This window comes from Oceanicella actignis (assembly GCF_008124525.1).
In the GTDB taxonomy this organism is placed as follows: Bacteria; Pseudomonadota; Alphaproteobacteria; order Rhodobacterales; family Rhodobacteraceae; genus Oceanicella; species Oceanicella actignis.
Map to the genome: position 1 here is coordinate 224,835 of NZ_VNHJ01000001.1, position 109,331 is coordinate 334,165.

Here is a 109,331-nt window from a genome sequence, read left to right on the forward strand (position 1 = left end):
TATCCGGTGCTGGTGGCGATGGCCGATCAGGACGCCGATCTGGTCTACAACATGACCCGCGCCATGGTCGAGCTGTTCCCCGCCTACAAGGACAAGGCGCCGGGCATCAACGGCTGGGCGCTCGAAAAGCAGAACTTCGAATGGGTCGTGCCCTATCACGAGGGCGCCGTGCGCTACTTCAAGGAGCTGGGCGTGTGGTCCGACGCCGCCCAGGCGCACAACGACCGCCTGATCGCGCGCCAAGAGGCGCTGGCCAAGGCCTGGGCCGAGCTGAAGGCGCAGAACCCCGAGGACTGGGACGCCGCCTGGTCCGAGGCGCGGCGCAAGGCGCTGGCCGAGGGCGGCTTCGAAGTGGTCTTCTGATCCGGGGCGCGTCCTGCCCGGGGCGCGGGGGCGCAGGCGGCGCCGCCCCCGCGCCCTTTCGCCTGCGCCGCCTGCCCCGACACGTCCTTGCGATGGAGCGCAGATGAGCAAGAAACAGCTGCTCGCCGAGGGCGGCGAGCCCCCGCCGGTCGAAAGCCCCGCCGCCCGCGCCGCGATCGCCGCGCTGACCCTGGCCGGCGTGGCGCTGAGCATCCACCAGCTGTTCAACCTTCAGCTTCTGGGCGCGGTGCTGATCGAGGGGCGCTATCTTTACATCCTCGGGGGGATCTTCCTGGCGCTGGCCTTCCTGGTCTTTCCGCTGCGGCGCGCGCGCGGCCCGGGGGCGGTGGACTGGGCGCTGTTCGCGCTGGCGCTGGCGGGGGCGGGGTATTTCGCCTGGACGGCGGAAACCAGCCTGGAGATGGGCTGGGAATACGCCGCGCCCGACGCGGCGCGCTGGGTCTCGATCGCGTTCTATCTGCTCATCCTCGAAGCCACGCGCCGGGCGGGCGGGCTGACGCTGTTCGTCATCGTCGCCGTGATCTCGCTCTATCCGACCGTGGCCGACCGCATTCCCGACCCGCTGTCGGGCTTCGCCTCGCCCTTCTGGGATCTGGCGGCGTATCACATGATCTCGTCCGAAAGCTCGTTCGGCATCCCGATGCGCGCCTTCGGCAACCTGGTCATCGGCTTCATCATCTTCGGCGCGGTGCTGCAGAAGACCGGCGGCGGGCAGTTCTTCAACGATCTGGCGCTCGCGCTGGTGGGGCGCTTTCGCGGCGGGGCGGCCAAGGTGGCGATCTTCGCGTCGGGCTTCATGGGCTCGATGTCCGGCTCGGTGATCTCGAACGTGCTGACCACGGGGGCGGTGTCGATCCCGGCCATGAAGCGCACGGGCTTTTCGGCCCGGCACGCGGCGGCCACCGAGGCCTGCGCCTCGACGGGCGGCGTGCTGATGCCGCCGATCATGGGCGCGACGGCCTTCGTCATGGCCTCGTTCCTGTCGCGGCCCTATGTCGAGATCGCGCTGGCGGCGATGATTCCCTCGTTGCTGTTCTATTTCGGTCTGTTCGTGCAGATCGACGCCTATGCGGCCCGGCGCGGCCTGCGCGGCCTGGCGCCGGGCGAGGCGCCCACCCTGCGCGCCGCGGCGGCCGAGGGCTGGCCCTATCTGCTGGTCTTCGGGGTGCTGATCTTCCTCATGGTCGCCTGGCGCATGGACACGCTGGCGCCGTTCTACGCCACGGCGCTGCTGCTGATCATCAACCAGGTCATGCGCCGCCACCGCTTCACGCTGCGCTCGCTGACCGATCTCGTGGTCGGGGTGGGGCGCTCGCTGGCCGAGCTGACGGCCGTGCTTCTGGGCGTGGGGCTGATCGTGGGCGCCTTCTCGGCCACGGGGCTGGCGGGAACGCTGGTCAACGAGCTGATCTTCATGGCCGGCGATTCGACGCTGGCGCTGCTGGCGATGGGCGCGGTGACGGCCTTCGTCTTCGGCATGGGGATGACCGTGACCGCCTGCTACATCTTCCTCGCCGTGGTGCTGGCGCCCGCGCTCGAACAGGCGGGGCTGAACCAGCTGGCGGTGCATCTGTTCATCCTTTACTGGGGCATGGTCAGCTACATCACCCCGCCCGTGGCGCTGGGCGCCTTCGCGGCGGCGACGATGGCGGGCGCGGGGCCGATGCGCACGGGCATCGAGGCCATGCGCCTTGGCGGGGTGATTTATGTCGCGCCCTTCTTCTTCGTGCTGAACCCGGCGCTGATCGGCGAGGCGCCCGCATGGGAGGTCGCCGCCGCGCTGAGCGCGGCGCTGGCCGGGATCTGGCTGATCGGGGGCGCGCTGCAAGGCCATGTCAGCCTGGTGGGAAATCTGCCCGGCGGCCCGCTCGGCGCGCTCTGGCGCGCGGGGGTGGGGCTTGGCGGGCTGCTCCTGGCGCTGCCGGGCGGGGCCTGGATCGGCCTGCCGCACGTCGTTCTGGCGGCGGCGGGGCTGGCCCTGGCCGCGCCGGGCCTTGGTCTGGCGGCCATCGGCGCGCGGCGCGCCGGCAGTCCGGCGGCCTGAGAAACCAAGCGCGGGCCGCGCCCGCAACGCAACGCAAGACCGGAGCACGCTCATGCCCTTCGCCCCCATGCGTCAGGTGCGCTCGCTGGCCGATGTCGAGGCCATCGAGGCGATTCCTCTCGAGCAGGCGATCAAGCCGGCCAGCACCTACGAGATCCTCGCCGACAGCGCCCGCGCCTTCGGCGACAAGACGGCGCTGACCTTTCTGCGCACGGGCGATCCGGCGGACGCCCCCATCCGCTGGAGCTATGCCGAGCTTTTCGCCAACGTCACCCGCACCGCCAACGCGCTGCATGCGCTGGGGATCGGCCCGAACGACGCCGTGGCCTTCCTTCTGCCGGGCTGCCTCGAAGCGCATCTGGCCCTGTGGGGCGCCGAGGCGGCGGGCGTCACGCAGCCGCTCAACCCGCTCCTGACCGACGACAAGCTGGCCGACCTGATGCGGGCGGCCGGGGCCAGGGCGCTGATCGCCTGGGGCGACGAGGCCGAGGCCGGCTACTGGTCCAAGGCGCGGCGGCTGTTCGAGGCGGTCGAGGGGCTTGCGCATCTGATCCGCGTCGATCCCGGCCCGGCGCTGGGCGGCGATCCGACCCCCACGCCCGAGGGCGCGCTGGATCTGCGCGCGCTGATCGCCGATCAGCCCGCCGACCGCCTCGTCTCGGGGCGCGTCATCCGCCCCGAGGACACGGCCGCCTATTTCCACACCGGCGGCACCACCGGCGCGCCCAAGCTGGCGCGCCACACCCATGGCGGGCAGGTCTTCACCGCCTGGGCCTGCGTGCAGATGCAGGGCGTGACCGAGCGCGACGTGACGATCAACGGCTATCCGCTGTTTCACGTCGCGGGGGTGCTGCCGGCCTCGCTGACCTCGCTTTCGGCCGGGCTCGAGATGGTCATCCCCACCACCGGCCTGCTGCGCAACCGCGAGGTGCTCCGCAACTACTGGAAGCTGGCCGAGAAATACGGCGCCACGGCGCTGTCGGCCGTGCCGACGGTGCTGGCGGCGCTGGCCGACGTGCCGCTCGAGGGCGCCGACGTCTCGCGCATCCGCTACTGCCGCACCGGCGCGGCGCCGCTGCCGCCCGAGCTCGCCGCCCGTTTCGAGCGCCAGTTCGGCCTGCATGTGCACGAAAGCCTGGGCATGACCGAGACTCACGGCATCGTCTCGATCCGCCCGCCGGGGCTGCGCGGGCCGGCCGGCTGCGTGGGGCTGCGCCTGCCGCACAGCCGCATCCGCATCGCGCGGCTCGACGCCGAGGGCGCCCCGACCGCCGAAGAGGCCGCGCCCGGCGAGGCGGGGATGATCCTGTTCAAGGCGCCGAACGTCTTTCCCGGCTATCTCGACCCCGCCGCCACGGCCAAGGCCTTCGACGCGGACGGGTGGCTCATCACCGGCGACGTGGGCTATCTGGACGAGGCGGGGCTTCTGCACCTGGCGGGCCGGGCCAAGGATCTGATCATCCGCTCGGGGCACAACATCGACCCGCGCGTGATCGAAGAGGCGCTGGACGAGCACCCGGCCGTGCGCATCTCGGCGGCCGTCGGCGCGCCCGACGCCTATGCCGGCGAGCTGCCCGTGGCCTATGTCGAGCTGGCGCCCGGCGCCGAGGCGAGCGAGGAAGAGCTTCTGGAGTTCGCCCGCGCCCATGTCGACGAGCCGCCCGCCCGCCCGCGCTGGGTCGAGATCCTGCCCGCCATGGCGACCACCAATGTCGGCAAGATCTTCAAGCCCGAGCTGCGCCGGCGCGCGCTCGAGCGCATCGCGCGCGAAACGCTGGCCGAGCTGACCGCGCCGAACCCGGCTCCCGCGCTCGAGGTCGAGATGGAGGGCGAGGGTTACGTCGTGCGCGCGGCGGGCGACGAGGCGCTGCGCGCGCGCCTTGCCAACGCGCTGGCGCCATTGCCGCCGCGCATCCGCGTCGAGCCTTTGCCCGCCGCGGCCGCCGCGGGCTGAAGGGCGGCGCCGCGACCGCAAGGGCCGCCGCCCGCCGCCTCGGCCCGAGCGCCGGCCGGGGCGGGTCGCGCCGCCGCGTGAACGGCACGGGCGTTGGGGCGAGGCGGCGGGCGGCGGAATCAAGGTCGCGCCGCCGCGCGAGCGAAGCGGGCGCATGGGTCCGTCGCGCGGGTCCGCAAGGACGGACCAGTCATCGAACGCGGGCGGAGCAATGGCCGAGGACCCCGCGCGGGCGCGCAAACCCATCCCGCCGCGCCGCGCGCGATGGGCGCGGGGCGGCGAGGAATGCGCGCCGGAGAAGACGCAAGGCGGAGGGGGCGCGAGACGTTCGCGGGCCGGGCGGCGTCGCCCACCGGCCCTTGCCCTGGCTCTTCGACGGCGATGGGGAAGCGGCCGCATGACTCGCGCGGCGCTCCCGCGCCCGGCGCCGGGGCCCGCGGGCGAGGCGCGTCGTCGTTTCCCCGGCGTCGGCGGCCTCCGGCCAGGGGCGGGGCGTCGGGATCGGCTCTGCGCCCAAGCGGCGCCCGCTTGCGCGCCGAGGCGTCGCGGATCTTCGCGGCCCGGTTCAGGCCTCGCGCCCCTGGCCGGCAAGGCCGGTTGCGCGATCGATCGGCCGGGCCGCGCCGCAAGGCCCATGCGCCGCGGATGCGCTCCGCCCCCGCTCCGCCCCCGGGGGATCAGCCGTTCGCGCTTGTCCCGCCCGGCGCCGGCTCGGCCGCGCCCTCGTCGTGCGGATCGGCGGCGGGCTCTTCGGGCAGGGCCTCGGGCTGGGGCGGGAGATCCAGCGCGTCGGCGATGGCGCGGCGCAGCTTCTCGACCAGATCGCCGCCCAGCTCAAGCGCCGCTTCGGCGCCGTCGCGGATCGCCAGGCGCCCCGCATCCACCGAGCGCGCGTAGGCTTCGAGCGCGGGGGCGGCGGCCGGCGCGGCGGCCGAGATGCGATCCTTGGTCAGATAGGCGCCCGCCGCCAGCGCGGCGATCAGGACCGCCGCGGCGAAGCCGATGCGAAAGCCTCCCCGCGCCGCGGGCGCGGGGTCGGCCTCGCGCAGGCGGGCGGCAAGGCGGGCGGCGTCCAGCTCGGGCTGCGATGCGCGCGCGGGGGGCGGCGCGATGGCCGAAAGGGCGGCCTCGGCGGGGCGGGGCGCCGCCTCGTCCTCGTCGCTTGCGGGCGACTGCGCGTCGGCGTCGGGGGCATCCGGGCCGTCCTCGGCATCGGGGAGGTCGGGCGCGCGCCTCGCGCGCAGCCGCGCCGCCAGATTGGCCGAGCCGGCGGGTTCGGCGTCGTCCTCCTCGTCCTCCTCGTCGTCGAGCCAGCTGCGGCGGTCGGCCGGCCGCTCGGCCTCGGCCAGCCGCGCCCGCAGGGCGTCGGCCAGCGTGGCGCCGTCATCCGCCGGCGCGTCATCCGCGCCCCCTTCGCCCGCGTCGCCCTCATCGGCGGCGTCCTCGTCCGGCGCCGATTCCGCCGGCGGGGCTACCGATTCGACCTCGGCCGCCCGCAGGCCGGCGGCGGCCTTCGCGTCCGGCCAGCCATCGTCCGCCATGCGCTGGGCGCTGGGCCCGGCGGGCGCCTCGCGGCCATCCTCGCCCTCCTCGTCGTCGTCCTCGGACGCCCCCTCGCGCAGCGCCGCCAGCGCCTGCGCCGCTTCGGCCAGACCGGGCACGCGCGGCGCCGCGTCGCCGGCGGCGGCGGGCGCCGCCGGGCCGGGTTGCAGCCAGCGCGCGCCGCAGGCGCTGCATTCGACCACGCGCCCCTCGATGGGGAAGGCGGCGTCTGGCGCGTCGTATTGCGCGGCGCAGGAAGGGCAGGTGATCTGCATGGCGGCGGTGGTCCTCAAGGGTTGGGGCCGAAGAGGGGCCCGGATACGCGACGCTGTCCTCGCCGTTCTAGCGCGCCGGCGCGCGCGCGCCAAGCCGCCGGCGCCCCGACGATTGCGCGTCCGCGCCGCTTCTGCAATTCTCGCGACCGCGCGGGCGACGGCCCGACGCCAGCGTGAACGGTGGGGCGCGGTGATCGAGTTCGACGGGGTGGAGTTCCGATACGGCGGCGGGCGCGAGATCCTGCGCGAGGTCAGCCTCACCATCGAGGCCGGGGGCTTTCACTTCCTCACCGGTCCCTCGGGCGCGGGCAAGAGCACCTTCCTGCGCCTGTGCCGCATGGCGCTGCGCCCCAGCGCGGGGCGGCTGCGCGTCTTCGGCGTCGAGGCCGCCGAGGCCGACGCCGACGCCGTGGCCGCGCTGCGCCGGCGCATCGGCATGGTGTTCCAGGACGGGCGCTTTCTGGATCATCTGAGCGTGTTCGACAATGTGGCGTTGCCCCTGCGCATCCGCGGCGCCCCCGCGCGCGAGCGTCGCGCCCAGGCGGCCGAGCTGATCGAGTGGGTGGGCCTTGGCGCGCGCGCCCATGCGCTGCCCGCCGAGCTGTCCGGCGGCGAGCTGCAGCGCGCCGCGCTGGCGCGGGCGGTGATCGGGGCGCCCGATCTGATCATCGCCGACGAGCCCACGGGCAATGTGGACCGCGAGACGGCCGTCGAGCTTCTGTCGCTGCTATTGGCGCTGCATCGGCACGGCAAGGGGGTGCTGATCGCGACCCATGATCACGAGCTGATCCGCGCCGCCCGCCGCGAGACCCCGGTGCAGGTCCTGCGCATCGAGGATGGGCGCGTGCTGGCGCAGGGGCGGCGGCGATGAGCGCGCGTCTGCCGGCCGCGATCTGCCGGGCCGCGCGGCGTCTGCGCGCCCTCGCGTCCTTCGCCGAGGAGCGGCCGCTGGCGCCAAGCTCGGGCGTGGTGGCGCGGCTGGTGGTGTTCGCCTCGGCGTCCATGAGCTTTCTGGCCGTCGTCGCGGTCGCCATCGGCATGGCCGCCGACCGCGCGGCGCAGGGCTGGGCCGAAGAGCTGGCGCGCAGCGCGACGGTGCGCGTCTCGGCGCCGCCGGCGCGCATGGACGCGGCCGTCTCGACCGCGCTGCGGGCGCTGCGCACGACCCCGGGCGTGGCCGATGCGCGCGCGCTGACCGACGCCGAGCAGCGCGCCCTGCTCGAGCCATGGCTGGGTCCCGACGCGCCGCTCGACGAGCTGGCGCCGCCGCGGCTGATCGTCGTGGTCCCGGACGGGCCGGGCCCGGACCCCGAGGCGGTGAATGCGCGCCTGTCGGCCGAGCTGCCGGGACCCGAGCTTTCGGCCCGCTACGACGATCACGGCCGCTGGCGCGCGCCGCTGCTCGAGGCGGCGCGGGCGCTGCGCGCCCTGGCATGGAGCGCGGCGGTTCTGGCGGCGCTGAGTGCGGCGGCCATGGTCACGCTGGCCGCGCGCGCGACGCTGGCGGCCAACGGCAAGGTGGTGGACACGCTGCGCCTTCTGGGCGCAAGCAACGACTTCATCGCCCGCGCCTTCGTGCGCCGCTATGCGCTGCGCGCCATGGCGGGCGGCGCGGCGGGGGCGCTGGCGGCGGCGCTGGCGCTCGAGGCCGTCGCGCCCCTGGCCGCGCGGGCGCTGGGCGGCGCGGCGGGGCTGGCCGAGGCGGGGTGGGTCGCGGCCGCGGCGGCGCCCCTTCTGGCCGGCGCGGCGGCATGGGCCGCGACGCGCATGGCGGTTCTTGCGGCGCTCAGGAGGCCCGAATGATGCAATACGCGCGCTCGCTCGTCTTCATCGTCTTCATGTATGCGCTCATGCTTGCAATGGGCGTGGCGCTGGCGCCCATGGCGGCGTGGTCGCGACAGGGCGCGTGGTGGGCGCTGCACCGCTACACCGACATCGTGCTGTGGGCCGCGCGGCGGCTGTGCGGGCTGCGCGTCGAGGTGCGCGGGCGCGTGCCGACCGAGGATGTGATCGTCGCCTCGAAGCATCAGAGCTTCATGGACATCCTGATCCTGACCAACGTGCTGCCGCGCCCGCGCTTCGTGATGAAGCGTTCGCTGCGCTGGACGCCGATCTTGGGCTTTTACGCCATGCGGGTGGGTTGCGCGCCCGTCGATCGCGAGGCCGGCGCGCGGGCGGTCAGGGACATGGTCGCGCGCATGCGCGCGGCGGCGGCCGATTCGGGGCAGACGGTGATCTTTCCGCAGGGCACGCGCCTGGCGCCCGGCGCCAAGGCGCCCTACAAGCCCGGCGTCGCCGCGCTGGCCATGGCGCTGCGTCAGCCGGTGGTTCCGGCCTCGACCAATTGCGGGCTGTTCTGGCCGCGGCGCGGCCTGCTGCGCCGCGCGGGGGTCGCGACGCTCGAATTCCACGACCCGCTGCCCGCCGGCCTGCCCAAGCGCGAGCTTCTGGCCCGGCTCGAGGAGGTGATCGAGGCCGGCTCGGCCCGGCTCGAGGCCGAGGCGCGCGCGCAGCTCGAAGGGCGCTGAGCGATCGCGCCCGCCCACCGCGGCGCGCGGCGGGCGAAGGGGCGCGGGTGCGGCCCAGGCGGGGCGCGGCGGGCGATGGGGCCGCGCCATGGCGCGGGTCGTTGATCCCCAAGGGGGCAGCAGGGCGTGCGGCTGGCCCGGGGCGCAGGTCGTCGTTTTCCCTCGGGCCTGCGGCTGCGCGCGGTCGGCGGCGCCGGCGCGGCCCGGGATGATCGGGACCCTCTGGCCGGCCCCTGCGCGGCGGGCCTGGGGCGCAGCCTCGCGCATGGGCATCGCCGGCGGCCCCGCGGTGCAGGTCGTCGATTCTTGTGGGTCAAGGCGTGGGCGGGACCCGCGGCGCAGTCCCTTGTCTCCCTCGGACCCGCTGCTGCGCCGGGGCGGCAGCCTGGGCGCGGCCCGGCGATGATCGGTCCCCTCGGCCAGTTCCCACGCGGCGGTCGCTGATGCGGCGACGGGCGCCCGGGGCCGTCTGCGCGCGGCGTCGGCTGGCGGTTTCGGTTGGCTGGGAGCGTGGCGCGAAGGCCCATGCGCTTTCGCGCACCCCCGGCCCGGGCGATCGCCCGGGGCGTCCGGTCGCTGCGCCCGGCCTCGGCCGCACCCGCGCCCTTCGCTCGGGCCGCCGCCGGCCGGTCGGGCGCGCCCTCGGCCCGGGCGGCGCGCCCGGTTCGCCTTGGCGCTCAGCCGGCGATCATCTCGGCCTGACGCACGATCACCTGCGCCTGCCGGATCGAGGCCAGGTCCACCAGGCGCCCCTTGTAGACGGCCGCGCCCTGGCCAGCCTTCTCGGCCTCTTCCATGGCGGCGAGGATCTCGCGCGCCTCGCGCACCTGTTCTTCCGAGGGGGTGAAGACCTGGTTGGCCAGCGCCACCTGCTTGGGGTGGATGGCCCACTTGCCCACCATGCCCAGCGTGGCCGAGCGGCGCGCCTGGGCCAGATAGCCCTCGTCGTCCGAGAAGTCGCCGAACGGCCCGTCCACGGGCAGCAGGCCATGGGTGCGGCAGGCCGCCACGATGGCCACGATCGGATGGTGCCACGGATCGCACCAGTGGCGCGCGCGCGGGCCGTCGCCGGCATCCTCCTTGTTCTGCAGCATGTAGTAGTTCGACTGCGTGCCGCCGATGCCCGTGGTCTGCATCCCCATCGAGGCGGCGTAATCGGCGGCGCCCAGGCTCATGGCCTGCATGCGCGGCGAGGCGGCGGCGATCTCCTCGACATGCTGAAGCCCGGCGGCGGTCTCGATGATGACCTCGAAGCCGATGCGCTTCTTGCGGCCCTTCTCGGCCTCGATGGCCGAGACCAGCGCGTCCACCGCGTAGATGTCGCCGGCGTTGCCGACCTTGGGGATCATGATCAGGTCCAGCCGCTCGCCCGCATTCTCGAGCACCTCGATCAGGTCCTTGTGCCAGAAGGGCGTGTCCAGGCCGTTGATGCGCACCGACAGGGTCTTGGCGCCCCAGTCGATGTCGTTGATGGCCTCGACCACGTTGCGGCGGGCCTGGGCCTTGTCGCCCGGCGCCACAGAATCCTCGAGGTCCAGGTTGATGACGTCGGCGGCGCTGGCGGCCATCTTCTCGAAGATCTGCGGCCGCGAGCCGGGGCCGAACAGCTGGCAGCGGTTCGGGCGGGCGGGGGCGGCGGGCTGGACCTTGAAGCTCATGCGTGGGTCTCCGGCAAGAATATTTCGCGAGGTTCGCGCTCAGCGATACGTCCTTGCGCCACCCTCTGTCAACGCCCGATGCGGCGGCGCAGCAATCGCGCCGCTTGGGGCCGCTTTGCGCGGGGCGCAAGGCGGCGTTGCGCGATGGTGCGGTGCAATATGCGCGCCTTGTGCGGCATATTCCCGGTCAAGGCCCCGGCAGAGGGTCGGGCGAGAGGAGCGCCCCGCATCGTCCAAAGCCGCCGATCGCGCGAGGGAAAACGCCATGATCGCGAACGTCTCGACCCCGACCCGGATCCCGACCCCGACCCCGACCCCGGCCCAGGCGCCGACCCCCGCCGCCGCCGAGCGCGCGGCCCCCCGCCGCGATGCGCTGCGGGCGATGGGGGTCTTCCGCACCCTGGGCTGGTGGGAGGGCGAGGCGCTGCTGGCGCATCTGCGCCGCCTGTCGCCCATCGACCTGAACATGCGCTTTCACGGCGCCATGTCCGCCGAGGCCCTGGCCCGTCATGCGGCCGAGCCGCTGACGGCCGACCGCAACGTGATCGGCTGGTTCAAGGACGGCGTTCTGCGCGGCGCGGCCGAGCTGATCCTGTGCGGCGACGTGGCCGAGGCCGCCTTCTCGGTCGAGGCGCCGTTCCGCCGCATGGGGCTGGGCGAGGCGCTCATGGCGCGGGCGCTGCGGCGCGCGCGCAACCGCGGCGCGCGCGAGCTTGTGGTCCACACCACCCGCTCCAACCGCGCGATGATGCGCCTGGCCGCCGCCTTCGATGCGCGCATGGAGGCCGAGATGAACGAGGTCGAGGCGCGCATTCCCGTTCCGGCCGCGGACGCGGCCTCGGTGGCGCTGGATGCGGCGGATGAGGAGATGGGCGCGCTTGGCGCCTTCTGGGCCGCGCAGGGGCGCGCGGCGCTGCGCCTGTGGCGCGCGCCTCTTGCGCTTGCGGCCAACGCGGCCGAGCCGGGCAAGGCGGCGCGGGAAGCGGCCTGAGGGCCGGCGCGCCGCCGCTTGCAACTGACGCGGTCGCGGGGCGGATGGCGGGCGCCGGCCCACGCGCTCGGGCCCGGCGCGCCGCTCGGCCCCGCTCTCGGCCCCTGCTCATCCGAGGTCGGCGAAAGCCTCGGCCAGGCGCGCGGCGGCCTCCTTGACCAGCGCGCGGCGGGTGGCGAAGTTGAAGCGCAGGAAGGTCTCGCCGCCGACGCCGAAGGTCTCGCCGTAATTGACCGCGATGCGCGCCTTCTCGCGCAGGCGGCGGCGGATCTCGTCCTGCGGCAGGGGCATGTCGGCGAAGTCGGCCCAGGCCAGATAGGTCGATTGCAGCGGCATGACGCGCACGCCGGGCAGGGCGGCCAGGCCGCTTTCGAGGATGCGGCGGTTCTCGTCGAGATAGGGCAGAAGCGCCTCGAGCCACGGCTCGCCCCCCTCATAGGCGGCGGTGGCCATCAGCACGCCCATGCGGTTGGGCGTGGCGCCCATGGCCTCGTGCGCGGCGCGAAAGCGCGCCCGCAGGGCGGGGTCGGAAATGATGACGCTGCCCGTCAGCGCGCCCGCGATGTTGAAGGTCTTGGTCGCCGCGACCAGCGTCGCAAGGCGCGGCGCGGCCTCGGGCGCGGCGGCGGCGGTGGGGATGTGGCGCGCGCCGGGATAGACCAGGTCCTGGTGGATCTCGTCCGAGACCAGCACCATGTCGCGCCGCGCGCACAGATCGGCCACGGCGCGCAGTTCGTCCGCACGCCACACCCGGCCGCCCGGATTGTGCGGCGAGCACAGGATGACCATGCGCTCGGACCCGTCCAGCGTCTGCTCGAGCGCCTCGAGGTCCATTTCGTAGCGCCCGTCGCGCAGGCGCATGGGCGACTGCACCGCGCGCCGTCCGTTGGCGCGGATGATGCGGTGGAAGGCGTGGTAGACCGGCGTGAACAGCACCACCCCGTCGCCCGGCTCGGTGAAGGCGCGCAGGCACAGCGCCGTGCCCGTCACCAGCCCGTGCACGATCGAGATCCACTCCGCCTCGGGCCGCCAGCCATGGCGCCGGCGCAGCCACTCGATCACCGCGCTCTTGTAGGCGCGGTCGTCGCCGAAATAGCCGTGCACGCCGTGCTCTGCGGCGCGGATCAGGGCCTCGTTCACCGCGGGCGGGGCCTTGAAGTCCATGTCCGCGACCCACATCGGGATGCCGTCCTCGGCCGAGACGCCGTAGGCGGCCTCCATCATGTCCCACTTCATCGAATGGGTGCCGCGGCGGTCGATGGGCTGGTCGAAATCGAAGCGCATGGGGTGTTCCTTGGTCTGTTGCGGGCGGCAGGCTAGGGCCGCGCGGACGCCGCCGCAAGGGGCGCGCGGGCCTTGACCGCGGGCGCGCCTTCGCCTACCTCGACGCCATGAGCGTGCGCCCGATACTGATCCATCCCGACCCCCGCCTGAAGAAGGTCTGCGAGCCCGTCCCCGCGGTGGACGACGCGCTGCGCAAGCTGATCGACGACATGTTCGACACCATGTACGACGCCCCCGGCGTCGGGCTGGCGGCGCCGCAGGTGGGCGTGCTGCGGCGGGTGTTCGTGATGGACGTGTCCAAGGACGAGGCGCCGCCCGCGCCCATGGCGCTCATCAACCCCGAGATCGTGTGGGCCTCGGAAGAGACCCGCGCGCATGAGGAGGGGTGCCTCTCGATCCCCGAGATCTACGAGGAGATCGTCCGCCCCGCGCGCGTGCGCGTGCGCTTTCTCGACCGCGAGGGCGCCGAGCGCGAGGCCGAGTTCGACGGCCTGGCCGCCACCTGCGCCCAGCACGAGATCGACCATCTGAACGGCAAGCTCTTCATCGACTATCTGGGCGCCGTGAAGCGGCAGCTCATCACCGGCAAGATGAAGAAGCTCAAGCGCGAACGTCTGAAGGCCTGACCCGGTGGCCGTGCGCCCCTTCCTGCGCTGGCCCGATCCGCGGCTGAGGGCGGTCTGCGCGCCGGTCGGCCGCGTGGACGACGAGGTGCGCCGCATCTGGGACGACATGCTCGACAGCATGTATGCGATGCCCGGCGTCGGGCTGGCCGCGCCGCAGATCGGCGTGATGCTGCGCCTTGCGGTGGTCGATTGCTCCGAGGGCCGCGACGGCGCCGTGCGCATGGCCGATCCCGAGCTGCTGGCCGCCTCGACCGAGCTGGCCGTGCACAAGGAGGGCAGCCCCAACCTGCCCGGCGTGTGGGAGGATGTGGCGCGGCCCTCATGGGCGCGGATCGGCTATCTGGACGAGACCGGCGCGCGCGTCGAGCGCGAGTTCGCCGGGCTCTGGGCGGCCTCGGCGCTGCATCAGCTCGACCATCTGGACGGGCGGCTTTTCATCGAGCGGCTGAGCCCGCTGCGCCGGCGCCGCGCGCTCGAGCGCGCGCGCAAGGCCCAGCGGCGCGCGCGCCACGAGGGGCGGGAGTAGGACGCCATGCGGCTGATCTTCATGGGCACGCCGGATTTTTCGGTTCCGACGCTGGACGCGCTGGCCGCCGCGGGGCACGAGATCGCGGCCGTCTACACCCAGCCGCCGCGCCCGGCGGGGCGGGGCAAGCGGCCGCGCCCGACCCCCGTTCACGCCCGCGCCGAGGCGCTGGGGCTGCCGGTGCGCACGCCCGCCCGCCTGCGCGACGCGGACGAGCTGGCGGCGCTGCGGGCGCTCGAGGCCGACGCGGCGGTGGTGGTGGCCTATGGGCTGATCCTGCCGCCCGAGGCGCTGCGCGCGGCGCGGCTCGGGGCGTGGAACCTGCACGCCTCGCTCCTGCCGCGCTGGCGCGGCGCCGCGCCCATCCAGCGCGCGATCATGGCGGGCGACGCGCGCACGGGCGTGTGCGTCATGCAGATGGACGAGGGCCTGGACACCGGCCCCGTCCTGCTGCGCGAAGAGGTCGAGATCGCCCCGCGCGAGACCGCCGGCCAGCTGCACGACCGCCTGGCCGCCATCGGCGCGCCGCTGATGGTCAAGGCCATGGCGGCGCTGGCCGAGGGCGCGGCCGCGCCCGTTCCCCAGCCCGAGGAGGGGGCGACCTACGCGCCCAAGATCTCGAAGGACGAGGCGCGCATGGACTGGCGCCGCCCGGCGGCCGAGCTCGACCGCCTGGCGCGGGGGCTGAGCCCGTTCCCGGGCGCCTGGACGACGATCGCGGGCGAGCGGGTCAAGGTTCTGCTGGCCGCGCCCGAGGCGGCGCCGCGTGCGGATGCCGCGCCCGGAACGGCGCTGGACGACCGGCTGCTCATCGCCTGCGGCGAGGGCGCGCTGCGGCTCGAGCGCCTTCAACGCGCGGGGCGCGCGCCGATGCCGGCCGAGGATTTCCAGCGCGGATTTCCCGTGCCCGCCGGGTCGGTCCTGGGCTGAGGCGGTCGCGCGCGTCCGGGCCTTGGCGCGGGGGGCTGCGTTCGGCCCGGCGGCGATCCCCGGCGGCGATCCATGGCGGCGATCCATGGCGGGCGCGGCGGCAAGCGCCCGCGGCGATGTGCGGCCAGGGCGTTCGGCGCGAATGTGCGGCGGCGATCCGCGGGCGGGATGCCCGGGCCGGTCGTTCGGGTGGGACGTTCGGGCTCGGCCGCGCCGGCTGCGGGCAGGTCTGCGCGGGCAGGTTCGCGGCGGCCGATCGGCTGGCGGCTTTCGGTCGCGTCTTGCACCGGCGGCGGCGCCGGGGGCGGGGCTTGCGCGGATGTGGGGCCCCGGCCGGGCCGAGGCGGGCCCGGCCCTCAGCTTGGATCGGCCGTCGGGACGACCTTGGGCGTCGCGGCGACGTAGCGCCGGGCCAGCTCGCGGCGGGACATGATGATGCGATTGCGCGCGTTGCCCTTGACGCGCACGCCGTGCAGCTTGCCGTCCTCGATCCAGTATTCGACCATGGCCGCGCCCTTGCGCACCCGCAGATGCCCGTCCGGGCCGATGCGCCCCTTGCGGGTGAAGGCGGTGGCGTCCGTGCCGAAGCCGGGGCCGTGCGCGTCGAACAGCAGCACGTCGCCCGAGGGCTCGACCGCCATGACGTAAAGGTCGTGGCACACGAAGCCGTCCCACGCCCCGCCGCCCCAGCGCCCGGCGAAGGCGCGCCAGGCCGCGGGCACCTTGTCCGAGGGCTTCTTGATGCGGGGGGTCTTGAAGGGATCGACGGTGTAGCAGTCGGGCTGTTCGAGACTGGCCGCGCGGTAGGCCGAGTCGCCCGACCCGGCGCAGCCCGCCAGCAGCGCCGCCGCGGCGATCAGGGCGAAACGTGTCGTCATCGTCAAGCTGCGCGATCCTTTCTGCCTGCCGGCCCGGGCGCCGCCGGAGGACGACGGGCCGAGGGCCGCTTCGCGCACTCTACTCGACGGTGACCGACTTGGCCAAGTTTCTTGGCTGGTCCACGTCCTTTCCCAGAAGCGCCGCCGCATGATAGGCCAGCAACTGCGCGGGCAGGGCGTAGAGGATGGGGGCGACGAAGGGATCGCAATCGGGCATCCGTATCACGCGCTCGGCGCCCTCGCCGGCGGCCTCGGCGCCGGCCGCGTCGGTGATCAGCACGATGCGCCCGCCGCGGGCCATGACCTCTTGCATGTTGGACACGGTCTTGTCGAACAAGGCGTCCCGCGGCGCCATGACGACGGTGGGGGTCTGAGGATCGACCAGCGCGATGGGCCCGTGCTTGAGCTCGCCGCTGGCGTAGCCCTCGGCATGGATGTAGCTGATCTCCTTCAGCTTCAGCGCGCCCTCGAGCGCCAGCGGATACATCGGCCCGCGGCCCAGATACAGCACGTCGCGCGCCTGCGCGATGCGCGCCGCGGCGGCCTCGATCTCGGGGGCGCGGCGCAGGGCCTCGGCCATCAGGCGCGGCAGCTCGGACAGCGCGCCGACAAGCCGCGCCTCGGCCTCGGCGTCCAGCGCGCCGCGCCGGCGCCCGGCGGCGATGGCCATGGCCGCCAGGGTGATGAGCTGGTTGGTGAAGGCCTTGGTCGAGGCGACGCCGATCTCGGGGCCGGCCAGGATGGGCATGGCCAGATCCGCCTCGCGCGCGATCGAGCTTTCGGGCACGTTCACGACCGCCGCGGCCATGCGCACCTGCGGGCGGGCGTGGCGCAGGGCGGCCAGGGTGTCGGCGGTCTCGCCCGACTGGCTGACGAACACCGCCACGTCGCGCCGCGAAAGGGGCGGCTCGCGGTAGCGGAACTCGGACGCCACGTCGATCTCGACCGGCAGGCGCGCCAGGCGCTCGAACCAGTATTTCGCGACGTGGCACGCGTAATGGGCGGTGCCGCAGGCGACCAGCACCGCGCGGTCGGCCTCGTCGAAGGGAATGTCGGCCGCCTCGCCGCGCACGGCGGTGCGCTCGGCGTTCAGGTAGTGCCCCAGCGCATAGGCCGAGACGGTGGGCTGCTCGAAGATCTCCTTGGCCATGAAGTGCTTGTGCTCGCCCTTCTCGGCCAGCACCGAGCTGGCGGCGACCACGCGCATGGGCCGCTCGACCGGGGCGCCCGAGGCGTCGAAGATCTGCGCGCCCTCGCGGCGGAGCACGGCCATGTCGCCCTCGTCCAGATAGGTGATGCGGTCGGTCAGCGGCGCCAGCGCCAGCGCGTCCGAGCCGACGAACATCTCGCCCTCGCCATGGCCCAGCGCCAGCGGCGAGCCGCGCCGGGCGGCCACCATCAGGTCGGGGTCCTGCGCGAACAGGATGCACAGCGCGAAGGCCCCCTCGAGCTGGCGCAGCGCGTGGGCGGCGGCCTTTTCGGGCGCCATGCCGGCGTCCAGCGCGCTTTCGAGCAGGTGGACGATGGTCTCGGTGTCGGTCTGCGATTCGAAGCGCCGGCCCTCGGCCTCGAGCCTTGCGCGCAGCGCGCGGAAATTCTCGATGATGCCGTTGTGCACCACCGCCACGCGCTCGGTGGCGTGCGGGTGGGCGTTGGCCTCGGTGGCCGCGCCGTGCGTGGCCCAGCGGGTGTGGCCGATGCCCGTCGCGCCGGGCAGGGGCGCGCGCTCGAGCAGCTCGGCCAGCGCCGACAGCTTGCCCGTGGCGCGTCGCCGCTCGATGCGGCCGTCATGCACGGTCGCCACGCCCGCGCTGTCATAGCCGCGGTATTCGAGGCGCCGCAGCGCGTCGAGCAGGATGGGCGCCGCCTCGCGCCGCCCCAGCATTCCGACGATTCCGCACATGGCGGCCTCCTTTCCCCTTGCTCAGCCCCGGCCGCGCAGCGCGCGCGCGGCGCGCTCGAGCGCGGCGCGCAGAACGGGTGCGCGGCCCGGCTTGTTCTCTTGCCGGCCGCGGGCCAGCGCCAGCGCGTCGTCGGGCACGTCGCGCGTGATCGTCGAGCCGGCGGCCACGATCGCCCCGCGCCCCACCCGCACCGGCGCCACCAGCGCCGCGTTCGATCCCACGAACGCCTCTTCGCCGATTTCGGTGCGGTGCTTGGCGAAGCCGTCATAGTTGCAGGTGATGGTCCCCGCGCCGACATTGGCGCGCGCGCCCACATGCGCGTCGCCCAGATAGGTCAGATGCGCGGCCTTGGCGCCTTCCTCGAGGATGGCGTTCTTGATCTCGACGAAGTTGCCCACCCGCGCGTCGGGGCCGATCTCGGCGCCGCCGCGCAGCCGCGCGAAGGGGCCGACCGAGGCGCCGGCCGAGACGTGGCAATCCTCGAGATGCGAGAAGGCGCGGATGCGCGCGCCCGTCTCGGCGGTCACGCCCGGGCCGAAGACGACGTTCGGCTCGACCACGCAATCGCGCCCCAGCACCGTGTCATGGGCGAAGAACACCGTCTCGGGGGCGACGAGCGTCACCCCGTCGGCCAGCGCGGCGGCGCGCATGCGCGCCTGGAAGGCGGCCTCGGCGCGCGCGAGGTCGTCGCGCGCGTTCACGCCCAGCGTCTCGGCCTCGGGGCACAGCTCGACCGCGACCGCGCCGCCCTGGGCGCGCAGCAGGGCGACGATGTCGGTCAGGTAGTATTCGCCCTTGGCGTTGTCGGCGCGCACCTGGGCCAGCAGCGCCGGCAGGCGCGCCGCGTCCACGCACATCACGCCCGAGTTGCACAGCCGCACGGCCAGCTCGTCCGGGCCGGCCTCGCGCGCCTCGACGATGCGCTCGAGCGCGCCGTCGCGCACGATCAGCCGGCCATAGGCGCCCGGGTCGGCGGCCTCGAAGCCCAGAACCACGGCCGCCGCCCCCTCGGCCCGGCGGGCGGCCATGGCGCGCAGCGTCTCGGGGCGGATGAGCGGCGTGTCGGCGTAAAGCACGAAGACGTCGCCCTCGAAGCCCTCGAGCGCGGGCAGCGCCTGGCGCACGGCGTGGGCGGTCCCCAGGCGCGGCTCCTGCACCGCCACGGCGATGTCGGGGCGCAGGTCGCGGGCGGCGCGCGTCACCTGGTCGGCGCCGGCGCCGACGACCAGCGCCATGCGCGCCGGCTCGAGCGCCTCGGCCGCCGCGATCACATGGGCCAGCATGGGCGCGCCGCCGATGGGGTGCAGCGCCTTGGGCAGGTCCGAATTCATGCGCGAGCCCTCGCCCGCCGCCAGGATGACGACGGCCGCGGGGCGGGGCGGGGCGGAGGGATCGGGGGCGGAAATGTCTCGACTTGTCATGAGCCGCCTCATAGCACCATGCTTGGTGGGTAAAAAGACGAATGGCGGTCAGATGTTGTTGCAGAATGTTGCGCCCGCTCGCGGGGCGGGGCGGCCGCGCTGCGCGGCTTTCGACCTGGACGGAACGCTGGCCGACACCAGCGCCGACCTGCTGGGGGCCGCGAATGCGGCGCTGGCCGCGGCGGGGCGTGGGGCGCCGCTGGATCCAGGGCGCGACCAGGGGCTGGCCGGGCGTGGCGGGCGCGCCATGCTGACCGAGGGGCTGGCGCGCGCGGGGCTGGACCCGCGCCGCGCCGGCGCCGAGGCCGAGGCGCTGCTGCCGCGTTTCCTGGCGCTTTACGAGGCGCGGATCGCCGAGCGCACGCGCCTGTTTCCCGGCGTGGCCGAGGCGCTGGAGCGGCTTGCCGCCGCCGGCTGGGCGCTGGCCGTCTGCACCAACAAGCCCCAGCGCCTGGCCGAGCTGCTGCTGGCCGAGCTGGGGCTGGCGCGCCGCTTCGCCGCCGTTCTGGGCGCCGATGCGCTGCCGGTGCGCAAGCCCGACCCCGAACATCTGCGACAGACGGTGCTGCGCGCGGGCGGCGCGCTGCACTCGGCGGCGCTGGTGGGCGACACGGTCACCGACCGCGAAACGGCCCGCGCCGCGGGCGTGCCTTGCGTGCTGGTCGATTTCGGGCTGTCGGCGGACGATCCGCGCGCCCTTGGGCCCGAGGCGATCGTGCGCGATTTCGCGGCCTTGCCCGCGACGCTCGAGCGCCTGGTCCCGGCGGCGGGGCAGGGGGCGCGCAATTCCTCTTGACCCCTTCGCCGCGTGCCAATATAGAGCGCGTCACCGGGCGGTTAGCTCAGTTGGTAGAGCACAGTGTTCACATCGCTGGGGTCACTGGTTCGAGCCCAGTACCGCCCACCATCTTCTCTCTCTTGAGCCTTCTCGACGGCGCGCGGCGCGGCCATCGCGCCGCGCCCGCCGTCCTTTTCCGCCTGCGGCCGGCGCGCCCGCCCCGCCGCGGGTCGTCCCGCCGCGGACCGGGCCGCGCGGGCCGCGCGGGGCGCGTGGGGCGGGCCGCCGGGGCCGCTCAGGCGGCCGATTCGGCCTGCCGCGCCGGCGTCCAGGCGAATTTCTCGAAGCGCTTGTCCATGGGCGTGCGGGCGATGCGGTTGGTGTAGTTCGACATCACCTTCTGCGCATAGCCCAGGATCACCTCGAGGATCTGGCGGCGCGTGAAGCCGGCGTCGAGGAAGGCCTGGATGTCCTCGTCGGACAGATCGCCGCGCTGGCGCACGACCTTGAGCGTGAACTGGCGCAGCGCCTCGAGCCGGGGGTCGGACAGGGCTTCGCCGTTGCGCAGCGCCTCGACCAGCGCGTCGTCGACGCCCATGCCCTTGGCGATCAGGGTGTGGGCGGGCACGCAGTAATGGCACTGATTCTCGACGTTCACGGTCTGCCAGACGACCGTCAGCTCGTCCTTGTCGAAGCTCGAATTCAGGAACAGCTCGTGCAGCTTCTGATAGCCTTCGAGCAGGCCGGGCGCCTCGGCCATCACGGCGTGCAGGCCGGGGATCGAGCCGAAGGCCGCCTTCGAGCGCGCCAGCAGCGGCTTGCTCTCTTCGGGGGCGGTGGTCTCGTCATGCTGGGTGAAACCGCGTTCGGTCACGTTCATTCTCGGTCTCCTCGAGGTTGCGCCGGTCCTTGCGCCGGCGAGACGGAAGATGGGCGCATTTGAGCGATCGCTCAATGGGTAATTTGAGCGATCACTCAAACGTGATCTCTTCCCCGCGACAGCGGCCGCGCCATGTCCTATGATGCGCAGCATGAGACGAGCCCCCCCATATGACCGCGACAAGGCGCTGGACGCGGCGACCGAGCTTTTCTGGCGCAAGGGCTATCACGCCACCTCGCTCAAGGATCTGGAGGCGGCGCTGGGCATGAAGCCCGGCAGCATCTACGCCGCCTTCAAGAGCAAGGAGGCGCTGTTCCTGGCCTGTCTGGACCGCTACGCCCGGCGCTCGCGCGAGGCGCTGCGCGCGCAGCTCGGGCGCGGGGGGTCGATGCTGGCGGCGCTGGCCGATCACCTGCGCACCCATGCCCGCCAGAACCCCGGCGGGGCCGAGGCGCGCGCCTGCATGATCGTCAAGACCATGCTCGAGGCCACGCCGGACGAATCGCGCCTGGCGGCCGGCGCGCGCGCACATTTCGAGCAGATGCGCGCCGAATTCGCCGCCGCCTTCGAGCGCGCCCGCGCGATGGGCGAGCTGGCGCCGGACGCGGATCCGGCGCTGTTGGCCGCGCGCTACCAGGCGGCGTTGACGGCGCTGCGCGTCGAGGCCCATCGCGGCGCGGCCGCCGACGAGCTGGCGGCGCTGGCCGAATCCCTGGCGCAGGAGGTCGAGCGCCTGCGCGTCGCCCCCGGGCCGGCGCGCGCCGCGGCCGCCGAGGCGCCGCGCGCCGCCCAGCCCGCCGGCTGAGGCCCCCCGCCGCCGCCGAGGCGCCGCGCTCCTCGACGCCCTGCGCCGACGGCTCGTCGCCGTGCCGGCGGCCGGTCCGATCGTCGGCCCGTTTGCCAGGCGGCGCGGCGTCATGCGTCGCTTGCCCCCGCGCCCGGCCCGATGGGCGCGGCGCCCGATGATCCCCGCCTTCGCCGCCTGCGCTCCGTCTCTCCGACCGGCGCTGGCTTGCGCCCCGTCCGCGTCCCGTTCGGCGCCCGTCGAGAAGCACCCGGGCGCGCCTCGCGGCCCCCGCAAGGCCGCCTTGCGCGCGCCGCGCTTGGCAAGGGGGCGCGCGGCGTGTATCGCGGGGCCCACAAGAACGGGCCCGGCGGCGCAGGCGGCCGCGGCGCCGGTCATCCCCCGAAGGACATGGCATGAGCAGCTCCGCTCGGCGCGCCGAGCGGTCAAGGACGGAATTTTCCATGATCTCGATCGAACGATACCGCGAAGAGTGGTTTGGCAACGTGCGCGGCGATCTGATGGCCGGGCTGGTGGTGGCGCTGGCGCTGATCCCCGAGGCGATCGCCTTCTCGATCATCGCGGGGGTGGATCCCAAGGTCGGCCTTTACGCCAGCTTCTCGATCGCGGTGCTGATCGCCTTCGTGGGCGGCCGGCCGGGCATGATCTCGGCCGCCACGGCGGCGACGGCGGTGCTGATGGTCACGCTGGTGCGCGAGCATGGGCTGCAATACCTGCTGGCGGCGACGGTGCTGGCGGGGCTGATCCAGATCGCGGCGGGGCTGCTGAAGCTGGGCTTCGTGATGCGCTATGTCTCGCGCTCGGTGATGACGGGGTTCGTCAACGCGCTGGCCATCCTCATCTTCCTCGCCCAGCTGCCCGAGCTGGACCCGGCGCGCGTGCCGTGGCCGACCTATCCGATGGCGGCGGCGGGGCTGGCGATCATCTACCTGTTCCCGCGGCTGACGCGCGCCGTGCCCTCGCCGCTGGTGGCGATCGTGGCGCTGACGGCGGCGACGATGGCCTTCGGCTGGGACGTGCGCACCGTCGGCGACATGGGCGCGCTGCCCGACACGCTGCCGGTGTTCCTGATCCCGGACATTCCGCCGACGCTCGAGACGCTGGGCATCATCGCCCCCTATTCGCTGGCGGTGGCCGCGGTGGGGCTGCTCGAGAGCATGATGACGCAGAACATCGTCGACGAGCTGACCGACACGCGCTCGGACCGCAATCAGGAGTGCATCGGCCAGGGCCTGGCCAACGCCGCCACCGGCTTCATCGGCGGCATGGCCGGCTGCGCGATGATCGGCCAGTCCATCATCAACGTCAAATCGGGCGGGCGCGGGCGGCTGTCGACCTTCGTCGCGGGGTTGGCGCTGCTGGTGCTGGTGGTGTTCCTGGGCGACTGGGTGGCGCGCATTCCCATGCCCGCGCTGGTGGCGATCATGATCATGGTGTCGATCGGCACCTTCTCGTGGTCCTCGATCAAGGCGCTGCGCACGCATCCGCGCTCGTCCTCGATCGTCATGCTCGCCACGGTCGCGACGGTGGTCTTCACCCACAACCTGGCCATCGGCGTGCTGACCGGCGTGCTCTTGTCGGGCATCTTCTTCGCGGGCAAGATCGCGCAGCTGTTCAACGTGCGCTCGCAGCTGTCGCGCGACGGGCGCGAGCGCACCTACGTCGTCGAGGGGCAGCTGTTCTACGGCTCGGTCGAGGATTTCATGAACGCCTTCGACTTCCGCGAGGTTCTGGACCGCGTCGTCATCGATCTGAGCCGCGCGCATATCTGGGACATCTCCAGCGTGCAGGCGCTGGACATGGCCGTCCTGCGCTTCCGGCGCGAGGGCGCCGAGGTCGAGGTCGTCGGCCTGAACGAAGCCAGCGAGACCCTGGTCGACAAGCTGGCCATCCATGACAAGCCCGGCGCGCTCGACGCCCTGCCGGTCCACTGAGGAAGGAGGCGCCCCCATGTCCGAAGCTCCCGACGCTCCCCAAGCCCCCGACGCGCCGCGCAAGCTGGTGGCGCTGGTCGACGGTTCGATCTACTCGGCCTCGGTCTGCGATCATGCGGCCTGGGCGGCGCGGCGTGCGGGCCTGGCGGTCGAGCTGGTGCATGTGCTGCCGCGCCCCGAGGCGCCCGAGCGGCGCGATCTGTCGGGCGCCATCCGCCTTGGCGCGCGCAGCGCGCTGCTTGCCGAGCTGGCCGAGCTGGACGCCCGCCGGGCGCGGCTGATGAGCCGCCGCGGCCGCGCCATTCTGGACGACGCGCTGGCCATTCTGGCGCGCGACGGCGTGACCGACGCCAGCGCGCGGCTGCTGCAGGGCGACCTGGTCGAGGCGGTGGCCGACGCCGAGGCGCATGCGCGCATGATCGTGATCGGCAAACGCGGCGAGGCGGCCGATTTCGCCAAGGGCCATCTGGGCTCGAATCTCGAGCGCGTGGCGCGCGCCAGCCGCCGGCCGGTCCTGGTCGCCTCGCGCGCCTTCCGCCCCATCGCGCGGGTGCTGGTCGCCCATGACGGCGGCGCCGTGGCCGAGGCCGCGGTCGAGCGCATGGCGCGCGATCCGCTCTTCGCGGGGCTCGAGGCGCATGTGGTCCATGTCGGCGCCGACGCGCCGTCCATGCGCCGGATGATCGAGGGCGCGGCGGCGCTGCTGGCCGATGCCGGGCTGAAGGCCCGTGCCGAGCTGCTGCCCGGCCAGCCCGAAGCCGTTCTGGGCAAGCTGGTCGAAGAGCGCGGCTTCGATCTGGTGGTGATGGGCGCCTATGGCCACAGCCGCATCCGCAGCCTGCTTCTGGGCTCGACCACGGCCGAGATGATCCGCTCTTGCAAGGCGCCGATCCTTTTGATGCGGTAGGGGCATGTCCGCCTGCGAACCCGATCCCGAAGAGCTCCGGCGCCGCTTCCTGCCCCGCCTGCAGGCCGAGCGCGCGGCGCTTGCGCAGGCCTCGCAATCGACCGAGGCCGACCGCCGCCCCGTCGAGCTGGACCAGCAGAGCGTGGGGCGCCTGTCGCGCATGGACGCCATGCAGCAGCAGGCCATGGCCCGCGCGCAGGAGGCCCGCCGGCGCGCGCGCATCCGCGCCCTCGACGCCGCGATCCGGCGCATCGGGACCGAGGATTACGGCTGGTGCGATTCGTGCGGCGAGTTCATCGGCGAAGAGCGTCTGGCCCTTGATCCCGCGCTGACGCGCTGCCGCGCCTGCGCGCGCTGAGGCCGGCGCGGGCCGGGCGCTGCGGCTCGGCCCCTGCGCGCGCCCTCTGCGCCGCCCCCTGACCGCCGCCCCCTGACCGCCCCGCCTTCGGCGCCCCTTGCCTGCAAGGGCGGCGGCGCGCGCCCGGGCCGCCGCCGCGCCCGCCGCCTCTCGCGCTTTCGTGACCGCCCGGCATGCGCATCGGGGCTTGAGCCTGTAGCGGCTACAGGGCGTAGCGTGGCGCACATGGCCGGGAAGGTTGCGGGCCGACCGGCGGCCCCGAAGCAAGGATCACGCGATGACGCAAGGGACGAACAGGGATCGAAGGCTGCTGGCCGTCGGTGCGGTCGGAACCGCCGTGGCGGCGCTGTGCTGCTTCACGCCGCTTCTGGTCGTGGCGCTGGGGGCGCTGGGCCTTTCGGCGGCGCTTGGCTGGCTCGACTACGTGCTGTTGCCCGCATTGGCCTTCTTCGTCGCGCTGACGGTCTACGCGCTGCTTCGCGCGCGCCGGCGCAAGGCGCCGGAAGGGGGCGGACGTTGAGCGCCGATTGCTGCGCGCGGGGGGACGACGCGTTCGATCTGGCGGTCATCGGCGCGGGGTCGGCCGGCTTCTCGGCCGCCATCGCCGCCGCCGAGGCGGGACGGCGCGTGGCCCTGTTCGGGCACGGGACCATCGGCGGAACCTGCGTCAATGTGGGCTGCGTGCCCTCCAAGGCCATGATCCGCGCCGCCGCGGCGGTGCGCGGCGCGGCCGATGCGGGCCGCTTTCCCGGCGTGACGCCCTGCAAGGCCGTCGCCGACTGGGCGGGGCTGGTCGAGGGAACGGCGCGGCTGGTCGACGAGATGCGCCGGCGCAAATACGCCGACCTGCTGCCGCGCCATCCGGGCATCGCCTATTTCGAGCTGGGCCCCGCGTGGCCCTGCGCGCAGGGCGTCGAGGCGGGCGGGCGCGTGTTCCGCGCGCCGCGCGTGATCCTGGCCACCGGCTCGCGCCCGCGCATGCCCGACATCGAAGGGCTGGCCGAGGTCGGCGCGCTCGACTCGACCGGCCTTCTGACGCTGCGCGACAAGCCGCGCAGCCTGATCGTTCTGGGCGGCGGCTATGTGGGCGTCGAGCTGGCGCAGATGGCGGCGCGGCTGGGCGTCGAGACGACGCTGCTCGCCCGCTCGCGCCTGCTGCCCGGCGCCGAGCCCGAGATCGCCGCCGCGCTGACCGACGCCTTGCGCGCCGAGGGGCTGCGCGTCGAGACGGGGCTGACTTATCTGCGCGCATCGCGCGGCCCCGAGGGGGTGACGCTGACATGCGCGCGCGACGGCGCGCGGCTCGAGCTGAGCGCCGGGCGCCTTGTCGTCGCCGCCGGGCGGGTCCCCAACGTCGAAGGGCTGGGCCTGGCCGAGCTGGGCGTCGAGACCGACGCGCGCGGCGCCATCCGCGTCGGCCCCGACATGGCCACGACGCGCCCCGGCGTCTACGCCGCCGGCGATGTGACGGATCGCGAGCCCTTCGTCTACATGGCCGCCCATGGCGGCAAGGTGGCGGCGAGCAACGCGCTGGGGCTGGCGGCGCTTCGCTACGACGATTCCGCCGTGCCCTGGGTGGTGTTCTCGGATCCGCAGGTCGCCGGGGTCGGGCTGACCGAGGCCGAGGCCCGCGCGGCGGGCCGCGAGGCGCGCGTCAGCGTGCTGTCGCTCGAGCATGTGCCGCGCGCCGCCGTCGGCCGCGATGCGCGCGGCGCGATCAAGCTGGTGGCCGATGCGGCGGACGGGCGCCTGCTGGGCGGCCAGATCGCCGCGCCCGAGGCGGGCGAGGTCATCCAGACGCTGGCCATGGCGATCAGGGCGGGCATGACGGCGCGCGAACTGGGCGACGCCATTTTCCCCTACCTGACGATGGCCGAGGGGCTGAAGCTGGCCGCGCAGACCTTCGAGCGGGACGTGGCCTCGCTGTCGTGCTGCGCCGGCTGAGGGGGCGGGCGCCCGCCGCGCCGCCGGCGGCGCCCATGCGCGTCCCTTGCGCGCCCCCCGTCGCCCGTTCAGCCGCGCCGGGACGAGGCGTAGGCCTCGGAGATGCGGTAGTAGTCGTCGAAGCCGACGCGCCGGCGCAGTTCGGCGAAATCCATCAGCCCCGGGCGGCGATCCTCGCGCATGGCGCGCAGCGTCGTCACCATGGCCTGCATCGCCGCCGCCATGAGCGAAAGCGGATAGGCCGCGATCGAGAAGCCGATCTCGCGCAGCGTCGCGAGCGGCAGGTCGGGGGTCTGGCCGCCCTCGACGATGTTCGCCATCTTGGGGCCGGGCAGCTCGGCGCAGATGCGGCGCATTTCCTCTTCGCTGCGCGGCGCCTCGACGAACAGGATGTCGGCGCCCAGCTCGGCGAAGCGCGCGGCGCGGGCGATGGCCTCGTCAAGGCCGTGCTCGTGACGCGCGTCGGTGCGCGCCAGGATCAGGATGTCGAGCCCCTCGTCGCGCAGCGCCGCGCGCGCGTCGGCCGCGGCGCGGATGCGGTCGAAGGCCTCGTCGCGCGGCACGACGGCCTTGCCGGGCGTGTGGCCGCAGCGCTTGGGGGCCAGCTGGTCCTCGATCATCACCGCCGCGCAGCCCGCCCGCGCGAAGCCGCGCACCGTGCGGCGCACGTTCATCGCGTTGCCGTAGCCCGTGTCGCCGTCGGCGATCAGCGGAATGTCCACGGCCTCGGCGATGTTGCGGGCCTGGTCGAGGACCTCGGCGTAGCTCATCAGCCCCAGATCGGGCGCGCCGATGCGGCTGGCCGAGGCGGCGAAGCCGGACATGAAGGTCAGCGCGTATCCCTCCTGCGCGATCAGCTTGCCCGACAGCGCGTCGAAGCAGCAGGGCATGAGGTGGCATGTGTCCTGCGCGAGCAGCGCGCGCAGCCGGTCGGCCTTGTTCATCGGATCACCATTTGAACGGAATGTAGAGAACCAGATCTGGCGCGGCGCGCATGATCGCCACCGTCGCCAGCATCAGCGCCAGGAACGGCAGCACGCCGCGCGCCACTTCGGCCAGGCGCGCGCGCGCCACCGACTGGATGACGTAAAGGTTCAGCCCCACCGGCGGCGTGATGAGCGCGCATTCCACCATCACCACCATGTAGATGCCGAACCACACCGGATCGAAGCCCAGCCGCATCGCCGCCGGCAGCAGAACCGGCGTCATGATCAGGATCATCGACAGCGCCTCGAACACCAGCCCCATCAGCAGCAGCACCGCCGAGACCGCCAGCAGGAACATGGCCGGCCCGTCGATGTTGGCCGCGATCAGGGCCGAGATCTCTTGCGGCAGACGGTAGAGCGCGATGGCCTTGCCGAAGATCTTGGCCCCCGCGACGATCAGCAGGATGGCGGTAGTGGTGACGGCCGAATCGCGCACCGCCGCCAGGAACCCCGACCAGCTCAGCGAGCGCGACCACAGCGTGGTGATGGCCAGCGCCGCGGCGAAGCCGATGGCCGCCGCCTCGGTGGGCGTGAAGGCGCCGGCGTAAAGCCCGCCGACCATCAGCGCCGCCAGCGCCAGCGCCGGCAGCACGCGCCGCGTGGCGGCGGCCCGCTCGGCCCAGCTTGCGCGCTCGAGCCGCGCGCCGGACGTCATGCGCGCATGCAGCATGGCGTAGAGGATGAACAGCGTCACCAGCGTCAGCCCCGGCCCGATGCCGCCCAGGAACAGCGCGATCACCGACTGCTCGGTGACGAAGCCGTAGACGATCATCGGGATCGAGGGCGGAATCAGGATGCCCAGCGTGCCGCCCGCCGCCAGCAGCCCGTAGACGAAGCGCCTGTCATGTCCGCGCGACAGCATTTCGGGGATGGCGACCGTGCCGATGGTGGCGGCCGTGGCCACGGACGAGCCCGAGATCGCCGCGAACATCGCGCAGCTGATGATGGTGGCCACCGCCAGCCCGCCGGGCCAGTGCCCGACCCAGGACTGAACCGCCGCGAACAGGTCGCGCCCCACGCCGCCATGCAGCAGCACGTTCGACATCAGAAGAAACAGCGGCACCGCCAGCAGGATGAAGCCGTCCAGCGTCGAAAGGATCGCCTGCGGCGCCATCAGGGGCGACAGCCCGCCGGCGATCAGCATTCCCAGCCCGACGCCGCCCAGCGCGAAGGCCACGGGCACGCCGATCAGCAAAAGGGCGAAAAGCGCGCCCAGGATGAGCAGAACCGTCATTCCTGCGCGCTCCCCAGACCCGGGGCGGGATCGCGCGGCAGCCGCGCCAGATCGGCCGCCGCCTGCAGCGCCAGCAGCGCAAATCCCAGCGGCACGGGCAGCTCGGCCACCCAGGACGGCAGATCCAGAAGCGAACCCGTCGTGCGCCCGCGCACGAGGCTGTCGTGAAAGATCTGCCAGCCCCACCACGCCACGATCGCCGAGAACGCGATCACGCAGACCAGCGCCGCCGCCGCGCACAGCCTTTGCGCGGGCAGGGGCAGAAGGTCGGTCAGCGCGTTGACGGTGACGTGGCGGCGCGCGCGCAGCACGCCCGCCATCGCCATCAGGCAGCCCCAGATGAGGCACAGCTGGCTCAGCTCGGCGGCCCAGATGGTGGGGCGCACGAAAAAGTAGCGCGCCACGACCTCGTAGGTCAGCATCGCGCCCGCGGCGACCATCAGCCAGGCCCCCAGCGCGGCCGCGCCGCGCGAGACGTGATCGATCAATTGCATGCAGAGCTTCCGAGCGGAAAGGGAACGCGGGCGACGGCCGCCGCCCGCGCGATGCGCCGTCGGGTCAGCCGTCGTGCCCGACCGCCGCAAGCACCTTGGCGCCCGCCTCGCCGGCGGCGGCCAGGAAGGCGTCGTAGACCGGCTTGGCCACCGCCTTCCAGGCGGCGACGTCGGCCTCGTCCAGCTCGACGATGTTCATCCCGTGCTCGCGCGCGGCGGCGTAGGCGTCGGCCTCGATCTGGGACATGCGGTCGCGCACGGTGCGCTCGGCCACGTCGGCGGCCTCGCGGATCCGGGCCTGGATCTCGGGGGGCAGGGCGTTCCACCACTGGGTGTTGACCACCACCACGAACTCGATGTCGGCGTGGTTGGTGACGGTGACCGTGTCCATCACCTCCCACAGCTTGCGCGACTTGACGCCCGAGATGCCGGTCATGCCCACATCCACCGTGCCGCGCTGATAGGCCAGATACTGCTCCGAGCCCGAGATCAGCGTCGGCGCGCCGCCCGCCGCCTTGACGAAATCGCCCAGCGTCTTGCCGAAGACGCGCACCTTCTTGCCCTTCAGATCCTCGGGCCGCTTGATGGGCGTTCCCTTGGACAGCATGATCGCGCCGCCATAGGCCTGCCAGTAAAGGATCTGGCCGCCGGTCCTGGCCACCTCTTCCTCGATGATCGTGCGCACGGGCGAGCCCTTGGCCACCGCGGCGCGCACCTTCTCTTCGCTGTTGAAGAGGAAGGGCATGTAGAACACGTCCACCACCGGCGCGTCGCCCACATAGCGCGTCAACGAGGCCACGCCCGCCTCGATCGCGCCCGAGCCGACGGCGGCCGGCACCTCCTTGTCCTTGTAGAGGGTCGCGCTGTCGTAGATCTCGACATCCACCGCGCCGCCGGTGCGCGCTTCGACCTCCTTCTCGAACAGAAGCAGGTTCTCGCCCAGATGGCTGGTCAGCGGCAGCTGAAGCGAGATGCGCATCTTGTGCGCGGGCTCGGCCATGGCCGCCCCGCCCAGCGCCAGCGCCGCCGCGGCGCCGCAAAGGAATGTCTTGAGCATGTTTTCCTCCCGGTTAAGTTTTGTCGGCAGGATGGCGCGGGGCGCGCGGCTTGGCAACATGCCGGACGCAGGACCCCGCGCAAGGCGCAAGGCGAAGGAAGGATGCCGATGCAAGAACCCAAGGCCGCGGGGCGCGAGCCCGTCAGCGTCGAGGTCAAGGCGGGAAAGACCTATTTCTGGTGCGCCTGCGGGCTGTCGCGCAACCAGCCCTTTTGCGACGGCAGCCACAAGGGAACCGGCTTCGCGCCCGTGAAGTGGGAGGCGAAGGCCGACGGCGCGAAGTTCTTCTGCACCTGCAAGCGCACCTCGCGCCCGCCCTTCTGCGACGGCAGCCACAAGGCGCTGGAAGGCTGAGCGCGTCTCAGGCGTCGGGGGCGTCGATCAGCGGATCGGGCTTGGCGAAGCGCACGAGCGCGGGCTGGTCGTCGATGGCGATGCGCTCGCCCTCGACGCGCACGCCGTAGGGGGCGAGCGCGCGGAAGGCGCGGCTCAGATTCTCGGGCGTCATGCCCAGAAGATGGGCCAGCTTGCGCTTTTCCATCCCCAGCTCGAATTCCGCCGCGCCGCCGCAGCCGCGCTGGCGGCGCAGCAGGAAGTTCGCCAGCCGCTCGAGCGAGCTGCGCAGCTTCAGATCCTTTTGCGCCCGGATCACCGCGCGATAGCACTGCGCCAGCTCGGTCACGACCGCGCGCGCGAAGACGGCGTCCTGATCGAACACTTCGCGCACATCCTGGCTGGGGATCATGGCGATTCGGCACTTGTCGACCGTGCGCGCCGACATCAGGTAGGGCGCGTCCTTGACCGTCGCGGCGAGGATGAAGGTCGAGACCGGCCGCACCAGCGCCATGGTCGTCTCGCGCCGGTTCCAGCGGGCGAAGAGCTCGACCGTTCCAGACAGCAGGATGTGCAGGAAGTCGCTCGTCTCGCCCTCGACGATCAGCTCCACATGGGGCGGGAAGTTCTGGACGTAGGCGCCGCGCATGAGCGCCTGAAAGCTGTCCTCGGCGATCTGCGAGAACAGCGGCAGGGCGCGCACGTCTGGGTGAAGCGACTCGGGCATGGCGCCGGCTCCTGCTGGGGCGATTTGCGGCCGTGGTGGCAGATCGCTTGACATTTGTCAATCGTGCCTGCGGCAAATTCGCCGCAGGGCATTGACCCGGCGCGACGGCGCGCCTGCCGTTTCGCGCCGAAACCTTTATTTCGTCGGCGCGCGCCCTCGGGCCTGATCCAGATCAAGCCCCGCCGCGACGCGGCCCCGCAAAACCGGCCCCAGGCGGCCGCTCTCGGGCCGCGGTCAACGTCGTGGAGGGACGATCATGAACGCCTTGGAGGGCGTCACGCGCGCCGATCAGAACCGGGCGCTGGCGCTGAGCACCTTCGCCTTCACCGTGTGCTTCGCCGTATGGACGATCTTTTCGATCATCGGCGTGCGCATCAAGCAGGAGCTGGGGCTGAGCGACACCCAGTTCGGCCTTCTGGTGGCGACGCCGGTGCTGACCGGCTCGATCAGCCGCATCTTTCTGGGCGTGTGGACCGAGCAGTTCGGCGGCCGCGTCATGTTCCCGCTGCAGATGCTGATCACCGCCGTGTGCGTGTGGCTGCTGACCAGCGTGCACACCTACGAGGTGTTCCTGCTGGCGGCGCTGGGCGTGGGGCTTGCGGGCGGCTCGTTCATCATCGGCGTCGCCTATGTCTCGCGCTGGTACGAGCGCGAGCGCCAGGGCACCGCGCTGGGCATCTTCGGCGCGGGCAATGTGGGCGCGGCGGTGACGAACTTCGTGGCGCCGTTCCTAGTGGTCTCGCTGGGCTGGCAGGGCACGGCGCGGGTCTATGCGGTCGCGCTGGCGATCACGGCCGTGCTGTTCTACCTCCTGGCCACGACCGACCCCGAGCACGAGCGGCGCAAGGCGCAGGGGCTTGGCCCGGTCTCGACGGCGCAGCAGCTGGCGCCGCTGAAGAACATCCAGGTCTGGCGCTTCGCGACCTACTACTTCTTCGTCTTCGGCGGCTTCGTGGCGCTGGCCAGCTTCCTGCCGCGCTACTACGTCGGCGCCTATGGGCTGCCGCTGACCACGGCGGGCGTCTTCGCGGGGCTCTATTCGATGCCCGGCTCGGTCTTTCGCGCGCTTGGCGGGTGGATGTCCGACAAGTGGGGCGCGCGGGCGGTGATGTATCTGACCTTCATCGGCTCGCTGGCCTGCCTGTTCGTGATGAGCTATCCGCGCACGCGCTACGTGATCGACGGCATCCACGGCCCGATCGCCTTCGAATTCGGGCTGAGCGTCGAGGTCTTCGTGGCCATCACCGTGGTCCTGGGCTTTCTGATGAGCCTGGGCAAGGCGGCGGTCTACAAGCACATCCCCGTCTACTACCCCAACCATGTGGGCGCGGTCGGCGGCCTGGTGGGCATGATCGGCGGCCTCGGGGGCTTCTTCCTGCCGATCGCCTTCGGCGCGCTGCTTGACCTGACGGGGGTCTGGACCGCGCCCTACATGCTGCTCTTCGCGCTGGTCGCCGTCTCGACGGTGTGGATGCACGTCGCCATCCGCCGCATGGAGCGCGCCCGCCATCCCGCCCTGGCGCAGGAGACCTTCCTGTCCGACGTGCCCGAGGCGCCCGTTCCCGCCGAGCCCGGCGCCGGCGCCCGCGGCTGAGGCCCGACGCGGCGGGCGCCCGGCGCGCCCGCCGCCCCCTCGCAAGAACGAACAAGGAAACCAACCATGGCAAAGGATCTTGTCGGCTGGAACCCCGAGGACCCGGAACAGTGGGAAAGCTGGGGCAAGGGGGTTGCGCGCCGCAATCTGTGGATCTCGATCCCCGCGCTGCTCGTGTCCTTCGCGGTGTGGCTGTGCTGGGGCGTGATCACGGTGCAGATGATCAACCTTGGCTATCCCTTCACCAAGGCCGAGCTGTTCACCCTGTCGGCCATCGCCGGCCTGTCGGGCGCCACGCTGCGCATCCCCGAGACCTTCTTCATCCGCCTTGCGGGCGGGCGCAACACGATCTTCTGGACGACCTCGCTCTTGATGATCCCGGCCTTCGGCGCGGGTCTGGCGCTGCAGAACCCGGACACGCCGCTGTGGGTGTTCCAGATCCTTGCGCTTCTGTCGGGCATCGGCGGCGGCAACTTCGCCTCGTCCATGTCCAACATCAGCTTCTTCTATCCCAAGCGCATCCAGGGCTACGCGCTGGGCATGAATGCGGGGCTGGGCAATTTCGGCGTCACGACGATGCAGATCCTGGTGCCGCTGGCCATGACCGCGGCGCTGTTCGCGCCGGCGCTGGGCGCGCATCCGATGACGCTGCAGGCGCCCTCGGGCACGCTGATCGGCAAGATCCCCGCCGGGACCGAGACCTGGATCATGAACGCCGGCTATGTGTGGCTGATCCCGCTGGTTCCGCTGGCCTTCGCCACCTGGCTGGGCATGAACAACATCCGCGACGAGCACGTCACCCCCGAGCCGCCCGCCCCGCCGGTCGCCTTCGCGGTGCTGACCGGGATGCTGGCGGTGGGCCTGGCGACGGCCGCCTTCGGGCTGTGGCTGATGCTGCCGGCGAATGTCGGCGGCTCGGGGCTGATGGTCTCGAAATGGATCGCGCTGCCCCTGGTCATCGCGCTGACGGTGGGGGCGCTGCGCATGATCCCCGGCGAGGTCGGGCGCAGCCTGTCGCGCCAATACGGCATCTTCCGCGACAAGCACACCTGGTCGATGACGGTCATCTACACCATGACCTTCGGCTCGTTCATCGGCTACTCGGCCGCCTTCGCGCTGGCCATCAAGGTGGTGTTCGGCTTCCAGCACATCATGGTCGACGGCGTCATGACCCATGACACGGTCAACCCCGCCGGTCCCTCGGCGCTGATGTATGCTTGGATGGGACCGTTCATCGGCGCGCTGATCCGGCCGGTGGGCGGGATCTGGGCCGACCGCGCCGGCGGCGCGAAGGTGACGCAGATCATCTCGGTGGTGATGGTGATCTCGGCGCTCGGCGTGGCGTGGGTGCTGAACCTGGCCTACGCCTCGGCCACGCCGCAGGACTACTTCCTGCCCTTCATGCTGCTGTTCCTGACGCTGTTCACCGCCACGGGCATCGGCAACGGGTCCACCTTCCGCACCATCGCCGTGATCTTCGAGCGCGAGCGCCGCGGCCCCGTGCTGGGCTGGACCTCGGCGGTGGCCGCCTACGGCGCCTTCATCATCCCCCAGGTGATCGGCGAGCAGATCAAGGCCGGCACGCCCGAGAACGCGCTCTACGGGCTGGCCGTCTTCTACATGATCTGCATCGCGCTGAACTGGTGGTTCTACCTGCGCCGCGGCGCCTACGTCGCCAATCCCTGAGCGCAGCCGCCCGATACGCCGCGCGGCCCGCGCCGCGCGGCCCCTCGAACGCCCTAGCAAACGGAGCCGTCCGATGAGCCATCTTCTGGACCGACTGAACTTCCTCGAACCCAAGGCGGTCGAGACCTTCGCCGACGGTCATGGCCAGGTCACGCGCGAAAGCCGCGACTGGGAGGACACCTACAGAAACCGCTGGCGGCACGACAAGATCGTGCGCTCGACCCACGGCGTGAACTGCACCGGTTCGTGCAGCTGGAAGATCTACGTCAAGTCGGGCATCGTCACCTGGGAGACGCAGCAGACCGACTATCCGCGCACCCGCCCCGACCTGCCCAATCACGAGCCGCGCGGCTGCGCGCGCGGCGCCTCCTACAGCTGGTATCTCTACTCGGCCAACCGGGTGAAGCACCCGCTGGTGCGCGGCCGGCTGATGAAGACCTGGCGGCGCCTGCGCGAAACCAAGAGCCCCATCGAGGCCTGGACCGCGATCCAGGAGGACCCGCTGCTGCGCGCCGACTACGTCAAGGCCCGCGGCAAGGGCGGCTTCGTGCGCGCCAGCTGGGACGAGGCGACCGAGATCGTCGCCGCCGCCAACGCCTACACCGTGCGCCGCTACGGCCCCGACCGCATCTTCGGCTTCTCGCCCATCCCGGCCATGTCGATGATCAGCTACGCGGCGGGCTCGCGCTACCTGTCGCTGCTGGGCGGCGTGTGCATGTCCTTCTACGACTGGTATTGCGACCTGCCGCCCTCCAGCCCCATGACCTGGGGCGAGCAGACCGACGTGCCCGAGTCGGCCGACTGGTACAACGCCGGCTATCTGATCCTGTGGGGCTCGAACGTGCCGCAGACGCGCACGCCCGACGCCCATTTCTACACCGAGGCGCGCTATCGCGGCGCCAAGTCCGCCGTCATCTGCCCCGACTATTCCGAGGCGGCCAAGTTCGGCGATGTGTGGCTGAACGTGAAGCAGGGCACGGACGCCGCGCTGGGCATGGCCTTCGGCCACGTCATCCTGCGCGAGTTCCACCTGGACCGGCAGGCCGAGTATTTCGAGGAATACTGCCGCCGCTTCACCGACATGCCCATGCTGGTGCGCCTTGACAGGCGCGACGGGCGCCTGACGCCGGGCCGCTTCCTGCGCGCGGCCGACATCGACGGCGCGCTGGGCCAGACGAACAACCCCGAATGGAAGACGCTGGTGTGGGACCGGCTGTCGGGCGGCCTTGCGGCGCCCAACGGCTCGATCGGCTTCCGCTGGGGCGAGAAGGGCGCCTGGAACCTCGAGGAGCAGGCGGACGGCAAGCCCATCGAGCCGGTCATGTCCTTCATCCTCGACGAGGACCGCGACGACGTGGCCGGGGTGGACTTCCCCTATTTCGGCGGCGCGGCCACCGAGTTCTTCGCCACCGGCGACAAGCGCCCCGACGTGCTGACGCGCAACGTCCCGGTCAAGCGGGTGCGCCTGGCCGACGGCGAAGAGGCCCTGGTGGCGACGGTCTTCGACCTTCTGTGCGCCAATTACGGACTCGACCGCGGGCTTGGGGGCGAGTGGGTCGCCGCCTCGTATGACGAGGACGTTCCCGGAACCCCCGCCTGGGCCGAGAAGATCACCGGCGTTCCGGCCGACAAGATCATCCACGTCGCGCGCGAATTCGCCTCGAACGCCGAAAAGACGCGCGGCAAGTCCATGGTCATCATCGGCGCGGCGATGAACCACTGGTATCACATGGACATGAACTACCGCGCCGTCATCAACATGCTGGCGATGTGCGGTTGCGTGGGCCAGTCGGGCGGCGGCTGGGCGCATTACGTGGGGCAGGAGAAGCTGCGCCCGCAGACCGGCTGGCTGCCCGTGGCCTTCGCGCTGGACTGGGGGCGGCCGCCGCGGCAGATGAACTCGACCAGCGCCTTCTACGCCCACACCGACCAGTGGCGCTACGAGACCGTGCGCGCGGACGAGCTGCTTTCGCCCACCGCGCCCGAGGGCGACTGGAACGCCAGCCTGATCGACTTCAACATCCGCGCCGAACGCATGGGCTGGCTGCCCTCGGCGCCGCAGCTGCGCACCAACCCGCTCGAGGTCGGCCGCGCGGCCAGGGAGGCGGGCAAGACGGCGGCCGAATACGTCGCCGAGAAGCTGAGCTCGGGCGAGCTCGAAATGTCCTGCGAGGACCCCGACGCCCCCGAGAACTGGCCGCGCAACCTGTTCGTGTGGCGCTCGAACCTGCTGGGCTCGTCGGGCAAGGGACACGAGTATTTCCTGCGCCACCTTCTGGGCGCCGATCACTCGGTCCTGGGCGCGGAAACCGCGAACCGGCCCGTCGAGGCGCGCTGGCGCGAGAAGGCGCCCGAAGGCAAGCTGGACCTTCTGGTGTGCATCGACTTCCGCATGTCCACGACCGCGGTCTATGCCGACATCGTGCTGCCGACCGCCTCGTGGTACGAGAAGAACGACCTCAACACCTCGGACATGCACCCCTTCATCCACCCGCTGCAGGCGGCGGTGGACCCGGCCTATGAGAGCCGCTCGGACTGGGAGATCTTCAAGTCCATCGCGCGCAAGTTCCAGCAGGTCGCGCCCGAGATCCTGGGCAAGGAGACCGACGTGGTCGCCGTGCCGCTTCTGCACGACACCCCGGCCGAGCTGGCGCAGGACGAGGTGCGCGACTGGAAGAAGGGCGAATGCCCGCTGATCCCGGGCAAGACGGCGCCCAACTTCGTCGCCGTCGAGCGCGACTACGGCGCCGTCTACGACCGCTTCGTGGCGCTGGGCCCGCTGCTGGACAAGCTGGGCAACGGCGGCAAGGGCATCGGCTGGAAGACCGAGGAAGAGGTCGAGGCGCTGCGCGCGCTCAACGGCGAATGGGAGACGGGCCCGGCCGCGGGCCGGCCCAGGATCGAGACCGACATCGACGCCTGCGAGGCGGTTCTGATGCTGGCGCCCGAGACGAACGGCCATGTCGCCGTGAAGGCCTGGGCGGCGCTGTCCGAGAACACGGGCCGCGACCATACCCACCTGGCCCGCCCGAAGGAGGAGGAGAAGATCCGCTTCCGCGACATCGCCGCGCAGCCGCGCAAGATCATCTCCTCGCCCACCTGGTCGGGGCTCGAATCCGAGCATGTCTGCTACAACGCCGGCTACACCAACGTGCACGAGCTGATCCCCTGGCGCACGCTGACCGGCCGCCAGCAGCTGTATCAGGACCATCTGTGGATGCGCGCCTTCGGCGAGGGCTTCGTGTCCTACCGCCCGCCGGTCGATCTCAAGACCGTCACCGACGCGGTGCGCGAGGCGGGCGACGCGCTGGTGCTGAACTTCATCACCCCGCACCAGAAATGGGGCATCCACTCGACCTATTCGGACAATCTGCTGATGCTCACGCTCAACCGCGGCGGGCCGGTGATCTGGATCTCCGAGACCGACGCGCGCAAGGCCGGCATCGCCGACAACGACTGGGTCGAGCTCTACAACGCCAACGGCGCGCTGACGGCGCGGGCGGTCGTCTCGCAGCGGATCCGCGAGGGCACGACCTTCATGTATCACGCGCAGGAGAAGATCGTGAACACGCCCGGCTCGCAAAGGACCGGCCGGCGCGGGGGCATCCACAACTCGGTCACCCGCGCCGTTCCCAAACCCACCCACATGATCGGCGGCTACGCGCAGCAGTCCTGGGGCTTCAACTACTACGGCACCGTCGGCGCCAACCGGGATGAGTTCGTGGTCGTCAGGAGAATGGACAAGGTCGACTGGCTCGACCGCCCGATCGGTTCGAAGGAGGCTGCCCAATGAAGGTGCGCGCGCAAATCGGCATGGTGCTGAACCTGGACAAGTGCATCGGGTGCCACACCTGCTCGGTGACCTGCAAGAACGTCTGGACCAGCCGCGAGGGGGTCGAATACGCCTGGTTCAACAACGTCGAGACCAAGCCCGGCACCGGCTATCCCACCGACTGGGAGAACCAGAACCGCTGGAACGGCGGCTGGGTGCGCACCGCCTCGGGGCGGCTGCGGCCGCGCCAGGGCGGCAAGTGGCGGATCCTGGCGAACCTGTTCGCCAACCCCGATCTGCCCGAGATCGACGACTATTACGAGCCGTTCGATTTCGACTACGACCATCTCAAGTCCGCCCCCGAGATGGAGCACTTCCCCACCGCGCGCCCGCGCTCGGCCATCACGGGCGAGCGCATCGAGAAGATCGAGAAGGGCCCCAACTGGGAGGAGATCCTGGGCGGCGAGTTCGAGAAGCGCAGCCAGGACTACAACTTCGAGGGCGTGCAGAAGCAGATCTACGGCGAATACGAAAACACCTTCATGATGTATCTGCCGCGGCTGTGCGAGCACTGCCTGAACCCCGCCTGCGCCGCGTCCTGCCCCTCGGGCGCGATCTACAAGCGCGAAGAGGACGGCATCGTCCTCATCGACCAGGAGAAATGCCGCGGCTGGCGCATGTGCGTCTCGGGCTGCCCCTACAAGAAGGTCTATTACAACTGGGCCACCGGCAAGTCCGAGAAATGCACCCTGTGCTATCCGCGCATCGAGTCGGGCAACCCGACGGTGTGCTCCGAGACCTGCGTCGGGCGCATCCGCTACATCGGCGTGATGCTCTATGACGCCGACGCCATCGCCGAGGCCGCCGCGGTCCCGTCCGAGAAGGAGCTCTACGACGCGCAGCTGGGCGTGTTCCTCGACCCGAACGACCCCGAGGTGATCGCCGCCGCCCGCGCCGAGGGCATCCCCGAGGACTGGATCGAGGCCGCCAGGCACAGCCCGGTGTGGAAGATGGCGATGGAGTGGAAGGTGGCCTTCCCGCTTCATCCCGAATACCGCACCCTGCCCATGGTCTGGTATGTGCCGCCGCTCTCGCCCATCCAGAACCGCGCCGCGGCGGGCGAGCTGGGCGGCGACGGCGCCATGCCCGACGTGCGTTCGCTGCGCATTCCGCTGCGCTACCTGGCGAACATGCTGACGGCGGGCGACGAGGCGCCGGTGGCGCTTGCGCTCGAGCGCATGCTGGCCATGCGCGCCTACATGCGCGCGCGCACGGTCGAGGGGGTGAACGACGAATCCCTGGCCGAGCGCGTCGGCCTTTCGCGCGCCCAGATCGAGGACATGTATCGCATCATGGCGCTGGCCGATTACGAGGACCGCTTCGTCATTCCCACCACGCATCGCGAACAGGTCGAAGACGCCTACGACCTGCGCGGGGGATGCGGCTTCACCGACACGAACGGCTGCTCGGGGGGCGTGTCGAAGGCGTCTCTGTTCGGCGGCTCGCGTCGTCCCCTCAAGATGCCCACGGAGGTCATGTGATGGACCGCACGCTCAAGGCCCTTTCGCTTGCGCTCAGCTACCCCACCCCCGAGCTGCAGCGCGCCATGCCCGAGATCGCGGCGGCGCTGGCCGCGGACTCGCGGCTGACCGCGGCGGCGCGGCGCGCGCTGCGCCCGCTGATGCAGGCGCTGGCGCAGGAGGACATCTACGCGCTGCAGGAAACCTATGTGGCGCTGTTCGACCGCACGCGCACGCTCTCGCTCAACCTGTTCGAGCATGTCCATGGCGAAAGCCGCGCGCGCGGCGGCGCCATGGTCTCGCTGCTCGAGACCTACCGCGCGGGCGGGTTCGAGCCGGTCACGGCCGAGCTGCCCGACCACCTGCCGGTGCTGCTCGAGTTCCTGTCGCTTCGCCCCGCCGCCGAGGCGCGCGAGATCCTCGCCGACGCGGCGCATATCCTCAAGGCGCTGCAGACGCGGCTCGAGCGGCGCGAAAGCCCGTGGGCCGCGGCCTTCGCGGCGCTGGTCGAGCTGTCGGGCGCGCGCGTCGCCCCCGACGCGCTGGCCGAGCTTCTCGAGCAGCCCGAGACCGACCCCGACGACCTCAAGGCCCTGGACGCGGTGTGGGAAGAGGCCGAGGTGCGCTTCGGCCCCGACCCCAACGCCGGCTGCCCCGCCTCGCGCGAGATGCTGGCCCGCATGGCGACCGATCCCGCCGCGCCCGAGAAACCCCGCGCCCTCGGCGCGGCCCGGTGACGGAGAAAGACGATGCATCACTTCCTTTTCGGCATCTATCCCTACATCGCCCTCACGGTCATGATCGTGGGCTCGATCGCCCGCTATGACCGCGACCCGTTCACGTGGAAAAGCTCGTCGTCGCAGCTTCTGCGCCGGCGCCAGCTGGTCGTGGGCTCGATCCTGTTCCATGTCGGGGTGCTGGTCATCTTCTTCGGCCACCTGATCGGCCTTCTGACGCCCATCGCCGTGTTCGAGGCGCTGGGGATCAGCCACGGCGCCAAGCAGATTCTGGCCGTGGTCGCGGGCGGCGTGGCGGGCGTCATGGCGCTGGCGGGGGGCGGCATGCTGATGCACCGGCGCTGGACCGATCCGCGCATCCGCGCCACCTCGAGCGTCATGGACATGCTGATCCTGGCGCTGCTGCTGGCGCAGCTCGTGCTGGGAATCGGGACCATCTTCGTCTCGCTCCAGCACCTGGACGGCGAAGAGATGGTGCGCTTCATGGCCTGGGCCCAGGGCATCTTCACCTTCGACGCCGCCGCGGCCGACCACATCGCCGACGCCGCCCTGGTCTTCAAGCTGCACCTGTTCCTGGGGCTGACGATCTTCCTGCTCTTCCCCTTCACGCGGCTGGTGCACATCCTGTCGGGGCTGGCGGCGCCGGTGCGCTTCGCGCTGCGCAGCGGCTACCAGATCGTGCGCACGCGCCGGCAGGCGCGGGCGCGGGCGGGGGCGGGGCGATGAGCGAGCCCCTGTTCCCCGACGTCGTCGTCAACGGCCAGCGCATCCCCGCCGCGCAGGTCGCGGCCGAGGCCCAGCACCACGCCGCCCCGCGCGGCAAGCCGGGCCTGGCGTGGCGGGCGGCCGCGCGCGCCATGGCGGTGCGCGCGCTGCTCTTGCAGGAGGCGCGGCGCAGGGGGCTGCGCCCCGCGCCGGCCGAGCTCGCGCCCGGCCGCTTCGAGACCGAGGAAGAGGCCCTGATCCGCGCTCTTCTGGACGAGGCGGTGGCCCCGCCCGCGCCCGACGAGGCGGCCGTGCGCGCCGAATGGGCGCGCGATCCGGGCCGTTTCCGCGCGCCGCCCTTGTGGGAGGTCTCGCACATCCTCGTGCAGTGCGACCCGCGCGACGCCGCCGCGCGCGAGGCGGCGCTGCGCCGCGCCCGCGAGCTGGCCGAGCGCGTCCGCGCCCGGCCGCGCGACTTCGCCCGCATCGCGCAGGAAAGCAGCGACTGCGCCTCGCGCGCGGCGGGCGGCGCGCTGGGCCAGCTGCGGCCGGGCGATTGCGCGCCCGAATTCGAAGCCGCGCTGCGGCGCATGTCGCCGGGCGAGATCACGGCCGAGCCGGTGCTCAGCCGTCATGGTTGGCATGTGATCCGGCTCGAGGCGCGGGCCGATGGGCCGCCGCTGCCTTATGAGTCCGCGCGCGGGCGCATCCTCGAGGCGATGGAGAAGGCCGCCTGGGCGCGGGCTGCGCGCGCATTCGTGGCCGAGCTGGCCGCGCGCGCCCAGATCAGCGGCGTGGATCTGGCCCCTCCCCATGGCGCGGGCGGAGCCGCCGAAACCGCCGCCGCGCCCGGCTGACCGCCGGGCGCCTTCGCCAAGGGCGCGGCGGCGCCCCCGCCGGGGCGCCGCGGGTTCGGCTCAGGCCTTGCCCTTGTAGATGTCGATCAGGTCCGACAGCATCTTCAGCGCCTCTTCGCGCGGGCGCTGGAAGGTGTTGCGGCCGATGATCGAGCCGTTGCCGCCGCCGTCGCGGATGGCGCGCGCATCGTCATAGACCGAGCTGGCGCCCTTCTTCGCGCCGCCCGAGAAGACCACGATCCGGCGGCCGTTGAAGGCGGCCTGCATGCAGTGGCGCACGCGCGCGGCCTGGGTCGAGATGTCGATCTTCTGCTCTTCGTAGACCTTCTTGGCCTCGGGCAGCTCGAGGTGATCGGTCGAGAGCTTGATCTTGATGATGTGCGCGCCCAGCAGCGCCGCGATCTGCGCCGCATAGGCGGCGATGTCGATGGCGGTCTCGCCGTCCTTGCTCAGCGCCTCGCCGCGGGGGTAGGACCAGATCACGGTCGCCAGCCCCTTGGCGGCGGCCTCCTCGCGCATCTCCGAGATCTCCTCGAACATCTCGAGCCCGGCCGACGAGCCGGGATAGATCGTGAAGCCGATGGCCGAGCAGCCCAGCCGCAGCGCGTCGTCCACCGAGGCGGTGATCGCCTGGTCCTTGGGGGCCTCGGCCGGGATCAGCGAGTTGGCCGAGTTGGCCTTGAGGATCATCGGGATCTGCCCGGCGAAGGTGTCGGCGCCGGCCTCGAGCATGCCCAGCGGCGCGGCATAGGCGTTCAGCCCCGCATCGATGGCCAGCTGGAAGTGATAGTGCGGATCATAGGCCGCCGGGTTGGGCGCGAAAGAGCGCGCGGGCCCGTGCTCGAAGCCCTGGTCCACCGGCAGGATGATCATCTTGCCGGTGCCGCCCAGCTTGCCGTGCATGAGCATCCGGCACAGGGCGCCCTTCACGCCGGGATTGTCGGCCTCGTAATAGGAAAGGATCTTCTGGACGGTGCGCGTCGCTTTCATGTCTGTCCCTCTTGAAATGGCCGGCGGCGAAGGGCCGGCGGCGCGATGGTTCCGGCGCGCGCGGCGCCGAGGCGGGGGCCGCGTCCGCCGCGCAGGCGGTCGCGGCGCGGCGGTTCAGCAGGCTTCGAGCGCGGCGACGCCCGGCAGGGTCTTGCCCTCGAGCCATTCGAGAAAGGCGCCGCCCGCGGTCGAGACGTAGGAGAAATCCTGCGCCGCGCCCGAAGCGTTCAGCGCCGCCACCGTGTCGCCGCCGCCGGCGACCGACAAGAGCCGCCCCTCGCGCGTCAGCCTGGCGGCGTGGCGCGCGGCGGCGTCGGTGGCGGCGTTGAAGGGCGGCAGCTCGAACGCGCCGAGCGGGCCGTTCCACACCAGCGTGCGCGAGGCGTCGAAGGCCGCGCAGATGCGCGCGACGCTTTGCGGCCCGGCGTCAAGGATCATGGCGTCGGCGGGGCAGGCCTCGGCGGGAACGACGCGGCTGGGGGCGTGGGCCTTGAACTCTTCGGCCACGACCACGTCGATCGGCAGGATGATCTCGCAGCCGCGGCCCGCGGCCTCGCGCATGATGTCGCGCGCCGTGTCCAGCATGTCGCGTTCGCACAGCGAGCGGCCGACCTCGAGCCCCTGCGCGGCGAGAAAGGTGTTGGCCATGCCGCCGCCGATGACCAGCCGCTCGACCCGGCCCGAGAGGTTGCCCAGAAGGTCGAGCTTGGTCGAGACCTTGGCGCCGCCGACCACGGCGGCGACGGGGCGCTCGGGGCGGGCCAGCGCCTTTTCCAGCGCCTCGAGCTCCTTTTGCATCAGCCGCCCGGCGGCGCAGGGCAGGCGGCGCGCCAGCGCCTCGGTCGAGGCGTGGGCGCGGTGCGCGGCCGAGAAGGCGTCGTTCACATAGACGTCGCCCAGCGCGGCCAGCGCGTCGGCGAAGGCGGGGTCGTTCGCCTCTTCGCCCGGATGAAAGCGCAGGTTCTCGAGCAGCAGGACCGCGCCTTCGGGCAGCTCGGCCACGGCCTGGGCGGCGACGGGGCCGACGCAGTCGGGCGCGAAGCGCACCGGCGCGCCCAGCGCCGCCTCGAGCGCGGGGGCGACGGGCGCCAGCGACATCTGCGGGTTCGGCTTGCCCTTGGGGCGGCCGAAATGGGCCAGCAGAATGGGCTTGCCGCCCTTGTCCAGCACCTCGCGGATGGTGGGCAGGACGGCGCGGATGCGCGTGTCGTCGCTGACGCGGCCGTCCTGCATGGGCACGTTCAGATCCACGCGGATCAGCACGCGCTTGCCGCGCAGGTCCAGGTCATCAAGCGTCTTGAACGTCATCCTTGCACCTTGTCGTTCGCCGCGGGGGCCGGTCATGCGAAGGGGGCGCGTCGCCGCGCCCCCCCGGTTCGGATCAGAGGAACTTCGCCATGGCGACGGCGGTGTCGCTCATGCGGTTCGAGAAGCCCCATTCGTTGTCATACCAGCTGAGGATGCGGCACATCGTGCCGTCCATCACCTTGGTCTGGTCCATGTGGAACACCGACGAGCGCGGATCGTGGTTGAAGTCGACGCTGACCAGCTTCTCGTCCGTGTAGCCCAGGATCCCCTTCAGCTCGCCCTCGGCGGCCTCGCGGATGGCGGCGTTGATCTCTTCGACCGAGGTCGGGCGCGCGGCGACGAAGGTCAGGTCCACCACCGAGACGTTGGGCGTGGGCACGCGGATGGCGACGCCGTCCAGCTTGCCGTTCAGCTCGGGCAGCACCAGGCCCACGGCCTTGGCGGCGCCGGTCGAGGTCGGGATCATGGACATCGCCGCGGCGCGGGCGCGGTAAAGGTCCTTGTGCATGGTGTCCAGCGTGGGCTGGTCGCCGGTGTAGCTGTGGATGGTGGTCATGAAGCCGCGCTCGATGCCGATGGCCTTGTTCAGCACATAGGCGACCGGGGCGAGGCAGTTGGTGGTGCACGAGGCGTTCGAGACCACCAGGTCGTCGGCGGTCAGCGCGTCGTGGTTCACGCCGTAGACGATGGTCTTGTCCGCGCCCGAGGCCGGCGCCGAGACGAGCACGCGCCTGGCGCCGTTCTTGAGGTGCAGGGCGGCCTTCTCGCGGGCGGTGAAGATGCCGGTGCACTCCATGGCCACGTCGACGCCGTCCCAGGGCAGTTCCTCGGGGTTGCGGATGGCGGTGACCTTGATCGGGCCGCGGCCGACGTCGATCGAGTCGCCGACCACCTTCACCTCGGCGGGAAAGCGGCCGTGGACGCTGTCATAGCGCAGCAGGTGGGCGTTCGTGTCGACCGGGCCGAGATCGTTGATGGCGACCACCTCGATGTCGGTCCGGCCCGACTCGACGATGGCGCGCAGAACGTTGCGCCCGATGCGCCCGAAACCGTTGATGGCGACCTTCACCGTCATGCTGCACTCCTCCAGAGTTTCAACGCCCGGCCGGTGCGGCGGGCTTGGGGTTCGCCGCGCTTATAGCCAAGGGCCGGGCGCTGCGGAAGCCGCGAAATGCCGCCGCCCGCCCCCGCCCCCCGCGCGAGGCGCGGCGCGATCGCGCGCGCGCCGGCCGGAAGGCGCGGCGGGTCGGCGCAAGGGACGTCGCGCGGCGTCGGGGGCGAGGGGGCGCGCATGGGCGCGCCGCGGAGCGGGCCGGCCGGGCGCGACGCGCGGGCCGCTGCGTTCGAGAGCCCTGCGGGGGCCGCGCGGGCATGGGATGGCGACCCGCCCCGGGCCGGCGCGGCCGCCGTCCTGCCCGGCCGCGCAGGCCGCCCCCGGCGGGCGCAGGCGCGGTCGCCCGCAAGCGCGGATCCGGCCCCACGCCGCCGCGCGGCCGCGCCTTCAGAGCAGGTCGCGGACCTTTTGCGCCACGGCCTCGGCGGTGATGCCGAAATGGCGGTAGAGGTCGGGCGCCGGAGCCGAGGCGCCGAAGCCCTCCATCCCGACGAAGGCGGCCTTCTTCTCGGAGCCGCGCTCGCCGCACAGCCAGCGGTCCCAGCCGAAGGGGCTCGCGGCCTCGACCGCGACGCGCACGGGGCCGGCGGGCAGCACCTTGCGCCGATAGGCCTCGTCCTGGGCGGAGAACAGCTCCCAGCACGGCATCGAGACCACGCGCGCGCCGATGCCGTCGGCCTCGAGCAGCTCGCGCGCGGCAAGGGCGATCTCGACCTCCGAGCCCGTGGCCAGGATGATGGCGCGGCGCTTGTGGTCGGCCTCGGCCAGCACATAGGCGCCCTGCGCGGTCAGGTTGCGGTTGGTGTGGCGGGTGCGCACCGTGGGCAGGTTCTGCCGGCTCAGCGCCAGCACCGAGGGCGTCGAGCGGGCCATGAGCGCCAGCTCCCACGCCTCGGCCGTCTCGACGCCGTCGGCGGGGCGGAAGACGTTCATGTTGGGCGTGGCGCGCAGCATGGCCAGGTGCTCGACGGGCTGGTGGGTGGGGCCGTCCTCGCCAAGGCCGATGCTGTCATGGGTCATGACGTAGACCGTGCGCACGCCCATCAGCGCCGACAGCCGCATCGCGCCGCGCGCATAGTCCGAGAACACCAGGAAGGTGCCGCCATAGGGCGCGCAGCCACCATGCAGCGCCAGGCCGTTCATGGCCGCGGCCATGCCGTGCTCGCGAATGCCGTAGAACACGTAGCGGCCCTTGCGGTTCTCGGGGGTGAAGGGTTCGAGATCCGGCGTGCGGGTGTTGTTCGAGCCGGTCAGATCCGCCGAGCCGCCGATCGTCTCGGGCATGACCGGGTTGATGACCGCCAGCGCGTTCTCGGACGCCTTGCGCGTGGCCACCTTGGGCCGGGTTTCCGAGATCTGCTTCTTGAGGCGGCGGATGGCGGCGGACAGCTTCTTGGGCGGCTCGCCGGCGATCACGCGCGCGAACTCGGCCTGGCGCGCGGGCGACAGGCGGGCCATGCGCTCTTCCCAGGCGGCCTTCTCGGCCGCGCCGCGCTCGCCGATCGCCTTCCAGGCGGCGGCGACCTCGGCCGGGATCTCGAAGGGCGGGTAGGGCCAGCCGTAGATCTCGCGCAGGCGGGCGATCTCGTCGGCGCCCAGCGGCGCGCCATGGGCCGCGGCGCTGTCCTGCTTGGCGGGCGAGCCGAAGCCGATATGCGTGCGGCAGGCGACCAGAACCGGCGCGTCGGCGCCGCGCGCGGCCGTCAGGGCGCGGTCGATGTCGTCGGGATCATGGCCGTCGCATTCGAGCACCGTCCAGCCCGAGGCGGCGAAGCGCGCCTTCTGGTCGGTGACGTCGGCCAGCGAGACGGCGCCGTCGATCGAGATGCCGTTGTCGTCCCACAGCACGATCAGCTTGTTCAGCCGCTGGCGGCCGGCCAGGCCGATCGCCTCCTGGCTGATTCCCTCCATCAGGCAGCCGTCGCCGGCGATCACCCAGGTGCGGTGATCCACCGCCTTCTTGCCGAAGCGCGCCTGCATCGACTGCTCGGCCATCGCCATGCCCACGGCGGTCGCCAGGCCCTGGCCGAGCGGGCCGGTGGTGGTCTCGACGCCCGGGGCGTGGCCGTATTCCGGGTGGCCCGCCGTCTTCGCGCCCAGCTGGCGGAAGCGGCGCAGCTCGTCCATCGTCATGCCGGGCGCGCCCGTCAGGTGCAGCAGCGCGTAAAGCAGCATCGAGCCGTGCCCGGCCGACAGCACGAAGCGGTCGCGGTCGGGCCAGTCGGGCGAGGGCCCGTGGAATTTCAGGTGCCGCTCGAACAGCACGGTCGCCACGTCGGCCATGCCCATGGGCATGCCGGGATGGCCGGAATTGGCGGCCTGCACCGCGTCCACGGCCAGCATGCGCAGCGCGGCGGCCTTCATCCAGTGATCGGGGTGCTTGGCGCGAAGTTCGGAAATGTCCACGGCGTCGGTCTTCCTGCGAATGGCGCCCGTCGGGGGCGGGGCGCGTGTGGGGCTGGGCGGCGCGGGGCCATGCGGCGGGCCCGGCGGATCGGGGCGCACAATGCTTGCGGGGCGGGGCGGGGTCAAGCCGGGGGGCGGCGCGCGGCGCGGATCGTGGCGCGGCGGGGACTTGCGCGGCGCGCGCACGCCGACTCTCGAAATGATTCGCGTCCTGATGCTAGGTTCGGACAAGCGGGCTCCCGGGTGATTCGGCCGCGCCGCCGCCCGCGCGGCGCCGGCCGCAGACGCGAACGGAGGCAGGAATGAACGACGAAGCCGCGCGAAACGCCCCCGCCGGCGCGCGCCTGACCGCGGCGCGGCGCGCCTTCGCCGCGGCGCTCAGCGACCTCGAGGCCGCGGCGCACATGGCCGATGCGGCGCGCATCGAGGCGCTCGAGGACCGCATCGCCCGGCTGGAGGAAGAGCGCGCGCGCCTTCGCGCCGAGCTCGAGGCCATGCGCCGCGCGCGCGAGCTGGACGCGGCGATGATCGAGGAAGCGCTGAACGAGCTGCGCGCGGTGGTCTGACGCCGCGGCATCAGAGGGGACGAGTGCATGGCTGACATGGATCTGACGATCGGCGGGCGGGTCTATCGCGTCGCCTGCGCCGACGGCGAAGAGCCGCGCCTGGCGCGCGTGGCGGCCCTGCTGGCCGAAGAGGCCGACGCCCTGCGCGCCCGCTTCGGTCCGCTGGCCGAGGCGCGCGTGCTGCTGATGGCGGGGCTGATGGTGGCCGACAAGCTGTTGACCGAACGCGAAAGCCGCCCCGAGCCCGCCCCCATGGCCGAAGCCGAGGCCGAGGCGCGCGCGCAGGCGCTGGAAGAGGCGCTGGCCGAGGCCGACGAGCGCGCCCGCGCGCTCGAGCAGAGGCTTGAGCAGGCGCTGGCCATGCTGCGCGACGCGGAAGAGGCCGCCGCCGCGCGCGACGAGGGCGCGGGCGCCGACGCCGCCCGGCTTGCCGCGGCCGAGCTGCGGGCCGAGGCGCTCGAGGCGCGGATCCGCCGTCTCGAAGCCGCCGAGGAGGAGGCGGTGCGCGCGCTGGACGAGGCGACGCGCAAGGTCGTCGCCCTGTCGGCCGAGCTGCGCGCCGGCCTCGGCGACGCGCAGGACGATGACGACGCGCAGGACGATCTCGGCGACGACGTCGATCCGGCCGGGCAGGATGCGGAGCCGGGCGGCGCGGCCGATGCCGCCGACGACGCCGAGGCGGACGCGGCCGAAGCGCCCGGCGCAATGGGCGGCGCTGCGGAACACGGCGCGAAGGAACACGGCGCGAAGGAACACGGCGCGAAGCACGGCGCAGCCGCGGGCGCCGCGGGCCAGGAGGCGCCCGAACGCCCCGCTTCGGCCGGATCGAGCGCCGGCGAACAAGCCGCCCCTGCGCCCGCGCCCGCCGATGGCCGCGATGCGGGGCAGCTTGACCTTCTGGGTCCCGAGCCGTCCGATTCGGGCAAGAGCTGAAGGCGGGGCTTGCCGCCGAGCGGGCCGTGACGCCCGCAGCCGCTTCATCCGGCGTCTCGGGGCGCCGCGAAGGTCGTGGCGCGGACCGGCCGAAGCGGGCGCGCCAGGCGGCGCGGATGGCGCGAGGGCTGGGCCGGGGCGGGAGAGCATGGCGCAAGCGGCGCCGCGCGCCCGGGCCGGGGCGACTGGGGCCGAGGCGCCGGAGGCCGAGGCGACGGGGGGCGACGGGGGACGACGGGGGCCCCGGTGCAGCGGTGCGCCTGGCCGGGCGCAGCCCTCCAGACCGGCGGGCCCCAAGGCGACCCGAGCGCAGCCGCGCCGCGGACAGCCGGCCGGAACGGAAGCGGCGCGGCGCGCGAACCCGCTCTTGATCCCCCGATCTTGACCCATGCCGCGCGGCCCGTCGCCGCCGAATCCGAGAGCGGGATCGCAAGGGCCGCGTTCGGTCGGCGCCATGGCGCGGGCTGAAGGGCGGGGGACGGCGGCGCGGGCGCGACCTTGTTCGAACGCCTTTTCTTCTAAGGCGGCTCTTCGCACGGAACGCGCCCGCGCGGTCGGGGACCGGCGGGCGCGGATTCGGGGCGCTGCTGGGCGGGGCTTGGGGGCGGGGCTTGGGGGCGGGGGGCTTGGCCGCGGTCCGCGTCCCCGCCCGGCGCCCCCGCCCGGCGCCGTCGTCAGGCGTTGGCTTCGCGGATGCGGTCGGCGGCTTCCTTGTCGAAGGGAATGCCCTTTTCCTCGAACAGCTTGTCCAGCTCGCCGGACAGGGTCATCTCGGTGACGATGTCGCAGCCGCCGATGAACTCGCCCTTCACGTAAAGCTGGGGAATGGTCGGCCAGTCCGAGAATTCCTTGATGCCCTGGCGCAGGGACTCGTCGGCCAGAACGTTCACGTCCTTGAACGGAACGCCCATATAGGTCAGCACGCCCGCCACGCGGGACGAGAACCCGCATTGCGGCATCGAGGCGGTGCCCTTCATGAACAGGACGACGTCGTTGTTCTCGATCTCGGCCTTGATCGCGTCATGCGCGGGATTGGTCATGTCTTTTCTTCCTCAGTCGGGGGCGCGGGTGGTCAGAGCCAGGGCGTGAAGCTCGCCGCCCATCCGGCCCTTGAGCGCGGCGTAGACCGCGCGTTGCTGTTGCACGCGGTTGAGGCCGCGGAACGCTTCGGACACGACGGTGGCCGCGTAGTGGTCGCCGTCGCCGGCCAGGTCCACGATCTCGACCTGCGCGTCGGGGAAGGCTTCCTTGATCAGCCGTTCGATCTCGGCCGCTTCCATGGCCATGGCCGCACTCCTTCATCAGGTTGGTCGCTTCGGATGTAGACCGCCCGGCCCCGCGCGGCAAGATGCGGGCGCGGCGGGCGTCAGGCCTCTGACACGATGCGGGCGAAGCCGCCCTCATGCGCGGCGCGCAGGTCGGCCAGCGAGACGCGCGCGCCGCCCAGCGCCACGGCGTCGCCGCCGGCCGCGCCGACGCGCCGCGCGGGAACGCCGGCGGCCCTTGCGCGCGCCAGCAGCGGCTCGAGCGCCTCGGGCGCGCAGGAAACCAGGTAGCGGGCCTGGTCCTCGCCGAAGAACCAGGCGGCGGGGGTCATGCCCTCGGGCGGGCCGTCGAGCGTCGCGCCCACGCCCGCGGCCAGCGCCATCTCGGCCGCGGCCACGGCCAGCCCGCCGTCGGACAGGTCATGGGCCGCGCGCGCCAGCCCCTCGGCGCCCAGGGCGCGCACCAGCTCGCCGGCGCGCCGCTCGGCGGCCAGATCGACGGGCGGCGGCGGGCCCTCTTCGCGGCCGAACAGTTCGGCCAGATAGGCCGAGCGACCCAGATGGCCGCGCGTCTCGCCGATCAGGACCAGCGCGTCGCCCGCGGCGGGCGCCATGCGGATGGCGCGCGCCACGTCCTCGAGCAGCCCGACCGCGCCGATGGTCGGCGTGGGCAGGATCGCCTGGCCGTCGGTCTCGTTGTAGAGCGAGACGTTGCCCGACACGATCGGCATGTCCAGCGCCCGGCACGCCTCGCCGATGCCCTCTATGCAGCCGACCAGCTGGCCCATGATCTCGGGCTTCTCGGGGTTGCCGAAATTCAGGTTGTCGGTGGCCGCCAGCGGCCGCGCGCCGGTGGCGCACAGGTTGCGGAAGGCCTCGGCCACCGCCTGGCGGCCGCCCTCGACCGGATCGGCGACGCAATAGCGCGGGGTCACGTCGGCGGCGAAGGCCAGCCCCTTGCGCGTTCCGTGCACGCGCACCACGCCCGCGTCCGAGCCCGGGCGCACCACCGTGTCGGCCAGCACCATGTGGTCGTATTGCTCCCACACCCAGCGGCGCGAGCAGCCGTTCGGCCCGCCCATCAGCCGCGTCAGCGCCTCGGCCGGGTCCATCTGCGGAACCTCGCCCAGCGGCGCGGCGGGCGGCGTCGGAACCCAGGGGCGGTCGTATTCGGGCGCCTCGCCCGACAGCGCCTTGAGCGGCAGATCGGCCTTCACCTCGCCGTTCAGCATGACCAGGAAGCGGTCCTCGGCGATGGTCTCGCCGACCACGGCGAAGTCCAGGTCCCACTTCTCGAAGATGGCGCGGGCCTCGGCCTCCTTCTCGGGACGCAGGACCATGAGCATGCGCTCTTGCGATTCGGACAGCATCATCTCGTAGGCGGTCATGCCCTCTTCGCGGCAGGGGACCTTCTCGAGATCGAGGCGCACGCCCAGATCGCCCTTGTCGCCCATCTCGACGGCCGAGCAGGTCAGCCCCGCCGCGCCCATGTCCTGGATCGAGATCACCGCCCCCGAGGCCATCAGCTCGAGGCACGCCTCGAGCAGGCGCTTTTCGGTGAAGGGGTCGCCGACCTGGACGGTGGGGCGCTTCTCCTCGATCGAGTCGTCGAACTCGGCCGAGGCCATGGTCGCCCCGCCGACCCCGTCGCGGCCCGTCTTGGCGCCCAGATACACCACCGGCATGCCCACCCCCGAGGCGGCCGAGTAGAAGATGCGGTCGGCCTGCGCCAGCCCGGCGGCGAAGGCGTTGACCAGGCAGTTGCCGTTGTAGGAGCGGTGGAAGCGCACCTCGCCGCCGATGTTGGGCACGCCGAAGCAGTTGCCGTAGCCGCCGATTCCCTCGACCACGCCGCGCACCAGATGGGCGGTCTTGGGGTGGTCGGGCGCGCCGAAGCTGAGCGCGTTCATCGCCGCGATGGGGCGCGCGCCCATGGTGAACACGTCGCGCAGGATGCCGCCCACGCCCGTCGCCGCGCCCTGGTAGGGCTCGATGTAGGAGGGGTGGTTGTGGCTCTCCATCTTGAAGACCACGGCCTGGCCGTCGCCGATGTCCACCACGCCCGCGTTCTCGCCCGGGCCGCAGATGACCTGCGGGCCCTCGGTGGGCAGGGTGCGCAGCCATTTCTTCGACGACTTGTACGAGCAGTGCTCGTTCCACATGGCCGAGAAGATGCCCAGCTCGGTGAAGGTCGGCGTGCGGCCCAGAAGGTCGAGGATGCGCTGATACTCGTCGGGCTTGAGGCCGTGATCGGCGGCCAGCGCCTGGGTGACCATGGGCTCTTGCGGGGAAGCGGCGGATGCGGACATGGTGGCCTCGTCGTTGCTCGGCCCGCTTCTAGCCGAGCGCGGCGTCGGAGAAAAGCGCGCTGTGGAGGAGCGCCATGAACGAAGAGGCTCCCGCGCCCGCGCGCATGGCCGTCGGCTACGCCGCCGCGGCCTTCGCGGTGCTGGTCTGGGCGGGATGGATCGTGGCCACGCGCCAGCAGGTGCGCGGCTCGGCGCCGCTGGACATCGCGCTGGTGCGCTATGGCGTGCCGGCGCTGCTGCTGGCGCCGATCTGGCTGCGGCGGGGCCTGCTGCCGGCGGGCGAGCGCTTCTGGCCCCTTGCCGTGATGACGATCGGCTGGGGCGGTCCGTTCGTGCTGCTGACGGCGAAGGGGCTCGAGACCGTGCCCGCGGCGCTGTTCGGCCCGATGGTGCCTGCCACGCTGCCGCTTTTCGTCGCCGCCTGGGACCGTTTCGCCGAGGGGCGGGCCATCGCGCCCGAGCGCGCGCTTGGCCTGGCGCTGATCCTTGCGGCGGGGGCGCTGATCGTGGGGCCGGCGGCGCTGCGCGGCGATGCGGGGTTCTTCGCCGGCGCGCCCTTTCTGCTGGCCGCGGCGGCGGGCTGGGCGGCCTTCACCATCGCCTTTCGGCGCACGCGGCTGTCGGGGCTCGAGGCCACGGCCTATGTCAGCCTGTGGAGCGCGCCTTTCCTGCTGGCCGCCGCCGCGGCGCAGGGCGTGGGGCTGGGGCGGCTCGAGGCCGGGCAGCTGGCGCTGATGGTCCTGGTGCAGGGCGTGCTGTCGGGCGTGGGCGCGGTGGCGGGGTTCGGCCTGGCGGTGCGGGCGCTGGGGGCCGCGCGCACCTCGTCGCTGACCTCGCTGGTGCCGGCGCTTGCGGCGGTGGGGGGGTGGCTGTTGCTGGGCGAACGGGTGGCGCCGGCTTCGTGGGCGTCGGTGATCCTGGCCTGCGCGGGGGTGGCGTTGACGAACGGCGCCGGCGCGGGCCTGCGGCGACTGGCGCGCGGGCGCTGAAGGGCGCGCGCGGGCGAGACTGGCGCCGCGCGCCGGGGCGTTCGCCGCGCGCGGTCGGGCCGAAGGGGCCGCCTTCGGCGCCTTCGCCCGAGCGGGCGCCGCGCCGGGGGCGGATGGCGCAACGCCCCGCGAAAGGGACGCGCCCAGGCGGCGTGCGGGACTGGGCCGGCGCCGCGTTCCCGGCGCGCGCATCGGCGCAGGGCATCGTCCCGATCCCGGCGCGGGCCGGTTTCCAGGGTGGCCCGGCGGCCCCGGACACGGCGCCGCGCGCATCGTCCGGCGGCGCGCGGCGGCGCGGGCGAGGTCGCGCGAGGCGCCGGCCCGCTCCGCGTCTTCTCCGCGTCTCCGCGGCCCGAAAATGCAGCGCGGGCAGGCCCGAGGCCCCCGCTCCGCGCCGCCTGCCAGGGACGCGCCGCCGCGCCCATGCGCGCGGCGGCGGGCGCGGGCGGGCCCCGGGGCGAGGGCGGCGCAGCGGCCCTGGTTCGGCCCCGGGCGGTTCCTCGCGGGGCGGTTCCGAGCGGGGCTTGCTTGAGCGGGGCGGTTCTGGGCGGTTCGGAGCGGGGCGGGCCTTGGCCGGCTCAGGCGTCCATGAGGGCGCCGGCCAACCCCTCGAACAGCGCCGCGCCGTCGGTTCCGCCCAGAAGCGGGTCGTTGGCGCGCTCGGGATGCGGCATCATGCCCAGGGTGCGGCGGTTGGCCGACAGGATGCCGGCGATGTCCTCGGCCGAGCCGTTGGGATTGTCGCCCGGCGCGTAGGCGAAGGCGATGCGGTCCTCGTCGCGCAGGCGCGCCAGCGTCTCGGGCGGCGCGACGTAGCAGCCGTCGTGATGGGCGACGGGGATGACGATGCGCGCCCCGGCCTCGTAGCCGCGGGTGAAGGGGCTGTCGGCGGTGACGACGTTCAGCGCGACGTCGCGGCACACGAATTTCAGCCCCGCGTTGCGCATCAGCGCGCCGGGCAGCAGCCCGGCCTCGATCAGCACCTGGAAGCCGTTGCACACCCCCAGCACATGCCCGCCGCGGGCGGCGAAATCGGCCACGGCGCGCATGATGGGCGAGCGCGCCGCGATGGCGCCGCAGCGCAGATAGTCGCCGAACGAGAACCCGCCCGGCAGCGCCACCAGGTCAAGCCCCGGCGGCAGCGCGGCGTCCTTGTGCCAGACCATGGCCGGCCGGCGACCCGTCGCGCGCTCGAGCGCCACGGCCATGTCGCGATCGCAGTTCGATCCCGGAAAGACGATCACCGCCGATTTCATGCCGTGCTCTCCTGTCGCGCCCCGCCCGCGCGGCCCGTTCGGGCGCCGCGCCGTCAGAGGATCTCGATCTGGTAGTTCTCGATGACCGTGTTGGCGAGCAGCTTCTCGCACATCTCGCGCACGCGGGCGCGGGCGGCCTCGGGGTCGGCGTCGGCCAGCTCCAGCTCGATGACCTTGCCCTGGCGCACGCGCTCGACCCCGTCGAAGCCCAGCGCGCCCAGCGCGTGACGGATGGCCTCGCCCTGCGGGTCGAGAACGCCGCTCTTGAGGGTGATGTGGACGCGTGCGCGCATGGTCTCGCCTCCGTCTGGGCCGCCGAGTCGGCGGCGGTCGTCCCTGTTCGCCGAGGCTTTACGCCATCGCGCCGCCAATGGCGAGCGCCAAGGCGCGCCCGCCCCGCTTCAATGCACTAGCTGGGGACCCGTCTTGCCGCTGCCGCCGCGCGGCATGATCCCCAGGCGCGAGGCGACCTCGGCGTAGGCGTCGGTCAGGCTGCCCAGATCGCGGCGGAACACGTCCTTGTCCAGCTTGCGCCCGGTGCGCAGATCCCACAGCCGGCAGCTGTCGGGGCTGATCTCGTCGGCGACGACGATGCGCTGGAAGTCGCCCTCGTAGATGCGGCCGCACTCGATCTTGAAGTCGACCAGCCGGATGCCCACGCCCAGCATCATGCCGGCCAGGAAGTCGTTCACCCGCAGCGCCAGGGCGATGATGTCGTCCACATCCTGCTGGCTGGCCCAGTTGAAGGCCAGGATGTGCTCTTCGGTGACCATCGGGTCGCCCAGCTTGTCGTCCTTGTAGTAGAACTCGATGATCGGGCGGGGCAGGGCGGTTCCCTCCTCGATGCCCAGGCGCTTGGAGAGCGAACCGGCGGCGACGTTGCGCACCACCACCTCGAGGGGGATGATCTCGCACGCGCGCACCAGCTGCTCGCGCATGTTCAGGCGCTTGATGAAGTGCGTGGGCACGCCGATCGAGTTCAGACCGCTCATGATGTGTTCGGAGATGCGGTTGTTCAGCACCCCCTTGCCCTCGATCACGTCCCGCTTCTCGGCGTTGAAGGCGGTGGCGTCGTCCTTGAAGTGCTGGATCAGGGTGCCCGGCTCGGGGCCTTCGTAGAGGATCTTCGCCTTGCCTTCATAGACCAGTCTGCGCCGCGCCATGTTCGGGGCCTCCGGAGAAATGCCGCAAGGCGCGCGAATGGGCTTCGCGCGCCGGGAAGCCGCTCTATAGGCGCAAGCGGGGCGGGCCGCAAGGATTCGCGCGCGCGCCTCTATACTTGGGCCGCCGCAGCGCCTAAATGTTCCGTCAGTTGGATCCCCAAGCGGAGGACGAGATGACCACCTTCGACGAACGCGAGCAGGCCTTCGAGAAGAAGTTCGCCCACGACGCCGAGATGCAGTTCAAGGCCATGGCGCGGCGCGACCGCCTGCTGGGCCTGTGGGCCGCCGAGAAGATGGGCCTGCGCGGCGAAGAGGCCGAGGAATACGCCAAGTCGGTGGTGATCGCCGATCTCGAGGAGGCGGGGGACGAGGACGTCTACCGCAAGGTGGCGGCCGACCTCGAGGCCAAGGGCCTGCCGACCGACGATCTGCGCGCCAAGATGGCCGAGCTTCTGGCCGAGGCCAAGGCGCAGGTGATGAGCGAGGCCTGAGCGCCCGCCAAGGCGCCCATCGGCCCGCGCCCGCCGCGGGCCGCAGGAACGGAGAGCGCCCATGCTTGCGCTGTTTCGCATGGCGCTGGGCCTGATCGCGCCGACGCTGGCGGGCGTCGGCGCGGTGGTCTGGCTGGTGATCCCCGATGCGGGCCGCGTGCTGTCGCTGCCCATGGCGGCGGCGTTGGGGGGGCTGGCGGCCGTGCCCGCGGCCTGGCTGGCGGCGCGGGCGCTGTCGCAGGGCGGGGGCCGGCGCTGAGGCGCGCCGGCGCCGCGCTCAGGCCTCGCCGAAGACGCGGCGGAAGATCGTGTCGACGTGCTTGGTGTGGTAGCCCAGATCGAACTTCTCCTCGATCTCTTCGGGGCTCAGCGCCGCGGCGACGTCGGGATCGGCCTTCAGCTCGGTCATGAAGTCGGCGCCCTGCTCCCACACCTTCATGGCGTTGCGCTGGACCAGGCGGTAGGCGTCCTCGCGGCTGACGCCCTTTTGCGTCAGCGCCAGCAGCACGCGCTGCGAGTGGATCAGGCCCCGGAACCGGTTCAGGTTCTTCATCATGTTCTCGGGGTAGACCACCAGCTTGTCGATGACCCCGGTCAGGCGCGCCAGCGCGAAGTCCAGCGTCACGGTGGCGTCCGGGCCGATCATGCGCTCGACCGAGCTGTGAGAGATGTCGCGCTCGTGCCAGAGGGCGACGTTCTCCATCGCCGGCAGCGCATAGGCGCGGACCATGCGCGCAAGGCCGGTCAGGTTCTCGGTCAGCACGGGGTTGCGCTTGTGCGGCATGGCCGAAGAGCCCTTCTGCCCCGGCGAGAAGTATTCCTCGGCCTCGAGCACCTCGGTGCGCTGAAGGTGGCGGATCTCGGTGGCGATGCGCTCGACCGACGAGGCGATCACCGCCAGCGTCGAGAAGAACATCGCGTGCCGGTCGCGCGGAATGACCTGGGTCGAGATCGGCTCGACCTCGAGGCCCAGCTTGCGCGCCACATGCTCTTCGACGCGGGGGTCGATGTTGGCGAAGGTGCCGACGGCGCCCGAGATGGCGCAGGTCGCCACCTCGCGCCGGGCCTCGGCCAGGCGGCGGCGGTTGCGGTCCATCTCGGCATAGGCCTGGGCCATCTTCAGGCCGAAGGTCACCGGCTCGGCATGGATGCCGTGGCTGCGGCCGATGCACACGGTGTCCTTGTGCTCGAAGGCGCGGCGCTTGAGCGCGGCCAGCAGCGCGTCCAGATCGGCCAGCAGGATGTCGGCCGCCCGCACCAGCTGGATGTTGAAGCAGGTGTCGAGCACGTCGGACGAGGTCATGCCCTGGTGCACGAAGCGCGCCTCGGGGCCCACATGCTCGGCCAGATGGGTGAGGAAGGCGATGACGTCGTGCTTCACCTCGCGCTCGATCTCGTCGATGCGGGCCACGTCGAATTCGACGTCGCGGGCCTTCCAGACGGCCTCGGCGGCCTCCTTGGGGATCACGCCCAGCTCGGCCTGCGCGTCGCAGGCATGGGCCTCGATCTCGAACCAGATGCGGAACTTGGTCTCGGGCGACCAGATGGCGGCCATTTCGGGGCGGGAGTAGCGGGGGATCATGGGCTGTCCTCGTGCTGGAGCCGGTCCGGGGGCCGCGACGGGCCCGCGCGCAGGCGGGGTAGCAAGCCGCGCGCGCGCGCGCAAGCCGCGCGGCCCGCGCCGCGCCGGGTCCGACGCGACGGGCGCGACGGACCGCCCCGCGCGGGGGGCGCATGACACGGGGCTGCGCAAGGGGGCGGCGCGGGGGCGGCCGCCCGGCCCCGTCGCGGCGGGGGCGGCGACGGGATTTCGTCCGGGGGGCTCGCCTTCGCCTTGCCTGCGCGCCGGGCGCCGGGAGCATGCGGCGCGGGCGCGCGATCATGGCGACCCTGCGGCCCCTCGGGGCTTCAGCCGCCCCTGCCGGGGTCCGAGCCGGCGCGCCCGCCGAAGGCCGCCTCGAACAGCTTGCGCGTGTAGGGATGGCTGGGGGCCGAGAACACCTGATCCGCCGGTCCGGCCTCGACCACGTCGCCCGCGCGCATCACCATCACCTTGTGCGCCAGCGCCCGCACCACCTTGAGATCGTGGCTGATGAAGATGTAGGCCAGCCCGTGCCGGCGCTGCAGATCGCGCAGCAGCTCGACGATCTGCGCCTGCACGGTCATGTCCAGCGCCGAGGTCGGCTCGTCCAGCGCCACGAGCCGCGGCTTGAGGATGATCGCCCGCGCGACCGCGATGCGCTGGCGCTGGCCGCCCGAGAACTCGTGCGGGTAGCGGTCCATCATGTCGGGGTCGAGCCCGACTTCGGTCAGCGCCTCGGCCACGGCCTCGCGCCGGGGGCGGTCCTTGTCGAGCCCGTGCACGCTCAGCCCCTCGGCGACGATGCGCTCGACCGACATGCGCGGGCTGAGCGAGCCGTAGGGGTCCTGAAAGACGATCTGCATCTGCCGCCGCAGCGGCGCCATGGCGCGCGATTTCAGCCCGTCGATGCGCTTGCCCATGAACACGATCGGCCCCTGCGAGGGGATCAGCCGCGTCAGCGCCAGCGCCAGCGTCGTCTTGCCCGAGCCCGATTCGCCGACCACGCCCAGCGTCTCGCGCGCGCGCAGCGTCACGTCGGCGCCGTTGACCGCCTTCACATGCCCGACCGTGCGCCGCATCAGGCCGCGGCGGATGGGGAACCACACGCGCAGCTTCTCGGCGCGCAGGATCTCGGGCGAATCGGCGGGCAGGGGGTCGGGGCGCCCGGCCGGCTCGGCGTCGAGCAGCGCGCGGGTGTAGGGATGGCGCGGGTCCGAGAAGATCTGCGCGCAGGGGCCGCGCTCGACGATCTCGCCCGCGCGCATCACGCACACCCGGTCGGCGATGCGCCGCACGATGCCCAGATCGTGCGTGATGAACAGCATCGACAGCCCCTCTTCGCGCTGCAGCCGCGCCAGAAGGTCCAGGATCTGCGCCTGGATTGTCACGTCGAGCGCGGTGGTCGGCTCGTCGGCCACCAGCAGCCTGGGGCCGTTGGCCAGCGCCATGGCGATCATCACGCGCTGGCGCTGGCCGCCCGACAGCTGGTGGGGATAGTCGTCGAGCCGCTTTTCGGGCTCGCGCAGCCCGACCTTGGCCAACAGGTCGATCACCCGCGCGCGCGCCGCCGCCCCGGTCAGGCCCTGGTGCAGGGCCAGGCACTCGGAGATCTGGCGCTCGACCGTGTGCAGCGGGTTCAGCGAGGTCATCGGCTCCTGGAACACGAAGGCGATGTCGTTGCCGCGCACGCGCCGCAGCGCGCTTTCGGGCGCGCCGATCAGCTCGCGCCCCTCGAAGCGGGCCGAGCCCGAAACCTGCGCGCCCTCGGGCAGCAGCCCCACCAGCGACAGCGCGGTGACCGACTTGCCCGAACCGCTTTCGCCCACCAGCGCCACCGTCTCGCCGCGCGCGACGTCGAAGCTGACGCCGCGCACGGCGCGCGTGCGCCCCTCGCGCGTGACGAAGTCCACGCTCAGATCGCGCGCCTCGAGCAAGGTCATGGGCGGCTCCTCATCGGAAGATCTTGCGCGGATCGAAGGCGTCGCGCACGGCCTCGAACACGAAGACCAGCAGCGACAGCATGATCGCGAAGGTGAAGAAGGCGGTGAAGCCCAGCCACGGCGCCTGAAGGTTGTTCTTGCCCTGCAGCGCCAGGTCGCCCAGCGACGGATAGCTGGGCGGCAGGCCGAAGCCGATGAAGTCCAGCGTCGCCAGCGTCGAGATGGACGAGGTCAGGATGAAGGGCAGCATGGTCAGCGTCGCCACCATCGCGTTGGGCAGAAGATGGCGGCGCATGATCGTCCAGTCGCCCACGCCCAGCGCCCGCGCCGCGCGCACGTATTCGAAGTTGCGCGCGCGCAGGAATTCGGCGCGCACCACGCCCACCAGCGCCGTCCACTGGAACAGCGACAGAAGGAACAGCATCGACCAGAAGGTGGGCTCGACGATGGCGGCGATGATCATGATCAGGAACAGCACCGGAATGGCGGACCAGATCTCTTCGACGCGCTGGAACGTCAGATCGACCCAGCCGCCGAAATAGCCCTGCGCCGCGCCCGCGAAGATGCCGATGACCGAGGACAGCGCCGTCAGCGCGAAGCCGAAAAGCACCGAGATGCGGAAGCCGTAGATCACCCGCGCCAGCACGTCGCGCGCCTGGTCGTCCGTGCCCAGCCAGTTGACCGAGTCGGGCGGCGAGGGCGCCTGCGCGACCTGATAGTTGATCGTGTCGTAGGAAAAGGGAATGAGCGGCCAGACGATGCGCCCCGCCCGCCCGCCCTCGGGCAGGTCGCCGGCGCGCGCGCGCGCGATCAGCCCCTCGGGGTCGTCGAAGCACTGCCGAAGTCCGCCGGTCAGGATCAGGCACTGCACCTCGACCGAGCGGTAGTCGGCCTCGGTCTCGAAATCGCCGCCGAACTCGGTCTCGGCATGGAATTCGAAGATCGGGAACATCGCCTGCCCGCGATAGACGACGAGGATGGGCTTGTCGTTGGCGACGAACTCGGCGAACAGCGAGATGACGAACAGCGCCAGGAAGATCCACAGCGACCAGAAGCCCCGGCGGTTGGCCTTGAAGTTGCGCCATCTGCGGCGCTGCAGCGCGTCCAGCTTCATGTCTCGCGGCTCTCGAAATCGATGCGCGGATCGATCCAGACATAGGTCAGGTCCGAGATCAGCTTCACGAACATCCCCATCAGCGAGAACAGGTAGAGCGTGCCGAACACCACCGGGTAGTCGCGGTTGACGACGCTTTCGAAGCCCAGGAGCCCCAGCCCGTCCAGCGAGAACACGATCTCGATCACGAAGGCGCCGGTGAAGAAGATCGACACGAACGCGCCCGGAAAGCCGGCGATGACGATCAGCATCGCGTTGCGGAAGACGTGGCCGTAAAGCACCTGCCGCTCGCTCAGGCCCTTGGCGCGGGCGGTGACGACGTATTGCTTGCGGATCTCGTCCAGGAACGAGTTCTTGGTCAGCAGCGTCAGCGTCGCGAAGCCCGAAATGGTCATCGCCGTCACCGGCAGCGTGATGTGCCACAGATAGTCCAGCACCTTGCCCGCCAGGCTCAGCTGGTCCCAGTCGTCCGAGGTCAGCCCGCGCAGCGGGAACCACTGCACGTAGCTGCCGCCGGCGAAGAAGATCAGCAGAATCACCGCGAACAGGAAGCCGGGGATCGCATAGCCGACGATCACCACCGCCGAGGTCCAGGCGTCGAAGGGCGTGCCGTCGCGCACCGCCTTGCGGATGCCCAGCGGGATCGAGACCAGGTAGCTGAGCAGCGTCGTCCACAGACCCAGCGAGATCGAGACGGGCATCTTCTCGAGGATCAGGTCGATGACCGAGATCGAACGGAAATAGCTCTCGCCCAGATCGAAGCGGGCGTAGTTCCACACCATCTGGACGAAGCGCTCGGCGGGGGGCTTGTCGAAGCCGAACTGGCGCTCGAGCTCCTTGATGAATTCGGGGTCGAGCCCTTGCGCGCCGCGATACTGGCTCTCGGCGCCGGGGGCGGCGGCGGGGCCGCCCGCGTCCGACCCGCCGCCCGAGAAGCGGTCGGTGGCCGAACCGGCGTCGGTCAGCTGGGCGATGATCTGCTCGACCGGGCCGCCGGGGGCGAACTGGATCACCACGAAGTTGATCAGCAGGATCCCCAGCAGGGTGGGGATCATCAGCAAGAGGCGGCGCAGGATGTAGGCGGACATGGCTCAGCCCTCCGCCGCGGCGCGGGGCGCGCTCACAGCGCGCCCTCGGCCCTGAGGCGGGCGGCCTTCTCTTCGTCCCACCACCACAGGCCGATCACCCCGCGCGCGAAGGGCGGCTTGACCGGCGGGCGGCCGAACACGTCCCAATAGGCGACGGTGTGGCCGCTCTTGTGCCAGTTCGGAACCCAGATGTGCAGCGACCGCAGCGCGCGGTCCAGCGCATGCACGGCGGTGGTCAGCTCTTCGCGCGAGCGGGCCGAGACGACCTTCTCGATCAGCGCGTCCACCGCCGGGTTAGCCAGCCCCGTCAGGTTCGGCGCGCCGGGTTGATCGGCCCCGGCCGAGCCGAACATGTTGCGCAGCTCGGGCCCGGGCGTGAGCGACATCACGAAGCGGCCCGGCACGATGTCGAAGTCGAAATTCTTGACCCGCGCCTGGTATTGCGCCGCGTCCACGATGCGCAGGCGCGCGTCGATCCCCATCTTGCGCAGGTTCTCGATGAAGGGGCCGATGATGCGCTGGAAGGTGGGGCTGTCGTCCAGGAACTCGATGCTCAGCACCTCGCCCGCCGCGTTGCGGCGCAGCCCGTCGCGCACCTTCCAGCCCGCCGCGTCCAGCAGCTTCATCGCCCGGCGCAGCAGGCGCCGGTCGCTGCCCGATCCGTTGCTGACCGGGGGCGAATAGGGCGGCCCCTCGAGCGCGGCGGGGGGCAGATGCGCCGCCAGCGGGCGCAGCAGCGCCAGCTCGGCTTCGCTCGGCGGGCCCTCGGCCTCGAGCGGCGAGTTCTCGAAGAAGCTGTCGGTGCGCCTGTAGAGGCCGTGGAACAGGGTGCGGTTCGACCATTCGAAATCGAAGCCCAGCGCGATCGCCTCGCGCACGCGCGGGTCCTGGAACTTGGCGCGGCGCAGGTTGAACCAGAAGCCCTGCGTGCCCGAGGGCGTGCGGTCGGGCAGGATCTCGCGCTTGACCCAGCCCTTCTCGACGGCCGGAAAGTCGTATCCGGTCGCCCAGATCTTCGAGAAGAACTCCTCGTGAAACAGGAAGGCGCCGGCCTTGAAGGCCTCGAAGGCGGCGGTGTAGTCCTTGAAATACTCGAAGCGGATGCGGTCGAAATTGTAGGCGCCGCGCATCGCGGGCAGGTCGCGCGCCCAGTAGTCGTCGCGCCGCCGGTAGGTGATCGAGCGCCCGGGCTTGACCTCCTCGACCTCGTAGGGCCCCGACCCCAGGATCGGCTCGAGCGAGGATTGCGCGAAGTCGCGCCCCTGCCACCATGCCTTCGAGAAGATGGGCAGCGAGCCCACCAGCGCCGGCAGATCGCGCGTCAGCGCGCCGGGGGCGAAGTCGTAGCGCACCGCGTCGGGCGCCTCGACCGTGACCGAGGCGACGTCGCGCAGCCGCAGGCGGATCGAGGGCGAGCCCTTGTCGCGCAGGATCTCGAAGCTGAAGGCCACGTCCTCGGCCGTCAGGGGGCTGCCGTCGGCGAAGCGCGCCTCGGGCCGCAGGACGAAGCGCACCCAGGAGCGGTCGGGGGGGTAGACGATCTCGCGCGCGACCAGGCCATAGGCCGAGTCCGGCTCGTCGGCCGAGGAGATCAGCAGCGAATCCAGCGTCAGCCCCACGCCCTGCGCGGGCTCTCCCTTGAGGATGAAGGGGTTGAGGCTGTCGAAGGTGTTCGAGCCGCCCGTGCCGCGCCCCGACCAGATCCCGCCCTTGGGCGCGTCGGGGTCGGCATAGTCGAAATGGGCGAAGTCCGGCGGGTATTTCAGGTCGCCGAAGGCCGAGATGCCATGCGCATGGATCAGCCCGTCGGTCTGCGGGGCGGGGACGAAGGGCGCCTGCGCGGCCGCGGGCGCGGCGACGGCGGCGGCAAGGGCGAGCGCGCCCAGCCCTGCGCGGGCGATGGCGCGGATGAAACGGCCCGTCATGCGATCCTCTCCCTGTTGGGCGCGGCGCGGGCGGCCTGCGCAAGCGCCTTGTCCAAGCATGGTTAGGGCGCGCGGGCGCGCGTTTCAACCCGCCCGGGGCGGGGCGGGCGCGGGGCGGGTCAAGGCCACGGCTCTTGTCTCGAAATGAAAACCCTATACAATTGTTCGGATAGATTGGCGTAAGCCGTGCGTTTGACGCGGCGTGAAGCTAATTCATTATGGGGGAGCGGCATGAGCTCCTATTCTAAGGCGGGTTTCCTGCCGAATTTTCTGCCCGACGCCGACGCCATACCATCCGACGATCCAGCGGCGCAGGCGATGTTCGCTCTGAACGCGCTGCGGGAAATGACCGAAAGCAAGAAGCTTTCGGACAGTCAGGAGCGCTTCGCCTCCTTGCTCGAAAGCCTTGGCTATTCGGGATTCGTCTTCGGCGCGCTGTTTCGCGACGGCGCCGACATGGCGTTCGAGCCGATCCTGATGCGCGGGGCGATGACCCCGGTGACCGAGATGCACGCGCATCAGAACCTGATCCGGGGCGATCCGATCATCGCGCGGGCCTACCGCGCGGCGGCGCCGTTCACCTGGGCCGAGTTCTACCGCCAGCGCGAGGCGGCGGACGAGCCGGGCGCGCGCGCTGTGATCGAGAACCTTCTGGCGCACGGCGTCACCTGCGGAGCCACCTTTCCCTCGGCTTCTCCGGGTTCGATGTTCCATGCGGTGCTCTCGGTCTCGGGGCCGGCGGGCATGACCTCGGAGGCCTTCGAGACGCAGTTCTGGCGCACCGCCTGGCTGGCGCGCGCGGCGGCGACGCTGCTCAAGGACCTGATGCTCAAGGAAGTGATCGACAGCCGCGTCTCGCGCCTGACGCCCAGCGAGGTGGCGGTGATGAACGAGCTGGCGAAGGGGCTGCGTCCGCAGCAGATCGCGCAGATCTTCGGCAAGTCGGAAAAGACGATCCGCAACCAGATCACTTCGGCCAAGGCGCGGCTTGGGGCGCGCACGCGCGATCAGGCGCTCAGCTACGCTCTGGGCTTCGGCCTGATCCAGCCCTGAGCGGGGCGGGCGCCCGGACGCGGGTCCGGGCGCGCCGCAATCGTAGGGGTCACTGCGCCTGCACGGACTGCAGGTAGGCGATCAGGTTCGCGCGGTCCTCGACCTTCTTGAGGCCGGCGAAGCTCATCTTGGTGCCGGGGATGTAGTCCTTGGGCTTGGCCAGGAATTCGTTCAGGGCCTCGGGCGTCCACTCGCCGCCATGGCCGGCCATGGCCGCCGAGTAGTTGAACCCCTCGACCGCGCCCACGGGGCGGCCGACCACGCCGTCCAGATGCGGGCCGGTGGCGTTGGTCCCGTCAAGCTTGTGGCAGGCCTTGCACTTGCCGAACACCTTCTCGCCCTTGGCGGGGTCGGCCTGGGCCAGCAGGTCGGCGAAGGGAACTTCCTCTTCCTTGGCCGCGCCCTCGTCGCCGCCCTCTTCGACCGCCAGGGCGTAGGCGTAGTGGTGTTCGCCGTCATGGCCGCCGCCGCCGCGGTAGATCAGCTCCGAGAAGAAGCCGAGCCCCATATACACCAGCAGCGCGCCCACGGCGGCGCCGAAGAATTTGTTGAACTCCATCGTGTCCATGACAGGCGGCCCTCTGCGTTGGAATGCGGGCGCGCGCCCGCGGCAATGCTCGCGGGTTATTAGCCGCTTCCCGTTCCTTCCCGCAAGTCGTATAAGCGCGACCTGTCGTCCGACCGCGCCGCAAGGCCCACCGAGAAGCCCCGCCGAGGCAGGAGCCCCGCCGTGTCCCAGACCGCCGCGCAGACCGCGAACCGCGTCAGCCTTCCCGCCCATGCCGCCGCCGGGCGGATCGCCTTTCAGGGCGAGCCGGGCGCCTATTCGCACATGGCCTGCCTCGACGCCTTTCCGGCAATGGAGCCGCTGCCCTGTCCGACCTTCGAGGCGGCCATCGCCGCGGTCAAGTCGGGCGAGGCCGAGCTGGCCATGCTGCCGGTCGAGAATTCGACCTACGGGCGCGTGGCGGACATCCATTCGCTGCTGCCCGATTCCGGGCTGTTCATCGTCGGCGAAACCTTCGTGCCCGTGCGCATCCATCTGCTGGGGCCGCGCGGCGCGCGCCTCGATCAGGTCGAAGAGGCGCAAAGCCACGCCGTTCTGCTCGGCCAGTGCCGCGAGTTCCTGCGCAGCCACGGCATCCGCCCGGTGATCGGCGCGGACACGGCCGGCTCGGCGGCGCAGATCGCGCGCGAGGGCGACCCGCGCCGCGCGGCGCTGGCCTCGGCGCTGGCGGCGCAGATCAACGATCTCGAGGTGCTGGCCGAAGACGTGCAGGACGCCTCGCACAACGCCACGCGCTTTCTGGTCATGTCGCGCCGCAAGATCGAGGCCGAGCCCGACGCGCCCCATGTGCTGACCAGCTTCGTCTTCGAGGTGCGCAACGTGCCCGCCGCGCTTTACAAGGCGCTGGGTGGCTTTGCGACCAACGGCGTGAACATGGTCAAGCTGGAAAGCTACATGGTGAACGGATCCTTCACCGCCACGCGCTTCTACGCCGACATCGAGGGCCATCCCGAGCAGCGCCCGGTGCGGCTCGCGCTCGAGGAGCTGGGCTTCTTCACCAACGAGGTGAAGATCCTGGGCGTCTATCCCGCGCACCCTTACCGCGACACGGTGCGCCCCGCCGCGGCGGGGCGCTGAGGCCGGGCCGCGCGCGCCGCGAATCGCCTCGCGCCTCGGCTCACGATTCGCGGTTGCCGCGCAGCTCCTTGCAGATCTCCTCGATCCGGCGCCACAGGGTCGCCTCCTCGGCGTGCCCGGCGCTTTCGGCCTCGGCCGCGCGCCGCGCCGCCGCGGCGATCGCCTTGGGGCCAAGCTGATCGAACAGCGCCTGGGCCTTGATGGTGGCGGTTTCGACGGTCATGGCTCGCCTCCTTTGATCGCATTCGGATCGGGCGTTCAGCCCATGGGCGAGCATAGCACGCTTCGCGTCTCGCGCCCAAATCGCGGCTTTGCGAGGCGCAGGCGGGCGGGGGTCGAGGCCGGGCGAATCACTCGAAGGGCGGCACGCGGCCCTCGACCCAGGCCTCGATCAGGCTGCGGGCGATGGCGCCGGGGCGCGCGGGCGCGATCCGCGGATGGCGTCCGGCCAGCGCCTGCGCCGCCTCGGCGCGCGTGATCCACAGCGCCTCTTCCAGCTCCTGCTCGTCCAGCGTGATGCGCGCGCTCAGCGCCTCGGCCGCGCAGCCGATCATCAGCGAAGAGGGGAACGGCCAGGGCTGGCTGGCCAGATAGCGCACGCGCCCCACCCGCACGCCGGTTTCCTCCATGGTCTCGCGGCGCACGGCGGCCTCGATGCTTTCGCCCGGCTCCATGAAGCCGGCCAGCAGCGAATACATGCCCTCGGGCCAGAAGGGCTGACGCCCCAGCAGGACGCGCTCGCCGCGCGTCACCAGCATGATGGTCACCGGATCGGTGCGCGGGAAGTGGCGCGCGCCGCATCCGTCGCAGACGGTGCGCCAGCCGCCATGCTCGGGCCGCGTGGGGGCGCCGCAGCGGGCGCAGAAGCGGTGGGTGCGCCGCCATTCGAGCACGCCCTTGGCGGTGGCGGCGTCGGCGGCGTCCTGCGCGTCGAGCCGGGCCATCGCTAGGCGCAGGTCCATGAAGCCCATATGCGGCGGCAGCGAGGGGTGGCGGTTGACCGTCCGGTCCGCCAGCCCGGCGGGCGAGGGCGCCTCGGGCGCCTGCCAGGCCGAGACGTCCAGCGCGAAGCACCCCTGATCGCCCGACAGGCCCAGGAAGACGGGCGCCTCGGCGCTCTCGGCCAGAAGCGGCGCCCCGGGCGAGAGCCAGGCCAGCCGCAGCCCCTCGGGTTCTTCGGCCACCAGCGGCTTGCCCCTCCAGAGCGGCAGGATGAACGCCCCCGGCACCCGCAGCATCGCCGCAAGCGCGGCGTCGTCCGCGCGCAGGCGGTCGGCGCGGTCGCGCGCGCCTGCGGCGAAGGTGATGGCGGCTTCGTCGATCATGCGCTTCGTCCCGTTCCCTGCCGGCGCGCCCTGGGCGTCGCTCATGGCCGCGCGCGGCCCCGCAGCCTTGCCGCGCCGCCGCCCGCCGGGCGCGGAGCTTGCCCCAGCGCGCCGCCCCCCGCAAGCGCAGCGCGCGGCGGGGCGCGCCGCCGACCTCTTGCGCGGCCGCCCGCAAGGGACGGCGCGGCCCGAGCGCGCGAAGGATGGGCGGGATCGCCCGGCGCGGCCGGCGGCGCGGGGCTGGGCGATCGGCGCCTGATTTCGGCTGCCCGGCGCGCAGGGCGCGGACGCCCGCCTGGGGCGCGGCGGGACAGGAGCGCGGCGGGACAGGAGCGCGGCGGGGCTGGGGCGAGGCGCGCGCACCGCTGCCCGCGCGCAATCGCGCGAAGGCCCTGCACCGGCATCGCGCCGGCCTCGCCGGTCCGACGGCCGCTGGAGCGGGCGCGGGGCGGCCTTGGCGCGGCCGGCCAGACATGGCGGCAAGGCGCGCGTGGGTGGGCGCGCAAGCGCCGGGCGCGGCAAGCCGAGCATGGCGGCGCAACGACGGCGCGGCGGCCGCCGGGCGCGGGCGCCGTCCTCGTCCCCCCGGCGCCGGCGGGCCTTGCCTTCGGCCCCCGCCGGCATTATGTCAGCGGCGAGAGACTGGCGCGGGCAGGCGCCTCGCCAACCCGGTCAGGTCCGGAAGGAAGCAGCCGTAACGAGCCTCGTCTGGGTCGTTGTCCAGTCTCTCACCCACCCCTTTCCGGCAAGCGCGAGCATCTTCGCCAGGGCGCGGCGCGCTCGCTTGTGGCCGGGCGGCGCGCGGCCTATGGTCCGCCTGTGGCGCCGAGGCGCCGACGCGCCCCGCGTGGGCGCGATCAGGACAGGAGCCGAGCGAGATCCGCCCATGACCGACCCGCACGCCCCGGCAGACGTCGACGCCGCCCCCGCCGCCGATCCGGGCGCCGGCTATCAGGTGCTTGCGCGCAAGTATCGGCCCGCCAGCTTCAAGGATCTGATCGGGCAGGAGGCCATGGTGCGCACGCTGCGCAACGCCTTCGCCGCCGACCGCATCCACCACGCCTTCGTCATGACCGGCGTGCGCGGCGTGGGCAAGACGACCACCGCGCGCATCATCGCCAAGGGCCTCAACTGCGTCGGCCCCGACGGGACCAACGACCGCCCCACGGTCGAGCCCTGCGGCGTCTGCGAGCCCTGCCGCGCCATCGCCGAGTCGCGCCATGTGGACGTGCTCGAGCTGGACGCGGCCACCAACACCCAGGTCGAGAAGATGCGCGAGCTGCTGGCCGGCGTGCCCTACCGGCCGGCCGACGCGCGCTACAAGGTGTACATCATCGACGAGGTGCACATGCTCTCGACCAGCTCCTTCAACGCGTTGCTCAAGACGCTCGAGGAGCCGCCGGCGCATGTGAAGTTCATCTTCGCCACCACCGAGATCCGCAAGGTGCCGGTGACGGTGCTGTCGCGCTGCCAGCGATTCGACCTGCGGCGCATCGACCCCGAGACGATGATCGCCTTTCTCGACTCGATCGCCCGCAAGGAGGGCGCGCGCATCGCGCCCGACGCTCTGGCGCTGATCGCGCGCGCGGCCGAGGGCTCGGCGCGCGACGCGCTGTCGCTGCTCGATCAGGCCATCGCCCATGGCGGCGGCGAGGCCGACGCCGAGCAGGTGCGCGCCATGCTGGGGCTGGCCGACCGCGGTCGCGTGCTGGACCTGTTCGAGGCGGTGATGCGCGGCGACTGCGCCGCGGCCCTGGCCGAGCTGGGCGCGCAATACGCCGCCGGCGCCGAGCCGCTGGCCGTGCTGCGCGACCTGGCCGAGGTCACGCACTGGATCTCGGTCGTCAAGATCTCGCCCCAGGCGGCCGAGGACCCGGCCATCGGCCCGGACGAGCGCGCCCGCGGGCTGGAGCTGGCGGGACGCCTGGGGCAGCCGTCGCTTCTGCGCATGTGGCAGATGCTGCTCAAGGCGCTGGACGAGGCCGCCGCGGCGCCGAACGCCATGATGGCGGCCGAAATGGCGATCATCCGCCTGACCCATGTGGCCACCATGCCCACGCCGGCCGAGATCATGCGCCGGCTCGACGCCGCCCCCCAGCCCGGCGCGCCGGCGCCTTCGGGCGGGCCGGGCGGGGGCGCGCGGCCCGCCGGCGCCGCCTCGGCGGGTCATGCGGGCGCGCCGGCCGGAGGCGCGGCGGCCGGATCCGCGGCGCCGGCCCAGCGCGCGGGCGCCGCGCCCCAGGCCGCCGCGCGGGCCGAGCCCGCGGCCCTGTCCGACGCCGTGGCCGGGCTGCGCAGCTTCGACGACGTGGTGGCGCTGATCCGCGCGCGCCGCGACGCCAAGCTGCTGGTCGAGGTCGAGACCCATGTGCGGCTGGTCAGCTACCAGCCCGGGCGCATCGTGTTCGAGCCCGCCCCAGAGGCGCCGCCCAGCCTGGCCGCCGATCTGGCGGCGCGGCTCCAGGCCTGGACCGGGGCGCGCTGGGTGGTGGCGGTCGAGGGCTCGGGCGGCGGGCCCACCATCCGCGAGCGCCGCGACGCCGAGCGCCGCGACCTGCACGCCGCGCTCATGCGCCATCCGCTGGTCGGCGCCGCGCTCGAGCTGTTTCCCGGCGCCGAGATCCGCGAGGCGCGCGCCTTTGATGCGGGCGGGGACGATCCGGGCGCGCTGGCGCCGCTGGCGCCGGCCGAGGACGAGGCCCCCGATTTCGGCGACGCCGACTGGGACGACTGGGATCCCGTCGATCGATACGAGGAGTGACGAGACATGTTCAAGGGACTTGGGCAGCTTGGCGACATGGCCAAGCTGATGAAGCAGGCGCAGCAGATCCAGGGGCGCATCGCCGAGGCGCAGGAGCGCCTGGCCTCGATCGAGGTCGAGGGCGAGGCCGGCGCCGGTCTGGTGCGCGCGCGCTGCACGGCCAAGGGCGAGCTGACGGGCGTCAGCATCGACCCCTCGCTGTTCCGCCCCGAAGAGCGCGAGGTGGTCGAGGATCTGATCGTCGCCGCCGTCAAGTCGGCGCAGGAGGCCGCCGCCGCCGCCGCGCGCGACGAGATGGCCAAGGCGACCGAGGGGCTGGACCTTCCGCCCGGGGTCAAGCTGCCCTTCTGAACGCGGCGGGGCGCGCTGCTATTCGCGCCCCAGCACGCGATCGACCAGGAACGCCCCGAAGCCCGAGCTGCGGAACTCGCGCCGCATGGCCTCGCGGTCGTATTCCGTGCGCACCCATTGGCGAAACGGCACGCCGCGGCGCTCGGCCTCGGCGGCGCGCTCCATGAACAGGTCGAGCACGCCCGTCGGCCCGATCTTCAGATGCCCGTAGCGCAGCGACAGCTGCCCGCGCGCCTCGGCCACGCTGCGCCCCTCGGCCAGGATCAGCCACAGCGCCGCCATGAAGCCCGCCCGGTCGGCCCCCGACTTGCAATGGAACAGGACCGGGCGCTCGACGCGGGCGACCAGCTCTTCCAGCGCCAGCAGCTCTTCGACCTTGGGCAGATCGCGCGAGCGCAGCACGAATCGCTCGAGCGTGACGTCGTTGCGCGCGCAGACCTCGCGCTCGAGCGGCAGCGAGCCGAAGATCACGCCGCCGCGCAGCGTGATGACCGTGCGCAGCCCCTGCCGCGCCAGGCGGTCGATGTGATGGGGCAGGGGCTGGGCGCTGCGCCAGGCGTCGCGGCCGACGCGGTGCAGGTTCGGATGGATCAGCCGCAGCGCGCCGTGATCGACGAACAGCATGTTGAGCCATGCGTGGATGCGGCGGCTCGTCGTCTCGATGGGCGCGCCCCAGCGCGCGCGCGCGCGGTTCGCCCGCCGCAGCCTCCGGCGCGTGCGCGCGGGCAGCGTGGGATCCTCGGGGTCGCGGCGCGGCGGGGGCGTTTCGAACTGCGTGGCGCGGCGGCGCGGCGGCGAAGCCTCGCCCGGCGCCTGCTGCGTGGCCTTCGGCGCCGGAGCGGCGTTCGGATCGGTCATTCGTCTGTCCCGAAAGCGATCTTCGCGTGCGATCCGGCGTTCTCGCCGGTCTGGTCGGCCGAGCCGAGCGCCGACGGGCGGCGCGCTCGGGGCGCTGGAGGCGACGACCGGAATCGAACCGGTGTACACGGATTTGCAAGCCTGCTTTTGTGTCAGGAGGCATAACAGCTTGGCCGGAAACCACAACCCGGACAAAACAAGAACATTTCATGAATCCGGACATCGTGACTGCCGCGGCTCACGCGGCCGCCTTGGCGGCCATGTGCGCCTGGATCGTCGCCCGCTCTGCCGCCGTCGGGGTCCAGTCATGCACGATCACCAACTCGCGCAGCCGAAGATCGACGCCGCGCGTGCCTGCATAGCCGAGCCACAGGCGCTGCCAGCTAAGGACGGTCTCCGGCGTTACCGCGAAGTCGTACGCCGTCCCGTTGACCACCGCGCTCTGCGTCAGGTGCGTGCCGAAATAGTCCACCCAAAAGCTCTGCGGAACCGCCTGCCGAGGCGACATCCCGTAGTTGCCATTGTTTCGACCGACGACAACCCCGGCGCTCGTGGCGTTGCACATCACGCCGGTCGGATCTTGATAATCAAAGGTGTTATTCGTCTCCCATGCCAGACTCCAAAGCCGACCATAGGCGTCCGTGGACGTGTAGCCGAGAGCGGCGGCGATGTAGATGGTTGAGATGTTGGGGTAGGACGAATGGACCTGCCACAGATGCCCGCGCGACGTCTGGCGAATCTGACCGACACCGCTTACAACATCGTAGACCGCCGCTGACGAGAAACTGTAGGAGTGATTGCCGTTGCCGCTCAAGTCGTCAAACGCCAAGACAGGATCGCCGGGCGCGCTGACCGGGATCGTCCGGGCCGCGTCTTGCCACAGGCTGGACGTCTGGCTGGCGTCGATCCAGATGCCGCCCTTCCCGCTCGCGAAGGCCGCGGCGATGATCTGCTGCGCCGAGGCGGCGGCGGCCAGCGATACCCTGCGCGGCATGTCCAGAAGCATCAGGACGCCTCCCCGGCGATCGTGAAGGTGAGGTTCGCAATCTGTGCATCTGCCGTCGATGGCGCGACGATGGTCACCAGGGATCCGGCCGCGACGGTCAGACCCGCCCCGCCGGTCGTCGTGGTCGTGATCGTCCCGTCCGTGGCGACGGAGATCTGCGCGACCTCGATGCCGTCGTCGCGGACCGACAGCACGAATTGCGCCGCCGGCGCGGCCCCGACCGCCCCGCTCGATCCGGCCAGGTTCGCGGGCAGGATCCAGTCGCGCGGGATAGCGATCGTGTCGATCACCTCATCCGCTGCGGGCGCGGCCGAGAACGCCACACGAACGTCATACGGGCTCGTCGTCGCCACCGGACCCGCGACCCACGTGCCGGTCGCGCTGTCGTAGAGCAGCCCGTCTCCGTCCGCGGCCGACGACACATCGACGTCGCCCAGCGCGGCGAGCAGACCTCCGGCCGGCGTCCAGGTCGTGCCGTCATGGACCAGCAGCAGCCCCTCGTCCTCCACCCACGCGCGCCAGCCGATTCGCGGCGGCAGGCGCATCCATGCGCCGTCGGTCCACAGCGCGACGTTCAGATCCCAGCCTGACCAGTCGCCGGTCGCGCCGGCCGCCACGATGTAGCGGTCGCCGTCGGCCGGGCTCGCCGGCGGGTCCGTCAGATCACGGTCGATGACCGAGAGCTGCACAAGCCCGTCGAGGATCCGCAGGGCCTCGTTGTGCGTCACGTGCTTTTGCGCCTGCGCGGCCAGGATGTAGGGCAGGGCAAGGTGGGTCGTCTGGCTCATGGTTCCCCCTCAGAAACTCAGCACGAAGTCAGCCGGCGCGCCACGCCCGACCGCCTCCGAAATCTGGTAGATGCGCACCGCCAGGCTGTCGCCGGGCCCCAGAGGCGCGCCCCAGTCCGCAACCTGATCGGCCTCGGCGTAGAGCACGCTGGTGGTGGTCGAGCTCAGCACCCGCTTGACCGTCGCGCCGTCGAGGATCTCGACCTCGTAGGCCTCCGAATCCTCGCCCAAGGGCACGTCTGCCGGCCGCCAGTTGTCCGCGGCGAGCGCGCGCGACCGTCTGATCCAGCTGATGGTCAGATCGCCCGGCGTTCGCGGCCTGCGCCACGGCTGCTCGACATGGGCCGGCGAGAACGGCCGCAGCCCGACGCCATCGGGCGTGAACTCGGCGGCGACGTAGCTGTCGTCGCTCACCGGCCGCGTGGCGGGGCCGATGCGCCAGTTCCACGGAATGCCGAGATCGGCCTCGGAAACGGGCAGAGACGGGACAGCCTCGTCCAGCACGACGACGCGCGCGCCGGCCGGCGTCGGATCGCCCATCGCCCACTCGGTGCCGCGCTGGCCGCGCAGCAGCCGCGTGAGCCGGTAGCGGCCGGGCGCCAGCAGCTCCGCCTCGCCGGCCTGGACGATCTCCCAGGCCCCGGGCGCGCTCTCGACCGCAATCGCGTTCGCGCCGCCGAACAGAGCGATGTCGGTGACGCTCTCGAGCGTGCCGGTCAGCAGATCGACGATCATCTCGTTGCCATGATCGAAGCGAGAAGTCGGCCCGGCGTGGAAGTCCGTGACCAGCGTGCCGATGCGCGCCTGCGCGCCGAGCGCCGTCAGCAGCTCGAACCCGTCCGTCGATGGGCTGCGGAACACCGCCATCTCGCCCGGCCACGGCACCGAGAAGGCGGCGATGCGCGGTCGATGGGCAGGCGCATCATCGGTGAGCTGCGGAAGGTCAAGGAACACAACCTCGGGCGCGCCAAAGACCGCCATGCGCGCGAGCGCGCTGGCCCGCGATCCGCCGGGCGGCAGGTCGTAGGCCTCGCGATCCTGCCGGACGGCTTCCACGGCGCGCGCATCTGCGTCGGCGACCGAGACGATCCGCATCGGCGTCGCGCGCCCGTCGTGATCCAGAGTCACCACATCGGCCGGATCAAGCGCCAGGCGCGACGGCGGCAGGCGGAAGACCGCGCCCTCGCGCCCCGCCCAGGCCTCGATCAGCGCGCGCCGACACCGGCGTTCGGCCTCCTCTGGCGGCGCCGCCATCGGGAAGGTCTCCGACGTCACGCGCGAGGAATCGACCGTGATGCGCCGCGCCTCCACCTGGGCCGCCTCATAATCCTCGTCCGCGCGCGCGACCTGCCATTTCAGCGCCTGCGGCAACTCGGTCTCCTGGCCGCGCGTCAGCTCGAGCACGTCGCCCTCGCGCGCAGTCACAAGATCGTCCGGCGCGACCCCCGCCACCGGCCCCCGCCCGCGCATGACGAAGCGGATGACGCCCTCGCTCTCGACGGCATCGAAGCCGAAATGCCGCGCCAGCGTGGTGATCGACGCGCGCGGGGACTCCAGCGCCGCGATCACATGCCCGTCGACCGCGCCCCACAGGCCGGACACGTCGATGCGATCCTCGGGCAGGCCCGCGCGCGCGCAGATGTCGCGCACCAACGCCGCCAGAGACGCAGCGCCGAGGCGACCGGTCAGCCAATGCCCGCGGCGCCAGTTCTCGCCATCCGCCCAGACGTCCGTCAGCGCCGGGAACCACGGATATGGCCTGGCGTCCCACGTCCACGCCGCCGATCCGGCGATGTCGACCATGGGGCCGGCGTAGACGCTGGACGTCGGGTTGCGGGAGGGATCCGACCAGTAGAGATACGCCGCCTCGAGATAGGCGCGCTGGATGGCGTCGTCGCGCCAGCCGCGCGAGAACCAGGGCAGCGCGCTCTCCGAGGATTTCGCGTCGAAGAAGACGTTCGGCTGGTTGCTGCCGCGGTCGATGGCCGGGCAGCCGATCTCGGTGAACCGAATGGGCTTCGACTCCGGCGTCCAGGCGGTCGGCGTGGAGCTCTCCACGCCGCCGGGCCGATCGTAGTGCGGATTCGACCACCAGCTGCGCAGATCCTTGAAGCGGAACACCCAGGGCTTGCCGGCCGCGCCGTCCGTGATCGGGGTGCGGATCTGCGCGGCGCGGTCATCCTCCGAAGCGTAGAACCAGTCGTAGCCCTCGCCGCCCTCGATCTGCGCCTGCAGGTAGCCGCGGTCGTAGATCGAGGGCCAGCCCTCGGCCGCGTCGGCATGCTCGAAGCCGTCGCGCCAGTCGGAGAGCGGCGCGTAGTAGTCGATGCCCACGAAGTCGATGTTCGCATCGGCCCACAGCGGATCCAGATTGAAGATCACGTCCCCGCTGCCATCCTGCGGATGGTGGCCGAAATACTCCGACCAGTCGGCGGCGTAGCTGATCTCGACGTCCGGGCCAAGGATCGCCCGCACATCCGCCGCCAGGCTGATCAGCTGCTGCACGGCAGGGTAGGCGCCGGTGTCGTCGCGCACGCTCGTCAGGCCGCGCAGCTCCGATCCGATCAGGAACGTGTCCACGCCGCCCGCCGCCGCGCACAGATGCGCGTAGTGCAGCACCATGCGCCGGTAGCTCTGCTCGGTCGGATCTCCTGTCCACGTCACCTCATCGCCGGACACCGCGAAGTCCGCTGGCGTCGCCGCGCCGAAGAACGCCGCGATCTGCGTAGCCGCGTCGGCCGTCTTGTCCGCCGTGCCTGGCAGTCCGGGCGCAGGGTCCACCGTGATGCGCCCCCGCCATGGGTGGGCGGGCTGGCTGGTCTCGCGTTCGCGCAGATCAACCTGGCCGATCGTTAGCTGCGTCAGGTTGACCGCGATCGCCGCCACGTCCGCGCGGAACTGCAGCCTGATCCAGCGAGAGCCGGGCGGGATCGTGCGCGTGAGCGAGAAACTGTCCGGGTTGCCCGCGAACGGGTTCGCCCACACGCCGCCGGCCAGCACCGAAGCCTGGAAGTCCTTTCCGCCCCCGGCAGCCTCTGGAATGCCGAACACGTCCAGGTAGGGAGTACCCCAGTTCAAGAAAAAGTTGCCCGCCGTGCCGGCCACGGACACCTGCACGAGTCCCGCGTCCACCTGAGCGGCGCTGATGCCCAAGGCGCGCAAGTCGAAGTCGCGGACGATGACCGCCTCCTCGACGCCGATTGTATCCCAATCCCACCAGTCTCCGTTGATGGGATTGGGATTCTGATGATTGGCCGAGAACAGGTCGTCCTGCGCGCCCGCGAGGATGATCCCGTTCGTGCCAAATCCGAAGCCGTCGCCGAGATAGACGAAGTCCTGCGAGCCCTGCCAGGGGTTGGGCAGCCCGTTGCCGGACGGGATGTCCATCTGGATGAACGGATAGAAGCCGACGCGCAGGCCGCGCGCCTTCATCTCTCGGATTGCCTCGAGCACGGCCACGTCAGCCGGCGTGCCGCCATAGGCCGCGCGGCCGTAGCTGTCCTGGCTGACCGCATGCGCCGTCGCGCGCGTGACCCCGTTCACCTCCCAGGTCAGCGGCGTGGTGGTCTTCGCGGCATCGTCCACGCCCGGTCGCAGGCGACACTCCGCAGCGCGCAGATCGTCCCCGAACCAGGCGACGGCGACGTTCACCATTTCGACGTGAGGCGCGCTCGCCTCGAGACGGTCCAGCGACACGACCATGTCGGTCTTGTCGTTGTCGGCGTTAAGGTTCTCGGCCGTCTGCGCGCCGCGCGCGCCCTTGCGCACGGCCGTCGTGCCATACACCCATTCTCCCGACGCCGGGATCATTGTGACGGTCTTCACAAGACCCTCGAGCGTGTCCGGATCGGCCAGCGGCGCGAACACCTCGAACGAAATCTGCGGCAGGCGGTTGCCGAAATTCGCCAGCGGCAGATCCTCGATGACGACGTAGGCTGTGCCGCGATAGGCCGGCGTGCCGTCGGCGCCCATCTTGCCCGCGATGAACGGATCGGGCTCCTGCGCTTCGTCGCCTGGATACCAGCGCCAGGTCACGCCGGTCATGTCCAGCGGCTTCCCGTCCGCCCAGATCCGCCCGATGCCGGCGATGGGCCCTTCGCAAAGCGCCACGGCGAAGCTGGCGTAGTAGAGATACTCGGTCGTCGTGACCTTGCCGCCGCCGCCGCCCTTGCCGCCGCCCTCGGTGCTGGTCTTGCGCTCCTCCCGAAAGTCGGTCGCCCAGATCACGTTGCCGCCGATGCGCATGCGTCCATAGACGCGCGGGATGACGGCGCCCTCCGTCGAGGACGTCAGGGTCAGCTGATCGAGCCGCGCGCCCTCGACGCGTTGCGACGGCGCGAGCACCGAGGAGATGATGTAGGTGTCGATGGCCGACCCGATGCTCGCGCCGACGAAGGCGCCGATGGTCGCGCCGCCGACGCCAAGGATCGACCCGCCGATCGCCCCGCCGATGGCCGCGCCCGCCGCGCCCAGGATCACCGTCGCCATGTCAGACCTCGCCCCGGGCAGGGAACAGGAAGGCGTAGGCGATGCGCCGCCGCCAGGCTTGCGTGAGCGGCTCCTCGATCACGCCGAGGCGCTCGTAGGAGTGGATGAAGCTGCGCGGCCCCGTCATGATGCCGACGTGCTTCGCGATCGCGCGCCGCGCCATGCGGAACAGGACCAGCGCGCCCGGCCCGGCCTCGGCCGGAGAGATCTCGATCATCATGCTCCTCGCCCCCTCGGCGAGCACTTCGCGCGGCCCCGTCTCGCCCCAGTCGCGGCTATAGGGCGGGATCGGGAAAGGCTCAGGCCCCACAACCTCGCGCCAGACCCCGCGCGCGAGCCCGAGGCAGTCGCAGCCGACGCCGCGCAGGCTCGCCTGGTCGTGGTAGGGTGTGCCCAGCCACGCTCGCGCCGCCGCGATCACCAGTTCCGGGTCCGCCGTCACAGCACCTCTCCCGTGTGCCCGCCGTCGCGCGTCGCGTAGCGCATCACCGCGTCCTGGCCGGGAATGTGCGGGAAGCCCCGGAAATTGGCGGCGTTCGCGAACTTCGCGCGGCACGTCTCGATCCGCTTGTCACAGCCGGCGCGCGCGACGAAAGCGTCGCCGACCGACACCTGGCGCACGGGCGGCTCGAGCAGCGTGATCGTCACGACGCCGTCGGCGATCTCATGCGCCGCGATCTCAGCCGAACGGCCGGCGTTCGCGCCGCTCGTCCACTCGACGTATCCCAACGCGAACCAGCCAGCCTCGAAGGCCTCGAGGCCGTAGACCGAGAAACTGCGCTCGCGCAGAATGCCCGTCACAGAACCTGCGGATTTGAAAGCCGGATCCTCCAGGTCGACCTTGCAGCGCGCGTCGCCCAGCGCGGCGTCGCAGGTCGCCTGATACGTCCGGCCCACCGTCTGATTGAGCACGTGGGACAGGCTGCGCACCTCCGCCGTGAACGCGACGCGCCCGCGCCGGATCTGACCGATGGCCCCGCGCCGCATCAGCACGCGCTGCGAGACGTCCTGCCAGTTCACCCGCCAGACCTCTACCTCGGCGTTGTCCCAGCGCCCGTCGATGATGTCGGTTTCGGTGATGCGATCAGAGCTGAGCGCGCCTTCGGCGTCCTGCGCATCGACCGCGAGATCGGAGGCGGAGCGGATCTCGGCGGCGGTGAAGCCGCTCTCCGGCTCGAAGTCGACGCCGTCGAAGCTCAGCGTCCGGTCATGGTCGGTGAAGCCGAACACCTCGCCGTCGGCGCGCGTGATCCGCCAGCACCAGGCAAGCGTCGTCGTGCCGTCGTCGAGATGCGCCTGCAGTTCTGGAGAGATGGACTTCATCGGCAGGTTCCCGTCATGCGATCATCGAGGTCGGCGATCCACAGCGCCCACGGGCGCGGCACTTCGACCAGCGACGCAGCAGGCGGGCGCGCCAGACGTGCCTCGGCATAGGCCGCGCAGCCCGCATCACCAGCGCCCGTCGTTGCGGCGCAGCCGCTCAGCGGGATCGCCAGCGTCGCGGCCATCGCGCACCGCCGAGCGCCCGCTCTCGATCCGTTCGTGCATCCGTTCCAGCGCATCGCGCTCCGCCTCCCTTCTGCCTTCGCGCCGCCCTCTGGCGCGACCGAAGAACCCCCCGACAACGACGCCCAGCAAGGCGCCCAGACCCGCCAGCAGCCACCCGATAAGGTCCAACGCCATCGCAACGTCACTCCGGCACGGGGATGGACTGGCGCGTGAGGAGACCGGCCAGGTGGACATAGCCGTCCACCCACACCGCCAGCGCCAGGCTGCGATCCGTCGGGATGCCGGCGTCCGCCTCGGCAGCCGGGACGACGATGTCCACGCGCCCGGACGGTCCGTCGACCACCTGCGCGTGGGCGGCGAACGTGGCCAGCGCATCGGTGCTGCCCACCGGCCCGATGGCCATCTGGATGGACGCGCCGGACACGTCGATCGGCGCGCCGTCTTCATCGAGGACCGTCAGCCGCAGGAAGAGCGGCTCTCCGGCGTAGGATCTGATTGAGACCACGCTTCCCTCCTTCTCATGCGGCGATCACCGATTCCGACTGGGTCACCGCGCGTTCGGTCCCGTTCTTCCGGCCCGTGACGAGCAGCGTGTATTCCTGCCCCGGCGTCAGCCCCGTGACGTCGATCTGCACGTCCGTGTTGGCCGTGACCGCCATCTGGCCCGCATCGACCGGCTCGAAGGCCGCGGTCTCGACGTCCTCGGGGCGCATGAAGCCGCGCGCGCCCGCATGCAGCGCCCAGCTCAGATCGCCCGTGAAGGCCGGCCGCACCGAGAACGACGCCGCCCCGCCCGCCGTCGAGACCAGCGCCAGGTCCGGCGCGAACTTGGCGTTCGCCCAGCGCCGCACCGTCGCCACCTCGCCCAGCTGGCCCGCGGCGTCCTCGAGCACGAAATGGCAGTCCTGCGTCACGTTCGACTGGAACACGCCCGAGCCCGACCACCAGACCGCCTCCTGATCCGCCGTCACGGCCTTGCGAAAGCCCGGCGCGGCGGCCGAGGCGTCGCGGATCGCGGCGGCGTCGGGAACGGGCGCGTCGGCGTCGGTGACCAGCGCGTGGATCGTGCCCGAGGCCGCCGGGGTGGCGGCGATGCGCATGTTCGTGCCCCCGTCGTCGATGAACAGCGGCGGCACATGAAACCACGGCCGCAGCCCGGCGAAGGGAAAGCCCGTCACCAGCCCGTCGCCCGGCCGCCCGTAGCTCTGGCGGAAATGGGCGAAGACCGCGTCGCCGATCGCCGCCTGCGCGGCCGCGTCGTAATGGATGCCGTCGCCCACCGTCTGCCAGGCGGGATCGCGCGCGATCACCGCCGCGTTCGGGATCGAGGCGGCCAGCGCGTGCAGGCGCGCATTGGCGGTCTGCTTGCGCGCGTCGAGCGCATCAAAGATCTCGACGAAGACCGCCGGCGCCTCGACCCCCAGCGCGGCGCGGATCTGGCGCACCCAGTCGGCGAAGCGCACGTCCAGGCTCTCGGCCATCGAGGCGCCGCTCGGGTGCAGCGTGGTGCTGTCCTTCTCGCCGATGACGAAGATCAGCCCCTGGATCAGCACCGTCTTCGCCGCCGCGAGCGAGGTCAGCGTCTCGCCCGAGCTCTGGCGCAGCGCGGTCAGGATCAGGTCCTGCCCCGGCCCGCCCCAGCGGAAGTGATCGACCGAGCGCCCGCCCTCGGTCTGCTTGAGGATGTAGAGACTGGGCGCCGCGTCGTTGCGCCACGAGGCCGGCGCGCCGCCGCCCAGCACATGCCGCACGAGCCCGATCTCGGGCCCGAACGAGGCCGTGCCCTCGGGGATGCCGTTCGCGCCCGTGGTCCACACCTTGCCCGAGGTGCGCGGCGAGGCGTCCGTCGCCAGCCCCTGCGCCTCGAAGCGGCCGGCGGTCGCCCCCGCCCCGCGCGAGCTCAGCCGCCACCAGGGATGCACGGCGCGCTCGGCCGCGCTCAGGAACGCGACCGCCTGCGCCGGGTCCGCCTTGGCCGGGTCCTGCCGCCAGGGCGCGTAGCCCTCGGCGTTCGACTGGCCGAAGATCAGCCACAGCGCGACGGTGTTGTCTGGCCAGTCTGGCGTCGGCGCCGCCGGCGCACGCGCAACGCGGAGATCAAGTCGCGTGATGCGGCGGCGCGCCTCACCTGTGAATGCGGGGCGAAACGTTCCCACCATCAATCTCCGCGCCTCCCACGCGAGGCGGCGACGCTCAGGGCCACGATCAGCATCCCGAGCGCGCCACCAGCCATGAACCCGGAGATGAAATCAAGCATCGCCCCGGAACCCCCGCTCCAGACGGTCGCGGACGCCGATGAGGCCGAGACCGAGGAAGATCAGGCCCGCCGGAGACGCGTCGCCGGAACCGGCGAACAGCGCCAGCAGCCGGCCGAGCTCGCCAACGGGTTCGGACGCGGGCGCGGCCAGCGCCGCAACGCCGGTGGTCGTCGCCAGTACGCCTGACCACCATGTGAGCGACCGCGGGCGGATGTAGCGCATGGATCACCTCCGAAGCAGTTTGCGGATCAGTTCGAGCGCGCGCGCGAGCCACAAGCCAAGCCGCATATCCGGCCCCCGCGCCGGCAGAAGTGCGCGCGCCTCGCCTGCCGTCAGGCGGCGGACAGGTTCCGACCAGCGGATCTCGCCCGTCCCGTCCACAGCCCACACAGGGATCGGTCCGCCGGGGTATCTGCCCGTCACGAACAGGCAGACCTCCGCCTCGCGGCGCGGAATGATCGACGCCGGCCGCCGCCAATTCATGAATGCGGCCGCGGCCCCGGCCTTGTCGCCCTCGTTCAGGCGCCGCGTCAGCTCGGCCCGCGCTATGCCGCCCGTGTTGAAGTGGAACGACACCAGCGCGTCGAATTCGTGCTGTTCAAGCTGCGCGGTAACGGCGCGCGAGACGTCGGCCTCGTAGCGGGCAAGGTCGTTGCGAAACACCCGGAACGCCTCGCGGATCCCGGCCTCCAGATCCTCCGGCATCCCGCGGGGCATGGTCGCCGGATCGGGCGGACCGGCAGCTGCGGTGTGACCGATGCCGAACGTCCAGACGCCGGCGGCGTCGAGATACGGCGCGGGGACGACGCCCTCGAAGCGCGCGATCGCCAGCATGCCGTCAGCCGAGACCTTCATCGCGACTTCCTCCCCTCGATGACGGCCAGACGCTCGGACATGCGGTGCAGCGTGCTCACGCCGTCCCCGACGTTGCGCCGCAATGCCTCGATCTCGGCCCGCATCATGCGCGTCTCGGCCAGGGTCTCCTCGGCTGCGCGCCGCAGCTTGATGACCTCGGCGTTGGTCACGTGCCATTGGTCCAGGTTCTCGCGCAGCTGCCCCACGCCCGTCGCCGCCAGCTCCAGCATGCGCGACTTCCGCTGCAGCCATTCGGTCAGCGGTTGCCGATAGATGATCAGGCCGACGACGATCAGCCCGTAGATCACGATCGGCTCGCGCAGCAGTTCAATGTCGAGCGGCATAGGGTCCCCCACGCTTGAGCACCGCGACGGCGTCGATCGCCGTCCCGACGAGGATGGAAACGCACGCAGCCGTCGCCCCGGAGTAGATCGCCCATGTGCTGCCGGACGTGCCGAAGGCGGCGAACGCAAGCTGGCCGGACACGCTGGCGATCCCGGCCAGGCCGGCCGCCCTCACGACCGGCGAGTAGCGCCACATGCCGTTCACGCGGCATCCGATGGCGAGCAAGATGCTGGACAGGATGCAGATGATCCCGCGCCAGCGGGCCGTCTCGTAGTCCAGCCCGGCCCAGCTCAGGCCGGGGTCGTTCGGCCAGATCGAGACCGCGGCTCCCCAGTAGAGCGCGACCATTCCGATCACGATCTCGCCGGCGCGCGGATGCGGGCTTCGCACTTGTCCGGTCATCTGCGCACCTCGATCAAGGGGATCGACGCGATGGACCCGAGCCGCTCGATGTCGAGCGTGACGTCGAGCGCGTCGGTGTCGAAGCGGACGGGAACGTCGAATTCGAAGCCGGCGGTGATGGCGGCGCCGGAAGGCGGGGCGGCGTCGAAGGTCACGAGGCCGGTGGCGACGTCGACGGACCAGCCGGCGGCCTGCTCGACGCCGTCGAGCGCGACGGTCACGCTGCCCGCGACCGGCTTGGAGATGGTCCGCGTCCAGCTCTGCGCCCCCGAGGCGTAGACCTTCGCCAGCTGGAACGACGTCGTCGCGCCGTCCCCGGTTCCGATCACCTGGTCGGTCGGCGACGGCGCCTGCGAAGGCAGACATGACTTGTAGTCGGCCCAGTCCTTGAAGCGGAAACCGTAGAGCCGCCCGTTCCGCGCCTCGAAGAAGGCGACAACCGCCGCCAGATCGTCGGCGCTGCGGATCCCGTAGGCGACGTCGTAGCGCCGCCGGCTGTTCGCCCAGCTGGCGTTTCGCTCCTCGTCGCCGGAGGCGAGCTCGACGATCTGCGTCTTGCGTTCGGGCCCGCCGCGCGCGCCTCGGCTGATGTCCACTGGGAACCGGACCTCGTGAAACGCCATCACAGCCCCCTCCGCCCGAGAGAAACGGCGCGCGCGATGTCCGCGGCGACCTGGGCCCGCGATTGGCGGAAGCTTTCCACATCGCGCGCCATGATGGTGACGTTGACACCGCCTCCGCCGGCTGCGTAGGCCCGCGCCTCGCGGCGCGACAGGACCAGCTCGCCACGCTGCAGGATCGCGGGCACTTCGTCAGACCGCAGCCCGGCCCAGCCGCCGCCGTGCATGCGCGGCGCCCCGGCAAAGACCATCGCGGGCACGGTCCGGGACGGTGCGGCGCCGCCGACCACGCCGCCGGCATGGAAAATCGAGGCGGACGTGCCGCCGCCGAAGGCAGACCCAAGGGCCTTGGCGACACGCTCAAGCAGGATCTTGCGCAGCGCGATCCTCGAGAGATCGGCGATGATGGACGAGGCCAGGCTGCGGAAGTCCAGCTTGCCGGTCCGAACGAAGTTCGCCACGGCGTTTTCCGCCGAATTGAAAGCGCCGACGATGGCGTCGCCGATCTGACCGCCGACATCCGAAGCCTTCTGGGCGTAGGCGTCGAGCGCATCGGTCACGGCCTGCCATCCCGTCGCCGAGTTCTCCTGCGCGGCGCGCGTGGCATCATCGATGGCCTGCCGGACGCGGGCGAGCACGTCTGCGGCCGCTTCCTTGCTGACGATGCCGTTCTTGACCGCTTCGTTCGCCACACGTTCCGCATCCGCGTAGCGCTTCTGCGCCGCGTAGGCGTCGTCCACGCTGGCGCGCAGCCGCTCGAACGCGGCGCGGGCCCTGTCCGTGTCGTCCTGCGCACGCCCGCCTGGGCGTCGCGCGCGCGTCCTGCTCTCCGCGGCCAGGGCCTGCCGGTTGCGCGCCTCCGCCTGCGCCGCCGCCACGGTCTCGGCGAGGCGCTTGTCGATCTCGGAGCGCAGGATCGGATCGAACCCGGAGTAGTCGCCGACGCGCGCCTTGAAGCGCAGGGCCGCCAGCTCGCCGGCCAGCGCCACGGGGTCGTCCTTGTACTGGCGGCGAAGCTCGCTCTCCTTCGCGGCGCTGGCGGCGGCTGCGGCGGCGTTCTCGGCAGCCCGCGAGGCGCGCTCCATTTGGCTGGCGAGCGCCGCGGCCTGATCCGCCGCCGCGGCGAGGCCGCCCGCGATGTCTTCGTCGGCTATGCCGCGCGCGGCGTCCCAGGCCTCCATCAGCGCCTGCTTGAGGTCCTCGCTGATGCGCATCTCGTCCACGCGGGCGGCGAAGGCTGCGCGCGCCTGCTCGACGCGCAGACGTTCGACCTCGACGCTGTCCTCGCCAAAGGCCTTGATCGCGGCGCGGATCGCGGCCTCGTCACCGAGCGCCGCCAGCAATGCCTCCGCCTCTTGCCGCGCCTTCTCGGCCGATCGCGCGTGACCATCCGTCGCGACTTTGATCTTGACGGTCTCGACGGCCATCTCCTTTGCTGCCCGCGCCGCTTCGCGCGTGGCGGCGGGCAGATCCTTCGCCCGCGCCAGAACCCCGTCGAACGCGTCGTTGATCTCGCTGACGGCCGCCGCGACGTCCTCTGGCCCCGCCGCCGCGCCCAGCTGGTCGAGCGCCTCCGCCAGAGCCCTGGCCTCTTGCTCCGTCAGGCCAAAATCCTCGCGCAGGTTGGCGAGGATACGTCGGCGCACCCTTGCCTGGTCATCCGGGTGCTCGCCAAGCCTCAGCGCATTGTCCAGAGACTGCAGCTGCCGGACGTATCCGGTCAGGTCGCCCAGCTCGTCCCGCATCGCCTCCGCCGCGTCGGCGATCTTGTTCGTGGCGTCGAGCAAGGCGAGGTCAGCCAGCGCCGCATAAAGCTCGCGCACCTGCGCGGCCGAGTCGCCGAAATCGATCCGCAGCTCCGCAAGAGGCGAGAGGGACAGCTCGCGAAGCTTCTCGAAATCGCGGACGCTGCGGGAAAGATCGTCGATCTCGTCGGCCAGGGACCGCGCCTCGTCGCTGGCCGAGGTCAGCCATTGCACGAGCGCCGCGCCCGCGGCGATGGAGCCGAGCGTGACGAGGTTCAGAGGCGACAGCATGGACAGGAACGCCTGGCCCAGCGCCTGCACAGCCCCGCGCGCGCCCATCGGGCCCAGAACCTGCGTGATCTGCGTGCCCTGCTGGATCGCGAGAAGAAGCGGGCTCTGCCCGGCCACCAGCATCTGCCCGATGTCGTTGAACTGGGCCGTCAGGTTCGCGACGGATCCCGCGGCCAGCGTCATCGCGCCCTGTGTTTCCCGCCCGCCTTCCGCCGCCTTTTTGCCGGACGCCCTGGCCTTGTCGCCCATCCGCTCGACGGACTTCGCCGTCTCGTCGATTTCCTTCCTGGCCTTGGCGGTATCCGCGTCGACGCGCAGCCCAACCCGCATTTCACTCATCGGCGGGGACCCCCAGGCCAAGCGCCGCCGCGGCGGCGTCAACGTCGTCGATGCGGCCGCGATCGGAACCGGCGCCCAGGATGCGCTTCAGATCTTCCGGCGCGCCCCAGACAGCCATCCGAACCGAAATCAGCAGCTTGCGGTCATCCATGGCGTCCAACTCCGCATGCGCGTCGACCAGCGCCCGCAACCCGGCCAGCGTCAGGCCGAGGACTTCGTCGAGGCGGTGGCCTTTCCTGACGAGGTAGGCGAAGACGCCGGCCCACTCGCCATCTCCGTCGCCGCCTGCATCGCCTCGGTCAGCGCCGGGGCGAGGCGGCGGGCGAAAAAATCCGCGTTCACCCGCAGGACCACGGACAACAGGCGCACCAGGTCGTCCGGGTGACGGTCCTCGATGAAGGCGCGGTCGAGATCGGTCGCCGCGATGACCAGATCGACGACGTTCTGGGACATTCGCAATGCGACCGCCGCCGGATCCTGACCGGCGTTGAGCGCCTCGAGGATCGGCGCGACCGCCCTTCCGAAAGCGGGCAGCTGACGAACCCTGATCGGCTCGACGGCGACGTCGCGCTCGCCGATGCGGACGATCTCCGGCTGAGGCGCGAAGGCGTCGAGATCGTTCATGCCGTCACCACCGTCAGTTCGTCATCGCCGGACTGTGGCAGCAGCGTCAGCTCGGTCCCGAGCAGGACCGTGCCGTCGTAGTCGACGACGGAAGGCGACCTGCGCTGCACCGCCGGCGCGAACAGGCGCACGATGTTGCCCGCCTGCGATCCGTGCTGGAAGCCAAGCGAGGTCAGCGCGATGTCGCGGATGTCGTTCAGCCACGCGACCTCGTCGCCTGCGGCCAGCTCGACGGACAGGCTGCCCTGCACCGCGCGATCCGTGATCTCCGCCCGCTCGGAACCGAGCAGCAGGATGTGGTTGACCGTCGCGTTCAGGTCGATGCGGAATTCCCTCATGTTCACGGCCGTCCCGCCGCTCAGCGTTCCGCTGGCCGGAACATAGCTCGGGCCGATCAACAGGCTGGAATTTGCCGCCGGCCGCACCGTGTTCGGCGTCTGCCATCCGGCATAGGACCCGGACGCGCTGGCGGCGACGGATCCACCGTCGAGGCCGGTGAACTCGAAGTGCACGATCGGCCGGGAATAGGCGTCGAGCGTCCAGGTCGCCGTGCCGCGCGCGCCAAGCGCGAGATGGGTCACGCCGTCGACCACGTAACGCAGGGCGAGGCTCTCGAACCCGTCCGAGATCGGCGTGTATTCGACATGCGATCCGGTGACCACCGTCTCGGCGAAGCCGCAGGCGCGCAACAGCTTCCCCCAGGCGGGCGGCGCGTCGGACGTGCCGGCGCCGGCAACCTCGACGTCGAAGGAGATCTCGACCCGCCGAGCGGCGATCAGGCTCTCGCTCGCCCCAAGCGTCGGGCGCAGGAGATCGCGCGACACCTCGTCTTGGACAAGGTTGACGGACGCGTTGAAGATCTTGACGGCATCCGATCCGGCCCAGCCGCCGGGATCCGTTCCGTAGGCGGTTTCCAGCTTGGCCTGGACGACCGTCTTGCGGGTCAAGCGGCTCATTTCGCGCCCTCCTTGCCGGCCTTCGCCGCCGGCTCAAGCTTTCCGGTCTTCGGGTCCCGGACCCATGCGCCGCCGCTCGTCGGGCGCTCGATCTTGCTGCTCATTGAGACCTCCATTCATCCTCGACCGCGAAATCGAGGGCGTAGATGACGACGCCGGCGCGGATCGACACGAGGTCGCCGCGCACAAGCGTCATGGTTCCGCGCGCGGACGCGGCGATGGACGGCGGCTCGAAGCCCAGGAGCGCGGCCATGACTTCCGCGATCAGAGCCTCGATGTCCGGCCTGTCCGCCTTGGCCTGTCCGTCCTGCGCCCTGATGGCGAGCACGACCGAAACCTGTCTGGAGACGGGCTGACGCCATGCGCCGCTGATGCCCTGATCCGAGCGCCCCACGATCGCGCCGGGCAGCACCCAGGCGAAAGGCGAGGCGGCGAGCCGCATCTCTCGCCCCATCAGCAGGCTCAGGTCGAACGCCGTGCCGACGCGCCCGGCCAGCTGCTGGACCGAGGCCTCGAGCCGCTCGGCCACGTCCGTGACGACGCTCACGACCCGTCCTCCAACCACTGCGCGACGGCGTCGAGCACCTCGGCGCGCGCCTCTTCGGAGACGCCCAGGAACGGGCGCGCCGGGATGTCGCCCCACGGGATCGGCGCGCCGCGCGAGGTGCGGCCGTACGCCCCCTTCCGCGCCCCGAACTGGTGCGTGGCGGCGTATTCGACCCGCGATCCGACGACCACGCTGCGGGGGCCGTCGACGTCGCGCGTGATGCTCTGGCGCAGGACGCCGCTGTCCTGCAGGATGCGATGCGCCGTGCCGCGCCGCCTCGCGATCGTGACGGGGCTCAGCGGCCGCCACGCCGCCCCTTCCGGCGACGACTGGTCGGCGAAGGCCTCCATCGAGGCCTCGCGCAGGGCCTCGCCGATCTCCGCCATCACGGGGCGCATGTCGTCGAGCCGGCCGGAAAGCCGCTGCAATCCCGTCAGGACCGCCTCGTCGTCGACCGTGACGGTGATCATCGCGGCCACCTCGGCAACATCGGCGCCAGCGCGTCGTCGGTGAAGCTGCGGCTCGGGCCGAACGCCATCAGCGAGGGCGCGGACACGGGCGCGCCGGACAGGTCGGCCAGCTCCACCTTGCCGGCGGCCGCGTCGCGCAGCGTGGCGACCGCATCCTGGTAGGCGACGTAGTAGGGGTGCTCGGGCTCGACGTCGCGCCGGGCGAGGTTGTAGCGGGCGATGACGGCGACGATCTGCTTGAGCATCTCGGGCGCCGGCGACGGCAGCGGGCCGGAGAGCGCCGGGCCGAGGCGCGCGACGGTCTCGGCCTCGGCGTCGGCGATGGCCGCATCGATCACGCCCGCGTCCTCGAACCCGTCGGCGTCGCGATCCGACAGTCGCGCGATTTCATCGGGCCCGAAGCGCGCCTCGAGATCGACCTTCTCGATGATCGCCACCCCTCACCTCGTTCACTTGGCGCCCGGCTTCGCCTTGCCGGCGCTCGCCTTGGCGTCGTCCTGCGCGACGGCCGAAGCGCGGCCTTCGCGGATGAGCGCCTTGGCCTCGGCCTCGGGGAGGTCGATCACGCAGCCTGCGTTGATGACCTGCGTTCCGTTCTGAATGGCCTCGAGCAGCTTCACCTGCATGGCGTCCTCCATCAGTTCGAGCTGAACAGCCGGACCAGGACGGCCGGGCGCTTGCAGATGGGCAGGCTGTTCGACTGCGTGTGCAGCTCGTAGCCGCGCTCGAACTCGACCTGGCGGACCTTCGCGTAGAAGGGCTGGCCGATGGTGTTGACGGTTTCGTTGAAGTCGGCCGGCGCGTAGTAGGTCGCGAAGGTGTCCATCGTGCCCTCGGGGAAGGCATGGCCTTCGCCGGCGGCGAGGAAGGCCTGCCCGCCGATATTGGCCCGGTATTCCTCGAAGGTGACGCCGCCGAAGGTGAAGCCGCGCCTGGTCTCGCCGGACGCCAGAACCGAGGCGTTCTGCCAGTTGACGAAGAACTTTTCGACGTTGGCGTGGGTCACGAGGCGGCGCCAGAAGTCGGGGCTGACCAGCGCGCGCACGCCGGTCATGGCGTCGTCGCCGAGATTGTCGGCGATCTGGTCGACGACCTGCTCGCACTTGGCACGGATGTCGGACGTCGCCGTGCCCAGCTCGAAGTCGATCGAGACGGGCGTCACGTTGAACGCGCTGAACAGGTCGACGATGGTCGAGCCGGACGCATTGGCGACGACGCCCTTCAGCGCGCCCATGCGGCGCCATTCCAGCGTGATGTCGTGCTTGGCGCGCATGCGCTGCAGCCGCCGCGCGACGACGCCCTGCGCGCTTTCGAGCGCGCTGTCCGAGCCGAAGGCGCGGATGTCCTGGATGTCGTCCGGCAGGACCTTGTCGTTGTGCACCGTCTGCGGGATGTGCAGGGCGCGGACAAGGCGCGTCTCGGGCGCGGCGACGGTTCCGTTGCCGCCCCACTCGTGGGCATCGAGCACCGCGAGGGTTCCCGCGCGCTCCTCGATGTGGATTTCGCGCGTGCGCACGCCCTCGTCGGCGAACAGGCCCATCTGGTTGATGCGCCCCCACTGGACGGGGAACCTGTTGATCGCGGCCGTGAGAGTGGCGGAATCGAAGGCGTCGGTGAGCATGTGATATCCTCCGTCAGGCGGTATTGCGGGCGAGGATCCCGGCGGCCGCCAGGCTGGCGACGGCGGCGTCCTTCTGCGCCTGAGTGGGCGCGCCCACCCAGACGAGGGCGTCGGAGTCCACGACGATGGCATGGCGGGCCACGATGACGGACTGCACGTCTCCGTTCGTCGCGTCGGCATCGGCCGCCATGACCCCGATTGCGGTCTCGGAGCCGTCGGTGGCCGCCGGATCCCACGCCTTGATCTTGCCGCTGGCGGCGATGCGGCCGACCACGGTCCCGGCGGTCAGGTTCTGTCCTGCGACGACGGTCACTTCGTCGCGCGAATAGCCCATGGGCGCTTCGTACTTCACGAATGCGCCTGCGGTCTGCTTGAGGTAGGTCGGCATGTCAGTTCACCCGATTGCGCGTTGAAAGAGCCTCGACCGCTTGAAACAGGCGGTCGGACGGTTCGATGCCGCCGCTCGAGGCGCGGTCGATCGCGGACGAGCGGAACAGCTTCGGATCGACGGGCGGCCTCGCTCCGGCCTCGGACAGGGCGGCGAGCGCGGCATCGAAGGCCTTGTCGCTCATCTCGACCCAAGGGCCGATGTCGTCGGGCGCCTCGCGCCCATGGGATGCGAACGCCGCGCTCAGACGCTGCCTGCGAAGTTCGGCGCGCATCTCGGCGATCTGCGCCTCGAGCTCGGTGACGCGCGCGGTCGCGGCCGCAAGCTCGGCTTCGAGGCTTGCCCGCTCGGGATCCTCCTGCGGCGCGGCGTCGGCCTGCTGAGGCTCGAGATCGGCGCACATCATCACCTCGCGCACGCCGGCGAACTGGTCGGCGGGGACAGCGACGAAGGACACCTCGTGGATCATCGGATCGCGCAGGACGAAGTCCACGCGCACCGGTCGGCCGTTGACTTCGGCCTCGTCGCTCAGTTCCTCGAATCTGGCCTTGAATCCGATGGACATGCGCAGGGGGAAGCCCTCGGCCAGAAGCCCGGAGATCTGGCGCCCGGCCCCGGTGGTGCGCGACAGCTGGCCCTCGATGCGCAGCTCCCGCCCGCCGTCCTCGGCTTCGGCCACGAAGATGCGGCCCTTGCCTGCCAGGGCGTCGATCTCGTTGTCGTGGTCGGTGAGGATTGGGATCTCGGCCTCGCGCACCGCGGACAGATCGACCACGAACCTCTGCCCGTGCTGATCGACCGGGTTGCCCGAATAGGCCACGCCATGGAAGCGGACGGGGCCGTCCTCCTGGCTCTCGTGGCTGACCGCGAACGTCACGCTCGCCGTCCGCTGGGTGGTGTTGCTCATGCGCGGTCTCCCCTTGCACCGTCTCCGGCGAGATCGTGACACACACGACGAAGCGAGTTGTGCGGACACCGGTCCGACAACTTTATCAAGCTATTTTACAGACTTAGATGTTTTTCGCCGGTGCGGCGGTGCGATTGGAGCGTGCTCCGAGCGGAGATTTTTCTGTTGCCGTCCACGAGTTTTCGTGCATCTATGGGGACGGACCGGACAAGTCCCCGGGGTTGATTGAACCCCATTCCCGCCCCGCACGGTGTTGCAGCACCTTGCGGGGCGTCGTCATTCAATTGACCTTTCTCGACCTGCGCGCCGCCCACCGCGCGCTGGACCGCGCGATCGACCGCCTCTACCGCCGCCAGGGCTTCGGCTCGGAACTCGATCGGGCCGAGCATCTGCTGGGACTTTACGAAGCGGCTGCAGCGGCCCTCATCGGTCGGCCACGGCGTTCCAGGAGTCGTTGAGCGGCATCCTCCCGCGACGTGAGCGATTGAAATCCGCCGCCCCGAACCGCCTTCAGCCATGGCGCCGGGGCGGACCGCCGCGAATTCACGGGTCGGCCACGGGATTCCCGTTTTCGTCGATGGCATAGCGGCGGATGACGTCGCCGTTTTCGTCGAGCTCGATCACCTCTCCGACCCATTCGCCGACGTCGCTCATGCGGGCCAGAAGGGCGCGATCCCCTTCCGGCAGGTCGCTGTCGTCCTCGAGCTTCTCCGGATCTATCTCGCCGTTGGCGATCGCCTCTTCGCGGGCGCGCTCGATCATGGCCGTTGCGGCCTCGAAGCGCGCCCGTTCTCGCTCGCTGAGCGGGGCGCGCGGGCTGCGGCGGTCCTCGATGACCGTGTGGCCCGTGGTCCAGCGCGTGATCTTCACAACTGTCTCAGCCATACGACTGCGCCATGTTTGGTCCTCATCACTTGGTCTACCATGAACGCGGCGGCGGGATCGAACAGAACTTCATCCTGTTCCGGATAGGCCGACAGCGGACCGATCCACCTCCCTGCGTTCCCATCGACCACGATGGTCACCGAACCCTTCAAGATCCGGTCATGGTGCGGCGTCGTTGCCATGAACCCGCCAGGAGAGATCGCATTTCCTTCCGGGAAACGCTTCAGATAGGTTTCGATGCCTTTCCGACCGACCTTCTCCGCCCGGAACAGGAGCGGGCGGCGCGCTGGCGGCAGCTTGGCGAGCCCGGATCGCATCGCGACGATCAACGGAAGCAACGCCGCGTCGGTCGGCGCCTCGGAGGCGCGCAGGAAGGCATTGATCCGCCTGAACCAGGCATCGCGAGCGACGTCGCGAGTCCAGATGTGAAGCGCGACGCGCTCCACCTCGGTCAGGTCGCGAAATTCGGGCGGCAGGTCACGCGCAGCCAACGCTTCGACGGCCGCATCCCAGACCGCGTCTCCGATCGCCTCGCGCAGGATCTCGGGCGTCACCATGCCGGCGTCAGCCCCCGACAGGAGCGCGCGAAACCGCCGCATGGCGGAACTGTCGCCCGCGAGCACCGGAGCCTGCTCCATTCTCCGTGCCGCGGCGGCGGCCAATTCTCTCCGCTGACCGGCCGGCCGCCTCCCCCACCCGTCGCCGTCGGCCCGCCCCTCGGCGGGCACGACCTGCGTCCGTCCGCCCCGCCGGCGCGCGGCGCGATCCGACAGGGAGCGCAGCGTGCAGCGGCAATTGAAGCCGAGCGGCGGGCTGATCCTGTCCCATACCGGATCGTCCACCGCCCGGATCACGCCATCCAGCGCAAGGTGGTTCGGGCGCACGCGGCTGTCGTTGATGGCGTCGAACATCAGCCAGGGCCTCGACCGGCGCGCCAGCTCGAAATTGCGCCAATGCCCGGCCATGTAGTTGGTCTGCAGGTTCGTGCGGAAGATCGTCTCGAGCCGGTGGCGCGGCAGAGTCCATTCCTGCGTCTCGGCCCAGGCCTTCCACCTGGAGAATGACCAGCCCTGTTCCTCGGCCCGGATAAGGCTGTCGGCGACCGCCTGCACCTGGTCGAGGCGCGCCAGCCCGGAGACCGTGAACGCCAGCGCGCGCTTCTCCGGCGTCAGCCCGTAGAACGCCTCGGCCAGCATCGGCGCCAGGGCGCGCGCCTGGGCGATCTGGATGTGGAACGGCGCATCGAACGAGATGCCGCCGCCATCCGCTGCGGGCATCTCAATCCTCCGCGGTGCGTTCCGCCTCGACGACCCCCGTGAGGTCGGCCGCCATCATCGCGCGCTCCAGCATCTGCCTGAACGTGCGGTCATCGGCGCCGGCGGCCACGACCGCCAGCCGCGCGGCCAGCTCGGCCTTGTCCCGCGCGCCGCGTATCGCCGATGCGATGGCCTCCGGCGGGATCGGGCCATGCGCCGCCTCCGAAAGGCCAGCGATCGCGTCCTCGATGCGCTGCTGTCCGTCGGTGAAGCGCTGCTGTCCGGCGGAGAGCGAGAACGCCGCCCGGCCTCCGTCCTGGGGTCGATCGATGGCGAAATCGTCGGGCTCAAGCCCGTATTTCTCCTCGTAGTAGCGCGGCGTGAAACGGACGCCCTGCCGCCAGAGCACCTCGTCGCGCGACGCGCGGTCGGCCTCGAGGCTCTTGGCATCCTCCATGACGAACGACAGCCCGCGCCCGAAGCCGTTCAGCCACGACAGGCGGTCGACCACGGTCTGCATCGTGCGAACCACCACGCGGATATCGGCGCGGCGCTTTTCCTCGCGCACGCGCTCGTGCACCTCGCCCAAGGCGCGGTTGCCCGATCCGCCGTCGGTGCCCGACGTCAGCGTCTGGCCGAGGATCAGCCGCTGGATCCGGCGCGCGCAGGCCTCCTCGAAGGCCTCGAAGTTTCGCGATGGCGACTGGCCCTGCTGCTGGACGTCCTCGTCCGGGCCGACGATGACAGCCGGGCCTGACGTGATGGCCTTCAGCTGCTCGATCACCGCCTCGCGATCCGTGGCCGAACGCCCGACCAGGAGAGGCACGGCCGTGTTCTCGAGGAACCTGGACCACATCTTCCAGCCATGCGTGCGGAAGAACCACGGCCACCACGCCTTGGCCAGCAGCGCCTCGCCCATCGGCTTGCGGATGGAGCCGTTGTGGACGGTCAAGAAGAACTTCTCCGGCACGTCCTCTGGCTGCATCGTGTCGCGGCGCAGCAGCGTTCCGTCCGGCTGCACGACGTACCAGTCGAACGGCAGCCGCACGATGCGCTCGATGCCGATGCGCCCGCCGCCGCGATCCGCGAACACGACCTCGAAGACTGCGTATCCGTAGGGGACCGCCTCCCAGATCGCCTCCATCATATCCACGGCGTGAGGCTCGATCTCGGACCAGACGAAATCTCTCGCCCGCGCGCGCTGGCCCTCGATGCGCCATGGCGTGCCGACGACCGCATGTCTCCGCGTCTCGAGGGCCGAAGCCACCTCGTCGTCGTCGGCCACCTGCCGCAGGGCTGCGCGGCTGACGCCAAGGCGGTGAAGCAGCTCGTCCGCGTCCCCGATCCATGTGAAGCGCGACAGGACGCGCTCGATGGAGATTGCGGAGGTGAGTGTGGAAGGTGTGCGTGCCATGCAGTGACGATGCCATACTGCAGCGCTCAAATCTGGCGGACCTCTGTCCGACAAAAAGATGGCTATCGGATCACTTCTTAGGAGGCAGACTCGCAAACTGCATCTGGCGCGCTTCGATCTCCTGTCGGACATTTCTGGCGATCCGGCGGACGTGCCTTACGCTCACTGGGCCGATCGTACGAACGTTAGCGACAACCTCTTCGGGGCTGCGCCCATTGCGCAGTTCGCGAATGATGGCGTTCCTCAGCTGCTCTCTCTGTCCGTCCGCGTTGGTCGGAACGTAGATACGCTCGCCGGAAAAAAGGTGTACGAATCGCGCTGCCTCTTCATCGCCAAGGGCCGAAACCAGTTTCGCCCAGGTATTTCCAGCCCGGCGCCTCGGGACGCGAAGATCGGTGCCACCGAAGGCCTCCGCAAGCTTCAGCGCCGTCTTCGGGCCGACGTATTCGGCCAGCATCTCCATCGTCGCGCACAGGGCCATCAGAACACCCTCCGGCCGGGGATGACCACCGGCCCCGACGACATGCCGAGCGCGGCGAACGCATGCGCGGCGGCGTCGACGCCGTCGTCGTGCTGTCCCTCTGGGAAGGCGAGAAGCTCGTCGCGGAACCAGGGCGGCACGCCAGACAGGTCATGCACGACCATGCCCTGCTCGTAGCGCGTCAGGAGCGGCAGGAACCTCGTCACCTTGTCGCGATCCGGTCGCACCCCGCGGATGGGCAGCTTCGTCGTGCGCGCCAGCTCCTGCACGACCGCCGCCTGGAACTGCGTCTGCTCGATCGCGACCAGCTTCGCCCGGTGGCGCTCGGCCGATGCCTTGATGCGCTCGACGATCTCCCTGAACTCGCCGCGGAAGCGCTCGGCCTCGACCACGTAGACCGTCCCTGTCTTCGGGTCCCGTGTCATCGCGACGATGGCCGTGAAATCCGCGCCGTCCCGCGTCGAGATGGCAAGGTCCACGCCAAGCGTGATCGGCAGGTCGCGCGGGGCGGCGCCGAGGCGGATCATCTCCGGCTTGACCAGCCCGGCGCCCATCGTGACGAACTCGGCCAGGTATTCCTGCCGGAACACAAGCTCGGGCAGCTGGGCGCGGGCCTCCTCGATCTCTTCCGGCGCGATGTGCGGATTCGCCGCAGTCGGCATGTGGAAGGACGTCCAGTCCGGGTATTCGGCGCTTTCGCCGCGGCGGAACAGATCGTGAAAGAAGTTCAGGCCCTTGGGCGTCGAGATGAACCACGCCTCGCCGCGGAAGTCCGTCAGCGTCGGCCGTATCGCCTGCTCCCACGCGTCGCGCAGATGCCGCGCATGGGCCGCCTCGTCGATCACGATCCGCCGGTAGCGCCGCCCGCGCCCGGCGTCCGGGTCCTCGAGCGTCCAGAAGTCGACGACCCCGCCCGTGACCAGCTCGATCCGCATCTCCTGCCGGTTCACGCGCTTCGCCACGCCCGCCATCGTGCGCTCGATCAGGCCGAACACCTCGGACAGCAGCTTGTAGGTCGGCGCGAAATACGCGACCGGGCTGCCCTCGATCGCGGCGCCCGGCAGAAGCGTCAGCCATTCGCAGGCGAGACGCGTCTTGCCGAAGCGCCGCCCGCATGACGCGACCTTGAAGCGGACCGGATCGTCCAGGATCCGGCGCTGCCCCGGGTGCAGCTCGGGCGGCGCGATCCGGATTTCCATGGCCTCGCCCATCACCACTCCCGCTTGATCTCGATCTTCGGCGCCGGGTTGGTGTCCTCCAGCCCCCAGGCCAAGCGCTCGCCGCGCTGACGGATGGTCAGCATCTCGGCATTGATCTTGGCGTGCTTTCCGCTTTCGAAATCGGTCGTGACGGCCCCGAAACGCTGGCGGTGCTGCTCCCAGTCTGCCTTGTGTCGCTCGATGACCTCGGCCGCGCGCTGGGCGGCCCTGTCGAGCGCCTCGGCCCTTCTTTTCGGGTCAGCACCGCTAACGAGTCCGCTAACCTTTTCGCTAACTTTCCGGCGGATCTGCTCGCGAACGTCGGAGCCGTCGCCCCATCCCTCTGCCTTGGCGCGCTTGACGATCGCGGCGTCGCTGACGCCGAACTTCTCGGCCAGCTCTCGGAATGTCGCGCCAGCCTCGCGCTCGGCCCTGACGTCGGCCCACTGCTCCTTGCTCAGCCTAGGCATCTCACATCCCCAGCGCGTCGCGGTAGAGCTGGAGTACGGCCTGCTCCTCGGCCAGCTCCTCGCGGCTTCTGCCGCGCTCTTTCACGATCTGCCGAATGGCCTTGGCGTCGTATCCGCGCGCCTTGGCCTCGTCCATGACCTCGCGCCTGCGATCGACAAGGTCGCGCCGCTCGGCCTCGATCTGCTCGAGCCTCTCGATGAACTGGCGCAGCTCGGCGCCGGTTGCGCGGAAGGCGACGTTCGCCGCAGCCTCGAAATCTGGGTCTTTCTTCATCATCGGCCTTCTCCTTCAGCGTGATCGGCGCACATCTCCGCGAGCGTCTTTCTTGCGCGCAGCAGCTCCGTCAGCGCCGGCGCGTATTTCTCGGCGTAGCGCCCCCTGCGCCTGTCCCGCAGGCGCTTGTAGAGGTCGATCCATGCGTCGATCTCGTCGGCGCCTATGCGCCCCCGCCACACATCGCCGTGCAGCTCGACGCAGGCTCCCCCGTCCACGATCTCGGCGCGGATGGTCATGACGTCCTGACCGCGACCCACTGCCAGATCCTGCGGCCCCACTGATCCGACCGCCCTGAAGGCCGCTGCGCGAGCGTGCATTTCCCGGCCTTGAGCATTGCGCGGACTGCTTCCGCCAAGCTGGGCGGCAGCGATCCGGCAGGCCCTTCGTGATAGACGACGATCTGTCCAGGAGGCGCGGCCTCGATCTTTGCGACCACGGCCCCGACGCGTGGGTTTGTCGGCTTCAGGTGTTGCATCTCCGACCTCAAAACGGGATCTCGTCGTCCAGATCGTCGTATCTGGCGGTTGCGGGCCCGGCGTCGTCGTGCGCAGGAGCCGCTGAGGCGGCCGCTGAGTGGCCGTAAACGTCTCTCGGGTTGTGGGAGTCTTGAGACGCGCCTGCGGCCTCTCCTGCGCCGCCTGTCGCGCCTTGCCGGCCATCCTGCGCGTCGCCGTGGCCGGGACGGCTGTCGAGCAGGGTCAGCGCGCCGCGATAGGGACGCAGGACGACTTCGGTGGTGTAGCGGTCCTGGCCGCTCTGATCCTGCCACTTGCGGGTCTCGAGCTGGCCTTCGACATAGACCTTGGACCCCTTGCGCAGGTAGCGCTCGGCGATGTCGGCGAGGGGCTCGGAGAAGATCGCCACCGAGTGCCACTCGGTGCGCTCGCGCCGCTCGCCGGTCTCGCGGTTCTTCCAGGTCTCGGAGGTGGCGATGCGCAGGTTGCACACCTTGCCGCCGTTCGAGAAGGTGCGGACCTCAGGGTCGCGCCCGAGATTGCCGATTAGGATGACCTTGTTGACGCTGCCCGCCATCAGCTCGCCCTCGCAAGCCTCGACCCGGCGCGGCCGCTCCGGCGCAGCCATGCGGCTTGCGCGCCTGCGTGCAGGGCTTCGAGCCGCTGCAGCGCCTTGAGCGCGGCGTCCTCGCCGAGGTGCTCGATCAGCCGGGCTGCGAAGACTTCGCGGTAGCGCTCGATGTCGCCCTCAAAGACCATCCCGGTGTTCACCAGTTCGACCGCGGTCTCGCCCCACAGGTCCATCTCGCCGACGGCCTCGCCGTTGCGGATGCGCCTGGCGACGATCTGCAGCCGCCAGCTGTGCGATCCGATGTCGGGAGCGGCGCGCTCGCCGGTCGTCTCGAGCGGCGTCTTGGCGGCGGCGTCGGCGATCTCCTTGGCGACCGGCCAGGAGCGGCCGTTGCCGGTCAGCTCCAGCCGGCGCTCGAATTGCGGCCACCAGCGGTCGAGGGCCTCGAGCGAGCGCGGCGCGTGGGCGGCGATGCGGCGGACCAGAGATTCAATTTCGGCCGCGATGGCCTCCTCGTTGCCGGCCAGGTGCCGCGGGATGGACCTGCGGCGAAGGAAAGTCATGAGCCGATTGCGGACGGCGTCTGCGTGCAGGTTGCTCAATGGATCATCCCCATGGCTTTTTCGCGCTCGATCTTCTCGAATGCGCGGTCGATGCAGCGGCGGAGGAAATCCTCGGAGACCCGACCGCCGGGACCGACGACGGAGGCGACCGGCTGGTTGGCGTCTTCGTGGCGGGAGGCCTCGAGCGGTTCGTCGCGCTTGGCGCCGAGGTAGGCGCGCATCGCCCGGTCGTAGGCCTTCGGGCTGGTGGGCGGGGCGTCGAAGCGGGCCCGCTGGTGACGGACGACGTCCAGGATCTCGTCGGGGCGCAGCCCGGCGTCGAGCCAGCGCCGGATGTGGAGCTGGGCGGTTGGCGGCATCCAGTAGGTCGGCAGCCTGAGGCCGCCATCGAGGCCGGCCGCGTGGAGGACGTCCGCGAAGAGCTCGTCGAGATCGCACGCCTCGGCTTGAGGTCCTGGCGCATCCGGCGTCGGCAGCGCCGTGTCTTCCGGAATGTGATCGTCCTCGCGCGCGCGCGCGCACATCACACTCACATAACAATTACCTATGATAGGTTCGGGTGCAGCCGCTGCGGGGTTTTTTGCGCTCGGCTGCGGGGTTTTTGCCAGATACGGCGCATCCGCTGCGGGGTTTCGCGCCGAAAAACGGTGTTTCTCGTGCGGGGTTTTCTCATCATACCCCGCATCATGTGCGGGGTTTTGATCGTCAAACGGCGCATCCGATGCGGGGTTTTCGGCGCGCACATCGGGCAGAACGATGGTGTATCGGTTGGTGTTGGCTCGACCGCCGCCGCTTTCGATGCGGACCCATCCCGCCTTTTCCAGGCGCCTGAGAACGGACTGAACGCCCCTCGCGGAAAGGCGGGATTTCTTGCACAGGCCGTCGATGGACGGCCAGCATTCGCCATCCTCGTTCGCATAATCCGCAAGCGCGAGCAGGAGCAGCAGCTCGGATTTGTCCGCTGGGCCGATCTCAAGGATGGCCGACATCAATCGAAAACTCATGCCCAGCGCCTCCCATACCAGGCAATGAGCGCGGCTTCGGCGCGGCCGTCGTCCCTGGCGCGCGTCCATTGGTGAGCGTCGTCGGGGAAAAACTCGTCGGCCCTCCGGCGCGCGGCGGCCTTGTCGGCCGGCACGTTCAGGCTCCGCTTCCATTGGGCGGGGGTGACTTCCCGCACCGCGATCCCGGCCGAGAACAGCATGGCCTTGAGCGCGCCGTAGGCTTCGGCGATGCGGGCGATGTTGCGGACGCCGATGTGCGGAGGGTAGATCGGCTGCTCGAGGACCGCAAAGGTGACGGGAGTCCACTCAGCCAGCGCGGCATGGAGGCCCGCGGGCGTCTGCGGCAGGTCGATGGCCGCGACGCGCCACGATCCGTCGCCCCTGCGCAACCGCGCCAGCCCGCCACGGCGGCCCGGGTCAATTCCCAAGATGATCGTCATGATCTCCCCTCATCGAGTGTTGCGCGCCTGGTTGGCTTGTCCTGGAAAAGCCCCGGCGGCTTCGCACCGCCGGGGAGTTGGGCCCATGCGGGCCGCCGTCAGGGAGGTTCGCCGGGATCGCGGCCGCGCCGCCCGGCTCGACGCGCATCACCCCGGAAGCGGGCCGGCCGCGCATTCCTGTCATCCGCTCTTGCTGACCGTCGCGGCGGACGCCTTTGCCTCCAGCGCCCGCTCGAGCGCGCGCATCGCCTCGATCGCCTCGCGGATCTCGGCGAGAACACGCCCGAGCTGCGCGTCATCGAGGTCGAGGACGGCGCGCGGCATCTGAGCGACAGCCTCGCCGATCTCCTTGGCCGCCGTCTCGACGGCCTGCATGACGTCCGGCGCCTCCTGGACCGTGTGGGCTCGCCGCGCCATCCAGTTGGTGACGGGATAGATGCCCAGCTCGTCCTCGAGCGCGAGCACATGGTGCACAGGGGGCGGCGGCAGGTCCCCGCTCAGCCGGCGGCTCAGCGTCCCCTTGCAGACACGCTCGCCGGGCCAGCGGTCGTTGATCGCCTGGGCCGCCGCGTCGAGGTTCTGGTGCGCCGAGACCAGCGCCCGGACCTTGGCGCGCAGGACGGTGAGGGCCATGTCGTCGCTCATCGCCGGCCCTCCTCGCGCGCGCGCATCTCCCAGGCGATCAGCTCCGAGGCCAGAAGGGCGAACATCTCCGCCCTTCTTTCGCTCGAGGTGATGCGATACTCTCGCATCAGGTTGGCGTGGGCCGTGGACGCATCCGCCGCGTCGCGGATGAGTCTTCGCAGGCGCTCGGCCTGATCGGAGGTGTCGATGGCGGTCCAGCTCATCGTTTCATGCCCTTTCTGCGGACGTGAAGAGGTCGGCGCCCAGATGAAAGGCGCCTGGAAGGCGGGCGCGGATGCGTTCGGGGTGAAGCCGGAAGGCGCCGAAGGCGAGGGCGTCGCCATCTGCGGCGCGTGCAACTCGGCGATGATCGTCTATTTCGACTTTTCGGCAGCCCGTAAGCTGAGCCACCCGGCGGGGCATGACCCGCTCGGACGCATTCGGGACTTTGCAAGGAACGAAAACCGGCTGGTCTCGCTCGTCGATGTCAGGGAGGAGACCGGGTTCGCCATGCTCGGCGTTCTGCCGAACCCGCCGCTCCAGGAAGTTCCGGCCCATCTCCCGCCGAAGGTCGAGCGCGCGATGGTCGACGCCGAAAGGGCGTTTCTCCGCCGGGATTGGAACGGCGCCGCGGCCCACTACCGCAAGGCGGTGGACCGGGCGGTCTCGATGATCCTCCGCAAGGTCGGGTCGGGCGACAAGCTCGCCGGCAAGATGCTCGGCGCCAAGCTCGGCATCCTCGAAGACGCCGGCCTTCTGCCCGAGCCGATGCTCGACTGGATCAGGATTGTGAAGGACCAGGGCAACTTCGCCCTTCACGAAGACGACCGCGACTTCGACAGCGCGGCCGAGATCGAGCCAGCGAGGCGTTTCGCGCGGCTCCTGCTCGAATACCTGTTCACGCTGCCCGAAGAGGTCAGGTTGGCGCGCGAGGGCGTCGTTCAGGACTGACCCGGCAACCCTGTTTTCTCGCCCCAGGTCGCGGGCAATGGCAGCCTGAGCGCATGTCATGCCGCCCGGTCCTTCCGTCTGGCCATCTCCTGCCTCAGCACGAAGAGGTCCTCGGGCGTGACCGAGTGCCCGGCCCGCCGCGCGGCCTCGATGATCGCCGCGTCGTGCTTCGCCGGGATCGAGCCGCGGGCGAACCAATGCTTAACCGTCGCCTCGGGCTTTTTCAGTGCCCGCGCGAGTGCAGCGGCGCTCCCCCAAATGGAAATCAGATCTCGCTGGTTCATGCGGTGCAAAATGGATTGTCTTGCGCAGACTGTCAATCCCTTTCGCATCGCAGGAGCGGTTAAGAGTCCGCTCATGGAACCGAGTGAGCGCCTCCGCTTGGCGAGGGAAAGAGCGGGCTTTGAAACAGCAGCCGAAGCCGCGAGGCGGTTCGGGTGGCAGATCGTAACCTATAGGCATCACGAGAACGGCACGCGGGGTTTTAGGCGGCCGGACGCGCTCAAATACGCCCGCGCCTTCCGGGTGTCGCCTGAGTGGCTTCTGTTCGGGACGGGCGGGCCGGAGAAGAAGAGCGTGCCGCTTGTGGGCTATGTCGGGGCGGGCGCCGAGATCTTCACGCTGGACGAGGGCGTTGGCGCGCTTGACGAGGTCGATCCGCCGCCCGGCATCGGCCCGGAAGCGGTCGCGGTGCGAGTGCGGGGCGACAGCATGTGGCCGCGCTACATGGACGGCGACGTGCTGATCTATGACCGCCACGCGCCCCTGGATCGCGTGGACGGCAGGGAATGCGTGGTGGCGCTTCCGGACGGGCGGCGCTTCGTCAAGATCGTCCGGCGGAACCCGGATGGAACGTTCACGCTCGAAAGCTGGAACGCGCCCCCGATCCACAACGTGACGCTGGACTGGGCCGCCGAGATCGCCTGGGTCAAGCGCGGGTAGGAGGTCATGCCGTGCGGCGGGGCGCCGATGCCATGATGGCGCTGTCGGCGGAGCTGGAGGGGAAAGTGTGAGAAAAGGATCTGACTGTGAAGATTACGATGCGTTTCGAACAAGCGTTTGCCCGCGCTGACGACCCTGCCAGAAAGAGCGGTGCGGTTCTCCAGGATTTTGACATTCAGAAGGCTTTCAAGGAGGTCGCGGGGGCTGCCGGACACGAGAGGTGGACCGGATCGCACGGGGAGAAGACCGTTCAGCTCATAGATTGGCGTGACAAGAACCAGGTTTGTTTCATCGCGGTCGGCGCATTTGTTCCCCGCAAGGACACAGCGGTGCTGGCGATGGACGTCGACGACAGCGCACCGCCCGGCATAGAGGCATTCCCTCCGCCTCAGTCCAAGGAATTCCTGCAGGCGCATGTTGCCGCCCTGTTGGACAGGCACAACGTGCTCTGGTGCGCGACCCGGCGGGGAACCGCTGCGCTGCTTGCCAGCCTGCTATTCGATATGCAGCAGAAATTGGGGGTTCCGCCTCAAAAGGTGACGTTCAAGAAGCCATTGGCCCCCGATGTTGTGCAGGAGATCAAACGGCATGGCGTGGTGTCAATTGATGCCAAGTTGGCTGCGTCCCGGGCAGATATTGAGCGAGGCCACGGCGGCGGTCTGGCGGCTCTCGGGAGAATGATTTTCAAGCCGCGGGCAGAGGGCGAAGATGGCGACCTGAGGGCATCCGTTCGGCTAGAGGTCGGCAAGCGGGGTTTCTCAGCGCAGGGCAAGTCTGATATGCTGGCCAGAGAGATCGCGCAGGATCTTCTGGAACAGGATCAAGACGACATAACTTTTGTTCTCGGCAACGGAAAAAAATATAAATCAAATCAGCTGTGGCAGAGCAAAAGTATCAATGTCAAAGAAAATGGCGACACTTTCCAGATCCTTGACGCCTTCAACCAACTTGCCCAGTGGCGCGACGAATTGATTAAAAATGGCGAGATCGCTAAATAGATATGCTGGCAGACGGGTCGAATGGCTCGCGGTTTGGGCTGCGATCAGCCTCATACTTTCATTCGTAGCGGCGTACATGACCAGAGGTGTTCCCTACGAAACCATCTCAGCATTCTTCAATGTACAGGTTACCTTTCTCAGCATTACTGGCGGCATCCTCCTTGCCGTCCTCGCGGTGAGTGGTGATTTCGTCGCGATCGGGCACTTCACGCAAAATCAACTGCGGCTGGAAGAGCTCCATGTAGACCACAACTTAATGTGGTTCGTATGGTTGATATTCCTGTTCTTGCTGACAGCATTCGGATTAAGCCTCTTTGTGCTCGTCCAAGACGTCCTGTCTGACAGCCTGATCGAATATGCCCGCCCAATACTTGTGGCCATGTCAATTTGGGCCGGGCTCCTGTCACTTGCGCTTCCGTGGGTGCTGCAGCGGGTCTATCGGACGAAGTTTCGGCGAATGCAGGATGCGCGGAAAAAAGAGGATGCGCGCCGCGTGGATTCCAATCCAACGCCGCGCCCTGATGCGTGACCCAGCCTTGCTGATCGCCCTGCGCTGAATCCCCTTCTCCCAGGCGCTATAAGAGCCGCATCTGCTTCGGGCCCGGAACGTGGCGGATGACCTTCACGACGCGCGTTGCCAGCTTCCTGATCTCGTTCCCGATCTCCTGCTCTTCTTCCAGTTCGACAAGAAGCTTGTCCGCCGCCGAAAACGACACGTCCCCGTTTTCGACCTTTCGCAGGAATTCCTGATCCTCGATCGTGGCGGTGAAGGTCGTGTCTCCGTCGGTGAACCGCCACTTGTAATCGCCGCGGAAATGCGTGCTCACCAGCTCCAGCCATACCTGGCGGCGCGTCGTCATGGTTTCCGGCTCGCGCTCCTCTGGCGGCGGCAGCCGCAAGGACCGGGCCTCGCTGCGCCTGATGGACCATGACCTCGTCCCGTCCTGGTCTGCGACGAACGTCTGATCGATGCCTTCGGCGTTCGACAGCCGCTCTCCAAAGCGCGCAAGGGCCTCTCGGAAAGCCGGATCCTCGATCAGCCTGGCGGCCGCCGGGGAAAGCTTCAGCTCCTTTCCGTCAAGCTCGATCGTCACCGAACCGTCCGCGTGTCGCGACGTCCTTTCTGGCCTTCGGCCGCGCAGGCGCTTGACGATCCCCAGAACACCCAGGCTCACGCCCGCGGCGAGGCTTCCCGACTTGATGAGGACGTCGAGCAGGTTGTTCGCCGCGACCACCCGATCCTGGTGCGAGGCGGCGGCGTCGATGACCCCCAAGATCTGATCCAGGACCCCGACATCGAGGCCGAGGTTGACCAGGAAGCTGCCCGGCGCGGTGGCGGTGATGACGACGCGCGCCGAAGCGCGGTCGCCGTTCACCGCTTGGTTCGCGGCCTTGAGGACGTCGGCCCAGGCGACCAGCAGCGGCGCCAGATCGGCGACCTCCATCTCGCCGCGCGCCGCCTCGCCGTCGAAGCCGATGGTGATTCTCGCCCTGCTCATGCCGCTGTCTCCAGTCTGCGGGTTCGTCACGACCATGCCTTCCACCTCGCGCGCCTGCAATGCGCGCGGCGCTGTGGGCAGCCCGGCGCGCGCGCTTGATTCGCGTGCGACCAAAAAAGCGCGGTGCAAAATGGATTGACAGGCCGACATGCGGTGCATAACGTATTCATATCGGCCGCCGAAGAAGCTTCGGCCGATCGCGGCCCCACCTTCAAGGGAGACACCAGATGCCCAAACTGCCCGCCGCCCCGGTTTTCATCGTCACGCACCCGCACCTGTTCGGCGACCGGCCGCTGCTGCGCCGGCTCGCCTGGGCCGCGCTGATGAGCGCGCGGGGCCGGCGCATGCGCCAGGCCCGCATCGCCCTCGATCTGACGGCGTGATGAGGAGGAACGACATGGACATGGACCGCATGGTCGCTCTTGCGTTTCTGGCCGACTTTGGCGCCGTCACCTATCGCGGCGTCGAGATCAATCGCTCCCGCGTGTGGGGCTGGGACCTCAAGGACGTCGAGACCGGCAAGGTCACCGTCACCAATGACGCGCTTTTCGCGCTGCACCTCGTCGATCTGCTGCGCGACAAGGGCATCGATTGGTTCGAGGAGGCTGCGTGATGGACAGCATCCTGCCCGCCGGCGTGCATGCCATCGGCGCGGACAGATACCACGCCGACCAGCTGCGCGATGTGCCGACGCTCAGCTCGACGCTTGCGCGGCTGGTGATCGACCGCAGCCCGCTGCACGCCTGGACGGCGCATCCCCGTCTGAACCCGGATTGGGAGCCGACCGACAGCAAGACGTTCGACATCGGGCGCGCGGCCCATCGCGCGGTGCTCGGCGACGGCGGCGATTGGGTCGTCATCCCCGACGACCTGCTGGCCGCGAACGGAGCAGCGTCGACGAAGGCCGCGAAGGAATTCATCGCGGACGTCCGCGCCAGGGGCCTGACGCCCCTCAAGTCGGCCGAGGCGGAGCTGATCGAGCGCATGGCCATGATCGCCGAGCAGGCGCTGGTCGAAAACCGCATCCGCCTCGACCCGCTGCGGTCCGAGCTGACCGCCCTCGCGCGGGTCGACGGGGTCTGGTGCCGCGCGATGGTGGACAACGCGCCCGAGGACCCGGACGAGCCGCTCTACGACTTCAAGACCACGACCAACGCCAGCCCGGACGCGTGCATGCGCGCCGTGATGGCCTACGGCTACGACATGCAGGCCGCGCATTACCTGGCGACCTGGAAGGCGGCCACCGGCGAAGAGCGGGGCTTCCGCTTCATCTTCCAGGAGAAGGAGCCGCCGCACGGCGTCTGCGTGATCGAGCTCGGCGGCCTGACGATGGAGATGGCCGAACGGAAGATGCGGCGCGCGCGGCAGGTGTGGGCCGAATGCCTCGAGAGCGGATCGTGGCCCTGTTACCCGCCGGGCGTGCATCGCGTGGAGCTGCCCGAGTGGATGGCCGAGAAGTGGCTCGAGCGCGAGGCGGCCGAGCTTGAGCGTCGCGGCGCGCCGCCCCGCGAGCTCGTCGAGACGGCGCTGCAATGGCAGGCGCCTTGATAGGGAGGGCATCATGACCGCGCATATCCGCTTCATCCCGGTCACGCAGATCGAGGATCCACTGACCATCACGCTTGGCCTGTGCGGCGCGAGCGGCTCCGGCAAGACCTACTCGGCGCTCCTGGTCGCGCGCGGCATCGCCGAGGGCATGACGGGTCGCAAGGGCGCGCCCATCGGCATCGTGGACACCGAGAACCGGCGGGCGCTGCACTACCGCGACGCCTTCCCCGAGATGGTCCATTTCGACATGAAGGCCGTGGACGATGCCGGCGAGATGGTCGGCTTCGGCCCCGAGCGCTGGATCGAGGTGATCGACGCGGCCGAGGCGGCCGAGCTGCCCGTGCTCGTCATCGACAGCTTCTCGCACGCCTGGGAGGGCGTCGGCGGCGTGCTCGACCTGCACGCGCAGACGCTGGACCGCCTGACGGGCGGCGACGAGAGCAAGCGCGACCGCCTCAGCCAGCTCGCCTGGGCGCACGTCAAGCCGCGCTATCGCCGCCTCGTGGATCGCATCGTGCGGGCCCGCACGAACATCGTCATCTGCACCCGCGCCAAGCCGGTGATGCAGGATCCCAGGACCGGCCGGAACGCCCGCAAGACCAAGACGCGCCGCGCCGATGTGCCGTGGGATCCCGCCGCGGACGGCGATCTGATCTTCGAGATGACGGCGATGATGATCCTCGACCCGGCGCACCCCGGCTGCCCGGTCTACCAGATCAAGTGCGCCGATCAGTTCAAGCCGCTGTTCAAGGCCGACATGCCGCTCGGCGTCGAAGTCGGCCGCAGGATGGCGGAGTGGGCGAAGGGCCAGGGCGACGCCAAGCGGCACAAGCAGATGCTGGACGAGGCCCGCGCTGCAGCGCGCGAAGGGCGCGAGGCCTTCGCTGCATGGTGGAAGTCCATCGGCACG

Annotated in this window: 113 protein-coding genes, 1 tRNA gene, 1 other RNA gene and 3 pseudogenes (2 of these 118 cut by a window edge); 46 read left to right on the forward strand and 72 right to left on the reverse strand. The window is 71.1% G+C overall.

The window, feature by feature from the left end; genetic code table 11:
• The 3 genes from LY05_RS00995 to LY05_RS01005 all read left to right on the forward strand — a co-directional run.
• On the forward strand, positions 1-363 hold the 3' end of the coding sequence (locus LY05_RS00995; RefSeq protein WP_072746361.1) for a TAXI family TRAP transporter solute-binding subunit. Its footprint begins 786 nt before the window's first position; only the last 363 of its 1,149 coding nucleotides appear in the window; its start codon lies beyond the left edge, outside the window; the stop codon is at positions 361-363.
• Positions 364-466: 103 nt separating this feature from the next.
• Positions 467-2,428 carry a TRAP transporter permease gene (locus LY05_RS01000; protein WP_148921782.1) on the forward strand — a complete coding sequence of 654 codons (1,962 nt, stop codon included), beginning with the start codon at positions 467-469 and terminating at the stop codon, positions 2,426-2,428.
• A 52-nt stretch (positions 2,429-2,480) separates the two neighbouring features.
• Positions 2,481-4,382, forward strand: a complete 1,902-nt coding sequence (locus tag LY05_RS01005) for an acyl-CoA synthetase (RefSeq protein WP_148921783.1) — start codon at positions 2,481-2,483, stop codon at positions 4,380-4,382.
• A 677-nt stretch (positions 4,383-5,059) separates the two neighbouring features.
• Here LY05_RS01005 and LY05_RS01010 read toward each other — a convergent pair.
• Entirely contained in the window at positions 5,060-6,199 is a 1,140-nt protein-coding gene (locus LY05_RS01010; protein ID WP_148921784.1) for a zinc-ribbon domain-containing protein, read from the reverse strand.
• A 190-nt stretch (positions 6,200-6,389) separates the two neighbouring features.
• Between LY05_RS01010 and LY05_RS01015 the strand changes: the two genes are divergently transcribed.
• From LY05_RS01015 to LY05_RS01025, 3 genes are read left to right on the forward strand one after another with little or no spacing between them, the layout of a single operon-like run.
• On the forward strand, positions 6,390-7,070 hold the full coding sequence (locus tag LY05_RS01015; protein WP_148921785.1) for a cell division ATP-binding protein FtsE: 681 nt from the start codon (positions 6,390-6,392) through the stop codon (positions 7,068-7,070).
• The gene (locus LY05_RS01020) at positions 7,067-8,002 is read left to right on the forward strand and encodes a cell division protein FtsX (RefSeq protein ID WP_148921786.1); all 936 of its coding nucleotides are present in this window, start codon (positions 7,067-7,069) and stop codon (positions 8,000-8,002) included. Before LY05_RS01015 ends, LY05_RS01020 begins: the two co-directional genes overlap by 4 nt.
• On the forward strand, positions 7,999-8,727 hold the full coding sequence (locus tag LY05_RS01025; protein WP_148921787.1) for a lysophospholipid acyltransferase family protein: 729 nt from the start codon (positions 7,999-8,001) through the stop codon (positions 8,725-8,727). The genes LY05_RS01020 and LY05_RS01025 overlap by 4 nt, the downstream gene beginning before the upstream one ends.
• Positions 8,728-9,404: 677 nt before the next feature.
• On the opposite strand, the gene LY05_RS01030 is transcribed toward LY05_RS01025, so the two are convergent.
• On the reverse strand, positions 9,405-10,385 hold the full coding sequence (locus tag LY05_RS01030; RefSeq protein WP_072746355.1) for an HpcH/HpaI aldolase/citrate lyase family protein: 981 nt from the start codon (positions 10,383-10,385) through the stop codon (positions 9,405-9,407).
• A 265-nt stretch (positions 10,386-10,650) separates the two neighbouring features.
• Between LY05_RS01030 and LY05_RS01035 the strand changes: the two genes are divergently transcribed.
• On the forward strand, positions 10,651-11,376 hold the full coding sequence (locus LY05_RS01035; protein ID WP_072746354.1) for a GNAT family N-acetyltransferase: 726 nt from the start codon (positions 10,651-10,653) through the stop codon (positions 11,374-11,376).
• A gap of 108 nt (positions 11,377-11,484) precedes the next feature.
• Here LY05_RS01035 and LY05_RS01040 read toward each other — a convergent pair whose 3' ends face one another.
• Positions 11,485-12,660, reverse strand: a complete 1,176-nt coding sequence (locus tag LY05_RS01040) for a MalY/PatB family protein (RefSeq protein WP_072746353.1) — start codon at positions 12,658-12,660, stop codon at positions 11,485-11,487.
• Between the two features lie 107 nt (positions 12,661-12,767).
• On the opposite strand from LY05_RS01040, the gene def (LY05_RS01045) reads away from it, so the two are divergent.
• From def (LY05_RS01045) to fmt, 3 genes are read left to right on the forward strand one after another with little or no spacing between them, the layout of a single operon-like run.
• A complete protein-coding gene (gene def, locus LY05_RS01045; protein WP_072746352.1) occupies positions 12,768-13,286 on the forward strand; it encodes a peptide deformylase in 519 nt (172 codons plus the stop codon).
• A 4-nt stretch (positions 13,287-13,290) separates the two neighbouring features.
• A complete protein-coding gene (def, locus tag LY05_RS01050) occupies positions 13,291-13,812 on the forward strand; it encodes a peptide deformylase (protein WP_072746351.1) in 522 nt (173 codons plus the stop codon).
• A 6-nt stretch (positions 13,813-13,818) separates the two neighbouring features.
• Complete coding sequence (gene fmt, locus LY05_RS01055) at positions 13,819-14,742, forward strand: methionyl-tRNA formyltransferase (RefSeq protein WP_148921788.1); 924 nt, start codon at positions 13,819-13,821, stop codon at positions 14,740-14,742.
• A 356-nt stretch (positions 14,743-15,098) separates the two neighbouring features.
• Here the strand turns inward: fmt and LY05_RS01060 are convergent, their stop codons facing one another.
• The 3 genes from LY05_RS01060 to glmU all read right to left on the reverse strand — a co-directional run bounded on the left by LY05_RS01060 (position 15,099) and on the right by glmU (position 18,945).
• A complete protein-coding gene (locus LY05_RS01060) occupies positions 15,099-15,626 on the reverse strand; it encodes a hypothetical protein (protein ID WP_125458980.1) in 528 nt (175 codons plus the stop codon).
• A 73-nt stretch (positions 15,627-15,699) separates the two neighbouring features.
• Positions 15,700-17,523, reverse strand: a complete 1,824-nt coding sequence (gene glmS / locus LY05_RS01065; protein ID WP_072746348.1) for a glutamine--fructose-6-phosphate transaminase (isomerizing) — start codon at positions 17,521-17,523, stop codon at positions 15,700-15,702.
• A gap of 21 nt (positions 17,524-17,544) precedes the next feature.
• The gene (gene glmU, locus LY05_RS01070) at positions 17,545-18,945 is read right to left on the reverse strand and encodes a bifunctional UDP-N-acetylglucosamine diphosphorylase/glucosamine-1-phosphate N-acetyltransferase GlmU (protein WP_072746347.1); all 1,401 of its coding nucleotides are present in this window, start codon (positions 18,943-18,945) and stop codon (positions 17,545-17,547) included.
• A 52-nt stretch (positions 18,946-18,997) separates the two neighbouring features.
• Between glmU and LY05_RS01075 the strand changes: the two genes are divergently transcribed.
• Both LY05_RS01075 and LY05_RS01080 read left to right on the forward strand, forming a co-directional pair.
• Positions 18,998-19,741, forward strand: a complete 744-nt coding sequence (locus LY05_RS01075; RefSeq protein WP_148921789.1) for an HAD-IA family hydrolase — start codon at positions 18,998-19,000, stop codon at positions 19,739-19,741.
• A gap of 35 nt (positions 19,742-19,776) precedes the next feature.
• A tRNA-Val gene (locus tag LY05_RS01080) sits at positions 19,777-19,852 on the forward strand.
• A 166-nt stretch (positions 19,853-20,018) separates the two neighbouring features.
• Here the strand turns inward: LY05_RS01080 and LY05_RS01085 are convergent.
• Positions 20,019-20,603, reverse strand: a complete 585-nt coding sequence (locus LY05_RS01085; RefSeq protein ID WP_148921790.1) for a carboxymuconolactone decarboxylase family protein — start codon at positions 20,601-20,603, stop codon at positions 20,019-20,021.
• A 151-nt stretch (positions 20,604-20,754) separates the two neighbouring features.
• Between LY05_RS01085 and LY05_RS01090 the strand changes: the two genes are divergently transcribed.
• The 6 genes from LY05_RS01090 to merA all read left to right on the forward strand — a co-directional run bounded on the left by LY05_RS01090 (position 20,755) and on the right by merA (position 26,551).
• The gene (locus tag LY05_RS01090) at positions 20,755-21,408 is read left to right on the forward strand and encodes a TetR/AcrR family transcriptional regulator (protein ID WP_148921791.1); all 654 of its coding nucleotides are present in this window, start codon (positions 20,755-20,757) and stop codon (positions 21,406-21,408) included.
• A gap of 443 nt (positions 21,409-21,851) precedes the next feature.
• Complete coding sequence (locus LY05_RS01095; RefSeq protein ID WP_072746343.1) at positions 21,852-23,342, forward strand: SulP family inorganic anion transporter; 1,491 nt, start codon at positions 21,852-21,854, stop codon at positions 23,340-23,342.
• Between the two features lie 16 nt (positions 23,343-23,358).
• Entirely contained in the window at positions 23,359-24,249 is an 891-nt protein-coding gene (locus LY05_RS01100; protein ID WP_148921792.1) for a universal stress protein, read from the forward strand.
• Between the two features lie 4 nt (positions 24,250-24,253).
• The gene (locus LY05_RS01105; protein WP_148921793.1) at positions 24,254-24,607 is read left to right on the forward strand and encodes a TraR/DksA family transcriptional regulator; all 354 of its coding nucleotides are present in this window, start codon (positions 24,254-24,256) and stop codon (positions 24,605-24,607) included.
• Between the two features lie 277 nt (positions 24,608-24,884).
• The gene (gene merF, locus LY05_RS01110) at positions 24,885-25,127 is read left to right on the forward strand and encodes a mercury resistance system transport protein MerF (RefSeq protein WP_072746340.1); all 243 of its coding nucleotides are present in this window, start codon (positions 24,885-24,887) and stop codon (positions 25,125-25,127) included.
• Entirely contained in the window at positions 25,124-26,551 is a 1,428-nt protein-coding gene (gene merA, locus LY05_RS01115; RefSeq protein ID WP_148921794.1) for a mercury(II) reductase, read from the forward strand. Before merF ends, merA begins: the two co-directional genes overlap by 4 nt.
• Before the next feature lie 68 nt (positions 26,552-26,619).
• Here merA and LY05_RS01120 read toward each other — a convergent pair whose 3' ends face one another.
• From LY05_RS01120 to LY05_RS01135, 4 genes are all read right to left on the reverse strand, one after another.
• A complete protein-coding gene (locus tag LY05_RS01120) occupies positions 26,620-27,495 on the reverse strand; it encodes an isocitrate lyase/PEP mutase family protein (RefSeq protein WP_072746338.1) in 876 nt (291 codons plus the stop codon).
• A 4-nt stretch (positions 27,496-27,499) separates the two neighbouring features.
• Entirely contained in the window at positions 27,500-28,771 is a 1,272-nt protein-coding gene (locus LY05_RS01125) for a TRAP transporter large permease (protein WP_072746337.1), read from the reverse strand.
• Entirely contained in the window at positions 28,768-29,265 is a 498-nt protein-coding gene (locus LY05_RS01130) for a TRAP transporter small permease (RefSeq protein WP_170258719.1), read from the reverse strand. Before LY05_RS01130 ends, LY05_RS01125 begins: the two co-directional genes overlap by 4 nt.
• 64 nt (positions 29,266-29,329) lie before the next feature.
• On the reverse strand, positions 29,330-30,322 hold the full coding sequence (locus LY05_RS01135) for a TRAP transporter substrate-binding protein (RefSeq protein ID WP_148921795.1): 993 nt from the start codon (positions 30,320-30,322) through the stop codon (positions 29,330-29,332).
• Positions 30,323-30,430: 108 nt separating this feature from the next.
• Between LY05_RS01135 and LY05_RS01140 the strand changes: the two genes are divergently transcribed.
• Positions 30,431-30,676: a CDGSH iron-sulfur domain-containing protein gene (locus LY05_RS01140; RefSeq protein ID WP_072746334.1), complete on the forward strand. Its 246-nt coding sequence runs from the start codon at positions 30,431-30,433 to the stop codon at positions 30,674-30,676.
• A 7-nt stretch (positions 30,677-30,683) separates the two neighbouring features.
• Here the strand turns inward: LY05_RS01140 and LY05_RS01145 are convergent, their stop codons facing one another.
• On the reverse strand, positions 30,684-31,382 hold the full coding sequence (locus tag LY05_RS01145; RefSeq protein WP_148921796.1) for a cyclic nucleotide-binding domain-containing protein: 699 nt from the start codon (positions 31,380-31,382) through the stop codon (positions 30,684-30,686).
• 256 nt (positions 31,383-31,638) lie between these two features.
• On the opposite strand from LY05_RS01145, the gene LY05_RS01150 reads away from it, so the two are divergent.
• From LY05_RS01150 to LY05_RS01180, 7 genes are all read left to right on the forward strand, one after another.
• Positions 31,639-32,976, forward strand: a complete 1,338-nt coding sequence (locus tag LY05_RS01150; protein WP_148921797.1) for an MFS transporter — start codon at positions 31,639-31,641, stop codon at positions 32,974-32,976.
• Positions 32,977-33,042: 66 nt separating this feature from the next.
• Positions 33,043-34,662 carry an MFS transporter gene (locus tag LY05_RS01155; protein WP_148921798.1) on the forward strand — a complete coding sequence of 540 codons (1,620 nt, stop codon included), beginning with the start codon at positions 33,043-33,045 and terminating at the stop codon, positions 34,660-34,662.
• Between the two features lie 73 nt (positions 34,663-34,735).
• Positions 34,736-38,455, forward strand: a complete 3,720-nt coding sequence (locus LY05_RS01160) for a nitrate reductase subunit alpha (protein WP_148921799.1) — start codon at positions 34,736-34,738, stop codon at positions 38,453-38,455.
• Positions 38,452-39,975 (forward strand): nitrate reductase subunit beta, encoded by a 1,524-nt coding sequence (gene narH, locus LY05_RS01165; protein WP_148921800.1) that lies wholly within the window; start codon positions 38,452-38,454, stop codon positions 39,973-39,975. Before LY05_RS01160 ends, narH begins: the two co-directional genes overlap by 4 nt.
• Positions 39,975-40,691 (forward strand): nitrate reductase molybdenum cofactor assembly chaperone, encoded by a 717-nt coding sequence (gene narJ / locus LY05_RS01170; protein WP_148921801.1) that lies wholly within the window; start codon positions 39,975-39,977, stop codon positions 40,689-40,691. Before narH ends, narJ begins: the two co-directional genes overlap by 1 nt.
• Positions 40,692-40,703: 12 nt before the next feature.
• The gene (gene narI, locus LY05_RS01175; protein ID WP_148921802.1) at positions 40,704-41,417 is read left to right on the forward strand and encodes a respiratory nitrate reductase subunit gamma; all 714 of its coding nucleotides are present in this window, start codon (positions 40,704-40,706) and stop codon (positions 41,415-41,417) included.
• Positions 41,414-42,253: a peptidylprolyl isomerase gene (locus LY05_RS01180; protein ID WP_148921803.1), complete on the forward strand. Its 840-nt coding sequence runs from the start codon at positions 41,414-41,416 to the stop codon at positions 42,251-42,253. Before narI ends, LY05_RS01180 begins: the two co-directional genes overlap by 4 nt.
• 60 nt (positions 42,254-42,313) lie before the next feature.
• Here the strand turns inward: LY05_RS01180 and LY05_RS01185 are convergent, their stop codons facing one another.
• From LY05_RS01185 to tkt, 4 genes are all read right to left on the reverse strand, one after another.
• Complete coding sequence (locus LY05_RS01185) at positions 42,314-43,243, reverse strand: class I fructose-bisphosphate aldolase (RefSeq protein ID WP_072746325.1); 930 nt, start codon at positions 43,241-43,243, stop codon at positions 42,314-42,316.
• A gap of 114 nt (positions 43,244-43,357) precedes the next feature.
• Entirely contained in the window at positions 43,358-44,551 is a 1,194-nt protein-coding gene (locus LY05_RS01190) for a phosphoglycerate kinase (RefSeq protein ID WP_148921804.1), read from the reverse strand.
• Between the two features lie 73 nt (positions 44,552-44,624).
• The gene (gene gap, locus LY05_RS01195) at positions 44,625-45,626 is read right to left on the reverse strand and encodes a type I glyceraldehyde-3-phosphate dehydrogenase (RefSeq protein WP_148921805.1); all 1,002 of its coding nucleotides are present in this window, start codon (positions 45,624-45,626) and stop codon (positions 44,625-44,627) included.
• 426 nt (positions 45,627-46,052) lie between these two features.
• A complete protein-coding gene (gene tkt / locus LY05_RS01200) occupies positions 46,053-48,071 on the reverse strand; it encodes a transketolase (RefSeq protein ID WP_072746322.1) in 2,019 nt (672 codons plus the stop codon).
• Positions 48,072-48,373: 302 nt separating this feature from the next.
• On the opposite strand from tkt, the gene LY05_RS01205 reads away from it, so the two are divergent.
• Positions 48,374-48,637: a hypothetical protein gene (locus tag LY05_RS01205; protein ID WP_072746321.1), complete on the forward strand. Its 264-nt coding sequence runs from the start codon at positions 48,374-48,376 to the stop codon at positions 48,635-48,637.
• 27 nt (positions 48,638-48,664) lie between these two features.
• Entirely contained in the window at positions 48,665-49,570 is a 906-nt protein-coding gene (locus LY05_RS01210; protein ID WP_083581145.1) for a cell division protein ZapA, read from the forward strand.
• Between the two features lie 674 nt (positions 49,571-50,244).
• Here the strand turns inward: LY05_RS01210 and grxD are convergent.
• The 3 genes from grxD to purL form a co-directional block, all read right to left on the reverse strand.
• A complete protein-coding gene (gene grxD / locus LY05_RS01215; protein WP_072746319.1) occupies positions 50,245-50,610 on the reverse strand; it encodes a Grx4 family monothiol glutaredoxin in 366 nt (121 codons plus the stop codon).
• Between the two features lie 12 nt (positions 50,611-50,622).
• Entirely contained in the window at positions 50,623-50,856 is a 234-nt protein-coding gene (locus tag LY05_RS01220) for a BolA family protein (protein WP_072746318.1), read from the reverse strand.
• A gap of 80 nt (positions 50,857-50,936) precedes the next feature.
• Entirely contained in the window at positions 50,937-53,144 is a 2,208-nt protein-coding gene (gene purL, locus LY05_RS01225; protein ID WP_211356254.1) for a phosphoribosylformylglycinamidine synthase subunit PurL, read from the reverse strand.
• 74 nt (positions 53,145-53,218) lie between these two features.
• Between purL and LY05_RS01230 the strand changes: the two genes are divergently transcribed.
• Positions 53,219-54,133 (forward strand): DMT family transporter, encoded by a 915-nt coding sequence (locus LY05_RS01230; RefSeq protein WP_148921806.1) that lies wholly within the window; start codon positions 53,219-53,221, stop codon positions 54,131-54,133.
• Positions 54,134-54,711: 578 nt separating this feature from the next.
• Here the strand turns inward: LY05_RS01230 and purQ are convergent.
• The 3 genes from purQ to purC all read right to left on the reverse strand — a co-directional run bounded on the left by purQ (position 54,712) and on the right by purC (position 56,552).
• Positions 54,712-55,389 carry a phosphoribosylformylglycinamidine synthase subunit PurQ gene (purQ, locus tag LY05_RS01235; RefSeq protein ID WP_148921807.1) on the reverse strand — a complete coding sequence of 226 codons (678 nt, stop codon included), beginning with the start codon at positions 55,387-55,389 and terminating at the stop codon, positions 54,712-54,714.
• A gap of 53 nt (positions 55,390-55,442) precedes the next feature.
• A complete protein-coding gene (purS, locus tag LY05_RS01240; protein ID WP_072746314.1) occupies positions 55,443-55,682 on the reverse strand; it encodes a phosphoribosylformylglycinamidine synthase subunit PurS in 240 nt (79 codons plus the stop codon).
• A gap of 108 nt (positions 55,683-55,790) precedes the next feature.
• Positions 55,791-56,552, reverse strand: coding sequence for a phosphoribosylaminoimidazolesuccinocarboxamide synthase (purC, locus tag LY05_RS01245; protein ID WP_072746313.1), 762 nt, complete (start codon positions 56,550-56,552; stop codon positions 55,791-55,793).
• A 173-nt stretch (positions 56,553-56,725) separates the two neighbouring features.
• Here purC and LY05_RS01250 point away from each other — a divergent pair, with 173 nt between their 5' ends.
• Positions 56,726-57,043, forward strand: coding sequence for a DUF1476 domain-containing protein (locus tag LY05_RS01250; protein ID WP_072746312.1), 318 nt, complete (start codon positions 56,726-56,728; stop codon positions 57,041-57,043).
• 61 nt (positions 57,044-57,104) lie between these two features.
• Entirely contained in the window at positions 57,105-57,302 is a 198-nt protein-coding gene (locus LY05_RS01255; protein WP_072746311.1) for a hypothetical protein, read from the forward strand.
• A gap of 18 nt (positions 57,303-57,320) precedes the next feature.
• Here the strand turns inward: LY05_RS01255 and purB are convergent, their stop codons facing one another.
• The 5 genes from purB to LY05_RS01280 form a co-directional block, all read right to left on the reverse strand.
• Positions 57,321-58,625 carry an adenylosuccinate lyase gene (purB, locus tag LY05_RS01260; RefSeq protein WP_072746310.1) on the reverse strand — a complete coding sequence of 435 codons (1,305 nt, stop codon included), beginning with the start codon at positions 58,623-58,625 and terminating at the stop codon, positions 57,321-57,323.
• A gap of 326 nt (positions 58,626-58,951) precedes the next feature.
• Positions 58,952-60,565: an ABC transporter ATP-binding protein gene (locus LY05_RS01265; protein ID WP_072746309.1), complete on the reverse strand. Its 1,614-nt coding sequence runs from the start codon at positions 60,563-60,565 to the stop codon at positions 58,952-58,954.
• Positions 60,566-60,575: 10 nt separating this feature from the next.
• Entirely contained in the window at positions 60,576-61,679 is a 1,104-nt protein-coding gene (locus tag LY05_RS01270) for an ABC transporter permease (RefSeq protein WP_148921808.1), read from the reverse strand.
• Entirely contained in the window at positions 61,676-62,767 is a 1,092-nt protein-coding gene (locus LY05_RS01275; protein WP_072746307.1) for a microcin C ABC transporter permease YejB, read from the reverse strand. Before LY05_RS01275 ends, LY05_RS01270 begins: the two co-directional genes overlap by 4 nt.
• A 32-nt stretch (positions 62,768-62,799) precedes the next feature.
• A complete protein-coding gene (locus tag LY05_RS01280; RefSeq protein WP_148921809.1) occupies positions 62,800-64,692 on the reverse strand; it encodes an extracellular solute-binding protein in 1,893 nt (630 codons plus the stop codon).
• Between the two features lie 231 nt (positions 64,693-64,923).
• Between LY05_RS01280 and LY05_RS01285 the strand changes: the two genes are divergently transcribed.
• Positions 64,924-65,745: a helix-turn-helix transcriptional regulator gene (locus LY05_RS01285; RefSeq protein ID WP_083581144.1), complete on the forward strand. Its 822-nt coding sequence runs from the start codon at positions 64,924-64,926 to the stop codon at positions 65,743-65,745.
• Between the two features lie 49 nt (positions 65,746-65,794).
• Here the strand turns inward: LY05_RS01285 and LY05_RS01290 are convergent, their stop codons facing one another.
• Positions 65,795-66,304 (reverse strand): c-type cytochrome, encoded by a 510-nt coding sequence (locus LY05_RS01290; RefSeq protein ID WP_428842379.1) that lies wholly within the window; start codon positions 66,302-66,304, stop codon positions 65,795-65,797.
• 171 nt (positions 66,305-66,475) lie between these two features.
• Here LY05_RS01290 and LY05_RS01295 point away from each other — a divergent pair, with 171 nt between their 5' ends.
• A complete protein-coding gene (locus LY05_RS01295) occupies positions 66,476-67,390 on the forward strand; it encodes a prephenate dehydratase (RefSeq protein WP_072746303.1) in 915 nt (304 codons plus the stop codon).
• A 40-nt stretch (positions 67,391-67,430) separates the two neighbouring features.
• Here LY05_RS01295 and LY05_RS01300 read toward each other — a convergent pair whose 3' ends face one another.
• Together LY05_RS01300 and nudC are read right to left on the reverse strand one after the other, a co-directional pair.
• Positions 67,431-67,613 carry a hypothetical protein gene (locus tag LY05_RS01300; RefSeq protein WP_072746302.1) on the reverse strand — a complete coding sequence of 61 codons (183 nt, stop codon included), beginning with the start codon at positions 67,611-67,613 and terminating at the stop codon, positions 67,431-67,433.
• A 127-nt stretch (positions 67,614-67,740) separates the two neighbouring features.
• Positions 67,741-68,715: an NAD(+) diphosphatase gene (gene nudC / locus LY05_RS01305; RefSeq protein WP_148921811.1), complete on the reverse strand. Its 975-nt coding sequence runs from the start codon at positions 68,713-68,715 to the stop codon at positions 67,741-67,743.
• 635 nt (positions 68,716-69,350) lie between these two features.
• On the opposite strand from nudC, the gene ffs reads away from it, so the two are divergent.
• From ffs to LY05_RS01320, 3 genes are all read left to right on the forward strand, one after another.
• Positions 69,351-69,449: signal recognition particle sRNA small type (gene ffs / locus LY05_RS01310), an RNA gene on the forward strand.
• Between the two features lie 152 nt (positions 69,450-69,601).
• Entirely contained in the window at positions 69,602-71,476 is a 1,875-nt protein-coding gene (locus LY05_RS01315) for a DNA polymerase III subunit gamma/tau (RefSeq protein WP_148921812.1), read from the forward strand.
• Positions 71,477-71,482: 6 nt separating this feature from the next.
• Entirely contained in the window at positions 71,483-71,827 is a 345-nt protein-coding gene (locus tag LY05_RS01320) for a YbaB/EbfC family nucleoid-associated protein (protein ID WP_072746298.1), read from the forward strand.
• 18 nt (positions 71,828-71,845) lie between these two features.
• Here LY05_RS01320 and LY05_RS01325 read toward each other — a convergent pair whose 3' ends face one another.
• The 26 genes and pseudogenes from LY05_RS01325 to LY05_RS01445 form a co-directional block, all read right to left on the reverse strand.
• A complete protein-coding gene (locus LY05_RS01325; protein ID WP_148921813.1) occupies positions 71,846-72,685 on the reverse strand; it encodes a fused DSP-PTPase phosphatase/NAD kinase-like protein in 840 nt (279 codons plus the stop codon).
• 238 nt (positions 72,686-72,923) lie between these two features.
• A complete protein-coding gene (locus tag LY05_RS01330) occupies positions 72,924-73,691 on the reverse strand; it encodes a hypothetical protein (protein ID WP_148921814.1) in 768 nt (255 codons plus the stop codon).
• Positions 73,691-74,479 carry a DUF2793 domain-containing protein gene (locus LY05_RS15330; RefSeq protein ID WP_249041819.1) on the reverse strand — a complete coding sequence of 263 codons (789 nt, stop codon included), beginning with the start codon at positions 74,477-74,479 and terminating at the stop codon, positions 73,691-73,693. Before LY05_RS15330 ends, LY05_RS01330 begins: the two co-directional genes overlap by 1 nt.
• 9 nt (positions 74,480-74,488) lie before the next feature.
• A pseudogene (locus LY05_RS15620) lies at positions 74,489-77,293 on the reverse strand (baseplate multidomain protein megatron); the annotation flags it as partial.
• A 525-nt stretch (positions 77,294-77,818) separates the two neighbouring features.
• A pseudogene (locus LY05_RS15625) lies at positions 77,819-78,967 on the reverse strand (baseplate multidomain protein megatron); the annotation flags it as partial.
• Between the two features lies 1 nt (position 78,968).
• Positions 78,969-79,409: an NlpC/P60 family protein gene (locus LY05_RS01350; RefSeq protein ID WP_148921815.1), complete on the reverse strand. Its 441-nt coding sequence runs from the start codon at positions 79,407-79,409 to the stop codon at positions 78,969-78,971.
• Positions 79,406-80,290 carry a DUF2163 domain-containing protein gene (locus LY05_RS01355; RefSeq protein ID WP_148921816.1) on the reverse strand — a complete coding sequence of 295 codons (885 nt, stop codon included), beginning with the start codon at positions 80,288-80,290 and terminating at the stop codon, positions 79,406-79,408. The genes LY05_RS01350 and LY05_RS01355 overlap by 4 nt, the downstream gene beginning before the upstream one ends.
• Positions 80,291-80,416: 126 nt before the next feature.
• Positions 80,417-80,650 carry a hypothetical protein gene (locus tag LY05_RS01365; RefSeq protein ID WP_148921818.1) on the reverse strand — a complete coding sequence of 78 codons (234 nt, stop codon included), beginning with the start codon at positions 80,648-80,650 and terminating at the stop codon, positions 80,417-80,419.
• A 7-nt stretch (positions 80,651-80,657) separates the two neighbouring features.
• Positions 80,658-80,981 (reverse strand): hypothetical protein, encoded by a 324-nt coding sequence (locus LY05_RS01370; protein ID WP_148921819.1) that lies wholly within the window; start codon positions 80,979-80,981, stop codon positions 80,658-80,660.
• Between the two features lie 13 nt (positions 80,982-80,994).
• On the reverse strand, positions 80,995-82,635 hold the full coding sequence (locus LY05_RS15505) for a sialate O-acetylesterase (protein WP_148921820.1): 1,641 nt from the start codon (positions 82,633-82,635) through the stop codon (positions 80,995-80,997).
• A gap of 90 nt (positions 82,636-82,725) precedes the next feature.
• Positions 82,726-82,956, reverse strand: a complete 231-nt coding sequence (locus LY05_RS01380; RefSeq protein WP_148921821.1) for a hypothetical protein — start codon at positions 82,954-82,956, stop codon at positions 82,726-82,728.
• Between the two features lie 3 nt (positions 82,957-82,959).
• Positions 82,960-83,589 (reverse strand): lysozyme, encoded by a 630-nt coding sequence (locus tag LY05_RS01385; RefSeq protein WP_148921822.1) that lies wholly within the window; start codon positions 83,587-83,589, stop codon positions 82,960-82,962.
• On the reverse strand, positions 83,586-83,933 hold the full coding sequence (locus LY05_RS01390; RefSeq protein WP_148921823.1) for a hypothetical protein: 348 nt from the start codon (positions 83,931-83,933) through the stop codon (positions 83,586-83,588). Before LY05_RS01390 ends, LY05_RS01385 begins: the two co-directional genes overlap by 4 nt.
• Positions 83,917-84,336 carry a hypothetical protein gene (locus tag LY05_RS01395; protein WP_148921824.1) on the reverse strand — a complete coding sequence of 140 codons (420 nt, stop codon included), beginning with the start codon at positions 84,334-84,336 and terminating at the stop codon, positions 83,917-83,919. Before LY05_RS01395 ends, LY05_RS01390 begins: the two co-directional genes overlap by 17 nt.
• Positions 84,333-84,959 (reverse strand): DUF2460 domain-containing protein, encoded by a 627-nt coding sequence (locus tag LY05_RS01400; RefSeq protein WP_148921825.1) that lies wholly within the window; start codon positions 84,957-84,959, stop codon positions 84,333-84,335. Before LY05_RS01400 ends, LY05_RS01395 begins: the two co-directional genes overlap by 4 nt.
• The gene (locus LY05_RS01405; protein ID WP_249041821.1) at positions 84,959-87,331 is read right to left on the reverse strand and encodes a phage tail tape measure C-terminal domain-containing protein; all 2,373 of its coding nucleotides are present in this window, start codon (positions 87,329-87,331) and stop codon (positions 84,959-84,961) included. Before LY05_RS01405 ends, LY05_RS01400 begins: the two co-directional genes overlap by 1 nt.
• Complete coding sequence (locus LY05_RS15050) at positions 87,324-87,482, reverse strand: hypothetical protein (protein ID WP_170258721.1); 159 nt, start codon at positions 87,480-87,482, stop codon at positions 87,324-87,326. The genes LY05_RS01405 and LY05_RS15050 overlap by 8 nt, the downstream gene beginning before the upstream one ends.
• A gap of 50 nt (positions 87,483-87,532) precedes the next feature.
• On the reverse strand, positions 87,533-87,955 hold the full coding sequence (locus LY05_RS01410; RefSeq protein ID WP_148921826.1) for a DUF6631 family protein: 423 nt from the start codon (positions 87,953-87,955) through the stop codon (positions 87,533-87,535).
• Positions 87,952-88,911 carry a phage tail tube protein gene (locus tag LY05_RS01415; protein WP_148921827.1) on the reverse strand — a complete coding sequence of 320 codons (960 nt, stop codon included), beginning with the start codon at positions 88,909-88,911 and terminating at the stop codon, positions 87,952-87,954. Before LY05_RS01415 ends, LY05_RS01410 begins: the two co-directional genes overlap by 4 nt.
• 100 nt (positions 88,912-89,011) lie before the next feature.
• Positions 89,012-89,458 (reverse strand): phage tail terminator protein, encoded by a 447-nt coding sequence (locus LY05_RS01420; protein ID WP_148921828.1) that lies wholly within the window; start codon positions 89,456-89,458, stop codon positions 89,012-89,014.
• Complete coding sequence (locus LY05_RS01425; RefSeq protein WP_148921829.1) at positions 89,455-89,928, reverse strand: phage virion morphogenesis protein; 474 nt, start codon at positions 89,926-89,928, stop codon at positions 89,455-89,457. The genes LY05_RS01420 and LY05_RS01425 overlap by 4 nt, the downstream gene beginning before the upstream one ends.
• The gene (locus tag LY05_RS01430; RefSeq protein ID WP_148921830.1) at positions 89,925-90,365 is read right to left on the reverse strand and encodes a phage protein Gp36 family protein; all 441 of its coding nucleotides are present in this window, start codon (positions 90,363-90,365) and stop codon (positions 89,925-89,927) included. Before LY05_RS01430 ends, LY05_RS01425 begins: the two co-directional genes overlap by 4 nt.
• A 12-nt stretch (positions 90,366-90,377) precedes the next feature.
• Positions 90,378-90,554, reverse strand: coding sequence for a hypothetical protein (locus tag LY05_RS15055; RefSeq protein WP_170258723.1), 177 nt, complete (start codon positions 90,552-90,554; stop codon positions 90,378-90,380).
• A gap of 11 nt (positions 90,555-90,565) precedes the next feature.
• Complete coding sequence (locus LY05_RS01435) at positions 90,566-91,549, reverse strand: major capsid protein (protein WP_148921831.1); 984 nt, start codon at positions 91,547-91,549, stop codon at positions 90,566-90,568.
• A 13-nt stretch (positions 91,550-91,562) separates the two neighbouring features.
• On the reverse strand, positions 91,563-91,937 hold the full coding sequence (locus LY05_RS01440; protein WP_148921832.1) for a head decoration protein: 375 nt from the start codon (positions 91,935-91,937) through the stop codon (positions 91,563-91,565).
• Between the two features lies 1 nt (position 91,938).
• Complete coding sequence (locus tag LY05_RS01445) at positions 91,939-92,844, reverse strand: HK97 family phage prohead protease (RefSeq protein WP_148921833.1); 906 nt, start codon at positions 92,842-92,844, stop codon at positions 91,939-91,941.
• 284 nt (positions 92,845-93,128) lie between these two features.
• Here LY05_RS01445 and LY05_RS15060 point away from each other — a divergent pair, with 284 nt between their 5' ends.
• Entirely contained in the window at positions 93,129-93,302 is a 174-nt protein-coding gene (locus LY05_RS15060) for a type IIL restriction-modification enzyme MmeI (protein WP_170258725.1), read from the forward strand.
• Between the two features lie 85 nt (positions 93,303-93,387).
• Here LY05_RS15060 and LY05_RS01455 read toward each other — a convergent pair whose 3' ends face one another.
• From LY05_RS01455 to LY05_RS01520, 14 genes are all read right to left on the reverse strand, one after another.
• Complete coding sequence (locus LY05_RS01455) at positions 93,388-93,729, reverse strand: hypothetical protein (RefSeq protein ID WP_125458991.1); 342 nt, start codon at positions 93,727-93,729, stop codon at positions 93,388-93,390.
• Positions 93,711-95,006 (reverse strand): phage minor head protein, encoded by a 1,296-nt coding sequence (locus LY05_RS01460; RefSeq protein WP_148921835.1) that lies wholly within the window; start codon positions 95,004-95,006, stop codon positions 93,711-93,713. The genes LY05_RS01455 and LY05_RS01460 overlap by 19 nt, the downstream gene beginning before the upstream one ends.
• A gap of 1 nt (position 95,007) precedes the next feature.
• Positions 95,008-96,399, reverse strand: a complete 1,392-nt coding sequence (locus LY05_RS01465) for a phage portal protein family protein (RefSeq protein WP_170258727.1) — start codon at positions 96,397-96,399, stop codon at positions 95,008-95,010.
• 70 nt (positions 96,400-96,469) lie between these two features.
• A complete protein-coding gene (locus LY05_RS01470) occupies positions 96,470-96,880 on the reverse strand; it encodes a hypothetical protein (RefSeq protein WP_170258729.1) in 411 nt (136 codons plus the stop codon).
• A complete protein-coding gene (terL, locus tag LY05_RS01475) occupies positions 96,880-98,091 on the reverse strand; it encodes a phage terminase large subunit (RefSeq protein ID WP_170258731.1) in 1,212 nt (403 codons plus the stop codon). The genes LY05_RS01470 and terL overlap by 1 nt, the downstream gene beginning before the upstream one ends.
• Positions 98,091-98,549: a helix-turn-helix domain-containing protein gene (locus LY05_RS01480; protein WP_148921839.1), complete on the reverse strand. Its 459-nt coding sequence runs from the start codon at positions 98,547-98,549 to the stop codon at positions 98,091-98,093. The genes terL and LY05_RS01480 overlap by 1 nt, the downstream gene beginning before the upstream one ends.
• Position 98,550: 1 nt before the next feature.
• Positions 98,551-98,826 (reverse strand): DUF2312 domain-containing protein, encoded by a 276-nt coding sequence (locus LY05_RS01485; protein WP_346265222.1) that lies wholly within the window; start codon positions 98,824-98,826, stop codon positions 98,551-98,553.
• Positions 98,823-99,083, reverse strand: coding sequence for a hypothetical protein (locus LY05_RS01490; RefSeq protein WP_148921840.1), 261 nt, complete (start codon positions 99,081-99,083; stop codon positions 98,823-98,825). The genes LY05_RS01485 and LY05_RS01490 overlap by 4 nt, the downstream gene beginning before the upstream one ends.
• Before the next feature lie 226 nt (positions 99,084-99,309).
• Positions 99,310-99,858 carry a single-stranded DNA-binding protein gene (gene ssb, locus LY05_RS01495; protein ID WP_148922004.1) on the reverse strand — a complete coding sequence of 183 codons (549 nt, stop codon included), beginning with the start codon at positions 99,856-99,858 and terminating at the stop codon, positions 99,310-99,312.
• Entirely contained in the window at positions 99,858-100,454 is a 597-nt protein-coding gene (locus LY05_RS01500; protein WP_148921841.1) for a hypothetical protein, read from the reverse strand. Before LY05_RS01500 ends, ssb begins: the two co-directional genes overlap by 1 nt.
• Entirely contained in the window at positions 100,451-101,419 is a 969-nt protein-coding gene (locus LY05_RS01505; RefSeq protein WP_170258733.1) for a helix-turn-helix domain-containing protein, read from the reverse strand. Before LY05_RS01505 ends, LY05_RS01500 begins: the two co-directional genes overlap by 4 nt.
• Positions 101,416-101,859, reverse strand: a complete 444-nt coding sequence (locus LY05_RS01510; protein WP_148921843.1) for a RuvC family protein — start codon at positions 101,857-101,859, stop codon at positions 101,416-101,418. The genes LY05_RS01505 and LY05_RS01510 overlap by 4 nt, the downstream gene beginning before the upstream one ends.
• A 180-nt stretch (positions 101,860-102,039) precedes the next feature.
• A complete protein-coding gene (locus LY05_RS01515; RefSeq protein ID WP_148921844.1) occupies positions 102,040-102,504 on the reverse strand; it encodes a hypothetical protein in 465 nt (154 codons plus the stop codon).
• Positions 102,501-102,707, reverse strand: a complete 207-nt coding sequence (locus LY05_RS01520) for a hypothetical protein (protein ID WP_148921845.1) — start codon at positions 102,705-102,707, stop codon at positions 102,501-102,503. The genes LY05_RS01515 and LY05_RS01520 overlap by 4 nt, the downstream gene beginning before the upstream one ends.
• Between LY05_RS01520 and LY05_RS01525 the strand changes: the two genes are divergently transcribed.
• Positions 102,691-103,434 carry a DUF4145 domain-containing protein gene (locus tag LY05_RS01525; RefSeq protein ID WP_148921846.1) on the forward strand — a complete coding sequence of 248 codons (744 nt, stop codon included), beginning with the start codon at positions 102,691-102,693 and terminating at the stop codon, positions 103,432-103,434. The genes LY05_RS01520 and LY05_RS01525 overlap by 17 nt on opposite strands.
• A gap of 56 nt (positions 103,435-103,490) precedes the next feature.
• Here LY05_RS01525 and LY05_RS15065 read toward each other — a convergent pair whose 3' ends face one another.
• Positions 103,491-103,718, reverse strand: coding sequence for a carph-isopro domain-containing protein (locus LY05_RS15065; protein ID WP_428842382.1), 228 nt, complete (start codon positions 103,716-103,718; stop codon positions 103,491-103,493).
• 73 nt (positions 103,719-103,791) lie between these two features.
• Here LY05_RS15065 and LY05_RS15630 point away from each other — a divergent pair.
• The 4 genes and pseudogenes from LY05_RS15630 to LY05_RS01540 all read left to right on the forward strand — a co-directional run.
• A pseudogene (locus tag LY05_RS15630) lies at positions 103,792-103,959 on the forward strand (helix-turn-helix domain-containing protein); the annotation flags it as partial.
• Positions 103,960-104,010: 51 nt separating this feature from the next.
• Positions 104,011-104,376 carry a S24 family peptidase gene (locus LY05_RS01530; RefSeq protein WP_249041822.1) on the forward strand — a complete coding sequence of 122 codons (366 nt, stop codon included), beginning with the start codon at positions 104,011-104,013 and terminating at the stop codon, positions 104,374-104,376.
• Between the two features lie 86 nt (positions 104,377-104,462).
• The gene (locus LY05_RS01535) at positions 104,463-105,374 is read left to right on the forward strand and encodes a hypothetical protein (protein ID WP_148921848.1); all 912 of its coding nucleotides are present in this window, start codon (positions 104,463-104,465) and stop codon (positions 105,372-105,374) included.
• A gap of 76 nt (positions 105,375-105,450) precedes the next feature.
• Positions 105,451-105,903 carry a hypothetical protein gene (locus LY05_RS01540; RefSeq protein ID WP_148921849.1) on the forward strand — a complete coding sequence of 151 codons (453 nt, stop codon included), beginning with the start codon at positions 105,451-105,453 and terminating at the stop codon, positions 105,901-105,903.
• A gap of 46 nt (positions 105,904-105,949) precedes the next feature.
• Here LY05_RS01540 and LY05_RS01545 read toward each other — a convergent pair whose 3' ends face one another.
• Positions 105,950-107,032 (reverse strand): LAPAL motif-containing putative phage structural protein, encoded by a 1,083-nt coding sequence (locus LY05_RS01545; RefSeq protein WP_148921850.1) that lies wholly within the window; start codon positions 107,030-107,032, stop codon positions 105,950-105,952.
• 68 nt (positions 107,033-107,100) lie between these two features.
• Here LY05_RS01545 and LY05_RS15070 point away from each other — a divergent pair, with 68 nt between their 5' ends.
• The 4 genes in view from LY05_RS15070 to LY05_RS01560 are tightly spaced (each overlapping or abutting the next) and all read left to right on the forward strand, a layout consistent with a single transcriptional unit that may run on beyond the window.
• Positions 107,101-107,256, forward strand: coding sequence for a hypothetical protein (locus tag LY05_RS15070; protein ID WP_170258740.1), 156 nt, complete (start codon positions 107,101-107,103; stop codon positions 107,254-107,256).
• Positions 107,256-107,486 carry a hypothetical protein gene (locus LY05_RS01550; RefSeq protein ID WP_148921851.1) on the forward strand — a complete coding sequence of 77 codons (231 nt, stop codon included), beginning with the start codon at positions 107,256-107,258 and terminating at the stop codon, positions 107,484-107,486. Before LY05_RS15070 ends, LY05_RS01550 begins: the two co-directional genes overlap by 1 nt.
• Positions 107,486-108,421 carry a PD-(D/E)XK nuclease-like domain-containing protein gene (locus LY05_RS01555; RefSeq protein WP_249041823.1) on the forward strand — a complete coding sequence of 312 codons (936 nt, stop codon included), beginning with the start codon at positions 107,486-107,488 and terminating at the stop codon, positions 108,419-108,421. Before LY05_RS01550 ends, LY05_RS01555 begins: the two co-directional genes overlap by 1 nt.
• Positions 108,357-109,331, forward strand: the 5' portion of a protein-coding gene (locus LY05_RS01560) for an AAA family ATPase (protein WP_249041824.1). It continues 270 nt past the right edge of the window; the window shows 975 of its 1,245 coding nt (coding positions 1-975); the start codon lies at positions 108,357-108,359; the stop codon falls past the right edge of the window. The genes LY05_RS01555 and LY05_RS01560 overlap by 65 nt, the downstream gene beginning before the upstream one ends.

Excerpts from the sequence above, each read along its gene's own strand:
- LY05_RS01000 (WP_148921782.1), top strand. The coding sequence starts at position 467 with ATGAGCAAGAAACAGCTGCTCGCCGAGGGCGGCGAGCCCCCGCCGGTC.
- LY05_RS01005 (WP_148921783.1), top strand. The coding sequence starts at position 2,481 with ATGCCCTTCGCCCCCATGCGTCAGGTGCGCTCGCTGGCCGATGTCGAG.
- LY05_RS01010 (WP_148921784.1), bottom strand. The coding sequence starts at position 6,199 with ATGCAGATCACCTGCCCTTCCTGCGCCGCGCAATACGACGCGCCAGAC.
- LY05_RS01020 (WP_148921786.1), top strand. The coding sequence starts at position 7,067 with ATGAGCGCGCGTCTGCCGGCCGCGATCTGCCGGGCCGCGCGGCGTCTG.
- LY05_RS01025 (WP_148921787.1), top strand. The coding sequence starts at position 7,999 with ATGATGCAATACGCGCGCTCGCTCGTCTTCATCGTCTTCATGTATGCG.
- LY05_RS01030 (WP_072746355.1), bottom strand. The coding sequence starts at position 10,385 with ATGAGCTTCAAGGTCCAGCCCGCCGCCCCCGCCCGCCCGAACCGCTGC.
- LY05_RS01035 (WP_072746354.1), top strand. The coding sequence starts at position 10,651 with ATGATCGCGAACGTCTCGACCCCGACCCGGATCCCGACCCCGACCCCG.
- LY05_RS01040 (WP_072746353.1), bottom strand. The coding sequence starts at position 12,660 with ATGCGCTTCGATTTCGACCAGCCCATCGACCGCCGCGGCACCCATTCG.
- def (WP_072746352.1), top strand. The coding sequence starts at position 12,768 with ATGAGCGTGCGCCCGATACTGATCCATCCCGACCCCCGCCTGAAGAAG.
- fmt (WP_148921788.1), top strand. The coding sequence starts at position 13,819 with ATGCGGCTGATCTTCATGGGCACGCCGGATTTTTCGGTTCCGACGCTG.
- glmS (WP_072746348.1), bottom strand. The coding sequence starts at position 17,523 with ATGTGCGGAATCGTCGGAATGCTGGGGCGGCGCGAGGCGGCGCCCATC.
- glmU (WP_072746347.1), bottom strand. The coding sequence starts at position 18,945 with ATGACAAGTCGAGACATTTCCGCCCCCGATCCCTCCGCCCCGCCCCGC.
- LY05_RS01075 (WP_148921789.1), top strand. The coding sequence starts at position 18,998 with ATGTTGTTGCAGAATGTTGCGCCCGCTCGCGGGGCGGGGCGGCCGCGC.
- LY05_RS01085 (WP_148921790.1), bottom strand. The coding sequence starts at position 20,603 with ATGAACGTGACCGAACGCGGTTTCACCCAGCATGACGAGACCACCGCC.
- LY05_RS01090 (WP_148921791.1), top strand. The coding sequence starts at position 20,755 with ATGAGACGAGCCCCCCCATATGACCGCGACAAGGCGCTGGACGCGGCG.
- LY05_RS01095 (WP_072746343.1), top strand. The coding sequence starts at position 21,852 with ATGATCTCGATCGAACGATACCGCGAAGAGTGGTTTGGCAACGTGCGC.
- LY05_RS01100 (WP_148921792.1), top strand. The coding sequence starts at position 23,359 with ATGTCCGAAGCTCCCGACGCTCCCCAAGCCCCCGACGCGCCGCGCAAG.
- LY05_RS01105 (WP_148921793.1), top strand. The coding sequence starts at position 24,254 with ATGTCCGCCTGCGAACCCGATCCCGAAGAGCTCCGGCGCCGCTTCCTG.
- merF (WP_072746340.1), top strand. The coding sequence starts at position 24,885 with ATGACGCAAGGGACGAACAGGGATCGAAGGCTGCTGGCCGTCGGTGCG.
- LY05_RS01120 (WP_072746338.1), bottom strand. The coding sequence starts at position 27,495 with ATGAACAAGGCCGACCGGCTGCGCGCGCTGCTCGCGCAGGACACATGC.
- LY05_RS01125 (WP_072746337.1), bottom strand. The coding sequence starts at position 28,771 with ATGACGGTTCTGCTCATCCTGGGCGCGCTTTTCGCCCTTTTGCTGATC.
- LY05_RS01130 (WP_170258719.1), bottom strand. The coding sequence starts at position 29,265 with ATGCAATTGATCGATCACGTCTCGCGCGGCGCGGCCGCGCTGGGGGCC.
- LY05_RS01135 (WP_148921795.1), bottom strand. The coding sequence starts at position 30,322 with ATGCTCAAGACATTCCTTTGCGGCGCCGCGGCGGCGCTGGCGCTGGGC.
- LY05_RS01140 (WP_072746334.1), top strand. The coding sequence starts at position 30,431 with ATGCAAGAACCCAAGGCCGCGGGGCGCGAGCCCGTCAGCGTCGAGGTC.
- LY05_RS01145 (WP_148921796.1), bottom strand. The coding sequence starts at position 31,382 with ATGCCCGAGTCGCTTCACCCAGACGTGCGCGCCCTGCCGCTGTTCTCG.
- LY05_RS01150 (WP_148921797.1), top strand. The coding sequence starts at position 31,639 with ATGAACGCCTTGGAGGGCGTCACGCGCGCCGATCAGAACCGGGCGCTG.
- LY05_RS01155 (WP_148921798.1), top strand. The coding sequence starts at position 33,043 with ATGGCAAAGGATCTTGTCGGCTGGAACCCCGAGGACCCGGAACAGTGG.
- LY05_RS01160 (WP_148921799.1), top strand. The coding sequence starts at position 34,736 with ATGAGCCATCTTCTGGACCGACTGAACTTCCTCGAACCCAAGGCGGTC.
- narH (WP_148921800.1), top strand. The coding sequence starts at position 38,452 with ATGAAGGTGCGCGCGCAAATCGGCATGGTGCTGAACCTGGACAAGTGC.
- narJ (WP_148921801.1), top strand. The coding sequence starts at position 39,975 with ATGGACCGCACGCTCAAGGCCCTTTCGCTTGCGCTCAGCTACCCCACC.
- narI (WP_148921802.1), top strand. The coding sequence starts at position 40,704 with ATGCATCACTTCCTTTTCGGCATCTATCCCTACATCGCCCTCACGGTC.
- LY05_RS01180 (WP_148921803.1), top strand. The coding sequence starts at position 41,414 with ATGAGCGAGCCCCTGTTCCCCGACGTCGTCGTCAACGGCCAGCGCATC.
- LY05_RS01185 (WP_072746325.1), bottom strand. The coding sequence starts at position 43,243 with ATGAAAGCGACGCGCACCGTCCAGAAGATCCTTTCCTATTACGAGGCC.
- LY05_RS01190 (WP_148921804.1), bottom strand. The coding sequence starts at position 44,551 with ATGACGTTCAAGACGCTTGATGACCTGGACCTGCGCGGCAAGCGCGTG.
- gap (WP_148921805.1), bottom strand. The coding sequence starts at position 45,626 with ATGACGGTGAAGGTCGCCATCAACGGTTTCGGGCGCATCGGGCGCAAC.
- LY05_RS01205 (WP_072746321.1), top strand. The coding sequence starts at position 48,374 with ATGAACGACGAAGCCGCGCGAAACGCCCCCGCCGGCGCGCGCCTGACC.
- LY05_RS01210 (WP_083581145.1), top strand. The coding sequence starts at position 48,665 with ATGGCTGACATGGATCTGACGATCGGCGGGCGGGTCTATCGCGTCGCC.
- grxD (WP_072746319.1), bottom strand. The coding sequence starts at position 50,610 with ATGACCAATCCCGCGCATGACGCGATCAAGGCCGAGATCGAGAACAAC.
- LY05_RS01220 (WP_072746318.1), bottom strand. The coding sequence starts at position 50,856 with ATGGCCATGGAAGCGGCCGAGATCGAACGGCTGATCAAGGAAGCCTTC.
- purL (WP_211356254.1), bottom strand. The coding sequence starts at position 53,144 with ATGTCCGCATCCGCCGCTTCCCCGCAAGAGCCCATGGTCACCCAGGCG.
- LY05_RS01230 (WP_148921806.1), top strand. The coding sequence starts at position 53,219 with ATGAACGAAGAGGCTCCCGCGCCCGCGCGCATGGCCGTCGGCTACGCC.
- purQ (WP_148921807.1), bottom strand. The coding sequence starts at position 55,389 with ATGAAATCGGCGGTGATCGTCTTTCCGGGATCGAACTGCGATCGCGAC.
- purS (WP_072746314.1), bottom strand. The coding sequence starts at position 55,682 with ATGCGCGCACGCGTCCACATCACCCTCAAGAGCGGCGTTCTCGACCCG.
- purC (WP_072746313.1), bottom strand. The coding sequence starts at position 56,552 with ATGGCGCGGCGCAGACTGGTCTATGAAGGCAAGGCGAAGATCCTCTAC.
- LY05_RS01250 (WP_072746312.1), top strand. The coding sequence starts at position 56,726 with ATGACCACCTTCGACGAACGCGAGCAGGCCTTCGAGAAGAAGTTCGCC.
- LY05_RS01255 (WP_072746311.1), top strand. The coding sequence starts at position 57,105 with ATGCTTGCGCTGTTTCGCATGGCGCTGGGCCTGATCGCGCCGACGCTG.
- purB (WP_072746310.1), bottom strand. The coding sequence starts at position 58,625 with ATGATCCCCCGCTACTCCCGCCCCGAAATGGCCGCCATCTGGTCGCCC.
- LY05_RS01265 (WP_072746309.1), bottom strand. The coding sequence starts at position 60,565 with ATGACCTTGCTCGAGGCGCGCGATCTGAGCGTGGACTTCGTCACGCGC.
- LY05_RS01270 (WP_148921808.1), bottom strand. The coding sequence starts at position 61,679 with ATGAAGCTGGACGCGCTGCAGCGCCGCAGATGGCGCAACTTCAAGGCC.
- LY05_RS01275 (WP_072746307.1), bottom strand. The coding sequence starts at position 62,767 with ATGTCCGCCTACATCCTGCGCCGCCTCTTGCTGATGATCCCCACCCTG.
- LY05_RS01280 (WP_148921809.1), bottom strand. The coding sequence starts at position 64,692 with ATGACGGGCCGTTTCATCCGCGCCATCGCCCGCGCAGGGCTGGGCGCG.
- LY05_RS01285 (WP_083581144.1), top strand. The coding sequence starts at position 64,924 with ATGAGCTCCTATTCTAAGGCGGGTTTCCTGCCGAATTTTCTGCCCGAC.
- LY05_RS01290 (WP_428842379.1), bottom strand. The coding sequence starts at position 66,304 with ATGGAGTTCAACAAATTCTTCGGCGCCGCCGTGGGCGCGCTGCTGGTG.
- LY05_RS01300 (WP_072746302.1), bottom strand. The coding sequence starts at position 67,613 with ATGACCGTCGAAACCGCCACCATCAAGGCCCAGGCGCTGTTCGATCAG.
- nudC (WP_148921811.1), bottom strand. The coding sequence starts at position 68,715 with ATGATCGACGAAGCCGCCATCACCTTCGCCGCAGGCGCGCGCGACCGC.
- LY05_RS01315 (WP_148921812.1), top strand. The coding sequence starts at position 69,602 with ATGACCGACCCGCACGCCCCGGCAGACGTCGACGCCGCCCCCGCCGCC.
- LY05_RS01320 (WP_072746298.1), top strand. The coding sequence starts at position 71,483 with ATGTTCAAGGGACTTGGGCAGCTTGGCGACATGGCCAAGCTGATGAAG.
- LY05_RS01325 (WP_148921813.1), bottom strand. The coding sequence starts at position 72,685 with ATGACCGATCCGAACGCCGCTCCGGCGCCGAAGGCCACGCAGCAGGCG.
- LY05_RS01330 (WP_148921814.1), bottom strand. The coding sequence starts at position 73,691 with ATGCTTCTGGACATGCCGCGCAGGGTATCGCTGGCCGCCGCCGCCTCG.
- LY05_RS15330 (WP_249041819.1), bottom strand. The coding sequence starts at position 74,479 with ATGAGCCAGACGACCCACCTTGCCCTGCCCTACATCCTGGCCGCGCAG.
- LY05_RS01355 (WP_148921816.1), bottom strand. The coding sequence starts at position 80,290 with ATGAAGTCCATCTCTCCAGAACTGCAGGCGCATCTCGACGACGGCACG.
- LY05_RS01365 (WP_148921818.1), bottom strand. The coding sequence starts at position 80,650 with ATGGCGTTGGACCTTATCGGGTGGCTGCTGGCGGGTCTGGGCGCCTTG.
- LY05_RS15505 (WP_148921820.1), bottom strand. The coding sequence starts at position 82,635 with ATGGTGGGAACGTTTCGCCCCGCATTCACAGGTGAGGCGCGCCGCCGC.
- LY05_RS01380 (WP_148921821.1), bottom strand. The coding sequence starts at position 82,956 with ATGCGCTACATCCGCCCGCGGTCGCTCACATGGTGGTCAGGCGTACTG.
- LY05_RS01385 (WP_148921822.1), bottom strand. The coding sequence starts at position 83,589 with ATGAAGGTCTCGGCTGACGGCATGCTGGCGATCGCGCGCTTCGAGGGC.
- LY05_RS01390 (WP_148921823.1), bottom strand. The coding sequence starts at position 83,933 with ATGCCGCTCGACATTGAACTGCTGCGCGAGCCGATCGTGATCTACGGG.
- LY05_RS01395 (WP_148921824.1), bottom strand. The coding sequence starts at position 84,336 with ATGACCGGACAAGTGCGAAGCCCGCATCCGCGCGCCGGCGAGATCGTG.
- LY05_RS01400 (WP_148921825.1), bottom strand. The coding sequence starts at position 84,959 with ATGGCGTTTCACGAGGTCCGGTTCCCAGTGGACATCAGCCGAGGCGCG.
- LY05_RS01405 (WP_249041821.1), bottom strand. The coding sequence starts at position 87,331 with ATGAGTGAAATGCGGGTTGGGCTGCGCGTCGACGCGGATACCGCCAAG.
- LY05_RS15050 (WP_170258721.1), bottom strand. The coding sequence starts at position 87,482 with ATGGATGACCGCAAGCTGCTGATTTCGGTTCGGATGGCTGTCTGGGGC.
- LY05_RS01410 (WP_148921826.1), bottom strand. The coding sequence starts at position 87,955 with ATGAACGATCTCGACGCCTTCGCGCCTCAGCCGGAGATCGTCCGCATC.
- LY05_RS01415 (WP_148921827.1), bottom strand. The coding sequence starts at position 88,911 with ATGAGCCGCTTGACCCGCAAGACGGTCGTCCAGGCCAAGCTGGAAACC.
- LY05_RS01425 (WP_148921829.1), bottom strand. The coding sequence starts at position 89,928 with ATGATCACCGTCACGGTCGACGACGAGGCGGTCCTGACGGGATTGCAG.
- LY05_RS15055 (WP_170258723.1), bottom strand. The coding sequence starts at position 90,554 with ATGCAGGTGAAGCTGCTCGAGGCCATTCAGAACGGAACGCAGGTCATC.
- LY05_RS01435 (WP_148921831.1), bottom strand. The coding sequence starts at position 91,549 with ATGCTCACCGACGCCTTCGATTCCGCCACTCTCACGGCCGCGATCAAC.
- LY05_RS01440 (WP_148921832.1), bottom strand. The coding sequence starts at position 91,937 with ATGCCGACCTACCTCAAGCAGACCGCAGGCGCATTCGTGAAGTACGAA.
- LY05_RS01445 (WP_148921833.1), bottom strand. The coding sequence starts at position 92,844 with ATGAGCAACACCACCCAGCGGACGGCGAGCGTGACGTTCGCGGTCAGC.
- LY05_RS01455 (WP_125458991.1), bottom strand. The coding sequence starts at position 93,729 with ATGGCTGAGACAGTTGTGAAGATCACGCGCTGGACCACGGGCCACACG.
- LY05_RS01460 (WP_148921835.1), bottom strand. The coding sequence starts at position 95,006 with ATGCCCGCAGCGGATGGCGGCGGCATCTCGTTCGATGCGCCGTTCCAC.
- LY05_RS01465 (WP_170258727.1), bottom strand. The coding sequence starts at position 96,399 with ATGGCACGCACACCTTCCACACTCACCTCCGCAATCTCCATCGAGCGC.
- LY05_RS01470 (WP_170258729.1), bottom strand. The coding sequence starts at position 96,880 with ATGGCCCTGTGCGCGACGATGGAGATGCTGGCCGAATACGTCGGCCCG.
- terL (WP_170258731.1), bottom strand. The coding sequence starts at position 98,091 with ATGGGCGAGGCCATGGAAATCCGGATCGCGCCGCCCGAGCTGCACCCG.
- LY05_RS01480 (WP_148921839.1), bottom strand. The coding sequence starts at position 98,549 with ATGCCTAGGCTGAGCAAGGAGCAGTGGGCCGACGTCAGGGCCGAGCGC.
- LY05_RS01485 (WP_346265222.1), bottom strand. The coding sequence starts at position 98,826 with ATGATGAAGAAAGACCCAGATTTCGAGGCTGCGGCGAACGTCGCCTTC.
- ssb (WP_148922004.1), bottom strand. The coding sequence starts at position 99,858 with ATGGCGGGCAGCGTCAACAAGGTCATCCTAATCGGCAATCTCGGGCGC.
- LY05_RS01505 (WP_170258733.1), bottom strand. The coding sequence starts at position 101,419 with ATGAGTTTTCGATTGATGTCGGCCATCCTTGAGATCGGCCCAGCGGAC.
- LY05_RS01510 (WP_148921843.1), bottom strand. The coding sequence starts at position 101,859 with ATGACGATCATCTTGGGAATTGACCCGGGCCGCCGTGGCGGGCTGGCG.
- LY05_RS01515 (WP_148921844.1), bottom strand. The coding sequence starts at position 102,504 with ATGAGCGACGACATGGCCCTCACCGTCCTGCGCGCCAAGGTCCGGGCG.
- LY05_RS01525 (WP_148921846.1), top strand. The coding sequence starts at position 102,691 with ATGGCGGTCCAGCTCATCGTTTCATGCCCTTTCTGCGGACGTGAAGAG.
- LY05_RS01520 (WP_148921845.1), bottom strand. The coding sequence starts at position 102,707 with ATGAGCTGGACCGCCATCGACACCTCCGATCAGGCCGAGCGCCTGCGA.
- LY05_RS15065 (WP_428842382.1), bottom strand. The coding sequence starts at position 103,718 with ATGAACCAGCGAGATCTGATTTCCATTTGGGGGAGCGCCGCTGCACTC.
- LY05_RS01540 (WP_148921849.1), top strand. The coding sequence starts at position 105,451 with ATGACCAGAGGTGTTCCCTACGAAACCATCTCAGCATTCTTCAATGTA.
- LY05_RS01545 (WP_148921850.1), bottom strand. The coding sequence starts at position 107,032 with ATGCACCGCATGTCGGCCTGTCAATCCATTTTGCACCGCGCTTTTTTG.
- LY05_RS15070 (WP_170258740.1), top strand. The coding sequence starts at position 107,101 with ATGCCCAAACTGCCCGCCGCCCCGGTTTTCATCGTCACGCACCCGCAC.
- LY05_RS01550 (WP_148921851.1), top strand. The coding sequence starts at position 107,256 with ATGAGGAGGAACGACATGGACATGGACCGCATGGTCGCTCTTGCGTTT.
- LY05_RS01555 (WP_249041823.1), top strand. The coding sequence starts at position 107,486 with ATGGACAGCATCCTGCCCGCCGGCGTGCATGCCATCGGCGCGGACAGA.